Origin of the sequence: Fictibacillus halophilus (assembly GCF_042680145.1) — a bacterium.
GTDB classification, from domain to species: Bacteria; Bacillota; Bacilli; order Bacillales; family Fictibacillaceae; genus Fictibacillus; species Fictibacillus halophilus_A.
The window spans coordinates 743,680-857,034 of record NZ_JBHTNQ010000001.1 but is presented as its reverse complement, the minus strand read 5'-3'; the positions used below and the strand labels follow the sequence as shown (position 1 = coordinate 857,034).

Genomic DNA, 113,355 nt, shown 5'->3' with positions numbered 1-113,355 from the left:
AATCTCCTCTTCCCTTCACCGCATTCCGTCATGCAAGGCTGTTTAAAAGGCTGTTTCGTAAACATTGTTGCTTTTGTAAGAGGTTAATTTCCGCTACAGGACTCGCTTTCCGCAGGATGGGCGGTGAGCCCCCTCGTCGCCTCGCGACATTGAGTGGTCTCACCTGTCCCACTCATCCTGCAGGACAAGGAATGCTTCGACAGCTTTACATCGCACGAAGAAAATGTGATTTTTCATTTTCGAGGAGTCTCGTCCTTTCGCTCCAATTAACTAGTCAAAGAAGTGTACTTCACAAAAAATGTTCAAAACAACAATCTTTTAGAAATGAACCTTTAAAAATTTTTGCAAATCGTAATGATTCCGTTTATAATAAAAAAGGATTGTTTGAAAGGAGAGAGAAACTGATGAAAAGACTTGGCTTGGTAGGCATGATTTTTCTGTTGATCGCAACAGCAGCTTGCGGGAACAAAAGTGATGATAAAAAAGATGGAACATTAAATATATATACAACGATGTATCCTCTAGAATATTTTACAGAAAGAATTGGCGGAAAGCATGTTGAAGTTTCGTCCATTATACCACCAGGAGCAGATGCACATACGTATGAGCCATCGACTAAGAAAATGGTAGAGATAACAGAAGGCGATGCGTTTGTTTACAATAAGATGGAATCCGATGAGTTCTCTTCTTCAGTTGCGGGTACGTTAAAAGAAGAAAACGTTCCAATTGTAGATGCTGCAAAAGGAGTAGAACTCGCGCATATGGAAGAGCAAGAAGAAGAAGGTGCACATGATGAAGGTAAAGAAGCACATCACGAACATGGCTCACAGGACCCTCATATCTGGCTGGACCCGATTCTTGCTCAAAAAATGGCGGATAACATCTATAACGGTTTAGTGAAAATCAAACCTGACGCAAAAGATGATTTTAAAAAGAATCATGATGCATTAATTAAAGATTTAAAAGAGCTGGACGCTTCGTTTAAGAGTAAAGTTGAAGAAGCTCCAAAGAACACTTTTATTGTATCTCATGCAGCTTATGGTTATTGGGCAGAGCGTTACAATATAGAACAGATTGCGATCAGCGGACTCTCACCATCTCATGAACCGAGTCAGCATCAGATCGAAAACATCATTCAAAGCGCTAAGAAAGAAAAGATCAGTTATATCCTATTCGAAGAAAATGTTAATAACAAAGTGGCTGAGATGATCAATAAAGAAGTCGGAGCCAAGACAATGACGCTGCACAATCTTGAAACATTGACAAAAGACGATTTGAAGAATAACCGTGATTATCTTTCCATCATGAAAGAAAACATCGAAACCTTATCTAAAGCACTTCAATAAATAGCAAAACGCCTAGGGAATCATTTCCCAGGGCGTTTTTTTGATTGGCTCTTATCTAAAAGATTGTTGCTCTTGGTCATTTTTTCATTCTCTTCACGGATAAGTTGATTAGAGTGCAAGGTGCGAGACTCCTCGAAAATGAACTTCACATTTTCTTCGTGCGATTTAAAGCTGCCTAAGCCTTCCTTGTCCTGCGGGATCAGCGTGTCAGGTGAGACTCCTAATGGTGTTTAGCACCTGGAGGCTCACCGCACGCCCCGCGGAAAGCGAGCGTCCTGTAACGGAAATCAACTACTTTCAAAAACAACAAAGTTTTACGAAAACAGCTTTTTGTTTTTATATCGCATCAAGCATTTTAAACTGTGAAACCACGAGGTGATAATAAACTCCTTCAGCATCCATCAGTTCGTTATGATTTCCTTGCTCAATGATTTCTCCATGATCCAGGACAACAATATTATCAGCTTCCCTGATCGTGGAAAGTCTGTGAGCAATAATGATCGCTGTTCTTCCATTCAACAAAGTCTTTAGAGCGGTTTGGATTTTTTGTTCAGATTCTGTATCAATACTTGCAGTCGCTTCATCCAGAATTAGAATATCAGGATCAGCGAGTAAAGCCCGTGCAAAGGAAAGCAGCTGCCTCTCTCCTACCGATAAAACATTTCCTCGCTCTTCAACCTCTGTTTCATAACCATCAGACAGTCTTTCAATAAAGGCATGAGCTCCTACCGCTTTCGAAGCGTTCTTAACTTCTTCATCTGTTGCATCAGGTCTTCCGAACCGGATGTTCTCCATGATCGTTCCCGAGAAGATGAAGGTATCCTGAAGCACAACACTCACCTTTTCACGAAGGCTGCCTAAGCTGGCATCTTTCAAGTTTACACCGTCGATCAAAACATCACCTGAAGTTGGATCGTAGAATCTGCTCACCAGGTTTGCGATCGTTGTTTTTCCAGAGCCTGTATGACCCACAAGAGCTACAGTCTGACCTGCCCCAATCGTCAGGTCGATTCCTTTCAATGCTTTTCGTTTATCATCATAAGAGAATTCAACGTTTTTAAACTCAATTTCTCCTTTAATTCTGGAAAACTCAAAGGCACCTTTTTTCTCTTGAACATTAGGCTTTTCATCCAAAAATTCGAAGATTCGTTCAGATGAAGCCATTCCAACTAAAAGCTGATTATACACTTGACCTAATCGGGAGATCGGCTCCCAGAACATCCCCAGATAAAATGCAAAGGTAACAAAAACACCGATTTCCAACGCTTCACCTTGGATCAAGTAGGCACCAAACCATAATAATATTGCTGTACCTATGGCGTTAGACATTTCAACAAAAGGACGGAACAAGGCATTCTGCTGTGTTGCCGTTTTCCAGCTGTCATATGTCTCATTATTTACTCCATTAAAAAAGCTCATGTTTTCTTTTTCTTGTGTATAAGACTTTGTAACTCTTATCCCCTGAATACTTTCGTTCAGATGCGAGTTCAGTTTTGCCTGCTTAATGCGGACAACCTGCCAGGAACGTCTTATTTTCTTTCTTAAGCTTGTAGAAATGAAGAACATCAGCGGTAAAATCACCATAATTGCCAAAGTAAGCTCTGGACTGTATACAAACATGATTACGATGATACCAAACAGCATGATTACATCCATAAGTACGTTGATAACACCGTTTGTAAATAGATCCTGCAGGGAGTTAACATCGTTGATGATACGAACGAGTATCGATCCTGCCGAACGCTGATCAAAGAAACGATGTGACAGACGCTGGATATGTTTGAACAGATGCTGGCGAATATCATAAATCACGTATTGTCCCAGATAATTCATCCATCTTATCCGGAGCGTATTCGCTCCCCATGAGATAAGATAAAGAGCCGATATAGCAAAGATTAATTTAATTAAAAGTGATGTATCTTTGTTCTTTATAGCATGATCAAACGTCAGCACTCCAATGAATACAGGAACAGCTAGTCTGACAGCAGTTGTCACCATCATTGCTAAAAACGCTTTAGGAAGAAGGTTTTTACTGTATGGTCTCATATAGCCGAACAGCCTGATAATCTGACTCCAGTTAAACGGTTTGTCGATCACCTGCTCGGAAGAATAACGGAAACGGGCTGATTTTTTTCTCTTATCCATTTCTACACCCCCTGCCCGTTATTTTGAAACACTTTATTTCTGTCTTGATATTGGATGTCATAGATTCTGCGATAGTTTCCTGACTCTTTCTGGATGAGTTCATCATGAGTTCCACGCTCAACGACCGCCCCTTCATTAAGGACCAATATTTCATCCGCATGCTTTAAAGATGAAATACGATGAGCGATAATAAAAGTCGTCCGATCATCCATGACTTCTTTTAAAGCGCGCTGAATCTTAAACTCTGTTTCCATATCAACTGCACTTGTTGCATCATCTAATATGAGGATGGCTGGATCGATAAGGATGGCTCTCGCAATGGAAATCCTCTGTTTTTGTCCTCCAGAAAGACCAAGCCCTCTCTCTCCTAAAATCGTATCGTACCCGTCAGGGAGTTCCATGATAAAGTCATGAGCCTGTGCGCGTTTCGCAGCATCCATAATCTCATCCATATCAGCGTCAGGGTTGCCATAGGATATATTGTCCCTGATCGTCGATGAAAACAAGAATGACTCCTGAAGTACAGTTCCGATATTTTTTCTTAACGTATTAAGCGAGTATTTTTCTAACGGCTTGCCATCGATTAAAATTCTTCCAGACTCCGGCTTATAAAACCTGGATAAAAGCTGGGTGATGGATGTCTTCCCAGAACCAGTCGCACCGATCAGCCCTATCGTATGACCTTGTTTAACAGTAAAAGTAATATCTTTTAAAGCATCCTTTTTTTCATTTTTATAACGATGCGTCACATGTTCAAACGTTACTTCTCCATTCAGACGAACCATGGCTGTATCACGGTCTTCACCTTCAAATTCAAGAGGTTCATCTAATACTTCAAGAAGGCGTTCCCCAGAAGCTTTTGACTGTGAGAAAGTATTCATGATAAACCCTAGATTCATGATAGGACCCATGATGTACCATACAAGACTGAAGAAAGCGACAAGCTCTCCTGCAGTAAGGTCACTGTTAATAACCAGATAACCGCCATACGCGAGCAAAAGAACGACAGACAGGTTCCCGATCAGCTCCATGATTGGAAAATATCGCGCCCAAATATGTGATGTGTTCAGAAACTGAGATTTGTAGTCTTCATTCGACGTATCGAATTTACCAATCTCAAAATCTTCTCTCGACAATGACTTAACTGTGTTGATACCACTAATGTTTTCCTGAACTTTTGTGTTAAGGTTAGCCATTGATTTTCGTATTCCCCTGAATGCGGGATGTACTTCTTTATCAAACTTGTAAACAACGATTGCGAGGAATGGCATCATACAAAGTGTGATGATTGCCAGCGGGATCGAATAGAAGAACATTACGGAAAGACTGAATGCAATGATTAGAACGAAATTGATAAGCTGGGAAAATCCAAATGAGAGGAAGAACCGAAAACCCTCTACATCTGCTGTTAACCGGGACATGAGGTCTCCCGTTTTAGCATTATCATAATAACTGAAAGGCAAAAATTGAAGCTTCTCATACAGAGATTCACGGAGCTGGAAAACCGAGCTGATGCCAAACAAATCTCCAAAATATTGATGACAATATGTAGCTGCTCCTTTTATTCCCATTAGTACAATAAATCCGATTGCCACATAAGGAACGAATGAATATTCTCCTTTTATAATGATTTCATCGATGGTAAACTGCAGAACCATCGGATACACAACCGTAATGGCTGATACCAGAATCAAAGTCAGGATCGACCAGTAAAAATATTTTTTATAAGGCCAATAAAAGTCTTTTAATCTTCTAAACGTATCCAAATCTTCACCTTCCCCCTTCTAAAAAAATAAAAGACAATATACATCATATAACAGAATAGTTAGAAAAAACTATACATTTGCTCGAGTTTTTAAAAAAAGTCCATTTGTTAACAATAAACTTTGTTAATTAATTTCCTTTCCTATCCTACAAAAAAAAGCCCCGAATTATTCGAGGCTTTCTGCTTAACTTTTTTTAATTTCTAAAAGGTTGCTGTGTTGATACACTTTGTGAATACACTTCGATGAAATTTTACGGTACGTGTTCTATATTTATTACACGTTCGCTCAGACTCATTGAGGTTACGCTCAAAAACGCCGAGTTACGCTCAAGATTTTCTCGCTACGCTCTAACTACCTTAAGTTTCGCCCAAAATCTTCCTTTTCCGCTCAAAGTCCTTCTTCTCGCATTCTTGAGCGGAAATCATCCACTTTTTACTAACTATCTTTTTCTTCTGAATGCAAAGAAAGAAACTATGGCAATTACAATCACTAATCCAATCGTCAATGGACCAAAATAGCTTGGATTGCCAGGCTGTTCTTCCTTATCTTGCTCAGGCAGGATTTGTTCTGTATTATCTTGATTCTCTTCTGGTTCTTCTTTTGGCTGAGCCTGTTCCGGCCGATCCACCGAGAACGAGTAATTCCCCTCGATTACATGGCCGTCTGCTCCGATTATTTTGTATTCAACTGTATACTTTCCGTTTTCAAGGCGATTGTTCAATTTTCCCGTCATTTGATTATCTTCAATACTAATCTGGAGGGGGATTTCTTCATTTTCGTTTTTTAATTTCATGGTGCTTAACGATTCTATTTTAGTTGAAAACGTTAAAACCACTGCTTCAAGATCTGTGGTAACCTTCTCCCCTTTTGCTGGTGTCGCAGATTCAAGATCTGAGTGAGCAAAAACAGATGAAGGCAGATTCAAAACTATCACAAATAATAAAAGAAAGGATAAGACCGTTTTTTTCATAATTGGCTCCCTGTATCAATATTTTCTTTCTACCTACATTTAAACAAAGAAAGAATACCCTCACAAGTATTCAGTCTTTACAAATCGTTGACATTTTCAGTGATAAACATACATTTTAAGCCTATTTTGCTGTATTCTCCGCTCCTGCCCACTTCGAAAACAAAAACAGGCATAGAATGTATGGAATTAACAATTGCAAGAATTAAAGGAGGAAAAATCAATGGGTTATTCTCATGGCAATTCTTTTGCATTGGTAGTAGTGTTATTTATTCTATTGATTATTGTAGGGGCAGCTTGCTTCTGCTAATAAGAAATAGCAAACAGGAAAAAAGCCGGATTCGTCCGGCTTTTTTTGTATTTATAAAAGAAAACTCAGCATTATTGTGCTGAGCCTTCTGCTTCTTCTTTTTCTTTTTCCATATTTCCGTTAACGGTAGCCGCGTTTTCACCGTATTCTTTCTTAAGGTCCCAATAGGCTTCTAACGCACGCTGACCAATGAATTTATTGATTCGCTGATTACCGTTTCGCGGTGTACCCTCTGGAACCACGACTGCGAATGCAATCTCCGGGTTCTCAAATGGAGCGTATCCAACTAGCGTTAAGTTATGTTTTTCTGTCAGCTGCCCTGTTTGAGGGTGCTTGATGATACGCTGAGCTGTCCCGGTTTTTCCGGCAGGGTTATGATACTTTTCAACATCATCAAAATAACTTTTTGCCGTACCGCCCGGAGCATGCATTACTTGCCAGAATCCTTGCTGTACGCGTTTAATGTATTTTTCATCAACATCGAGTTTGTTTAGGATGACAGGTTCAAATCGTTTCAGTAATTTTCCTTCTTTATCTTCATCAGTAGCAGGTTCACGTATTTCTCTAACAAGCTGAGGTTTTACGCGATATCCGCCATTTGCAATCGTTGATACATATTGTACGAGTTGCATCGTTGTATATGTATCAAACTGTCCGATTCCTAAGTCAAAAAGGGTACCCATCTCCCCTTCTGGCGGTTTTCCTTCATAACCAGTTGCTTCATTCGGAAAATCAATTCCCGTCTTGACGCCTAATCCGAACTGATTATACATATATCGTGCTTCTGCATACGTATCAGTATAATGTTCAGGCCCGATCATACGGTCCATAATATTAAACATATATACGTTGGAAGACATTTTTAAAGCGTCTAAATCTGTGATAGACCCCATGTTCTTCCAGGAAGATTTATTCATTCCATATTTTGTGTAAGGCGTATCGTAAATTCGTTCTCCCATACTGATCAGACCTTTTTGCAGCCCTGATAATACAGTTGCTCCCTTTACAGTCGATCCCATTTCATAGGAATTAAACAACGCTCCGTATTCATCATTGGTGAATTTACCATCTTCATATTTTTTACCCGCTATACCTTTGACTTCTCCTGTTTTCGGATTGATCATAACGATATAAGCAGACTTAAGCAATTCATTGCCCGGGAGTGGTTTAGCTTTTAAGATTTCTTCCTCTAAAATACGCTCTAATCTAAATTGGAGTTCCATGTCCAAAGTCAGAACGATATCTTTTCCTCGTTGACCGGCAATTGATTTCGGTTCACCAATCGTTTGCCCCGTTTTTGGATTTGTCAGATATACAGACTTTTCCTTCATTCCTCTAAGCACTTGTTCATATTGAACTTCGAGTCCACTGACTCCTACTTGGTCACTTCTGTCATAGCCAAGGCTAGAGAAGTAATCCATTTTAGTTTTTGGAATTTGTTTTACAGCACCAAATATCGCTGATTCCCCATAAGGATAAATACGCTCAGAGTCAGCCATAATATCGATGCCCGGCAGGTCGCCAAGGTTTTCAGATATGATAGATACTTCTTCGTTTGATAAGTTTGTTTTAATTCTTTGCGCTGAGTAGGCATAGCCTGTGTCCATCGCACGCTTATAAGCCAGCACTTTAATATCTTCACTTGTAAGACTATTGATTTCTTCCTCTGTGATCTTATCAACAAGCGCTTTGTATTGTTCCTTGTCGCTTAATTTCTTTTCTTTCTTGCTTAAGCGTTCTTTCATTAATTCCGTGATATCATGTTGTGCGATAAAATAATCTTTTTTATCACGTTCTGTTATCTTTTTCTCCTGCTCTTCTGTTACACCAAGTCTTTTAGCGAGCCACTTTGCGATACGCATCGTGTCATCGGCTTTTGTATCTACCGTCTTTGTATACGTAAGGGAGAAAAATGGTTTGTTGCCTACTACTTCACGAAAGTTGCTGTCCAGCAGCTTGCCGCGCGGGGCTTCTTTTCTAGCTATAACTTCTTCTACAGCCTCAGACTCCAATCGTTTTTCTTCTCCGTTCACGATTTGGAGTACACCAAGCCTTAGAATAAGAATCGAAAATAGAAAAAATACGATTAAAAACAAGACATTTAAACGAAAGGGTACTTGCGTTTTTTTCTTCTTTCTTTCTGGATCCGCTTTCGTTACCATCATTCCGCTCCTTTTGGAAATTTTCCCGTTAATTTTACAATTATATTACAAAAGCATCTATGTATAGATTACTAGATGTTGACCGAAATTCCAACATATTCATGAAAAAAACCTTATCTTTTTTTGATAAGGTTTTGGCGTTCTTTATTCAGCTGAAATCATTAATTTTTCCGTTGGTACAGGTTTACCGAAATAGTAGCCTTGTGCAAGCTGTACTCCGTAATGAAGTGCAAAATCTGCCTCTTCTTTTCTTTCGATGCCTTCTGCTAAAACGATCGCCCCTATCTCTTTTGAAATCTGGACAATTTGTTTGATCATAATTTGTTTTTCTTCATCTTCGTCACAGAACGAAACAATTTTACGATCAATTTTTACATAATCCGGACGCAATTCCTTTAATACAGAAAGTGTGGAATGCCCTGCTCCTAAATCATCAAGAGCTACTTTCATACCCTGTTCCTGATAAGCAGTAAGAATATCCTTCAAATGATCGATGTCAGCAATCTCTTCAGTCTCTACTACTTCAAACACCAGATCGAGTGGATCGACACCTGCTTCTGCAGCTGCTTTAAAAGTCGTCGCCAGACAATGTTTCGGATCATAGATAGATGACGGCAAAAAATTGATAAACCGTTTAACACCAGCGGGTAATGCATCTGCACTATTTTGAATAGATGCTATGCGTGCTTTTCCATCTAAAAGAGCTTGCAGACCTGCTCGTTCTGCCATTTGAAAAAGTTCATAAGGTTTGAAGTCATGACTATCTGGTAATGGACGAAGCAGAAATTCGTATCCGTAAATCTCATTGGAAGCTAAATGAATGATGGGCTGAGAATACGTCGTAAATAATTGCTGCTGAATCACTTGGTGAAGCTCAGGGTGCGCTATTCTTTCATAAAGATGACCAAATGGAATCCAGGTTTTGAATGGATTTAGATCCCCTGCTCCTTGCTCTAAAGAACAAAAGAAAGAAAGTAATGCCTGTTTGTTAAACGCTCTCTTCAGGTCTTCAAAAAGAGTTTGCAAGATGTATAGACTTTCATAGTTTACAGACAAAATTTCTAGATTTGCGTTAACGGTAAATTCATGTGATTCCAAAAATTGCTGCAAACTTTGTAAAAGTACAGGATGATCCGTCCGGATGTGAAAAATACCTTCTCTAGGAAATTCACCTGATGGACGACACTGGGAACAAGACATAAAAAACCTCCAAAAAAAGAATTGCAAACTTTTGTAAAATTTGCTATTTTATAATTCTGTGCTCTGAAATAACAACTTTATAAAGGGGGACTTATGGTTTATTGGATTCTATTACAAAAAAGCTTTATGACTAATTTGCAATATAAGGTTGCCCACCTCATCAACAATGCGGCCAGTGCAATCTTTGGCTTTGTATTCATTGCGATCTGGGCTGGCGTTTTGCAAGGAAAAGAACAAAGCAGTCCCTATGATGTAATGGACATGACATATTACATAGCTGCTTCACAATGTATTCTCTGGCTTTCAGGATTTTTAACAGCTGGACTTAATATTCAAAACGGCGTCCGAAACGGAGCCATCTCATTTGAACTTGCCAGACCATCAAACTTTTTTCTGTACGTTACCTCACAAGAAGCCGGCCGGCTCGTTTATAATTTCTTCTTTCGTTCGGTTCCGATCGGACTCGTGTTTGCATTAACCGTTGGCTTTTATGTACCTCAAAATTTTTCAAGCTATCTTTTCATATGTATTTCAGTACTTCTCGCTATTATTATATCTGTTAATTTACACTATCTGGTAGGAATTAGTGCTTGTTGGACAACGGAAGTCGCCTGGGCACATTTCGTAAACTTCACCTTATTGGCTGGTCTCGGCGGACAGATGGTACCTATCGATTTTCTGCCGGCACCTTTATCAACTTTGACACAGTACTTACCTTTTGCAGGCGCCATTTATTATCCAGTCATGATTTTCCTTGAGAAGGCGTCAAATGATGTCATTTGGATTCAACTTTTCTGGGCTTTAGTATTAACTTTGCTGAATCTATGGATTACAGAAAGAGCACGCCAAAAATTAGAGATTCAAGGGGGTTAAGCTATGAATCTTTATTTGAAGCTGTTATCAGGAAGCTTGCGTTCCCGCATGCAATATAAAATGAATTTTCTCGTATCCTCTCTTTCATATGGATTGATCATGGCCGTTGATTTCGTTTTGCTCGCGGCAATCTTAGAGCGTTTTGATGATGTGAAAGGTTGGAATCTTTATGAAGTAGGTTTGCTTTACGGCATTTCTTCAGTTGCAATAACACTTTATAGAGTGTTTGGTGTAGAGATTCATAATTTTGAAAGATACATGGTAGAAGGAGAGTTTGATAGCCTCCTCATCCGACCTGTCTCTCCACTTTCACTGCTCTTAACCAAGAACCTTGACCTGTCACGGATCGGAGGAACCGCTCAAGGGGTTATCATTCTTGTTATTTCTATTATCGGACTCAGCCTGGATAGTTTTGATATGTTCTTGCTGCTGCTATACTTGCCTATTTCTATTGCATCAGGTGTAGTGATCTGCTTTTCTCTTGGACTCCTGACAGCAACTTTCGCATTCTGGACGCAGAGAATAAAAGATTTTCAGACATTCACACTTTATGCACCCTTTAACGCAGCAAGCTATCCGATGAACATCTATCCCGGATGGTTAAAGATTATTTTCTTCACTGTCATTCCAGTTGGGTTTATGAACTACACGCCTATCCTTTTCCTATTAGATAAAGGTGGAAGCATTTGGAACCTGGCATGGCCGCCGGCAGTTGCTCTTGGTTTTTTATTTTTATCATTGCGTTTCTGGTATTTCGGAATTCGGCACTACCACAGTACAGGCAGTTAAGGAGGAACATATGATAGTTGCAGATCAATTAAACAAGCACTTTAAAATTTATGAAACGAAAAAAGGATTTATCGGCTCATTTACTTCCCTTCTATCTACCAAACATCATGTTGTAAAAGCCGTAAACGATATATCTTTTAACATTCCAGAAGGTGAATTTGTCGGCTACATTGGTCCGAACGGTGCAGGAAAATCAACAACGATTAAAATGCTGTCTGGTATTCTGCATCCAACTGGCGGAAGCATCAAGGTGGCAGGTCTCAGTCCTCAAAAAAGTAGAAAAGAAGTGGCCAAAAAGATTGGCATCGTCTTCGGTCAGCGGACACAGCTTTGGTGGGATCTTCCGCTACGGGATTCTTTTGATATCTTAAAAGAGATGTACAAAGTACCTGATGCAAAATATCAAGAATTTTTAAAGCTGTATGATGATATGCTTCATATCGGACAGTTTATAAATACCCCTGTGCGAAAGCTTTCCCTCGGACAGCGCATGCGGGGAGATCTTGCTGCGGCAATGATTCATAATCCAGATGTACTGTTTTTGGATGAACCGACGATCGGTCTCGATGTAAATGCCAAAACAAGCATCCGGTCATTCTTGAAAGAACTCAACACAAAGGAAAAGAAAACCATTCTCTTAACGACACATGATATGGATGATATCGAACAGCTGTGCAGCCGGGTAATTGTGATTAATCATGGACAGATTGTGCTTGATGGTTCTCTTGCAGATCTAAGACATAATATCGGATTGCCGAGTGTGATAGAAGTGCAATACAGAGAGAAGCCCAAACATTTGCCGGCTGAATTAGACGGTATTGAAAAGATGCGCTGGGAAGATGACAAACTTATACTCATGTATGACCGGTCTGTTCTTTCTTCACCTTCATTGCTTCAAGAGGTTGCAAAGTGGGGCGAACCGGTTGATATTCAGATGAAAGAACCGGATATAGAAGAAGTGATTCAAAAAATATATTAAGAAAAACAAAAGCTGGCTGCAAGTTTCTGAGAAGACCCCCGTATGCCAGCTTTCTTATTGGCTGTTTTCGCAAACTTTGTTGCTCTTGAAAGTGGTTGATTTCCGCTCCAGGTTGCTCGCCAATTAACTTGCCAATGAAGCGAATGAAAGAAATGAAGCAAAGGCAACATAATTTTAGAAAAAAGCCTTCTTATTTATTCTAATTTTTTAGCCAGTTTCTTAAGTTGTCCAGCTGGTCGATTGCATCTTTTCTGCCATGTTCATAAAGAACTCCGAGCCTTTTCGGATCACGCTCTATCCGCTTTACTTTCATCTTTTCTAAAGGCCGTAGTACGAACAGGTTTCCTTTTCTCTCTTCTTCTTCAATGTAATCCAGCGTTTCATTGTACTTGAGGTAGCGTCCTCGCAGACTTTCATCCAACCCTGTGTATTCTGGATAAAAGCGCTTAGTGACCCACGTCATTTTCGGCTTTTTCTTTCGGTAGCCATGATTTTGAGTAAGAACGACTACACCTTTTCTAACTCCATCTTTCATCGCTTTATGAACAGGAATCGGATCGGCAATGCCGCCATCCATCACATGTTTACCTTCCAGCTCAACTATAGGGGCAATGAACGGAATGGAAGAGGATGCTCTTAGTACCATTGAAATGTCCATTTTATTGTAGTCTTCTCTGCTCAAGTAAACCGGTTCACCTGTTCTGCAGTCCGTAACAACGACCACAAATCTTTCTTGGGATTCTTTAAACGCGTCATAATCAAATGGGACAAGACGGTTCGGAAGTTCATTGAAAATAAAATCCATACCGAACAGACCTTTTTTCTTAAACAGCCAGTTCTTATAAGAAATATACTCTGGATGAGAGCTATATTCCAGGTTCACCGTACGATTTCTTCCATGCTGCCTGGATAAATAGGACACCGCATTACAAGCTCCTGCAGAAGCCCCGATCACATAAGGAAAATAAAGATCGTTTTCCATAAATACATCGAGAACACCAGCGGTATAAACGCCGCGCATTCCCCCACCTTCAAGAATTAATCCGGAGTTTTCCAAACCCTGCACCACCTATTGTTAACAAACTTTATTATTTGTGCTTTTAATTATAGAAAAAATCCACCTGTAAAATCCAGCGAAAAGTTTGAATGTAAAAAGCCGCCTCTAAAATTAGAGACAGCTGAATGTGTTACTGAAAATATTTTGCTAGTCCGTTCGTAATACCAGAAGCCGCTTTAGATTGAAAGGAATCAGTTCTAACTGTCATTTCGTCGAATGAATTTGAAAGAAATCCTAACTCAACTAATACTGCAGGCTGTTTATTCTCGCGTAATACATGGAAGTTTCCAAATCTGACATTCCCGCCGGGAAGACCAGTACCTGCTTGCAGGAGCCCAGAATGAACGGAATCTGCTAGTTTGATGTCTTTTTGACCGTAATAGAACGTTAAAAGGCCCGAAGCTCTTGTATCCAGTGCTGAATTATAATGAAGACTAATAAAAGCATCTGCAAAGTGATAATGGCTTATTTCCACACGCTTATTTAAAGAAAGATAATTGCTGTCGCTTCGTGTAAGAATAACCACAGCACCCGCTTTACTCAGCTCTGTTGCTAATAGTCTTGCACTCATGAGTGTAAGTTCTGATTCATGCGTTCCATGAGCTTTCCCAAGAGCACCTGGATCGTGCCCTCCATGACCAGGATCAATGACGATGCGCTTTCCTTTTAATCCGTTAGTTGAAGGTTTAGGTGCTGTTGTTCCTGAATTGCTGTTAGGTGAAGACGAGTTCTGCTGAATGGCTACGAGCCATCCTGCAATCCATGCAGAGTTTCCATTAGGCAGTTTCAGCTGCACCCAATCATTCTTTGATTGAATATAAGCATATTCATCACCTTGATTTGCCTTTCCAACAATGAGATAAGCCGTCGATGGACCTTGGCGGATGTTTACTCCGTCTGTCATTACTACTACTTTTTTCAGGACGGAAGCAGGCGGTGCGGAAGGCGGTTTTGTTTCTGGCTTAGGTGCTGGTGCAACCGGTGAACTTCCGCTCTGAATCGAAATATATTTTGAAGAAACCCAGCCTTTTTTTCTGTCAGAAGTTTGAACAGAAGACCATCCATTTGATTCAGATAAAATTTGAACCGCTGTCCCATACTTTAATGAACCGATGATAGGTGAATTTAAGTTTCCAGAAGATCGGAAATTTAAATAGGTAGCGGTTACGGTTCCCCATTTTGTGCTCTTATTATTGCTGTCGTTTCCTGAATTATTGTTGACCGGTTTTTGGGCAGCAGGAGGCTGTGAGGTTTGCTCCAGCAGATATGAACTGCTTACCCAGCCGGATATCTTTCCATATGTAATTGATGACCATTTGCCATCTTGTTTTTGAATCGTTACGACTGTTTCGTTCTTAAGTGATCCTACAATAGTATGCCGAAGACTTGGACCTTTTCTTACATTTAAAGAAGTAGCTGTAACCTTAGCTAGTTTTGCTGCAGGTTTCTCTGTTTTTGGCGGCTGTGTTGATGGTGCCGAACCATTTTTCAACTTCAAAAATTCTGCGCTCACCCATGCTTTTTTGCCGTTGAAGTTAATGTTTGCCCATCCCTTTTCCGTTTTCAGCACTGTTATGGTGTCTCCGTTTTTCAGTGAACCTATTTTTTTGGCTGAAAGAGCTGGTTCTGAGCGAACATTTAAGCTCGTAGCATTTACAGTTGCTTTACTCTCAGCAGATGCCGAAATCGCCGGAATCAATGACAGTATGAGGAAGGTACACAAAATCAAGTTAACCAGTTTAACATTTGCTTTCACCTGTTTCAGCTCCTATTTGGACGTCTTTTCTTGCTGTATAGCTTATATCGACACTGCCCTAGCTTTCATAAAGCCTTTTTTCGCCAAAATAGGAGAAATCCCTTCAACATATTTGCCAAAATTTATACTTTTTTCAATATATTTCAACATCGTTAGACAAAGGCTCTATGATTGGTATCCCATTTCCTTTTCAGATGCAATTTTACGGTACGTGTTCTTATATTTACTACACGTTCGCTCAGACTCATTGAGGTTTCGCTCAAAAACGTCGATTTACGCTCAAGATTTTCTTGCTCCGCTCAAACTTCTTTAGTTTCGCTCAAAATCTTCACTTTTCGCTCAAAGTCTCTCTTCTCGCATACTTTAGTAGCAACAAAGTCTACAGCCCAGACAAAAGAAAAAACCCTTGCATCTGCAAAGGTTTTACCTACTATTAAATGAGTCCAAAATGTTTAAGTCCATAATAGATTCCGTCTTCATCGACTGATTTTGTTACAAAGTCAGCGGCTTCTTTCGCTTCTTTCATTCCGTTCCCCATCGCAATACCTGTTCCTGCAGCATTCAGCATCTCAATGTCATTCAATGCATCACCGAATGCAAATACATTTTCAGGTTTCATGTTCATCTGTTTAATAAAGGCTTCGATCCCTTTTGCTTTTGATCCGCCAGTTGGCAGAATATCCAGTGCATCCTCATGCCAGCGAATAAAATCAAACGTTCCTTTATACCCTTCACGATAAGCTTTTTCATGCTGTTCTTGACAGAATAATAGCACTTGATAGACTTCATTGTCTTTATAAAAGCCAGGTTGATAGAGCGGATATTTTGGCATAAGGTTGAACGTACAGCTTTTAATAATTTCATGATCATCTGCGTTGCATGTTGCTTTTTGATGGTCAAGATATACAAGAGGATGACCTGCACTTTCTGCTTCTTTTTCAATTTTAGTAATGAATTCTGCAGGCAGCGGTGTCTTATGGATCACTTCATCTTTAAAAACAACATATGAACCGTTAAAGCTGACGAATGAATCAACACCTAGCTCCTCTCGAATAGGCTGGAACATGAATGGTCCCCGTCCGGTAGCAATAGCTACATGCACACCATTTTTCTGCAGCTGGCTGATGCTTTCTTTCGTGCTTTCCGGAATCTTTTTTTCATCGTTTACTAGTGTTCCGTCTATATCAAAAAATACAATTTTATCGTTCATTTCGCATCTACTCCTGTTGTAAGTTGTACCCTACCATAGTGGTACGATTCAGAACAAAAGTCAAATGATGCGATACAAAAAAGCTATTTATTGACCGTCTGATTAATTTTGAGAATTCCTTTTTCCGGCATAGATAATAGGAACACAGTTAATATGATCAGCATACCGCCTGCCGATTGGAAACTGTCGAAAGCGGTACCGAGCCAGACTACTGAAACAATTGTGGCTACTAAGGGTTCAGCACTGCCAAGCAGGCTTGTTTCGGTTGAAGTAATGTATTTCAAACTATCTAAATAAAGATAAAACGGCAACAGCGTTCCAAAAATAACGACGAACGCAAGCATCCAAAAAAGTGATGGTGTCCAATCAATGAATCCCGCTTGCCAAGGCTGTGTCCATAAGGAAACAGCTAAACCGCCTAAAAGCATTGCCCAGCCCGTAATTGCAGCAGATGCGTAAAGTTTTAATAACCTGACTGGAAATACCGTATAAACGGCAACCGAAACACCGGAAAGCACACCCCAGAAAATCGCTTCTTTAGAAACAGTTATGTAATCCAGCTTTCCATTTGTTAATAGCAGAAATGTCCCTGTCAGTGCCATCAATACCGCAATCCATTCTTTACGCTTCGGCCATTTTAAGAACTTTACAGCAAAATAAACCGTAATAAATACAGGCCCTAAAAACTGAAGAAGCGTCGCTGTCGGTGCGTTTCCAGCCTCAATGCTTAAGAAAAACGTCAGCTGTGCGCCAAGCATTCCCGTTAAAGAAAAAACAAGCAAATCGAGGCGGTCTCTTTTGTTCTTCCAAACTGAAAAAATATTATTGTTAAAGGAGACTAAGATTAAAAGCAGCAGCCCCGCCATCACCATTCTAACGGATACAAGCCATGTCGCTGTCACTGCGGTATGAGAGAAAATCCACTCTGCTGCATTTCCTGAAAATCCCCAAAGCGAAGCACCGGCTAAAGCTAATGCAATTCCTTTCCATTTCGTGATGTTTTCTTTGTCTTTAAGCCCCATCTCTCCACCCGCTCTCTCAAATGCATCGATATTCTATACATATCTGTCAAATTCCTTCTCTATTATAAATCCAAAATCTTAAAATAGCAGGTGTAAAATTCAAAAAGAAAAACACTGACTGGAAACCAGTACAGTGCTTTTCTTGAAAATAAAAATAGGGGGATGATTTATCATACGAAATCCTAGGGTTTTTGTGTCGGTTATTCAAAAAATATGCGAATACCTATCTCATTAAAGACTTATAAAAATATTTTCCAATAGATGCATAATTTTGCAAAAGATATACAAACTATTATTACAAGGAGGTGATACATATGGCACGTAACAACAACTCTAATGAATTAGTAGTAGCTGGAGCACAAGCAGCTTTGGATCAAATGAAGTATGAAATCGCTTCTGAGTTTGGTGTTCAACTTGGACCAGACACAACATCCCGTGCGAATGGATCTGTTGGTGGTGAAATCACTAAACGTCTTGTTCAAATGGCTGAGCAGCAACTAGGTGGCGGATACCGTCGCTAATCGCAGTTATTGATTAAAAGTGGACTGTACTCCAAGGAGACAGTCCTTTTTATATTTTAAGATGTTTGAATTTTACGGTACGTGTTCTTTTATTTATTACACGTACGCTCAGAATTTCGTACCTGCGCTCAAGTCACCCTTAGTTACGCTCAAATACCCTTTGGTTTCGCTCAAACTATTTAATGTACGCTCAAACCACCTTTATTCCCGCTCAAAATCATGAAAAAACTGACCTAAAGGCATGTTCCGTTGCCATTTCGGTCAGTTTTTGTAAGGGATTATTTAACTTTATCCAATTTTACCTGAATCAGTACTGGATCATGGTCACTTGCACGTCCATGTTCTTCCATGAACTGTGAATTGATATGAACAATATCAACCTTTGTTTTCTTCGCCATGTTGTTGGTTACTAAAATATGATCCAGAACTTGTGCGTTACCCTGGTATGAGTATGTGAAGCGCTCATTAAACGGCACTTTCTCAACCATATTAGTAAGCTCATTCCCTTTTAATATTTCAAGTGATTCTGTGAATTCAAAATCGTTGAAGTCTCCAACAAGAACTACTTTTGCATTCTTATCCTCTTCTTTTACATCCTTAACAAAACCGTTTACGATTGCTGAGATTTCTTTACGCTGAACCTCACTTCCTAAAACAGGAGGCTGGTTCTTACCGAATAAAGGCTGGTCTCCGCCTTTAGAGTTAAAGTGGTTAGCAACAACAATTACACTCTCACCGTTAAACTCAAACTGAGCTGCTACCGGCTTGCGGCTGTCTTCAAAAGCTTCATTGGTTGGATCAATGCGTCCGGGATTAAGTGTAAGTTTCCCATCCTTATATTCTACAGCTTCTGTTGCCGTTCCTTTTGTTCCCTCTGTAAGTGAAACACGTTCTGGATTGTAGATGAATCCTACACGAATGTTACCACCTGGCTGTCCGCCGTCTTGATTGTTTTCAGGAGCAATATCTGTGTAAACATATTCTGGTCCGCCTTGAGCCGCAATTTCAGCTATTAAACGGTCAGCGCTTTCTTTTGCATCAGTAGTCCCATCATTTGTAGAACCGTTCCCATCTTGCATTTCGACAAGACCTACTATATCAGGAGACTTTAGGTTGTGAACGATTGATTCAGCTATTCTCATAACTTTTTCATCTGAAGTTCCATTTTCATTGGCTGAAAAATTCTCAACGTTAAAGCTCGCAATTGTTAGTTCTTTATGTTTTTCGTGAATACGAGTGATTTCTCGTTCTGTGTTGCCTTCAACAAACGCTGGAAGGTCTTCCACATCCGTTAATACTTTATAGTTGCTAAAGCCATAGCTTACTACACCAGTAATAGCACCTTCAAAATAATCACCTGATTTGGCAACAAAATCTTCATTGCCCATATCTACGAAAATACGTTCAGGATTGTAATCAAATTCAGTAATGTTTAACCCGCCAGCAGAATTAAGTCTGCTGTATTCTCCGCGATCTGGAAGAACAACAAGTTCACCATATTTTTGCGGCGCAATAACAGCAGGATTATTAATTTCTACAAGCATACCTTCTAAACTTTCATAAAAATCGATACCGTCTTCATTTGGATCGAATTCTTCAAAGTTATCATTATCAATAATTTTTGTCGGCTGCTGCAGGCCGAACATGCCGATCACGATAGACTCAGGGAGTACGTGTCCTTCTTCGACTGTTGCTACCAGACCTTTATCAGCATTAATTTCAGTCATTGCAAGATCTGTTCTTAATTTGTCAGAGTAACCTTCTAGCACCCATTCTTTAACTTGACCATTTACAGAAACGACATTGCCTTCTGTTTGCTCATGATCCGGCTTATATACAAGAATTCCTTCGGATGTATTAGAATCGTTATCTGGCTCTAAATCTTGCATGTAGAAGTTCCTGTCATCTACCACTTTTGTAACGATGCCTTCTACACCTTCAACTACTTTATTTGCAACTGGAGAATTGTGACCGGCACCTTGGATATCATGAATGCGAAGTCCTGAAAGTGCTACTTGATATTTAAATTCAGCAATGCTGCTGTCTTTCAATCCGTCTTTTACAGCTATTGCTTTTATTGTTACATCTTCATTAATCGTAATTGGTGCAGTGTATAGCGTGCTGTCCGCAGTTGGATTTGACCCATCTACTGTGTAATAGATTGCTGCATCAGGTGTTGAAGTTGAAAGTGTTACTTGAGTTCCTTTAGAAACAACTTGTCCTTCAACTGAAGACTTAACATCTTCTACTTGTGGTTCAGGAGGAGTTCCGTCTACAAATTGATATTCACTTGCATTTTTTAATCCCGGAACAGAAAAGTAAGCTTCAACAGTACCTTTGATTTGAACTTTTTTTCCTGAATTTTCTGGATGGTCAACCAAGTTCAATGCTGTTCTAACTGCATTTTGTGGTAATTGAACAGGTAGTATCTTTTTTGGATCTCTTTCATCTGGTGAATCAGCAAGGGCTAAATTTGTAGCTGTTGTAAAAGGTCCTTCAAATTGATAACTATTTGTACCTTTGACAATCCCAACTATATAACCCTCCACTATTTGTGTTGACTTATCTTGCTTCACTATTGCTTCGCTAACCGTCAAAACTTCAGCGGCTGATGCTTGCTGCATAGGTAATATTAAACTGATTACCATAGCAAAGATGATACTTATATTTGTGAGTTTTTTCGTCTTTCTTTTTAACACAACCGTCCACCTGCCTATGTTTTATTATGTAAAACTTAGTAAATCCATGAAAAATATAACACAAGTTTGTCGGTTCAATTGTTAGTTTTATGTTAAAACAGTTAGAAAGACTTACAAAGAATTTACAATATAGTTCTGTTTTACCAAAAACACTATCCCGATTTCGGGACTTTTACATACAAAATCTATGTTCGCAATTTTTGTTACACTAGTAAGAGGTTAATTTCCACTACAGGACTCGCTTTCCGCAGGGTGTGCGGTGAGCCCCCTCGTCGCCTCGCGACATTGAGTGGTCTCACCTGTCCCACTCATCCTGCAGGAGTCTCGTCCTTTCGCTGCAATTAACTATTCAATGAAGAATTCCGATAAATCCTCTCAGTTGCAACAATCATTTAGAAAAGATCAAAAAAACCGGCATCCCTAAAGCTGGTTTTGCCTTAAAAAGCCGGTATTATCTCGTATTTAAATCTCTTGTAACAGGTTCTGCTGAAAGTTCAGGGTTATTTTCACTGAGCATTGCCAGGAGTATGTCTTTGTCTGTTCTGCGTTCTAGCCAGAGTTCTCCTTCTTCTCGTCTCAGCATAACTGGCATCCTGTGATGATAGGTCCCCATAAACGAATTTGATTCCTTTGTTAATATCGAACACGTTATTTTTTCAACACCCGCACCAGCTGGACCTTGATTCCACCTGGACAAGATTCCTGCAAAAGCAAAAGGCTGGTTATCTTCCAATGTAAACTGATAAGGCTGTTTTTTATTGTCTTCTTTTACCCATTCGTAAAAGCCGCTTGCAGGGATCAGGCATCTTTTTTGATAGAAAGATTCTTTAAAGCTTGGCTTTTCTTCGATTGTTTCACTTCTGGCATTGATCAGTTTGTTGCCGATCTTAGGGTCATTCGCCCACTTCGGGATAAGCCCCCATTTCATATACCCTGCCCGATTACCTGTGCTGCCTTTTACAATAGCAAGCACATCCTGACTGGGAGCAATGTTAAATCGGTCTTCATAATCGAATTCATTTATTATATTAAAAGCATCAATGATAAAATCCTTGTCATAATATAGAAAGTACCTGCCGCACATTTTCCCCACTCCCTTTTAATGATGGATAAGCGGAAGAATACTGTAAAAACTATTCTTCAGGAGGCGATAGAAATGAAAAACCCTGTATCCATCTATTTAATAACACTTACTGCAATGATTGCGGTATTAATTGGCATTGACTGGTTTATGGGCACACCGCCTTTATCCGTCCTAAAACGATCATTTTTTTCATTTTTTAAATATGTGGATAAAGTCGAATTTTTCCTGGTGATCGTATTGCTCATTCTTCCAATTCTTACATTCATGTGGTCTAGCTGGATGAAGAAGAAGCAAAATGCTTAAGCTGCTTTTTTCTAATTAAGAATACAATAATAAAGATTGCAGGTAAAACAACCTGAAAGGGAATGTGTATAAAATGAGGCACAACATTCAATCCTTCATTAATATGTTCTACATAATTAGATGCAATCGCAATTGAAGATAAAATGACTACAACTCCTATCGGTCCGATGATCGTGGTTTCTTCCTTAACTCCAAATACATCCTGCGCGGCTTTTACAGATACATATAAGAAGACAGCAACCTTGAAAAATCCACCGATAATTAATGTAAATACAACTAATGCATCAAGTCTCTGAATAAATTCTCCGAGATTGATCTTCGCTACTGCTGCTAAAAGAGGGAAGTAAACATGGGTTGCGACGTGTCCGCCTAGAACTGCAATATCCATTGCGATCGTTGTACTTAATACCACACCGCTCACTCCCATCCCTAATAAACCTACCTTCAAAGCCTTATTTTTGTTTTTCACTTTTATATATGGGAGCAGCATTGTAAAAACTACCATCTCTCCGAACGGAAAGGTCGGTGTTACAGGGAAAGCTGCTTTTAATACAGGCATAACTCCACCTCCAAAAATAGGAAGCAAGTAGTTGTATTCCATCAGATCTGCCGATAATACCAATACCGCCAATGTAATCCCTACCAATGCAACCAAGCCAAAAAATATTTCTCCTGTCCGTACCAGGACCTCAAATCCAAGCTTTAAAACATACACGACCGTTGCAATCATTAAGGTGTTCACTACGATAATTGGTGTTTGTACAAAAACAGCTGACAGAAGCAAACTTCCGAAGTCACGCAACACTCTGGACGCAAGGTACAAAAAGTACAGCATATAGCAAAATCCAAAAAACTTCCCTAAGTACTTCCCGAATAGCACTTGTAAATATTGGGTCAAGGACATTTCAGGAAATTGTTTATACAGGAAGAAGTATCCTACAAACAAAATCATGCCTACAAACATACCAAACAATATAGCAATCCATGCATCTCTGCCAGCATTCATGCCTAGACCGACAAGAATGGCGCTCCCAAGTTCAAACAATACGATAAGAATAAAATACTGCTGAAGATCGATCTTATACGTTTTCATGAGGATTCAACCTCCTCCTTATTCTCTTGATTTTTCTCAAATAAAAATGGAGAAGTTCGAATTCCTGACCTTCTGATCCGCGAGTCCACTTTAACTTTGACCTGGATCTCAGGAAAAATCCGATTATAGTTCTTTTTATAAACGCTATTCCACATTTTAGGGTTTTCCCGGTATAGCAGTTCACCAAATCCTATTACATCACTGTTGAAATCTTGTGCAGACTTTATTGTTTTTGTTATTTCTTTTTCAATCACATTGTTGAACATTTTTTCAATTTTAAATATTTCAGATGGCTTTTCAAGATTTACCGGGCAATTTGTTTCCGCGATATTCGCCTCAGGAAAAACCTCAACATTTATTGTCGGAACATCTCCTTTGGCGGAAGCTGAGAGTTCGGTATTGGAACGGACAACTTCAATCGCATACCCTTTTTTATTGCCATTGCAAGGCACTGTTACAACGGAGCTTGCGATTTTTCCTCTTAACCAGAGAATGCCTCTTGCTTCAGGTCCATCGAGCCATCCTTTTAATTTACCTTTTTTAAAAACACCCATCCCTGAGACTTTTACTCTCGCGGGATCTCCTACTTCATAGTTCTTAGCTGTAACGGCGAGCTCTTTATCACCCGTAATTTCAATCCCGTTAATTAAAGGCTCTCCGCCTTCATTGATAATAGATTGAAGAATTTCATTTATATCCTGCTGAACATTTTCTCCCCAGGTTTTTTCAGATATTCTTAAGATTGCAGCCACTTCATCTGAAGTCACTTTATCTATAGCCGTAAACGTTCTTAATATTTTAGAAGGTGTTGTATTTCTTGCAATCAGAACCTGTATCGTAGATCGTACTTCCGGATCGCGCGACATCATATCAAGTGCTTCATAAATATTTTCTTTCGCTAGTTTCTCGCTAAATACAAGCATGCGGGCATGTGCAAAAAATAGACGGCGTGAAGTTTGTTTAGTAGCTTTTCTTGTTGCTTCCATCAAATTCTTTCCTTTTGTTTCATAAACCGTAAATACAGGCTGTTTTCCGCCGCCTCCACCGGAAACCCCAGGTGCAACTTCGGTTGGGTTCACTACCTGATAAGTGACGATCAGATTCCCTTTTTTATCTATATTGATCCCGATTCCCATCACGATTGAAAGCTCGTCTAGCTCATTCTGATCCCAGCACCCTGTCAGCAAGAGAAGACATAGGGAAAGAGGAATGAAACATTTCAAGAAACTCATCTTGTTGTTTCCTCCTCTCTCTTTTTCTTAACTGGATAAGGCAGAGTACGGGTTGTATTTTTTTTTGCCAGTTTTTTTGGCCGCTTAAATAAGTGAGTGATTGGAAAACGGAATAAGCTGTCCTTTAAGTCCTGTATTTGTATCGGTGCAAACGGACTTAAGTATGGAATTCCGAATGATCGCAGACTCGTTAAATGAGCAACGATTACGATTAGCGCAAGAGTTAACCCATAGAATCCAAACACAGAAGAGATAATCATCAAAGGAAACCGGAGTAAACGGGCTGATGTTGCGACAGCAAATGAAGGAATCGCAAAACTTGCAACAGCTGTAATTCCAACAACGATAACCATAGCAGGTGATACCAGTCCCGCCTGAACAGCTGCCTGCCCTAATACAAGTGCACCTACGATCGATACGGCTACACCAACTGCTCGGGGCATCCTTATACCTGCCTCACGTAATATCTCAAAAGTAATCTCCATAACTAGTGCCTCCGCTATAGCTGGAAAAGGGACGCCTTCACGCTGAGCAGCGATCCCAAAAAGCAATGTAGTAGGAATCATTGCCTGATGAAAAGTTGTAAGTGCGATATAAATGGATGGAGCGATTAATGAAATAATAAAAACGGAAAACCGAAGCAGTCTCAAAAAAGTACTGATGTCATATCTCATGTAATAGTCTTCGGATGATTGAAAGAACTGAATAAATTGCGTAGGTGCGATAAGGGAAAATGGTGTTCCGTTTACAATAATGCCTACCCGTCCTTCTAAAATATTTCCGATAACCACATCAGGTCTTTCTGTACTCATCAATTGCGGGAAAACAGTAAAAGTCTCGTCTTGTATGAATTCTTCGAGCTGGCCAGTTTCAAGTAGGCCATCCGTTTTTACCTGTGCAATCCTTTCTTTTATCTCCTCTACTATCAGAGGATTTACGATGTTATCCATATATATAATCGCTAAATCTGTTCTAGTGATATCACCGACTATAAACTTTTCAATACGCAAATCTGGAGATCTTACTTTTCTTCGGATTAATGAAATGTTTGTTTTCATTGATTCCGTGAATGCTTCTTTCGGACCGCGAATGACAACTTCAGATGTCGGCTCTTCAATGTTCCTCATTTTTCCGCCGTTAGTCCCCATCTTAAGGCCTTTCGTATTACCTTCGACTAAGAGGACACTTAATCCAGCAAGCAAGGCTTCGAGCATTTCTTCTTCAGTTTCGATATCAAGAACTCTGCCTAAAGCAAGTGCATTCTGCTTAATGTAATGAAGTGCATGATTTACGGGAACGGGAGATGATTGTTTTTCAGATGTAAGACTCATCAATGGTTCCAATATAAATTCACTTAAGAGCTGTGTATCGTTCATTTCTTCCAGAAATATGAGAGTTGCTGTTACTTTTTGTTCGAGTTCGAATTCAAATTCCCGGATAATGAGATCCGTCGGATTGCCAAGACGGGTTTTAATTCTATCAACATTGATATGTAAGGCTGGGCTCAATTCTCCTTCTTTCACTGGTTGCTGCTGATCATTGGATTCACCATTTTGACCTTCTATAGAACCTGACATCGTTTGAAGAGAAGAACTTTCGCCGGCTTTTTTATCCGCAATCATATCAGATAGTTTTTTGTGGGTTTTGATAATTGGGCGTTTTCTTCTATTCCGCATAACCATCCGCCTTTTTTTCAATCTTTTCTTATCATTTGCGGAACGGTCATTGGTTATGTAAATTTACAGCACAAAAAAGCCCCTAATTCGTTTTTTTCAACAAATTAGGGGCTTAAAACAATTAACAAGATTAATGCCAGGGTTCTGTATCCCTGGCTGGAAAAAGGTTAACTTTATTATATCACCTTATTTTCATTTTGCGAATCTTAACATCTATAATTTTTAAAAATATATCTTTATGCTCAAATTGAATCCCATGGCTTTTTTACACCGAATTCTTTTGCTAACTTTTTGCTTTCTTCACGGCGTTTTTTTCTTGCAATCGCTCGTTCTGGTGCATGTTCATGCAGCCATTTCTCTTCTTCTGTTTCAGGTATGACTTTTGGCACAGGTGTAGGCTTTCCATCCTCTCCCATGGCTACAAACGTTAAAAAAGAAACGGCGCACACTTTACGATCTCCAGTTAATAGGTTCTCTGCGATGACTTTCACGAAAACCTCCATCGAAGTGGTTTTCGTCCAAGTCACGAACGATTCTAAGCAAACGGAATAACCTTCTTTAATTGGTTGTAGAAAGTCCACTGAATCAGTAGAGGCTGTAACAACATGTTTGCGTGCATGACGAATCGCAGAAATGGCAGCAACATCATCAATATAAGCCATAAGCTTGCCGCCAAAGAGCGTTCCATGATTGTTTAAATCAGGTGGCAGAACAACTGAAGATTTAACTGTTCGTGACTCGCGTACATATTTCTTTTCCATAATCTAAACTCCTATCCCATTCAGGTCATTGATAGTATATGATTATTAAGTCTGTTTACGCAAACTTTGTTGCTCTTGAAAGTGGTTGATTTCCGTTTCAGGATGCTTCGCTTTCCGCGGGGCGTGCGGTGAGCTCCCTAGGCTAATCAAGCCTTCAGGGGTCTCACCTGTCACGCTGATCCCGCAGGAGTCTCGCACCTTACACTCCAATCAACTTATCAATGAAGGCATTTCAAAAAATTATTCAAAAATACAATCTTTTAGAGAGAAAAGCCTTAATTAAAAATAGTAAAAGACCTCTGCTTTTTTTCCTGGGCACAGAGGTCCTTAAACAATGTTGTATTCGTAAACTTTGTTGCTTTGTAAGAGGTTAATTTCCGCTACAGAACTCGCTTTCCGCAGGGTGTGCGGTGAGCCCCCTCGTCGCCTCGCGACATTGAGTGGTCTCACCTGTCCCACTCATCCTGCAGGAGTCTCGTCCTTTCGCTCCAATTAACTATTCAATGAAGAAGTTTCCACGAAATCTCTCAGATGCAACAATCTTTTAGAATAGAGCGTTAAACAAAAGACTATTTTTTCACAACAGCATGTCCGCCGAACTCATTACGCAGTGCAGCAACTACTTTACCGTGGAACGTGTCATCTTCTAATGAACGGAAGCGCATGAATTGTGAAAGTGCGATAACAGGAGCTGATGCCTGATAATCAAGTGCAGCTTCAATTGTCCAGATCCCTTCACCCGATGAGTTCATAACACCGCGGATATCTTCCAGGTTAGGCTGTTTGCTGAACGCATTCTCCATCAATTCAATGAGCCAGCTTCGGATAACAGATCCGTTGTTCCATACTCTCGAAACAGCCTCATAATCATAATCAAAATCACTCTTGTCCAGGATTTCAAATCCTTCACCGATCGCTTGCATCATACCGTACTCAATACCGTTATGAACCATCTTTAAGAAATGGCCAGAACCAGCGCGGCCTGTTATTAAGAAACCTTTTTCAACGCAAATTTTTTCATAGAGTGGAGCAAGATAATTTACTGCATCATCATCTCCGCCCATCATCGCGCAAAGACCGTAGCGAGCTCCATCTGTTCCGCCGCTAGTACCAACATCAACAAAGTGAATACCATCAGCCTTTAACTCTTCGTAACGGCGCAGTGTATGCTTGTACATGGAGTTCCCAGCATCAACAATAATATCCCCTTCTGTAAGGTGCGGTTTAAGCTCGTTGATTACTTGGTCAACAATTTCACCTGCCGGTACAAGAAGAATGACAGCCTTTCTCCCTGAGAATGAGTTCGCGAGCTCTTCTACTGATTCTACTCCTTTAACCCCTTGTTCAGAAATCTCTTTAACTGTGTCTTTGTTAACATCAGTAGCGATAACGGTATAGCCTTTATCGTTCATGTTCAATGCCATATTAAAGCCCATTTTACCTAGGCCGATTAATCCGATTTCCATTGTTCTTATCACTCCATTTTATGTATTTCGTACTTTTTGGTATTATTCCACAAAATAAAGGCTCTTAACCTTTACTTGCAACACTGTCTACTACCTTATCGAAAAATGATCAAAAAAACAATTATTTAATCATGTTTTACGGGTGTTTTCTCTATTTTACAAGGAATCTGATTACTCTCAGGGTTTTGCCTAATAGAATCGCGTTTGTCCACATAATCATCGCAACAGTCAGTGAAAAATCTTAAAAAAGTAACAGGGGACAGACCCGGGTCTGTCCCCTGTTACTTTTTACACTTTTGCAGTTTTTGTTCTTCTGCCTTTTGTTGATTAATCTTAATCCTCAAACCATAGGATGCCAAGAGTGCCTGCTCCCACGTGTACTCCGATCGCGGGACTCAGCTGTCCCAGGTTAATCGTTATGTCTGGATATTTTTCTTTTAAAAGGTGCAGCCAATCTTCTGCTTTTTCAGATGAACCGCTATAAATGACACTTACTCCATTTACAGATGTTCGTGCTGCTGCCTCATCAAACAGAGCAAGTACACGCGACTCTGCTTTTTTTAGTGTTCTTATTTTTTCAAAAGGTACAAGTGATCCATCATCAAATGTCAGGATAGGTTTGATCTGCAGGAGGTTTCCAACCAAGAAACTTGCACCAGATAATCTGCCTCCACGTCTCAGCTGCTCTAAACTTCCGATGCACACATATCCTTTAACGTGATCTGCAGATTCTCTCATTCGTGAAGCGATTTCTTCTGGAGCAAGTCCTTCTTCTTCTAATCGTTTTCCTTTTAAAACAAGCTGTTTCATAGCTTCAGAAGTGATTTTCGAATCTACGATATGTACAGGGAAATCTGCCATATCTGCTCCAAGCCTGGATCCGTTAATCGTACCACTGAATTTCTCTGATACGTGTACAGCGATTCCACAGTCATAATCGTGCTTAAGCACTTCATAGAAATCAGAAAACTCACCAACAGTTGGCTGGCTTGTTTTCGGAAGTTCGGTAATTGTTTCCAATTTTGTATAAAATTCATCTGGTGTAATGTCAACACCATCCTTGTATACCTCTTCTTCCATAATAACCGATACTGGTATAATATGTATGCCAAGCTGCTTCGCTTCTTCCTGTGTAATACAGCTTGTACTGTCTGTAATCCAAGCAATACGTGCCATCTTTCTTCCCCCTTTTTTCTCTCTTTTTCTATTAGATATTCATGAAAGAATTCCTCTTTTATGACAGGAATATATTTTTATTGCTAAATTAAATCTATATTTCAATAGTTTAAATACTAGCGCAGAGATACACATTGGGAACTAGATACTTTATACTACATATTAATGGAACTTATCGGAAATTTATATTAAAATAGGAGTAATGTAAGCTAAGGAGGCAGTACTGTGAAAGTGGTAGCAGATAGTAGAAATGTTTTAATAGAAGTAGAGCGTATAGAGAAGGCTTTTGTAGAAATCATGGACGTGTTAAAACCCGAAATTTGGGAAGAAGAAGAGATTACCTCTACTCAGTTTCAAATTTTGAAAACACTTTCTACTCGTGAAAAGTGGACCGTTTCTGAAATTGCCGACGCTATGAAAGTTCGTGCAAGTGCTACTACCGTCATCATTGACAGACTTGTTAAAAGAGGATTAGTTGACCGGTATCGTTCGGAATTAGATCGAAGAATCGTCTATGTTCATCTGAATCAAGCTGGTTTAGATGCATTCGAGATGATTCAGGAAAAAAGAAATGGTGTTTTATCAAAATACATGTCACAGCTTACGGATAAACAGCTGGCTGACATGGTTGAATGTATCGAACATCTTTCTTCCATCGTAAAAAACTAATACTTCGAACACCCTGCCCCAACCAATAATCGCAGCTTAGTCTTACTACTTTTCATACTATACACTTAACACGTTATCTGAAATGGATAACGTGTTATTTTGTTTTCAAGCTATTATTTCGACTTTATTCGGTGAAACACTAACAATTCAGTAATTATGTACGATATAAAATACAACCGAGTAGTACAAAAGTTTGAATACAACAAATAGGGGTCAAACATGTCAAAGATAAAAAGATTAGAGAGACTATTACTTTCTATTAATACTAAAAAACAATTTACCTTAAAAGAATTAGCGGTAGAATTTCAAGTTTCTACCCGTACCATACAGCGTGATCTAATAAGACTTATGGAGATGGGATTGCCGATCATTTCTGAGTTTGGTCCACATGGCGGATACCGGATTGAAAACGATCGGATTCTTCCGCCTATCGGATTTACTGAGATGGAGGCTTCTGCAATATTATATGGTCTTCACTCATATGAGGCAGAAAGTTTCCCCTTTCAAATTCAAAGCAGATCTGTCTCTAATAAACTTCTTCAATACTTGCCAGCAGATGCTAAAGATAACTGGGAGCACGTTCAAAAACGCCTTTCTGTTCAACTTCCCATTCCCGAGCAAAGTTTGCATGCACCAGTAATGCTTGAAGCTGCAATAAAACAAAAAATCGTTACTGTTCTTTATCATATACAAGATTCCAAGACATATTGCAACATCCAGCCTATAGGTATCTACAATGAAAATGGAGAGTGGTTCTGTCCAGCCTATTGCTACTCACTGACAGATTTTCATGTATTTAACCTTTCAGATATCCACCAAGCTGTGATTAATTATGAACCAATGGATATAAAAGACTTTACTGATATTACAATCCATAACTGGGCAGCAAAGATTACTCCGCGTTCCTATTTAGAGCTTGTTGCTGAAATTGCACCTGAAAAAACGGATTACTGCATCTCACATCCATTCCTTAAGCAGTTTATCGTTAAACTTGAAGATGGCACCATCATGCTAAAGGGTCGTGTTTTATTGAATCACATAAATAAAATAGCAGACTATTTGTGGTTATTAAAATCAGATATAACCATTCATTCACCCGATGAAATAAAGGCGATTCACGCTCGCTGGGCGAAAGAAATCTCAGCAAAAAATGAACTTATTTTAAATATGTAATCAAATTGATACATATTTTTCCTCTTTTAGGCGTATACTATAAGTAGAACAGAAAAGGGGGATATCTATGGCTTTTTTTTCAAAACAACCTGCAGAGCCGATTCCAGACGTAGAAACGAAGGTTTGGGCATGTTCGAGTGACGGTTGCTCATGCTGGATGCGCGCTGACTTTTCTTTGCAAAAAGAACCTCAATGCCCCATTTGTAAATCAGCAATGAATGAGGAAATCCGAATGCTTCCTGAACTCAAAAGCTAATGAAATAAATAGAAAACCTGCCGGGTATAGCCCGGCTTTTTCTATTCCCTTATTTGGACAAATCCCTTCAATCTCTTATACATTTAAGCTTAAAGTGTTTAACTTATAAAACATCCGGGTACGATTTATATACAAGCAAAAAAGGAGGAATTGATTATGCATAACGAAAATACACACACAACACATACTACAACAGCGGAGCCGGTATTTACACATTCCGATTTCCAAACACGTGAAACTTATGATAACAAAAAAGGTTCTGGATCAGGTTTTACAACTGGACTTGTAGTCGGGAGTTTAGTAGGTGCTGCTGCAGCACTTTTATATGCACCAAAGAAAGGTAATGAGTTCAGAAACGATTTGCGTGACACTTCTATCAAACTTAAAGAGCGTACAATGCAAAAGAAAGACGAAACGATGCTAAAAGCTAAGCTAGGCCAGATGGACGCAAAAGATGCTGTTGAATCTATGAAAGACAAATCAAGCAGCATGTCAGTTTCTGCCCGACAAAAGCTGCAGGAAGCAAAAAATACGGTTAAAGAAGCTAAGAGCGAAACAAAAACAGCGATCGATGAAGCAAAAAAGGAAGCTGAAAGAGACGGATACAGTACTCAATCTTCAACAAAAACAACAGCTGTAGTAAAACCCCGTACAATGACAGGAACAGACTCCACTTCCTATGAGAAGAAACAAAGTGATATAAATAATAAATTTTGATGTAAATAAAAAGCCGGACGCGATGTCCGGCTTTTTTCTTATGTTTTAAGCTCTTTCCTAATGGTTCATACCTCAAGGCCCATTTTTGATAGGTTGTTGCTTTTAATAAATAGTTTTTTTGTACTATGCTTCTTCGACTAGTTGATAGGAGTGGAAGGTGTGAGACTCCTACGGGATCAGCGGGACAGGTGAGACCATTCAATGTCGCAAGGCGACGAGTGGGCTCACCGCACGCCCCGTGGAAAGCGAGCACCCTGAAACGGAAATCAATTACTTTCAAGGGCATAAAAGATTACCAAAACAGCATTCTAAAAGATCTATCCTTTCAATAACCTGAGCCCGTTTAAAATGACAAGTATTGTACTCCCTTCATGTCCAATCACCCCAAAAGGCAGTGTCAGAACCTGAAAGTAATTTGCAAACAGCAAGAATAGTATGACACCAATCGAAAATACAATGTTCTGTTTAACGATTTTTGATAACCGCTCTGATAAACTCATGGCATATAACAACTTGCTAAGATCATTCTTCACTAGAACAACATCTGCTGTTTCAATCGCGGCGTCACTTCCCATTCCCATCGCGACACCGACATCCGCAACTGCCAGAGCAGGAGCATCGTTCACACCATCACCGATCATAGCCACTACAGCCGAGCGCTCTTTCCATCTCATGACCGTATTCACTTTATCTTCAGGCATGCAGGAGTAGCCCACTTCATCTACTTTTGCGAGCCTTCCTATCATTTCGGCTCCGCGTTTGGAATCACCAGTTAACATCAGAGTTAATATTTGCTTTTGTTTCAGAGCCTCAATAGCATCAATTGTCTCATCGCGAACGGTATCCCCTATTAAAAAGTACGCCGCAAGTTCATCATCAGCGGTGACATATACCACCGTCTGACCAGTAACTTCATTATTTTCCGTTAGATCCGCGATTAACTTTGACTCTTTTTTATCATTTATACCTGTCAGTTCCCTGCTGCCGATCTTCCAATGAATACCTGCAGCTTCCGCCTTAACACCTAAGCCTGGGATATCTTCATATGAAATGATTTCTTTCTCGTTATCCTTATAGTCCGGTTCTAATTTGTTTAATATCGCTTTTGCTAATGGATGAGTACTGTTTTTTTCTATCGTATAAATGATCGGGATCAAGATTTCTTCTTTTATTGAAGGATGGACGTACTTTACCGCCGTCACGGATGGATTACCTTCTGTAAGAGTTCCTGTTTTATCAAATGCAATCACGTTAACCATACTTAGCTTCTCAAGGAACACACCGCTTTTAAAAAGAATCCCTTGCTTGGCTGCATTTGAAAGTGAAGCCAGCAATGCCGGCATAGTCGAGGCAACAAGTGCACATGGTGATGCTACAACCAATAACACACACGCTCGGTATAACGATTCTGAATAACTCCATATTCCCGTCGAACCAGGTACTAGCACCGTTAATGCTGCAGCTAGTAGTACAAATAAAACATATTTCGCTTCAAATTCTTCTATCTTCCTCTGAACCGGTGGTGCTTCGCTCTGAGCCCTGTTTACAAGGTCAATCATTCTTTGAAAAACTGAATCTTTCATATGCTTCGTTACGGAAATCTCGAGAAGTCCTGTTTGATTTAGTGTACCCGCCAATACTTCTGATGAGGGCTCAATCTCTTTTGCAAATGATTCACCTGTTAAAGCTGATTCGTTAACAAATGACTTTCCCTTCAGCACGACGCCATCTGCTGGAATTCTTTCTCCAGGTTTTACTTTAATCACATTACCAGGTTCTAGACTGGATGCATTTACCCGAGATTCTTTATCTCCTGAGATAAGCCATGCTTCTTCAGGCTGTAGGGAAATCAGTGACTTGATTTCTTTATCGCTTTTTTGAAGCGTGTAACTTTCGAGCGCACCAGAATATGCAAAAATCAGTATGAGGACAGCTCCTTCTCCCCAATAGCCAATGGCAGCCGATCCAATCGCTGCAAACATCATTAATAGTTCAACATTCAGCTGCTTTTCCTCGATACTTCCTTGTATGCCTTCAACTGCCTTTGCATAACCTCCAACAATAAAAGCCAGTATATAGAACAGTACAAAGAATGGTGACTGGGTATACGTTTCGACCAGCCAGGCGGATAGAATTAAAAATCCGGCCGTGGTAGCAAGTATAAGCTGAGTCCGTGCAGAGAGTTCCATTTAACTTCCCTCCTACGTATTGATAATAACAATCATCCTCATTACCCTTATAAAAGCAGAAATGCTGCCGTCTAAACGACAGCAGCCTGAAAACTATCCAATATTCGGTTCCTAGCCCTACTATTCTATGTGGGACCTTTAATAAATGTTACACATAAATTGTTATTTTTATTATACTTGTTTATTTCAAAGAATGAAATAAAAGTCGCTATCTGAAAGTGGTTGGTTTCCGCTTCAGGAGCTCGCTTTTCGCGGGGTGTGCGGTGAGCCTCCTTGACACTAAGTGTCATTAGGAGTCTCACCTGTCCCACTGATCCCGCTGGAGTCTCGCACCTTACGCTCCAACCAACTTTCAATGAAGCATTCAAAAAACAGCAAGCTTTTAGTAATGACCTACAAGCTAAATCTACAAAGGAAGATTTCTTTTCTTAAAGACAATTAAACTCCCACCGAATAAAAGGATCGCAGCCAGCCCAAGCATCGAACCGGTTAACATGGCATCCGTTTCATTATTAATCATTTTAATCGGGTCATACAATTTGAATATCGTAAAGTTCATTAGCCACTCCGTTTCTTCACTCAGCTTTCCGGCCATATTCAGCATATAAAAGAACAGGGTTAACCCGGCAGAAATACCAAGCGCCTTTTTCTCATCATTAAACGAAGATGAAATGAAGAAAGAATATCCGGCGATCACCAGAAAAATGAGGAACGTTAAAACATTAAGTGTAATAAATGATGCAATATCAAGCTCATAACCTGATATCAACCATTCACTTGCGGCAATACCGCTTAGTGTTGTAAAAGCAACAATCAATCCAAGCCCCGTAATGATTACTGCAGCTTGAGTAGCAGCAACTTTAAGCCTGGAATTAGGTGTCGCAAGCAAATATGCCATTGAACCTTGATCCACTAGGCGCGCCATTAAACGGGTAGAGGTTAGGATGACATAGATCATAAGAATGATTAAAAACAGCATACCGTAAAATTCGCCTGCAATATAATCAGCCAGTGAGTTGATCCCATTTTCCATGCCGATCAGCTTGCGCATTCCTTCTGGCAGTGCATTAATCATGTCGTTAAATCCCTTCATATCAGCAATTGAAGGATAAATCCATATGATCAATACGATATAAGCGACTGCACCGTATATGAAGCCTCCGAGCATTTTCGCATGGCTTTTCATCATCGAAAAGTAGAGTGGCCAGCTCATTTCGCCACTTCCCTTCTGTCATAATAGTGCATGAAGATATCTTCCAGATCCTGCGGTCTCGTATCAACGTGCTCCACTTCACACCTGCTTAGCAATTGAATAAATTCCTGGTCGTTCCCCTGAACAGTTACATGAATCGTCTTTTTCCCCATAATCTCAGTTTGGAGTTTGGATTGATGAATGGTTTCAATATCTAATTCATATTTTACTTTCACTTCGAATATCCGCCTTTGCACGGTTCTTAGTGAATGGATATCTTCTAATGCGACAAGCCTGCCATCTTTTATAATTCCCGCTGAATCACACGTGCGCTCAATCTCTTGAAAGCTGTGCGATGACATCAGGATCGTTTTGTTCTTCTGTTTTTCTTCTAAAATTAAGTCAATGAATACACGCTGCATGAGCGGATCAAGCCCTGAAGTAGGTTCGTCTAAGATCAGTACCTCTGGATCGTGCATGAAGGCTGCAATGATTCCCACCTTTTGCTTCATCCCTTTTGACATTTTGCGAATAGGTGTTTTTACATCCAGCTGAAACCGCTCGATCAGCTCATCTCTTTTTTGAGTCATTTTATGTCTTCTCATTTTTTGCATAAGGGTTAAAAAATCTAGCCCATTCATTCCTTCTAAAAAGACAATTTCTCCGGGCAGGTATCCGATCAGCTTTTGAACTTCAGCTGATTTTGTCCAGCAATCCTGATCATTGATACTGGAACTTCCGTCATCCGGTTTCATAAAGCCCATTAAATGGCGGATCGTTGTAGACTTGCCTGCTCCGTTCGGTCCGATATAGCCAAATACTTCACCTTTTTTTACTTCAAAATTCAAATCAAACAAGCCTTTTTCAGGTGTAAAACGTTTAGTAAGCTTTTTAACTTTTATCATAAAATACACCCTCTTTTTGAAATATTTATATGCTTATATTTCAAAATTATCATATAACTTGTAAAACATTTTAGCAAGAACTTTTTGAAATATGAAGTTTGTTATTTTTCAAAAAATGTTTTATCCTATTATTGAGGTGAAGTATTTTGAATGGATATGAACGCCGAAAAGAACAAAAGAAAACAGATATTAAAAAAGCAGCTTTTACCCTATTTCAGCAGCAAGGCGTTAAAGATATTAAAATCGAAGACATCGCTAAGGAAGCAGGTGTTTCGCAAGTTACTATCTACAATCATTTTGGCAGCAAGGAAGCCTTATTCAGGGAAGTTATTAAAGATTACACCATTGAACAATATGAATTTCATAAAGAATTGTTTGATAAAGACATCTCTTTTCTCGAAAAAATGAAGACAAGCATTCTTCATAAAACGAAGCAAATAGCCAATATTCATCCTGAGGTCATAAGAGAAATGATGTTAGTTGACGAGGAATTAAGATCATATTTAACGGATTTTCAAACGTCGCATGCCATCCCGATGATTATGCAATTAATCAAGGACGCGCAGAAAACGGGAGAAATCAATCCGGAACTGTCAGAACAATCGATCATGGTATATATCCAGCTTTTTAATAACGACATGCTCATATCGTTGATTACCGGAGAAAACGGAAATAAATTAGCCTCGGATATCTTTCAAATGTTCTTTTATGGATTGTCACAACCGAAGGAATAGACAAACGCAGAAATCATCAGGTTAATTTACAAGATTTGGGCTTGAATCCACGAGCTTCAGCCTCGAATCCACGAGTTTACCTACCGATTTCAGCAACATATGATTAAATAAGGAGGCTTTTTAATGTTTGTAGTTAATGTTGAAGCTGCAGTATTTAAAGATGATAGATGGCTCATCATCCAGAGGAGTTTAAAAGAGGAGCACGCTGCAGGAGAGCTCTCTCTTGTCGGCGGACAAGTTGAAGATGAAGGGAATTCTTCAGATATACTCGAACGCACTGCTATTCGCGAGGTGTTTGAAGAAACAGGTGTGTTCGTAAAAGATACACTACATTATGTACATAGCACTTCTTTTATTTCGAATTCAGGAAAAAGAGTAGTAGATGTTGTTATGTTAGCGGAGTATGAAAGTGGAGATGCACATTCTAAAAGTGAAGACGAAGTTGAAGGTGTTTTTTGGTATACAACAGACGAAGTGATGAATAATATAAACACTGGACCTATTTTAAAAGAAAGCATTAAAAGAGCTCAACGTATAAAAGAACAAGTTCATAACAAGATCTTATAAGAAGCTTTCAACAGGAAAGCTTTTTTTGCTGCTTACAATATTTTTATTAGGGAAATGTAAAAAGAAACAATGAGCCAGTAAAAGTTTTGTAAATTATTCATTACAATTCATTCTTTTTCGACAAAAACTCTCATTTTTTTGTATAATGTGTTGGGTGGTTAAAAAAGACAAAAAATAACTGCCTATATAAAGGTTAAAGAAAAAGGATAAAAGACATTTCTTTTGGAGGGTACTTATGTTTACAAAGAAAAAGGATAAGTTTGCTGTAATGCTAACTGATATTGCGAGCAATCTTAAAGAATCTGCTGGTTATTTTTACGACTTCAAGATCAATAACGAAAATGACTTGCGTGAGTTTGCTGACCATTTGAAAGAACTTGAGTCAAAAGGCGATTCTTATGTTCATACCGTTATCATGGAACTGAACAAAGTATTTATTACACCAATTGAAAGAGAAGACATTTTATCACTTGCTATGAGCATGGATGATATTTTAGATGGCATCGAACAGGCTTCTGCCCTATTTGACATTTACACCATCACAAACCCTGATGAATACATGGTTAAGTTTGTTGAAAACATTAAATTAAGTGCAGATGAGATTTTGCTGACAGTAAATCTTCTTGCTGATAAAAAACTTCTTGATATGCGTGAACATGCTATCAAGATTAAAGATTATGAATCAAAATGTGACGATCTTTATCGCGAAGCACAGCGTCAATTGTTTGCAACTGAAACGGATCCAATCAAAGTAATTAAGTACAAAGAAATGTATGATGTACTTGAAGGCATCGCCGACAGCTGCCAGAACGTTGCAAACACACTAGAATCCATTATCATGAAAAACGCGTAACGGGTATTTGTTATGGAATTTGATTCTATTTTAATCCTTACTATTCTCGTTGTTATCGGTGCACTAGCGTTTGATTTTATCAACGGTTTCCATGATACAGCAAACGCAATTGCAACATCGGTCTCAACAAAAGCCCTAACACCTAGAAAAGCCATTCTATTGGCTGCTGTCATGAACTTTGTCGGAGCTATGACGTTTACAGGTGTAGCAAAAACGATTACGAAAGATATCGTGGATCCATTTACTCTTCAAAACGGATCAGTAGTAATTTTAGCCGCTCTAATAGCGGCAATCGCATGGAACTTGATCACGTGGTACTACGGAATTCCAAGTTCTTCATCACATGCGATCATTGGTTCAATTGCTGGTGCTGCAATTGCGGCAGCGGGCTTTGAAGCTCTGCATTATTCCGGATTCCTTAAAATTATTTATGGATTATTGCTTTCTCCAATATTGGCATTTGCAGTTGGATTTGTATTTTATCATGCAATTAAACGTATCTTTAAAAATGCTAATTTAACAAAAACAAACAATAATTTCCGAAAAGTTCAAGTGATAACGGCCGCCTTCCAAGCCTATTCACATGGAACGAACGATGCTCAAAAGGCGATGGGTATCATTACTATGGCTTTGATCGCGAACGGCTACACAGATAGTACAGATATTCAGTTATGGGTACAGGTTTCCTGTGCTCTTGCAATGGGACTTGGAACTTCAGTCGGTGGATGGAAGATTATCAAAACAGTTGGCGGAAAGATTATGAAGATCCGTCCAGTTAACGGTGTTTCTGCTGATTTAACGGGTGCTTCAGTAATCCTTGGTGCATCAGTTCTTGGGATTCCTGTTAGTACAACTCATGTAATTACATCTTCTATTCTAGGTGTTGGTGCTTCTCATCGTTTAAGAGGCGTTAAATGGGGAACTGCTAAGACCATGTTAATCACGTGGTGTATTACATTACCAATTTCAGCAACACTTGCCGCATTATCATATTTTGTATTAAATTTATTTTTCTAGATAAGAAAAGAAGCCGGGAAACCGAGCTTCTTTTTTTTATGATTTGATGGAGCTATTCGATAGCAGGCTTGATCCAAATCTTTCTGAAATCGGCCCACCCGAATGTGTTCATGGAAACATTCTTCAGGCTAGCCGGGAAATTCTTTTTCCTGTATGTATGATAACTGTTTAGAACAAGTCTCCTCTCATGCAGATAATGTTCAATTTCGTCCATGTAACCTTTTTGTTTATCCTCATCTTCTTCGTCCATGAGAAGGTCGACAATTCGCTGAATGTGCTCTTCTTCTTGCCCTGCCAAAAAACGATTAACGAAACTTGCTTTATGTTTAAAAAAATTTATAAAAGCAAGTACAATATTGTTCTCAAACATCTCACCCATAATAATCATATCTGAGTTTGCTGTCACTTCCTCTTTATAATATTCTGTGAGTGGAAAAGGGTGAAGCATCAGATTCAGACCGATTGATTTTGCTCTCTTCTTAAGCCACATTGCATCTTCATTGCTGTATTTCATATCAAAAAAACTTACTTTAAGGATCTCACCGTTATAGCCTGATGCATGAAGGGATTCTGCAGCCTGTTTCAAAGTTTTTTCAGAAGGTGGATTCTCAAGACTCTTTTCTGGAAAAAGACTTGTTGCGGCTAATAGCTTGTCTTTCTTTAGCTCTTTTATCATCAAATGAATATCAAACAAATGGTAGATGGCATTTCTGAAGTGCCATTTATGAACGATAGAATCTTTGTTTAGGTTAAACGTGATATAGTTGCTGCCCATCTGCAAAAGGTCTACAGCTTCACCAATCTGTTCATTCTCCGATTCCGGCAGTTCATAATGAAGATCTACTTTTGTATTCTCCGGAATCTGCCAGATCTCAATCCGGTCAAGCCATGCTCTTTCTTTAAAATAATGAGTATTCGCCTCTAATATGAGGACATCATCTCGAAAGTCCGTGACGGAGAACGGGCCGGTTCCGACCAATTCCGCTTCATCTTCAGGCTGAACAGCCATAGAGATCGAACTCATAAAATGCAGAAACATCCTGGTTTTTCTTTTCAGGCAGAATTGGATCGTATAAAGACCAATGCACCTAACATCTAATACAAGTGCTGTCTGCCATTGACATGGCGAGTTCGCGTTCTGGTCTTTTAACCTTTGAAAGGTATAAAGTACATCTTTAGAAGTCATGTGTTTGCCATTGTGGAACATAACGCCTTTTCTTAAGTAAAAGGTAATCGTTCTTCCGTCTGCTGATACATCGTAATCATGTGCCAGATGAGCGGTAAATACTTTTTCCTTCTCATCATATTGCAGAAGCGTATCATAAATCTGCCGGGCAAAGTGTGATTCAGAGGATACAGAAACAAAGGCTGGATCCAGTGTGGATAGTTTTCGTGTCATCGGGATCTTCAGAACATCTTTCGTCGTTTCGGGTCCTTTCTCTTGATAGCCAAAATAAGTGTTGAGCGTGTGGTGAAGTTCTTCTTTAATATCCTCTGGAAGATTTTCTTTTAAAAGATTAATAGCCGCGTTCACGTCCTCTTTCTGCAGCATTTGATGAAAAATCTCAAGAAGTCCTGTACGCATATCTTTATGGAAAGTAAGAGTTGAAGCATTGCCTCTCCCCCTCCCCGGTTGCCAAGTAAGCCAGTTTTCTGCCGCCATCCGCTTTAAAAGAATCTTTATATTCCGCTCCGTACAGCACAAAACATCAGCAAGTTCCTGAACGGTTATCTTCATTGTATCTGTAAAGTCATTTTCTTTTTGATGCAGCCGAAGACTCACATAATAGTCCAGCAGTTTCATAGGGTTACCTCCTAATTATTAAAAGGGGAAATAATAATAAAAAGTTTACCCTTTTTCTTCTCCTTTTTCTAGATAAAATTGGAAATAAGGAGAGTGACTTTTATGGGGTTTAGCGAATTACACCGGAATATAAAGATCCGGATCATAACATCCTTTTTAACGCGAATTGTTGGCACGATGATATTTCCATTCATGGCGATCTACTTTTCTATGAAGGTCGGCCAAGTAATGGCTGGTATTCTTTTGATCGTCAATGTGCTAGTTTCACTATTTGTTAGTTTTTATGGAGGATATATTGCCGACCGAATAGGCAGAAAAAAAGTGATGGTAACTGCACAAGGCATACAGGTAGCTGCATTTGCTGTAATGGCACTGGCGAATTCGCCTTTTCTTGATTCAGTCTGGCTGACATTTTCTATGATGTTAGTTTCAAGTGTCAGCTCTGGACTGATGAATCCTGCAGCTGAAGCAATGCTGATCGATGTGAGCACACCGGAAAACCGGAAATTCATGTACAGTTTAAATTATTGGTCTATTAATTTATCAATTGCTTTAGGAGCTATCGTCGGCGGATTGCTGTTCAAATCTCACCGGTTCGAGCTGTTTTTAGTGCTTACCTTTGTTTCTGTTTTCACATGGATTCTTGTTACGTATTGGATGACCGAGTCGTTTGAATCAAAACGTGCTGCGGTTAGTTCAGAAAAGCGAAATGTCTTGCGTGACGTAATTGAAAACTACCGGTCTGTCATGCATGATAAAACATTCATGCTCTATGTAGCCGGCAGCATCTGTATTATGTCGTTAGAGTTCCAGATGCATAACTATATCGGTGTCCGGTTAGATCAGGAGTTTGAAGTGCGCACTCTAACCTTCTGGAACGGCTTTTCGTTTGAGATGACAGGTATTAGAATGCTGAGCTGGCTATCTACGGAAAACACGGTGCTTGTCGTTCTATTAACGATCTGGCTCACAAAACAGATGAAACGGTTCAATGATATGAAAGTCTTCTTTATTGGGTTGTCTCTATATACCGCCGGCTACGCTGTCGTTGGTGCATCCAACTCTATGAGTATTCTGATGAGTGCAGTTCTTCTCTACACGATTGGTGAGCTTCTTTACGTTCCAATCCGCCAGGCCTTCTTGGCAGATTTGGCTGATGAGACGAAGAGAAGTTCGTATATGGCGATGAACGGGCTTGTTTTTCAAGCGGCAAAAATCGCTGGTTCTCTGGGGCTAACAATCGGAGCATTTTTACCGTCATGGACAATGGGAAGTTTGTATTTATTGTCAGGTGTAATGGGCATGTTCCTGTTCCAGATGGCATTTACCCGGTTTTATACTAGTAAAACTGCCGTGAAGGCAACAGCTTAAGGAGGAATTGGAATGAATCCGCTTATTGCGAAAGAACCGGAAAATGTACCTGAATTAACGAAGAAGCAGATTGACTGGCTTACTGATATAGTTTTTTATTATGATCACAAGCCAGAACCGTGTGAAGCTGTGTTTGTCTTTGGCGGAACGCATCGCGGACATTGGGAAAAAGCGATTGAAGCTTATCATACTGGATTAAGCAGCACGTTTGTTGTTACGGGCGGAGTGAGTCCGACCGGAACAAAGCATGCAGGATGGAAAGACAGAACGATTCCAGAATCACTCGTAATAACGAGAAAAATGATTGAAGCAGGTGTACCAGAGGAATGTATTCTTTATGAAGAGACATCCAGAAACTCTGCTGAAAATGTTGCCCATGCGCTTGATGTATTTGATTTTACAATGGTGAAATCTCTGCTTGTTGTAAGTAAAGCACATGGTGCTGGAAGGCAGATTCGGACATTGCAGAAATACTTGCCAGAGGAAACCAGGTTTATTTCATATGGATTCCCTGCTGTTTACAACGGTGAAGGAATCAGGCGTGATAACTGGCACCTGACACATGAAGGAAGATCTCGTGTTTGGGGTGAGTATCTGCGTATTTGCAAGTATGGTGATGAAGGCCACTTAAGAGGCATTCCTGTGGAAGAAAGATTACTATAAAGAAAAGCCCTTCACTCATAACCTGAGTTGAAGGGCTTTGTTCTTATTTTCCAGAGAGGCTTTGTCCGCAAATATTGTTGGTCTTGGAAGTGGTTGATTTCCGTTTCAGGATGCTCGCTTTCCGAGGGGCGTGCGGTGAGCCCCCTAGGCTAATTAAGCCTGTAAGGGTCTCACCTGTCACGCTGGTCCCGCAGGAGTCTCGCACCTTACATTCCAATCAACATATTAATGAATGCAATTTAGAAAATTACTCAAAAGCAACAAACTCTTAGCAATGAGCCTTTGAAAAACCTGATTACGCGCCTTTTTGCTCTTTTAACGGAGAAACTTTCTTTGTAAGCCAGTTCTTCCCTTCAACGAGCCGCGCGGTCATCATGCTTGCAACATTATCGCCCGTTGCGTTCAGCAATGTTGCAGGCGGGTCAATAATAGCAGAAATCGCTGCAATGATAGGGAGAGCCTCAACCGGGAAACCAAACAACGAAAGAATCAGCATCTCAGCAATCAGCCCGCCTTGAGGAATCGCCCCCATTACCATTCCTACTAAGAGCGCTACCGCACCTACCAGGAAGTATGTGTCGATTCCTGAGAAATCCATCCCGAAGATACCGAATAGGAATGTGATTTTAAGTACGCCGCCAATGACAGAACCGTCTTTATGAAGCGTTGCACCAAGAGGGATTGTTGTTTCTGCAATATCATCAGGAACTCCCATCTTTTTCGTTGCTTCTAAGTTAACCGGAATACTGGCAGCTGAACTGCATGTAGCAAGACTTGTAACAGACGGAGAAAGCATGTTTTTCCAAAACGTTCGGATACCAAGCTTTCCATGTGCCATCCAAGCATAAAGCGTAAAGAATCCAAAGAAATAAATAATAGAGAATGGATAATAAAATAGTACTGCTTTAAAATAGGAACCGAGCAAAGTTGGTCCGAATTCTCCAACTAGTGCCGCAAAGTAAGCTCCTAGCCCGATTGGTGCATAATACATGACGTATTTCACCATCTGCAGGGTTACTTCACTTCCCGCTGTGAGGAAATTCGCAAGAGGCTTAGCCTTCTCTCCCACTTTTGATGTAGCAAGCCCTAATAATACAGAAAAAAGAATAAGTGCAAGCATGTTCGCACGGCTTAACAGATCAACAAAATCAGGGACGGTAACCGTGCTGACTAATTGATCACCGATCGAAACATCTTCATTTGCTGCCTCAGGTTTTACAAGATCAATATTTACACCTTCAGATGGTGGAAACAGTTTGATTCCTGCCATACTTGTAACAGCTGCAATTGTACCTGTTAAAGTGAAAACGATCAGCATTGAGCTTATAATCTTACCAAATCGTTTTGCTCCAGCCATGTTCGCGACGCTCGCTGAGATTGAAAAGAAAACAAGCGGAACAACGATCATGAACATAACATTTAAAAATAAGTCCCCAAACGGCTTAAGAACCGCCGCATCCTTGCCCATCACAGAACCGATCACACTTCCGATAATAATCGATATGAGTAAAATGATCGGAGAACGATAAGCTTTCCACGTATTTTTCATAAAACTACTCCCCTTACTAGATTCATTGTCACTCTATCTATTTTATACGGAAATATTTTTTTGCATAGAGGGGAGATAAAAAGATAGGGGGACAGACCCGGGTCTGTCCCCCTTCTTTTGTACTATAGATTAATATGCTTTTGCCCAGTAGACAAGATGCTTTCCTTCTTGTTCACAGCATACACATTTGTCTGACAGCTTTTCCTGTTCAAATGGCATACATCTGGATGTTGCACCTGTTTCATCCTTTATGAAGTTCTCACATGCTTCATCCCCGCACCACATTGCTTTTATGAAACCACCATTGTTTGTAAGACTTTCTTTGAATTCATCGAAAGTAACTGCAACAGACGTTTTTTCTTCGCGGTGCTTTTTGGCTTTTTCAAATAAGCTATGTTGAATGTCGGTTAAGATTTCTTGGATTTGCGATTCTACGTTTTCTATTGATACAATTTGTTTCTCTCCTGTATCACGGCGGACAAGTACGACTTGCTGCTGTTCTATGTCTCGCGGTCCAACTTCAAGACGGAGCGGAATTCCCTTCATCTCATACTCATTGAACTTCCAGCCTGGTTTTTTATCGCTCGCATCAATTCCTGTACGGATTGTGGCTGAAAGCTTTTCTTTTAGGTCGTATGCAAAATCAAGTACGCCTTCCTTATGCTGAGCGATTGGCACAATCATCAGCTGTGTTGGCGCGATCTTTGGTGGAACAACCAGTCCCCTGTCATCACCATGGACCATAATCATTGCTCCAATTATACGTGTTGTGAAGCCCCAAGAGGTTTGCTGCACAGTCTGCAGCTTGCCTTCTCTGTTTGTGAACTCGATGCCAAACGCTTTTGCGAATCCGTCTCCCAGATGGTGGGAAGTTCCGGATTGCAAAGCTTTCCCGTCATGCATCAGACTTTCAATCGTGTACGTATATTTAGCTCCGGCGAACTTTTCTTTTTCCGTTTTTTGTCCCTTAATGACCGGTACTGCTAGATACTCTTCACAAAGTTCAGCGTAAACATTAAGCATGCGAACTGTTTCCTCATGGGCATCCTCATCTGTTTCATGGCAAGTATGCCCTTCCTGCCAAAGAAATTCCAATGTGCGAAGGAAAGGACGCGTCGTTTTTTCCCATCTTACTACGTTCGACCACTGGTTATACAGCTTAGGCAGATCACGGTAAGAATGGATGATGCTTTTAAAATGCTCAGCAAAAAGAACTTCAGAGGTTGGCCGGACACAAAGTCGTTCTGTCAGCTTCTCTTCGCCCCCATGTGTCACCCATGCAACTTCAGGTGCAAAACCTTCAATGTGATCTTTTTCTTTTTGCAGCAGACTCTCAGGGATAAAGAGCGGCATGTAGACATTCTCATGTCCTGTTTCTTTTATGCGTTTATCCAGCTGTTTCTGAATGTTTTCCCAGATCGCATAGCCGTAAGGTCTAAGAATCATAGACCCGCGGACACTGGAATAATCAATCAGTTCAGCTTTTGTTACTACATCTGTATACCATTGTGCAAAATCATCATTCATACTTGTTACGTCTTTTACAAAATCCTTTGCCATTAGATGCACCCCGCTTTTTAGTAAATAAAAAAAGCTATGCTTATTATTAGGGACCATTTGCATGGCGGTACCACCCTAATTCAAAGCATAGCTTTACACTCTTTCATGATAACGGTCTTGAACCGCTGATATCTTCCACTAGAATCGGAATCAGAACTCAGAGGCAGGTTCGATTGGCTGTCAGCAGGAACCTTTCAGCAGATGGCTCCCTCTCTGGAAAAGACAGGATCAATGTACTAATCCTCATCGATGTTTCTGGTTGTTTTTGAAAATTATAGTTGATACTGCCATGAACTGTCAATTAAAGTTTTAAATCTATTTCTGAGATTACTCTTTAAAGCTTTAAAGTGAGATGGGGGACAGACCCGGGTCTGTCCCCCCTTCTGTCTTCTTCATAAAATGGGTCTTTTTTTAATACATTAGATACAGAGTAAAAGGAGGCGTTGTGTTTATGTACATTCATGTGGTTCAAAGGGGTGATTCTCTTTGGCAGATCTCTCAGCGCTACGGTGTTCCAATAGCTTCTATCGTTAAAGTTAACGGTATTGAGAATCAAAATGTTCTAGTAGTGGGTCAGGCTCTTGTTATAACGAACGATTTTCCTACTTATACGATTCAGTCGGGAGATACACTCTATGAGATTGCAAGCCGTTTCGGAACAACTGTTGAAAGTTTAATAGGCTGGAACAACATACCTCTTGCTTCCGTTATTTATGCGGGGCAAGTAATAGATATACCCGTACATGTCGTGAAACAGGGTGAGTCCCTTTATGCGATCGCGAATCGCTACGGCACTTCAGTGGCAGATATACAAAGGGAGAATAATATTGCAAATCCTGCTCTGATTTATACAGGAACTCGGCTTTCCATCCCTTATAAAAGACCTGTAAAAGAAGTGAATGCTTATATAACAAATATGGGGGCTGCCGCTCAAACCGAGGTTCGAAATGTCGGTTCTTATCTTACGTATATTACACCTTTTAGCTATTCTATAACCGAGACAGGAGGATTAACTTCGCTTCAGGATGAAGGAGTTCTTGCAGCCGCGAGAATCAACAGGGCTGCTCCGCTTATGGGGATTGCTAATATTGAAAATGGAGCATTTAATTCAGATTTGATTAAAACGATATTGGACAGTGATTCCTTACAGGAAACCGTTCTGAACAATATTCTTAGCACGATGCAAACAAAAGGATTCCGCGGTGTAAACTTTGATTTTGAATACGTATATCCAGAGAATAAAGAGGACTACAATAATTTCTTAAGAAAGGCTGTCGCCAAGTTTAAGCCCTTAGGTTATTCTGTTTCTTCTGCCGTTGCTCCAAAGTACAAGGAAGAACAGCCTGGTCTCTTGTATGAAGCCCACGATTACAAAGCACATGGAGAGATTGTTGATTTTGTTGTGGTCATGACCTATGAATGGGGCTGGGCAGGCGGGCGGGCGATGGCTATCGCTCCTTTGGATGAAGTTAAAAAAGTGCTTGATTATGCCGTTACGGTAATTCCACGGGATAAAATAATGATGGGCGTTCCCACATATGGACGGAATTGGACGCTGCCTTTCGTACAAGGCACTTTCGCACGTACATTAAGTCCAGTTGCAGCGGTAAATCTGGCAGCCCAAGAGAATGTATCCATTGAATTTGATGAGGGTGATCAATCACCTTGGTTCAAGTATTTCGATGCACAAGGGAAAGAACATGAAGTCTGGTTTGAGGATGCCAGGAGCGTTCAGGCAAAATACCGAACTGCCATTGATTACGGTCTCCGCGGAGTAAGCTTCTGGGTATTGGGTATTCCGTTCCCGCAGAATTGGCCAGTCATTCGCGACACGATGCGTGTAAGGAAGATTTAGAGGGGTTCATTATTGGTTTGTGAATGAAGAAAAGAAAGCATGAAATCCGCAACTTCGGATTTCATGCTTTCTTAATCAAAGGGGTGTGCACCCCACAAATACAAATCGGTGATTTGTATTTGTCTGGGGTCAGACCCCTACTTTTGTACTAGACCCACCACATCTCGGCTGGCTGCTCAGAGATGAGGATCGACTGCAGATTCTTCACCGCGCGAGAGAAGCCTTCCTCGATCGACATAATCGGATCTTCGTGTTCGATGCTCACAACATAGTCGTAGCCATAAGTACGAAGTGCACTCATCATATCAGACCAGTCCTGAACAGAGTGACCGCAACCTACTGAACGGAAGCTCCATGCACGGTTTTGAACAGCGCCGTATGGCTGCATGTCTGTTAAGCCGTGCATGTTGATGTTGTCTTGATCTAAGTACGTATCCTTCGCATGGAAATGATGGATCGCTCCAGCTTTTCCTAAGATTTTGATTGCAGCGACAGGATCGATTCCCTGCCACCATAAATGAGAAGGATCAAGGTTAGCACCGATCGCATCACATGTTTCTTCACGCAGTTTTAACAGCGTGTATGGCGTATGAACTAAGAAACCGCCGTGAAGCTCTAAACCGATTTTAACACCATGCTCTTTTGCGAACTGACCCCAAGTACGCCAATAAGGAATGAGCTTCTCTTCCCATTGCCACTTCAGTACGTCGCTGTACTCATTCGGCCAAGGTGATACCGGCCAGTTCGGATACTTCGCGCTCTCTGAATCCCCAGGAACACCTGAGAAACAGTTCACGACAGGTACATTCATCAACCCTGCAAGCTCTACTGTTTTTACAAAAGTATCATGTGATTCTTTCGCGAACGCCTCATCTGGAGACAGCGGATTCCCGTGGCAGCTGAATGCCGAAATCGTTAAACCGCGCTTTTCTACTTCATGCAGATATTCATTGCGCTTGTCTTCACTCGCTAATAAATCATCCAGCGGACAGTGCGCATTGCCAGGATAGTTCCCTGTTCCGATCTCAACAGCTTGAACGCCTGCCTCTTTTACATAATCAAGCATTTCCGTGAATGACTTTTGCGAAAAAAGAACTGTAAATACTCCTAGTTTCATACTTTCTCCACTCCTTTTCCGTTCTCAACAGGGACGCTTTTCCCCATTAAACTGCTTGCATAGATTGCTTCAATGACACGCGACGTGTTCATCGCTTCTTCCGCTTTTACTAATGGCTCAGCTTTCCCTAGACAGCTGTCTACAAAATTCTTAGCCTGCGGCAATCCCGGATCATCTTCTCCCAGAATCCAATCAGCCGTTGTTGTCGTCATCATACCGTTTTCTGCTTTATTGACCGAGAAAGGAAATACATCAAGTCCCCCGCGGTCACCTGAGATCCGAACCATTTCAGCATCATCTGGAATGTTTGCAGCCCATGACGTTTCAAACAGGATCGTTCCGCCGTTCGCTAAACGGATATAAGCCGTAACGTGATCATCAACTTCAAAAGTATCGGCATCAAAAGTACCCCATTGATTCACCTGCTCCGCTTCACGGCTAACCGTGTTATACGTTTGACCTGAAACTTCACTTATAGCCGGGTTATCAAGCAGCCACAAAGTTAAATCCAGCAGATGACAGCCGTAATCTATTAAACTTCCTCCGCCCTGAAGCTCTTTGTTCGTAAAAACTCCCCAGCCTGGCACCTTGCGTCTTCTGAGAGCCTGAACACGAACAACGAATGGATTTCCCACTTCACCGGCCGCAATTACACGTTTCGCTGCTTGAGATTCTTTCATATAACGATAGTGATACGCAATGGAAAGTACTTTACCAGAACGCTTTTCAGCCTCAACCATTTCGGCGCATTCCTCTACAGTCATCGCCATCGGTTTTTCACAGAGTACGTGCTTACCAGCATCTAGAGCAGCCACTGTTATTTCTCTATGAAACTTGTTTGGCGTGCAGATGACAACAGCGTCCACATGCGGCCACATCTCTTGATAGGTTGTGAAGTAGTTCGGTACGTGAAATTTTTCAGCAACTGATTTCGCAACTTCCACGTTCACATCACTTATGGCAGTAATTTCTGCTTGATCTCCAAGTTGTTGAAATGCGGGGATATGACGGCCCTGTGCGATGCCGCCAGCCCCTATTATGCCGACTCTTAATTTCATGCGTGTACTCCTGTTTTAACTTTTTCGATCGTCTTTTTCTCGTTTGATTCTAACGCTGCAAGGATTACTGCAAGTGAACGTTTGCCTTCTTCACCAGTGATGAGCGGTGCGTCACCTGATTCAACCGCTTCAATAAAATGGTCAACAACATGAGAGTTTGATTGATTTTCATTCGTCTGAATCGCACCCATCTCATAACGAACAATCGACCCATTTGTATATTGTGCTACAAGTGAATATTGCGGGTCGTCTTCTAGGCGAAGAATTCCCTTTTCCCCATAGATGATTGTAGAGTTGTCTTCTTTTGCCGTATATGACCAGCTTGCAGCGAGTGTTCCGATAATGCCGCTGTCTGTTTTTAATACACAAACCGCTGTGTCATCAACTGAAGCGAATTCCTTCGCACTTGTTTCTACAAACGCTCCGACTTCTGCGATCTCTTCCCCAAGGATATAACGAATCAAGTCAGTTTTATGAACGCCAAGGTCACCCATCGCACCGATAAAAGCTTCATCCTTCTTAAAGAACCAGCTGTTCTTCCCGTCAACACTCCACGCCTCAGGTCCTGGATGGCCGAACGCCGTACGGAAGCTGTATACTTTCCCAAGTTCACCGTTCGCAATAATCTCACGCGCTTTTTGATGTGCTGGAACGAAACGCTGATTATGTCCAATCATGAGAGTCTTCCCGCTTTTTTCAGCTGCTTCAATCATCTCTTCAGCTTCTTGTAAAGAAGTAGCCATAGGCTTTTCACATAAAACGTGCTTTCCTGCTTTTAAAGCAGCAACTGAAACCGGTGCATGCAGGTAGTTCGGTGTACAAACACTTACTGCTTCTACTTCATCAAGTGCAAGCAGCTCGTTATAGTCCGTAAAAATTTTCCCGCCGTAAATAGCTTGTGCAGCTTCAGCACGTTCTTTTACAACATCACATACAGCAACGATCTCAACATCCTGGTTTGCCGCATACTCCGGCAAGTGGCGGTGATTGGCGATGCTTCCACATCCGATAATTCCTACTTTTACTGTCATAATAACTTCCTCCTCATGATTGGTTTCTTTCTTAAAACAATTTACTCAGATTCTGCATTAACAAATTGATTGGAGCTTAATGTGCGAGACTCCTGCATGCCAGCCACATAAATATACTTCTTGCAAGGCACGCGACCAGAAACACGTTTCAATACTGTTTTGCTTGCAGACATTGGATCTTTTCTAAAAGTTTGTTGCTTATGTCATTTTTTTCTTTCACTTCATTGACAAGTTGATTGGAGCGCAAGGTGCGAGACTCCTGCGGGATCAGTGGGACAGGTGAGACTCCTAATGACACGTAGTGTCAAGGAGGCTCACCGCCCACCCCGCGGAAAGCGAGCATCCTGGAGCGGAAATCAACTCTTCCACTCTTTTAAAATTATTTTCCACCAATTGCTTCAAGCGGTTTTGCGTTTCCGTATACAGGAGCCTGGCTTCCAGTTGGAGCTAAGAAAGACACAGCATTCGTAATTACGGTTTGAACGTCTTTGTTGTAATAAGTCGGGTAAGTCTCGTGCCCTGGACGGAAGTAGAATATCTTCCCTTTTCCGCGGTTGTAAGCACATCCTGAGCGGAACACTTCCCCTCCTTCAAACCAGCTCACAAAAACAAGATCGTCAGGAGCCGGGATATCAAAGTGCTCACCATACATCTCTTCCTTTTCAAGTTCGATGTATTCACCAAGACCATTTGCTACCGGGTGGCTAGGATTCACAATCCAAATACGTTCTTTTTCGTCCGCTTCACGCCACTTTAAATCACAAGACGTGCCCATAAGCTTTTTAAAGATTTTAGAAAAATGGCCGGAATGCAGAACTAAGAGACCCATTCCATCTAAAACACGCTGCTGGACTTTGATTACAATCTCATCATCCACTTCGTCATGTGCAAGGTGCCCCCACCATACAAGAACATCTGTATTGTTTAACACTTCCTCTGTAAGACCGTGCTCTGGCTCATCAAGGGTTGCTGTCTTCACATCATGGCCTGCATCTTCTAAAAACTCAGCGATGGCACCGTGAATTCCTTTCGGGTAGATTTCCTGCACTGTCGGATTCTTCTGCTCGTGTCGGTTCTCGTTCCATACTGTAACTTTAATCATTTGTATATGCCTCCTATATATGTGTAAGCGTTTTACGTAAACGTTTACGTATTTCTCAAATAAAAATGAAGCGAATGTTGCCTCCGTTTTTTACTTGTCATGTAAATCACAGACTGACTGCCTCTCTACGATCGTAAATGGCATGTAACGGCTTTCTGCTTCTTTTTCTTCACCTTTAATCAATTTCATTAAAATCTCGCCTGCGGTTTGTCCCATATCTTTTAAAGGCTGTGAGACTGTTGTAAGCGCAGGATAACACATTTCTGCGATCTTCAGATTATCGTATCCGATGATCGACAGTTCTTCTGGTACTTTTATGCCCAGCTGATGTGCGGCAGACATAGCTCCAATGGCCATCTCGTCACTCGCAGCAAACAGAGCGGTCATATTCGGCAGCTGTTTCAGCAGCACAGGCAATGACTCTTTTCCATTTTGAAAACGGTAGCCTTCATTAGTCGTGATGTGATTTTCTGAAAAGGCTAGGGAATGCTTTTGAAGTGCTTCCTTAAAACCTCTCATTCGGGGAACTCCCGCAATCGGATCATTCTTGCTGCCACCTATCATCCCAATCTGTTTATGTCCTTTTTTCACAAGGTGCTCAGTTGCCTGAAAAGCTCCTTCAAAATCGTTTACACGCACGAAAGGCAGATCATAGTTTGATGATGCAGTTGAGACAAGTACGACTGGAACTTTCATCTCTTGAAAAATCGTATAGTACTCTTCTTTCACATCTTCAGAAGCAAAGATGATGCCGTCTACCCTTTTTTCCTGCAACAATCGCAAATACTTGACTGTCCGCTTTCCGCTGGATGTCGTATTGCAGACGATGACGCTGAATCCGCCGTCGTGAGCGGCATTCTCGACACCTTCAAGTACTTCTGATGAAAGCATCCCGGACACTTCGGGAAACAGGACACCGATCGTTTGGGTCCGCTTATTGATCAGTCCGCGGGCGATGGCGTTCGGCTGATAGCCTAAAACTTCAATAGCTTCTTGCACCTTTTTCTTCGTGTCCTCCGAATAGCCTGGCAGCCCATTAACGATCCGGGAAACCGTTGCAATTGAAACGTTTGCATACTTGGCTACATCTTTAATTGTCGGATTCAAAAAATCTACCTGCTTTCTTGTTACGTAAACGTTTACATTTACCCTTTCAATCTATCAGCGCTCTTTAAAAAAGTCAATTATATTTTCCTTAAAAAAGATTACAGTTTTTGAAAAAGGGAAAAGAATACTAATATGAAATGGAGGTCACTGCTTATGTGGTATCAGCACTCATTCTTTAAGTACGGGGCAGGTGCCGTACTCGTACTCACTATTTTATTCTTGCTAGGGAAAATCGACTATCTCATTGACTTCCTATATCTTGTTATTTCGAGCGTCTTCTTTCCAGTGTTTATCGCTGGATTGTTATATTACTTGCTCCGGCCACTCATCCGTTTTCTAATCAAAAAGAAGGTGCCCAAATTCCTTGCTATATTCCTTGTCATGCTGGGATTAATTTTAGCATTCACCGGAATTTCAGGTGTTGCTATTCCTGTAGTCGCGGATCAGTTAACAAACCTTACAGATGACTTTCCTAAAAAAATAGGTGAAGCCACTGAAAAAACAGGAAAAATGGTCACAGGTGAAAACAAATCATTTATTGACAGCACACAGGTTGCAAAACTGGCAACCGAGCGCCTCGAAAAGTTCACAAGCTCCATCTCCAAAGATGTAATAGCTCTCGTTACTACTTTAACGAATATTGCTCTCGTTCTATTGGTGGTACCGTTTATACTATTTTATTTACTGCTTGATGACAAAAAGTTTTTTAATTACTTCCTTAGACTTGTACCTCGTCACATGGAACATGACGTCGCTGCCATTCTGCGGGATATCGATTCTACGCTGTCTTCTTATATAAAAGGACAAATATTGGTTGCATTGTTTGTCGGAGTATTTATGTATGCCGGCTATATGATTATCGGCCTTAAGTTCGCACTCGTTCTTGCTCTTTTTGCTGTTTTGACGAATGTTATTCCTTTTCTTGGACCATTCATCGGGGTGTTCCCTGCTCTTTTAGTCGGGCTCATCCAAGATCCGGTGATGGCGATAAAAGTAGCTTTTGTAACACTGATTGTTCAGCAGGTGGAAGGTAACATTCTATCTCCGCAGATCATGGGAAGAAAACTTCGCATACATCCGCTTACAATCATCCTGGTCGTACTGATGTCTGGTGCCGCTTTTGGCTTTATCGGTTTGCTGCTGGCTATTCCGGCATATGCAGTTACAAAAACTATTATAAGTAATCTGTACCGGATTTATTTGTTATATAACCCACCAGAGACGAGAAGTGATTTGCTCTGAAAGGAGAGCCGATTTTGACTGTGAAACAGCCATTCGTAAAAAAAGAAACGTATAAGGATAAGATTAAGAATCATTTTGAGTCTTTCCAGCCGTGGATACATCGCTTTGCAAGAATAGGATACCTTTCAAAGGGTATCGTGTATGTTGTAATCGGAATTCTTGCATTGATTACTTCCACAGGTACACATTTGAATGAAGCAAGCTCGCAAGGTGCACTTTACACGATTGCTCAGCAGCCGTTTGGGCCTGTTTTATTGATTGTACTTGCCGTTGGTTTGAGCGCATATGCGTTCTGGCAGATAATGAAAGCGGTTTTTGATCCCGAATGCGTGAACCATAGCTGGAAGAGATGGTTCAGCAGACTGGGATATTTAATTATTGCTGGTGTTTATACGGCAATGTGCATTAGTGCTTTGCGTATTCTATTCCGTGCAAGAGGAGAATCGTCTGATAAAACGTATCAGACTTTATCTGCACAGATGCTGGCGCAGCCTTTCGGACAGTTATTGGTTGCAATCGGCGGACTTGTTTTTGGCATAATCGGAGTTGTTTTTCTGTTCAGAGCCATGTCACGAAAATTCAAAAAGAACCTTAAGAAAAACGAAATGAACAAGAAGGAATGGAAATGGAGCGGCTATATCGGTACCTTTGGAATGATAGCACGCGGAATTGTATTTATGATTATCGCCTTTTTCCTTATACGCACCGCTATTCTCGCAAATCCTGAAGAAACAAAAGGACTGGACGGTGCTCTTCTAGAGCTTTCTAACCAGCCATTTGGACCGGTTCTGCTCGCAATCGTAGCCCTAGGCTTTATCGCTTATGGCGTGTTTATGTTTGCAAGCGCCAGATATCGAAGATTGAATAACCAATAAAGAATAACCGCGGCAAGGATTTTTGTTTGATTGGATTTTGTATGGGGTCTGACCCGGGACAGACCCTCACTCCATCACTCTCGAGACCACTTCTCTAGTGTACGGTCAGTTGGCAGCATCACGGTCAACAGACCTAACAATGGCAAAAAGCTGATAAGCATCATTGTGTAAGAGATACTTGTAACATCCGCTACCTTTCCGAGCACAACTGAACCAAGTGCCCCCATTCCAAATGCAAGACCTACAATTAATCCTGAAACCATTCCAATCCTTCCAGGAACTAATTCTTGCGCATAAACCACTGTAACCGAGAAGCTTGTGTTTAAAATAAAACCGATCATGAAAAACAATGGCGCTACTGCCCATAATCCCATATGCGGCAAAAGAAGCGCTAATGGTGCTGTTCCGACCATCGACCAAAAAATCATGTTCCTCTTTCCTAAACGGTCTGCAATAGGTCCGCCGAAGAATGTACCAAGCACCCCGGACGCCATGAATACAAATAAATAAATTTGTGCCTGGCGGATGGTCAAATCGTAATCTTGAATTAGATAGAACTGATAATAGTTGCTGATTCCTGAGAAATACCAAGACCGTCCAAACACAAGAAAAACAAGAAGTGCCATCGCCATAATGACTTGATTTTTACGCTTTTTATCAATCGCTTTTTTCTCACCGGACTGTTTTTTTACGCGAGGAAAATGAGCAAGCTGTCTAGCGTACCATCCTGATACATAAAACAGGACAAAAATAGCGATCGCCGCAAACGAAGTAAACCATACTGCCCCAAACTGACCAAGCGGAACAAAAACGAGAGCAGTCATCACAGGTGCCAGTGAAGTCCCAGAGTTCCCTCCAACCTGGTAGATCGACTGGGCAAGCCCGCGCTGATTTCCTGCTGCCATATAAGCAACTCGTGAACCTTCTGGATGAAATACCGCAGATCCAAGCCCAATCCCAATAACAGAAATGATTATCATATAAAACGAATCAGCAAAAGCAATCCCTAGCATACCTATTAAACTAGCCATCATTCCAAAAGGCAGTAAATACGGTGAGGTCGTTCGATCCGTATACCAGCCTACGATTGGCTGCATTACAGATGAAGTAATGTTGAGTGTGAAAGCAATCCACCCGAGCTGTGTAAAAGAAAGCCCCATCGATTTCTCTAAGATAGGAAAAATCGCAGGGATTACAGCCTGCATCGAGTCATTTAGCAAGTGAACAAAACTAATAGCAAATAAAATTGAATAAATGGTCTTCTGCTGCGAAGACGCTAAGCTTGGCGTCTTCTCTGTTGATGTGGCCATGCTGCATTCCTTCTTTCTTTATCTACTCAAAAACTTCCAGACTATGTATCTTTTCAATAGATTACCACAACAAACAAGTCCATTACTAAAATAGCGATTTTCGACACGTGAAATCGAGCAAACCGCCTAGAGAGAAAATGAATATTGGATGCGGGAAATAAATTGTTAGGGGTCAGACCCCATTTCCCATTTCCCGAAAAGAAAAGCCAGCCCGAATCGGACTGGCTTCTCTTATATAATATTTGCTTACTACATGCTTAAAATATGCTTAGATCTTCTCGATCACTTTGTCGATGATTCCATATTTTACTGCTTCCTCTGCAGACATAAAGTAGTCGCGGTCTGTGTCTTTTTCTACTTTTTCAATCGGCTGTCCAGAGCGGTCTGAGATGATTTTATTCAAGAGCTCGCGTGTCTGCAGGATTCGTTTTGCGTGAATGGCCATGTCAGATGCCTGCCCTTGTGTTCCTCCGAGCGGCTGGTGGATCATGACTTCAGCGTTCGGAAGCGCATAACGCTTGCCTTTTGCGCCTGCCACTAATAGAACGGCACCCATCGATGCTGCCATGCCGATACAGATCGTGGATACATCTGGTTTGATAAATTGGATCGTGTCATAGATCGCAAGGCCTGCGGTTACTGAGCCCCCAGGTGAATTGATGTAGATTGAGATATCTTTATCAGGATCTTCAGCTGCGAGGAAAAGAAGCTGTGCGACGATTGAATTCGCCACATTATCATCAATAGCACTTCCAAGCATAATAATACGGTCTTTTAGCAGTCTTGAATAAATATCATACGAACGCTCACCGCGGTTCGTGGATTCAACAACCATTGGAATTAAGTTCATCTGTTTTTCCTCCTAATTATGCCGCGATTGCCATCGGGCTTGTGCTTGTTGTATTTGGAACATTTATTTTCCCGAATCCTGATGTAATAAAAATAATCTTCGCCGGCTGCTGCTGACGGTCAGCACCCTCAACCTGCACTTCTTTTTTCATCGGGATCACGTTTGTTTCTTCCGTAACATGATCTTTTTTTATTGGTGTAACCGTACTCTTCTGTTCCTCTTTCACGTTGTGCCGCCTCCTTCGGGTTTTGGGTACATCGCCATTGAAACATGAAATGTTTTGGATTTTCCTTGTTTTGGATCATGGTGTTTTTTAATCAGTTCTGAAAGCATGTTTGAGTAATCTTGTAAAAAAGCTTGCCGTTCTTCTACGCCTAAAAGTAAGAGCTCCATCTCCATGACTGCACTCGGAATTTCCTCATTCTCAGCCTCTTCCATAAGGGATACGGCGTCTCGTTTTATTTTCTCCGTTAAAGATAATACATGAGCTAGTGCAGTCTGATCCTTCAGTTTTCGGATGATTTCTTGTGACAGACCGAGTGAATCAGATAACAGAAAAGTCTTTCCTGCACTTCTATAAAGAACTTCTACAAGGTTTCTAACATTCCTTGTGCCTGCCCGCATAACAAGACCGACTTTTTCCAGTGTCTTTAGATGATAATTCACCTTTTGAGCGGAATCATTCATCACTTTTGATAGTTCTGTCGCAGATCTCGGCTCCTTCAATAAGCTTATGATCTCTGACCTGACAGGATGCAGAAGTGCTGCAGCCTGTTCTGGCTCTGTGACGATAAACGTTTCTGGTACGGTTTGATTCCTCTTCACTCACAGCACCTCACTTTTTGGAATTTGACCTTAAGTAAAAATAATACTTTACGTAAAAATAGTTTATTACGATAGGCTTCATTATGTCAAAGATTTACTCAAAATATACGCCTGCCTATAAACATAAAAAACAGACTGCCTATCAATAACAGTCTGCATTCTGATCATTTTATAAAAGAGGTATGACGCCAAGGATAAGGAAAATCCCGGCCATCCCGACGTTAAACCAAAATTCTGTTTTTTGTTTAAATATTCTTCGTTCTACTGCACGGAATATAAAGATAGCCATTAAGATCGAGAATAATACAGATGGGCTCTCCCAATACTTTCCGTTATAGATGGCGAGCAGCAGCCCCAAGAACATAAGCAGCATTTCGGCATAAACCCACTGTTTCGGTCGTTTTTTCATCTGATAAAAGACCCCCTTTTCACCGGGTGATAGTACTCAGTGTACGGCGTGGAGGCCTATTCGGTGCATAGCTTAAACAGATTTTTCGTGCGACTCTGCATTCAGATTTACGTATGAACTTTTTCTAATCAACCTGAGCACCATCCATCCAATGATTCCACCAGCGACAGAACTTGTGAGAAACGGAAGGACGAAGAAAAATGCGCCTGTCTTTGATCCTAAGAAAAGGGCTGCGACCGGAACGGCAATAATCGCTCCTATAAGACCTGTTCCAATCCACTCACCTGCCGCTGCTGCTCCATATGTTTTAGCTCTTCTATAAAAATACCCCGCTAACAAAGCTCCAATCATCCCCCCTGGAAAGGCAAGCAGCGAACCGACACCAAATAAATTACGCAAAAGCCCTATGGCGAATGCTACAACCACTGCTGGAAGCGGGCCTAATATTACACCAGCGATCACATTTATCGCATGCTGAACAGGAAAAGCTTTTGCAACACCAGCTGGAATCCACAATATGTGTGAAGCCAGAGTGCCAATAGCAACAAACATTGCCATAACCGTCAGCTTTTGAACTGAAATCTTCATTTACAAACCCCTCTTCGCGTTTAATATGTCGAGTAACAATTCACGAGATGTTTTTCTTGGATCTTCTGACTGACTGATCGCTGAGATGATTGCCGCTCCATCTGCACCCACTCTGATAACAGATGCAGCATTAACCAAAGAGATTCCGCCAATTCCAACAACAGGAACGCTTATCTCGTTTGTTCGGAACTCTTTGAAAACCCCTGTTCCTACAGGCTCCTTCGCATCAGGTTTGGTAACAGTTGCGTAGATGGGACCTGCTCCGATATAGTCAGCCCCGTGGTCAACAGCATCTTTTGCTTCAGCAATGGTATGCGCGGAAACGCCGAGGATCTTGCCTTCTGTCTCTTTGCGAAGAAAAGCTAAACTGCCATCTGTCTGTCCAACGTGTAGACCATCAGCATTCACTGCTTTCATCAATTCCAGATCATCGTTCACAATAAAAAGTACACCATGATCCCTACAGATTTTTTTAGCCATCATTGCTGTTTCAAACCGTTTTTCCCCTTTTAAAGAATTTGCACCTTTTTCACGGTATTGAAAGGCTGTGATGCCGCCTTTCACAGCCTGAAGAAGTATTTCACGGAAAGACTCTGGAGACTGACAGTTCATCGTGCCTGCTACAAAATAGAGTGATAGCTTATGAGCCAGGTTTACTTGTGAGAGTGCTGTCATGTGTGTGCACCTCTTTCAACTGCTGCTGTGCTCTCCAGCCAGTTGATCTCATCCTGCCAGATGGATTTCGTAGTTTCTAATAAAAAGAGTTCATCTAAAAGCTTTGTTTGAAAACTTCCAGGTCCTCTCGATGTTTTCACAGCTTCCTCTGCCGCTTTCGTGAGCATCAGAAGCGCAAGAGCTGTGCGCTCTAGAAAAGAAAGCTTGTGTACTGCTTCTTCTTTTTGATTAGCCTGATACAGAGCAATCATTGAAGTAGCAAAACAGCCGGTTCCTGTCACTAGCGAAAGCATCGGGTGACCATGTGAAAGTTCGATAACTCTCTCCCCATCTGAAATGACATCCTTCTCACCTGTCATCGCTATAATGCACCCTGTCTGTTTTGCAGCAGTTATTGCAAGCTGGTGTAAATCACCTTCAAAATTACCGAGGTCGCCGTCCGCTCCCCGGCCTTCCCAGCCAAGACCAGCGAGAAATTTCATCTCTGCCGCATTTCCGCAAATTGTCAGAACTGTTTGGGGACTGACCCCCTTTAATTGTGAATATTCTGACAACAATTCTTTAATGGTTTCCTGGCGGAATGAAGACAGCCCCACTCCTACGGGATCGAGGACGACAGGCACTCCGGTGTGCATAGCCTTACGAAGTGCAAGTTTCATAGACTTAGCTGAAGCTTCTTCCAAAGTTCCAATGTTAAGCACCAATGCATCTGACACCGCAACTGCGTCTTCTACTTCCCTCAAGTCGTGAACCATTATAGGACTCCCACCCGCAGCTAGAACACCGTTGGCGAGGAAGTTCATCGTTACATTATTCGTAATATGGTGGACTAGTGGCCGCTCTTTCCTGATCTGTTCTACATATGCTTTCCAAACTTGTACTCTAGCGCTGTTCATGAAGAATCCTCCTATAAGCAAAGTGATTTACCGGTCCATGGCCGGAACCGACATCAATACCGTGTTCGATTGCCGTCTGGATAAACTTTTTCGCATTTCGAACGGCATTTTCCAACGTTTTACCGTAAGCCAATTCAGCTGCAACTGCAGCTGAGAATGTACAGCCAGTACCATGTGTATTTTTTGTGTAAACACGTTTATCTACAAGTTCCCACAATTCAACACCGTTGTAGACGAGGTCTGAAACAAACTCTTCCTCCATATGTCCGCCTTTTATCACCACATAATCAGCACCCATATTAAACAGGATGCGTGCCGCTTCACTCCTTGATTCATCACTCGTGATCTCTATCCCTGTCAGTGCTTCAGCTTCAGGAATATTAGGTGTAACTACTTTTGCAAGGGGCAGCATATACATTTTCATCGCTTCCAGAGCATCCTCACCTAATAGGCTTGCCCCGCCTTTTGCAACCATAACAGGATCGACGACCAGGTTGCTCCAGCCAAACTTTTTAATAAAAAAGGCGACTGTTTCAATATATACACCCGAAAACAGCATGCCTGTTTTTACCGCGTCAGGCTTAAGGTCACTTCCGATTGAAGTTAATTGCTGCTCCAATCCATCCAGAGGAACTGGATACACACCTTGCACACCCGTAGTGTTTTGAGCCGTAACGGCAGTTAGTACAGACATTCCGTACACACCAAATTCCTGGAACGTCTTCAAGTCAGCCTGAATACCTGCACCGCCGCCACTGTCAGATCCAGCGACTGTCAGTGCTTTGCATACTTTGATTAATTGTCCCATCACGTTTCCCCTCCTTAGCTATAAACACAAAAAGCCACCCGCAAATAAAAAGCGGGTGGCTATTACGATTGTAGATAGTAATGGACCACGCCGCTTCCCTACGCCAGTATTAACCGGATCAGGTTCAAAGGGTCGAAGGCTATAACCTTCTCTCAGCTTAAAAACATAAGCACCCCTAGCGGAAATGACGATATTGATTTAACACAATCCTACTCACATACCATCTAAAAAGTCAACGTTTTTTTCAAATATGTGTTTCTCAGTGTTTAAGCCTACAAAAATACGGGGAAATAGTAAGTAACACAATATAAACACATAAATAACACTAAATTATAACACTTGCAACAAATGGGAAAGTCAACCGTAATAATGTCACAAACTATTAAAGAATTACCAAAAGGTGGTGAAAATGCAGTACATTGGAATGATTATCAAAAATTTTTTCAGAATTTTCAAATAAAATGGTTGTCATTGGGCACCTTGCTCAGTATACTAGTAGAAACCTAGAAACATAAAAGGTTAAATTGGATAGGGAGATAATTTCAAGGAGGGAAACAGGATGAAAGACAAAAACACTTCTTTTAACAAAAACCAAAATGAGATGGTGCAGTACAAACAACAAAAAAGAGACCCATTTGCCTTCAGCCTTATTGCCCAAATGGTTCTGGATGAAGCCCTGCATAGTTATTACAAAGAGTATTATGAAAAAGAAATCGACAATGCCTTGGATCAAAAAGATAAAGAGCGTTTTATGAAACTGACTGAAGAATACAAAGCTTTTCTCGGATAAGGCTTTTGCGCACGGTTCACCATAAAAAGGTGCCGTAAAAGCCAAAACACCCTTTCAGCTTCCGGACTGTAATCCGGGCTGCAGAGGGTGTTTCTGACGTACCTGTTATCTGACATGAACAAAACTTAATTACTTATTACATGGATGTCGGAGAACCCGGCTTTTTCTTTTGTCCTTTTTTCCTTTTCCATAACCAGAATACAACGGGTATCAGCACAATCCACACAGGTGCTAATCCAAATAGTGCAACAACGATAAATGAAATCGCAGAAACAAAGAAGTTTACTGTCTCCATGAATAGCATCTTCGTTTTTTTCCAAGTGTTTAAATCCCCTGTCTGCAGCTTCTCTGCTTTCAGATTCTTCACTTCAAACTGGATAGTAACTGTCGAGTAATCGCTTTGATTTTTTAAAAAATTAAGCCTTCCTTCAATCTGTTCAATTTCTTCTTGTACTCTAGCAAGGTCTTCAGAGATTTTTAATAAGTCTTCCGTTCTTTCAGCCTCTTTCATAAAGGATTCAAGCCGATCTCTCACCTGCTGCTTCGCTTTTAATCGAGAAGACAGATCCACATATTCTTCTGTAACATCTTCCCCTCGCACACTTTCATGCGGAGTCCCTTCACTTATATCCTTCACTTCCTGCAAAAACGGCCGGAAACCATTCATCGGAACACGTACTGTCATCATCCCATCTTGGTAGCCTTTCTCACCGATATTCGTGTTGGATTCAACGATGTAACCTCCTTTATCCTCAACCATCTTCCGCACCGTTTCCATCGCGTTCTGCAGCTTTTCTACGGTTATTCGCAGATCTGCGTTATAGATAACTTTCCGCTGATCTTGGATAGATTGTTTCTTTTCACTTTTCTCGGATGAAGCTGTCCCTTCATCAGCAGATGACTTTGAAACTTCCGTCTTAGCTTCAGAGCTGTCGCCACCTGCCATGTTATATTCAGCTTCCTTTTTACTTCCTCCATTGCTGCTGCAGGCTCCTATTAATAAGACACAGATCAATACCCACACTTTCCATAATTTCCACATATCGTAAATCCCCCTTTTCTGCTTAGACGCTTTTTACTAAATAAAGGTTTCAGGCCACGAAAAACCAACCTATTGAATGATTTTTTCTTAACCTTTTTTATGATAAAATGTTGTCTGGTGATTAGTAGTTTGAAAAAAATCCGATTTATGCTAGTATGTACAGGATAAGTAAGTGGTTTAACTGGAGGAATAGCATGTCAATGATAGGAAGAAACGATCCGTGCTATTGTGGCAGCGGAAAAAAATATAAAAAATGTTGCTTACATAAAGAAGAGCAAACACGCGAAGTGTCTTTTCATCAAGAAGGACTCATCAAATTTGCCCTTGAGAACTATCAGCAGGATTTAGCAGCACGTACGTCTGAGTATGTGAAAAAATATCCGGTTGGCAAGGACCAGGAGCAGACGTATGCGAACATCGCTGTTTGCTGGGAAGTTTTCTGTTCTGAAATAAAAGGCGGCAAAACACCTGTTGAGCTTTATGTCGAAAAGGTGAAGAACTCTGTTAAGCCTGAAGTTGCCGAGATCTTAGCCGGCTGGACAAATACAGTACCTTCACTTTATAAAGTCGTAGAGCAAAAAACTGGCTTTATTTTTACCGTGAAAGACATATGGACAGAGAAAGAGTACGATGTGACAATCAACGCTGCTGATAAACCGAAAACAGACAGCGCATTGCTAGGAACACTCGTATCGAACGGCATCAATTACGAATTTTATGTCGGCTATGTAGAGATGCCTATTTCTGAATTGCCGCCATTAAAAGAAGCGGTTGAGAAACTGCAGCCTTTAGCAGATGCAAAAGAGATTTTCAAAAAACAATTCCCGGCTGTACTGCAGCTTTCTTTAATTGATATAACGGCAGGGGTTCCGCAGCCTAAAGCAGAACAAAAGCAAGCTAGTACTGAAAAGCCTGTAGCAGCTGTAAATGCAGAAACTTCAAGTGACTCGGAAGAGAAAGATGAAAAGTACACAGCTGTAACTGAACTTGTTAAAGCTAATGCGGAAACAGAAGTGGTTAAAGAGGCTGAAAAACTTTGGAGTGAATACATCAACGAATCAAAGCCAGCCATTCGTAAAGAAGAAATCTATGCTGCAGCTTTGGATTACCTCGTATCAAAAGATATCAGAGGCATTAACTCCACACAAGCTGAAACAGCCAAGAAATACGGCGTGTCACCAGCAAGCCTTTCATCTCGCTACCGTGAAATGAAAGAACTATTAAGCGTATAAGCTATTATTATTCATATTCTCCCGTCAGGAATCTCCTGACGGGTTTTATTATTGATCGCTACAGAAAAATAAATATTGCATTTGTAAACCTTTGTACTAATATCAATATTAAGAAGTATTTTCCATTTTGAGGACGGAGGTTTTAAATGTGACTCCATTATTCACAGAAAAAGAAATTGAAATAGCAGGGAATAAAAAATTGTATGGTACTCTCACAATCCCCGAAACCATCAACAACACTGAAAAATATCCAGCCGTTCTGCTCATTTCTGGATCTGGTCCTCTAGATCGAAATGGAAATGGTCCGAAGGGTAAGTATCAGCTAAATATTTATAAAGAACTTGCTGAATACATAACGAATTTAGGTTTTATCACTTTTCGATACGATAAAAGAGGTACGGGTAAAAGTGAGGGAGACTGGTTATCAACCGGCCTTTGGGAGCTTGTTGAGGATTCGGAACAGGTATTTCAAATCCTTAAAAACCATCCTCTTGTTGATCCAGATAAAATTATCGTTGCAGGTCACAGTGAAGGTACAATAATAGGTACAGCATTATCGGAAAGGCAAACACTAAATGGATTGATGCTTCTATCTGGCGGAGTTGGTAATTTAGATGAATTTACAACATATCAAAGGTTATTTACATACCAAGAATTAAAGAGCTCTAAAGGTCTAAAAGGATTCCTTATGAGATTACTTATAAATGAAAAGAAAGCAGAAGTTAAAACCCAAAAACAAATACAGAAAATGACAGAATCTAATAAAGATGTTTACAAAGTTTTATACCTATTTAAACAGCCTGCAAAGTGGTTCAGAGAGCATTTTGCCTATAACCCCAGAGAAGACTTGAAAAAGATAAACTATCCTGTTATAGCAATTTGCGGTGACAAAGATGCACTTGTTAATCCAGCCCTCTTAGAGGAGCTTCACACACTAGTAAAGGGACCTTCTGAGACTCATATTATTAAAAATATGGAGCATGGCTTCCGTTTTCAGGAGGAAGACAAAACCATGGTAAAAGTAAAGAAGCTGATGAAGGTCCTTCCTTCGAGACCATTGAACCAGGACGGATTAGATGTTATATCCTATTGGCTTGAGTCACATTATAAAGCGAAACGTTCAAATAATATCGCACAATAAAAAAAAGACCCCAGTGAGGGTCTTTTTTTTTACATTTTATTAGTAAGTTTGATCTTTCCGCTGCAGCCAATAATAGACTGGCAGTCCTGCCACGGTTATGAATATGGCTGTAAAACTATCAAACGGATTATTCATAATTGTAGCACCGACAATATACATTGAACCGATAATCGCAAAAATCGGAACGACCGGGAATAATGGCACACTGTAAACGCGTGCTGCCCCTTTATTACTCTTGCGAAGCTTAAACACCGCATAAAATGCAAAAATGTAGAAGATATAAACAGCAAAGATCGCCATTTCTGATAGATAATCAGGATCAGTCAGAATCATCATAATGATTGCAATAACAACCTGCAAATACGTTGCGGCGATTGGGGTACCGTACTTCTCGCTAACTTTGCTGAACGTTTTTGCCATCGGAAGCTGATTTCGTTCCGCCATTGCAAACGGCACACGAGGAATCGTTAAGATTTTACCGTTTAAGCAGCCAAAGATCGATACTGCAATACCGACCGCAATCAGTTTACCCCCTAATGGCCCAAAAAGTATCGTTGCCGCAGATGCGGCAGAGTTTTCACCAAGTCTCACGATCTCAGAAGCTGGCAGAATATGCAGCAATGCGATATTTATTAGAAGATACGCAGCCATTACGATCAATATGCCGCCAATAATTGCTTTAGGCAATGTCTTCCCTGGGTTCTTCATCTCCCCCGCTACAAATCCAACCATAAGCCAGCCATCATATGCAAATAGAGTTGCTAAAATTGCTGCTCCCATGCTGATTTCAACTACAGATCCGCTTGAAGAATTTAAGATCTGTTCGTTCCCCTGCGCAATCCCAAACACGATAATCAGAGCAATAGGAACAAGCTTTCCAATCGTGAACAGGTTTTGTACGAAACCGCCATATTTTGTTCCGAAATTATTTACAATTGTAAGAAAAAGTACAGTTCCGATCCCAATCCAAGGACCAAACGATTTTTCCCAAGAAAAAAGATTTGCTATCAATGATCCAAAGTACAAGCCAAGCGCTCCAATTACGGCTGGTCCATAGATGACTGTCTGCACCCATCCGCTCAAATAACCCCAGACCTTGCCATATACTTCTTCCATATACACATAAAGACCGCCCGTTTTCGGGATCTGTGTCGCTACTTCAGCGATCGTTAACCCGCCAGCAAGTGTAATAAGACCGCCAAGAGCCCACGCCAACAGAGCCAGGTTTGAATTCCCAGTGTATTCCAAAACACTTCCAGGCTTCATAAAGATACCGGATCCAATTACCGTTCCAATAACGATGGACATGGCTACAGAAAGCCCAATGTCTTTTTTCAATGCTGCTTCTTGATTCATGCTGTGTCCACTCCTTAGAAAACGTTTGTCCATCTGAAAAATACTAGTGTCACTTTAACATAAACAAGTCAAAATTGTCACTGCTTTCCATAATAGACAGGCAATTCAGTTTTTTGCAAAGGTTTTCTATAAAATTGGAGCGGACAACGGACTTTCTAAAGTTCGTTTCGCCTTAAAAGCTGCTTTTTTATAAACGCTTTTTCCATCATGTCATTTAGTTGTTTTTCTAGCTCCTTCTTTTCATCTGGAACAGTTACAGACCTTATTTTCCTTTTCAGCTCACGTATTCTCAATTTTTCTTCGGATGAAAAATGTGAAGAATGAAGCAATACTCTCACCTCATTTCCTGTCAGTACTGCTTTTTTAGTAAGCACAAAGCAAACCTGCTTATAGAACATTTGATGTGTCAGAAAATCTTCCACTCTATTTTTATCAATATATTTCCAAATTCGGGCTTGCTATTTGAAAAACTGATAGTAATATATTACATATATAGTACCTTGCAATAAACAGTACTGAGTAAAGTGGTGATGTGGAAAGATGAATGTCCAATTTAAAAAAGGTGTTCTTGAACTATGTGTACTTGTTCTTACCTCAAAGAAAGACCGTTATGGTTATGAGCTAGTGGAGGAGATCTCAAAAAAGTTCGAGATCTCTGAAGGTACCATCTACCCTCTTGTAAGAAGGCTTACAAAAGAAGGTCTCTTTTCAACCTATCTTATGGAATCAAACGAAGGGCCTCCTAGAAAGTATTACAAAATAACGGAAAAAGGCATTGAGCTGAAGAATGAACTTTTACAAGATTGGCAGCAGTTCACAAAAGGTGTAAATGAAATGCTGGAGGAGGAATAACAAGTGAATAAAAAAACGTATTTAAATGAATTAGCAGAAGAACTAAAATCGCTTCCTCTCAATGAACAAAGAGAAGTTCTTGAAGATTATGAGGAACATTTTAACATGGCACAAGAAAGCGGCAGATCGGATGAGGATATTATCTCAGGCCTTGGCAGTCCAAGAAAAATAGCAAAGGAACTCCTAGCTCAATCTGAAATCTCAAGAGCAGAAGAAGATCCATCTTTACACTCTGTTACCCGTGCAGTGTTTGCGACTCTCGGATTAGGTTTGTTCAATTTAATTTTTGTACTCGCACCATTTATCGTTTTAATCCTGATACCAGTAGTACTCATTATCGTATCGGGAGCACTTCTCATCTCACCTTTCCTGCTGTTGATTCAAGACGGACTAACAGTAACATTCTTAAAAGAAATATTCTTGATTCTCGGTTTAATTGGAATAGGTCTTCTCTTTTTTACAGGAGCATTAAAAGCCTCACGAGTGGTATACAAAATGACATTAAGCTATCTAACGTTCAACCTCAGGATTATTAGGAGGAAATACACATGAATATTAAACTGATCGTACGTGTTGCGTGTATCCTGATTGGGCTCTCAATCGCAGGAAATGTTGTGTTGTTTGTAATGGGGGAATCCCCGTTTAATCTTGCAAAAATTGAAGAGAAGCACTTACTCTCTGCTAAAAATATTAAGGATATAGAAGTTTCAACCAGTATAGGAGATGTTACTGTTCAGCCGCATAACAGTGACAAAATAGAAGTTCGAATGGAAGGGAAAATCGAAAAAAAGAATGCGGATAATTTACATCTTTCTGTAACAAATGAGAATAACAATCTTAATATTGATGTTACAGAAAAAAGAACAGTACATTTCTTTTCAGTTTTTTCAGGTGATTATCATTTAATCGTAAAATTGCCAAGAGAAGAATTTCAACTGCTGCAAGTAAATTCAGATGCTGCTTCCATCACCTTAAATGATGTAAAAGCAGACCATGTTGAGATAAGTACTGACATGGGAGATATCTTTATTAAGGATGTAGTGGGAGCTGTTTCGGCTAGGTCAGATGTTGGAGACATTGAAGTACATGTGCAAAATATCGAGAAAGACATTACGGCAAAGTCTGACGTAGGAGATATTACTGTCAAAACAAAAGAACAGCCGAAGCACTTGCGAACCCAAATGAGTAATTCAATCGGCGAAGAAATTATAAAGCTGCCAAATATAGAAAACGGTTCTATCGGGAACGGTGGACCGTTAGTATTCCTTAAATCAGAAGTTGGCGACCTGGCCTTAATGATGCATAGTGAATAAAAAAGACCTCCATTCGGGGGTCTTTTTGTTTGATATGGAATTATTCTGCGTTTTCGGTTCGTGTTTTTTCTGTGCTTGCGATGATGATTTTAACACCTTGCTGTTCGATTGCTTGCAGATGATCTCGTACTGATTCATCATCAGTGATAACGGCTTGCAGATTCGAAACCGGTCCAACATTCGCAAAAGCATTAACTCCGACTTTATAGTGTGGAAAAAGGCCAATACTCTTTCTGGATACTGAGCCAACAGCCTTCATGAAAGCAGCTGCTTCAGGGGTAGCAGTACTTATTCCGCGTTCTGAAATTCCGCCGCCTGTTGCGAATGTGAGGTCAAATGAATATTGATTTACAAGCTGTGTTGCAAGAGCATCTGTCATATTGCCGGAATTTTTCACTTTTCCTCCGATTAAATATAAATCGATGTTCTCCCGCTCACGAAGTGCATCAGCTATTTTTAAGGAATTTGTAACGATCGTGAGTGGAACTTCAGGTAAATGTCTGAGAAGGACATAATGGATAGAAGCTCCACCGATAAAAAGTGTATCTCCTGCTTGAATCCATTTTGCTGCTTCTTTCGCAATGGCATTCTCGTGTTCTGATCCTTCTGAGTAGCGTTTTGCCGGAGCAGGAGGGCCTTTCTTCACTTCTGTCACAGGTATTGCACCGCCATGTGTACGTTTGACGAGCCCTTTATCTTCTAATGTTGAAAGGTCACGGCGTATCGAATCAATTGAAACTTGGAGGACATCTGATAACTCTTTTGCAAGAACACGACCTTCATTTTTTAACACTTCTAAGATCTTTTCTCTTCTTTCTTCAGAAAACATAATAATTTTCCTCCATTACCTCTTATTTCCACGTGGTACTCTAATCATATGCGGCATTATGCTTGTTTGTCAAATATTTTTTGCATGTTTTTTCCTGTTTTATCTGTTTTGAAATTGAAACAAGCAAAAACAAGCATGAGAAGAGCACCTGTTTTTGCTTGTTTATAAGATTCATAGTTCCATATAGATTAATCACATAATTTTTAAGCCTCATCACATAAAAAGTGAAGATAATCACATAAAAAATCGAGGTAATCACATAAAAATGCATCACCATCACATAATTTATCAAAATAATACATTATGTCTTTCTGATAAATACAAATCAGTGATTTGTATTTGTCTGGGGTCAGACCCCACTTTAGTCTTCCACCTTGATCAGGAAGAGGCGCTCATGGAATCGGCCATGCTTTTTCGCTTTCTCCTGCCTGATCTCATCCAGTTCCCTTAATGTGAGATGGTGCACTTTTGTAAGCGAAATCAAAATCTCAAACAAACCTGCCAGTTCTTCGGCTGCATCTCTCTCACTTACCGCTTCTCGGTACTCTTTCACACCCTCAGCGAGCTTTTTCTTTAATTCACTCTCAAACTCTTTATCTCCAAGAATGCGGAATGTCCCTTTTTTTCCCGCGAGTTCAAGCAATTCTGGTATTTTATCACGGACTAATTTATTGTAATACGCCATTTACTTTTTTCCCTTCCAGCAATTTCGGTTCATCATATATTTCAATGTATTCATCAATTAAGCTTTTTAGCAGAAACAACCGTTAAAAATATTAAAGCAATCATCCCGAAGACCGGATATAAATAATGAAGCAGTTCTGCATAGCCTACTTGGCTCAGCAAATAGCTTCCCAGCATCAAGGAAATTAATGTCGCATTGCTTGATAGCCTTACATTCTTTCTAAGTGAGCCGGCAAGACCAAATAAATTACCGATCAGTGTAGAGAAGATCTCACCATAGATTACGAGGACAAAAAAGTAATGTACCATGATTCCGAGCCCGCCAACTATTTCCGCAATCGGAATTTCGTAGCTCAGCACACGCGGAACTGAATAAAGGACATAATGGCTGTTTAACAGGATAAACGTAAGTCCTATTCCGCCTAAGAATCCTCCCCATTTGATAACTGATTCATCAGCTGCTTCCCGCGACAAAGGAACAAGCACTGCCTGTGCCAAGGTTAAGTTAAAAGCTGCGTAAGTAAAAGGACTGACTAGCCATTTCCATCCTCCAGTAAAATCCTCGGCTACAAAAAGCTGCCGTCCTCCTATATCAAACATTGAAAAAGACAATACTAATGAAAACAAAATCATAATCGGTACGATCAGTGAGTTGGTCCACAAAATTCCATCTATTCCTTTTTTCATTACAAAATACGTTACGATAAGCGTTAAAATTACTCCCGCCTGAAATGGCAGATGAAGTTGTTCCCGAAACAATGCTCCTGTTCCGGATAGCATGACACCAGTTACCCCAAATAGCATAATAAGCATCAATATGTTTACAACTCGAGATGCTGCTTTTCCGAATAAGTGATGATTCATATCATCAAATGAAGATGCTCCTATTCTTCTAGCCATAATCATCAGCTTTGTACCAATTACTATAAATAGGAACCCGCTTATTAGAATGCCAGCAAATCCAGCTGAACCGTATTTCGTAAAGAACTCAACGATTTCTCTTCCCGTAGCAAACCCGGCACCTACAACAGTGCCGATGTAAGTGGCGGCAATCTGTAATATTTGTTTTATCCGTCCACTCATGCCCTCACCTCCATGGCCATATCTTTACAAACATATGCATGGACAAGAGTTTTAGAAGAAAAAGAAAAACAGCAAGGATTTTCTCCTTACTGTTTGAATTATTGCTTATCAAATTTGTATTGCCCCGCTGCACTCCTGAATGATTACACGATTCTTCCCCTGGCGTTTAGCGACATACAGACTGTTATCTGCACCCTCAAAAAACGCTTGTTTGTGCATGCCTGACCGGTATGTTTGCAGACCTGCACTGATTGTTACACTTTCTTCTATGATCTCAGGGTGCTCCAGACCTTGTACAACAGATCTAATATTCTCAAGAATTTTAAAAGCTTTATCTTCATCAACATCATTTAGTATAACGACAAACTCTTCCCCGCCATATCGGGCGACAAAATCATCTGTCGATACATTTTCCTTTATTGCAGCTGCAATTCTTTTTAAGACAATGTCACCTATTCCATGACCATAAGTATCGTTTACTTTTTTAAAATTATCAATATCGATAACGGTTAAGTGGAGCGGATAATGATAAGTATCTGCTTGCAGCAGCAATACATCCATATATTCATAGAATGCCATATGATTGTACAAACCCGTGAGAGCATCCGTCTTCACTTGTTTTTCCATAATCGTAGACTTAACCATCAGCTCTTGGTGTTCAGCTTGGGCTTTTATTAAATGCTGCCCAATTTCATACCCCCTGCTCATGATACCGATACAGATCGTTGTGGATGTCAGCAAGATGCACGCCATCGACAGCTGTGCCATAACATCATTTAGTTCTCTTACAATAGGATGAAAAGCTGATAATCCTAAATAAATCAGTAAACTCAGTCCAAAAGAGACCCAGATCTTCTTCTTATCAAAATATATAGTAGAGATCAGCATCGGAAAGAATAAACAAGCATACATCACATACATCTCGGAGTGTACACCTACTAAGATTCCTGAGATTAAATTAGCTGCCCCTATAATGATATAGTCAGTGTATTTACCCTGCTTTCTATATCCCCATTCTGCGATGAAAACCGCCATTGAAAGAAGAAGCGTAGGTAATAATACGAATTCTAAATAAAATTCCTTTAATGGTCTTTCTGTAAAAAAGCTGTTGATTACCTCAACGCACACTGACACAAAGACAATCACCCAAAAAACGTTAATAATTTTCCGGTTCCAAGCGATGTGATTTAAGTGTGCAGGCAGGCGTGTCATTCCCAATTCATTCACCCCATCTACACGGTTACCTCATCATTATAACATTATTTTCCTTCAAGTCTGTTGTTGTTGATATAAAAATATTTTACTGTCCATGTCTCTTTTTTAAATAACAAAACGATTTATAAAATGAAAACGCACAGCCAGATCGTCCCAGCTGTGCGGCAATTTTTATTTTATTTTTACACGTTTCTTTTTAGGTAACTTATCAAGAAGCCAGCCTCTTCCCACTTCACAAAATCGAATCGGCATTTCAAGGGTTGCCAGTATCTTATCCTTTCCATGAATGGTGAGTAGTCCTGTTTCATCGTTTACTTCTTCAACAACTGCGTTTTCTGTTCCAGAGAGCGGAAACGCCCATTTGTTGTTTCCTGAGTCTTTAATTTTGATCATTCTTCCGTCACAAGATACTTTGTGGCAATGTGGAGGCAAGCCTAACGTAATTTTGTTCATTGCATTTCTTTCCTCCCTTTCCGGATTTGTTTCATTGTAACAGATATAGTGCGTGTCTGACTCGTTATTTTTTAAATTTTTTGACTATTTAACACATTTGAAATAAACCTTCTAAAAAATAGGAGGACAAGCATTAGGCATTCGCCATTTCAGATGCTGATGAACAAGCATATACTAAATTATTGGGAGATAAGGGAGGAATTTAGAGTGGAAAGATGGTCAATGTTTTACCACATGGCCGTTGTTTCTATAGGAGCGATTTCGAGTTTCCTGTTTGGAACACCAAGCCTTTTATTCAAAACATTAGTTCTATTCGTTGTACTGGATTATATCACTGGTATGGCAGCATCAGCTTATGAAGGAAAATTGAACAGCAAGGTTGGCTTTAAGGGAATATTAAAGAAGGTAATGGTTTTTGCCATAGTTGCAGTAGCCCATTCTCTCGATCAATTATTAGGCGGCTTATATATCCAATCCGCCACAATCTTTTTCTATTTATCAAATGAATTATTATCCATGATTGAAAATGCAGGCAGGTTGAATGTTCCCATACCGCCTTTCATAAAAAATGCCGTTTCTCTGTTGAGACAGAGAAGCGGCACGAACAACAAAAAATAATTAAATTGAGTAAAACTGTGAAATCTTCTTTGCAATTTCATCCGCATTGATCTGGTACTCTCCAGCATCGATGCGTTTTTTTATATCCAAAAGTTTCTTTTCTCTTATGTTTAGCTGAGCATTATCATTCAATGCTTTTGCCTCGTTTGATATGTATAGTTCGTCTTTGGCAAATGACGGAGGCTTAACAGAAGGCTGTTGATACATTTTATTTACATCGTATTTTCTTTGTACCGGTTGTTGTCCATCAATTCTCATGATTTCACCTCTCCTGTGTTATTAAAAGTCCCAAGCCATTTCCATTTACTATCCTGATCCAGGTTGTCCAGCAATCTAAAGAACAACTCTTGACCAGATGTATCCCACTTCACTTCGAATTCATTTCCATTTTCTTTATCCTTGCAAAAGGAATGAATCCATTGGGAAGTAAACAAGTAAGGCGTAAACTGTTCAAAGTCCAATAGATGTTTCTCTAACCATTGAATAACATCATCGTGTGTAAGTTTCTGCATCTTAGATCGTCCTTTGTTTATGGTTCGTCATTACCTGTGTCTATATGTTTCGGGTATGTCATATGTTTTATGAGGATAGACCGAAAAAATATTTACAGAAAATTCAAACCTCTTGTTGTGATTGTATCTTACAGAAAATTACCCTTACTTTGCTCCCTTCTAAACCTCTTTCCTTCTGCTAATATAGTTTAAGGTCTATAATAAAAATTAAGAAATACATAACAGTAGGTGTTCTCATGAAATTAACCTTTTCCTCACTTCAATGGATGGTCTTTATATTGGCAGGCAGTCTTGTAGCACCGATCGCGATTGGCGATGCTTTCGGAATGACACAAGCAGAAACAGCAGACCTTCTTCAGCGCTCCTTTTTTATCATTGGACTCTCTGCTATTCTACAAGTCTTATTCGGCCATAAACTTCCAATTAACGAAGGTCCAGCTGGATTATGGTGGGGAGTTTTTACCGTATATGCAGGCATTGTTGCATCTGGGGCATTGACAGTTGCCAATGGGTTACAGCAGCTGACAGCCGGTATGCTGATCAGCGGAATTCTATTTTTTCTGCTTGGTGCTTTTCGTATTATCACTTCGGTCAGAGCACTCTTTACTCCTCTTGTAACAGGAACATATCTTATTTTACTAGTTTCACAATTGAGCGGTTCTTTTATAAAAGGAATACTTGGGATCGGATATCTGCAAGAAAGTGCAGATGCGAAAGTTGCAGCTGCATCACTTTTCATCCTTGTATTATCTATCGTCCTAGGAAAATCGAAAGTACGATGGCTGCGGAGCTATTCCATTCTTATCTCACTGATATTGGGATGGGGGTTGTTTAAACTATTAAACTTAACGAAGGAAACGATGCAATCTACGAAAGTAATCGCGTTTCCTGAATGGCTGGCGTGGGGTATGCCTGAGTTATCAGGAGGAGCAATTCTTACCTCTCTTTTTGTGGGGCTATTATTACTGACAAATATGGTAGCCAGCATCAACGTGGTGGAAAAAGCGTATGGGTCAGAAAATGAAAAATACGAACCTATCAACTACAACCGCTCGTCTATTATTATGGGACTGAATACGTGGATCGCAGGTCTATTCTCGGCCGTAGCCAGTGTACCGATATCTGGTGCTTCAGGATTCATTTTAACTACAAAGATGTTTAGCCGATTAGCTTTCATTTTGGGAAATGCGTTCATAATCATCATCAGCTTTTTTCCGCCGCTCACTTTTTTCTTTGCAGGTATTCCCGCACCTGTAGGGTATGCGACCATATTCCTGCCTTTCTCCAGCATGATCGGCCTTGCGTTCAGAGAATATAAATCAGAGTTGAAATCCGATACAAATCTATTTATTATCAGCACATCTCTAATGGTCGGCATCGGCAGTTTGTTCATTCCAGCTTCGGCTTTAAAAGAATGGCCAAGTATCATCGTAACTCTTCTGAGCAACGGACTGATCATGGGAATGCTGACATGCATGGCATTAGAACAGTTTTACAAACGAAAGAACGCAAAGAAAGAGCAGCATTCATAAAATTAGGGCTCCCTTTTTTGAGGAGCTCCTTTCTTATTTGACTGAGACAGGAATATCAGCATAAAATTCTTTAATCGTTTGGACAAGTTCCTTTTCATGATCGTACATCATTAAATGAGTCGTTCCTGGAATGATGACCTTTCTGCAAAAAGGAAGAACGTTTGAAGCTCTTTCAATGAACCTCTCTTTTTTAGCCAGATCTCCTTCTGTTTCTGCTGGCAAGAACAAGACAGGACACTTTACCTTCTCATACCAGGTTAAAAAGTTGGTGTAATAAATTTCTGCGATAATCTTTTCCATCGTCGCACCCGTTGTGCGCGGTCCGACTTTTCCGTTTTCTTTCATGCGAGGTACATAGTGTTCCACATAATAAGCCCTTGCCTCATTCCAAGGTTTCCAGTTTTCTTTATAATATTCCTTGTACGCTTCTACAGAATCATACTCTGTATCTAATTGATCTCTAAACTTTGCGATATGCTCTTCCAACGATTCATCATACAACCCATCATCACCTGTATTATTGACGAGAGCCCCTTCTGAATTTACAAGTGACAGTACACGGTCAATACGGGTTGAAGCAAAATATGCCCCGACCATACAACCATAGGAACTTCCAACAAGATGAGCACTTTTAATAGAAAAGAATTCCATCACTGCCTCTAGATCTTTAGCTGTATCTTCAAAGGTATAGCCGTCATCTGGCTGGCCAGATAGACCGTGTCCTCTCATGTCATAGGTCACAACCCGGTATTTATCCAAAAAGTGCGGAATAACCGGATGCCATAACGGTGCACTTCCACCTAAATAATGAAGGAAAATCAAAAACTCTCCTGATCCTCCATGATCGTATGCAGCAATCTTTGTTCCGTCATGTGACGTTAACTCATATTTATCCGCTTTAATGTTCATTATTTCACCTCTTCCTTTATTCTTTTTTGGAGATTTGGTTTCTTACGGTTATTTATTTCGTGAAGTTTATTTCGAACATCTTCTTCTATGTCCCTGTCAAAAAATGTCGCAAACTTGCACAGATATGCGATACTGTCCGCTATTTCCTTTCCCATATCATCAGCTACTTCTTTTTTAGCCAATAAAAACGAATGTTCTTTGTCGATACCTCCTTCTTTCATTTCGAAATAGAGATTCATCAGCTTTCGGAGTTCTTCTGCTATTTCAGCAATTTCAGTCGTCAGCAGCATATGATTGAGCAAAAGTGATTCAATGCTTCTTTCTGAATTTTGCTGGCTGATTTCCCACCCTTTTTCTAATTGGAAGGCTTCTAATTCTTTATGCAATTTTTTCATTATGTCTTACCTCCGTTCTTTGCATATACTAATTTCTTCTTTATTCATACGTTTCCTTCCTTTCACAAACAAAATTTGCTATAATTTTACAAAACTTGGAGGTGCGTATGGAACATAAAAGAGCAGACAGACCCGATTGGAAAAGAGTTACAGACCGAACCTTTGAAGTCGTTCATAAAGAAGAAGGCTGCTTTAAAGGTAAAGTAACGGTGATTCATCTAAAAAATGTGTCAGATCCACTCGTCGTTCAATACAAAAATCATGAAGTATGTATAGCAGACTCTGGTTATACCTGGCTGCAGCACTTTCCAGAAGGTGAAAAATATACAATAACTACTGTATTGGATCAAAACGGAGACGTTGTTCAGTTCTATATTGATATGTGCAAAGAGCATGGTGTAGATGAGGAAGGAATCCCTTGGTTTTTAGATCTCGATTTGGATATCGTAATCCTGCCTGATAAGGAAATTTTCATTCTCGATGATAATGAATTAATGGCAGCCTTTAATAATGGAGAAATATCAAAAGAAGAGCTGAAGCTTGCTCATCAAACGGCAGAAGAAATACTTTCTCAATATAAAAATGGTGAATTTGAAGACCTTCTGATATGTGAAAAACACTCGGCGGAATGGCTTCGAGAAAAGAAATTTAAATAATAAAAAACCAGAGGACTGATCCTCTGGTTTATTTAAGTAGCTGGTTGATTCTTTTTTAAAAATCGTTCTGCGTCTTCTACTTCATCAAGAACTTGTGAACCGATGATGCCTTCTTCTTCGTCTAAATAGGTAACTTGAAAATATCCTCCCTCACCTTGGGGGACATAACGGATTCTAACAAGTTCTTTTTGCTGATCCTCTTCTCTCCAAAACTCTAATTCTTGTTCCGGTTCTCTCATCAGCTTTTCTATCTGATTTTTCCACATGTTTTTATGACACCTCTAAATTATCTTATTATGTTGTTTTTTCATTTTTCCCTTAAAATAAAACCTCTAAACCATTAACAGTATCCGACATTTCCTGGGGAATATTGTCTATGTTTTATTGGATATAGTGCGATGATCTTACCCATTTCGCCAAAACTTCCTCTGTACTTAAGATTTCAGCAAATTCCCCGTGTAAATGCGACAAAGCTGACTCATGTACATCTTGAGCTGAAAATTTTCTTCCATTATAGGAAGTTACAGCAAAAGCTGCCGTTGCATCTTGTACTAAAGAAACGCCATACCCGTAGTTAGCAGCCATCCTTACCGTTGTTGATACACAATGATTAGTCGTTAATCCCACAATAATGAGCTGATGAATTCCTTGTTTGTCCAGCTCTTCCTTTAGTGTTGTTCCAATAAATGCACTATTTACACTCTTAATAAAAAGAGGTTCATTCTCTTTTGGCTCAAATCCTATTTTCAGCTGATAACCTAATTTCGTCGGATGCAGAGGTGCATTCTCATTTTCCGACTGGTGCTGAACATGAAAAACGGGTAAATTCGTGTTTCTAAATGCATCTATCAATGTAAGCATTTTTACTTCGGCATTCGGATTGTTTCGTTCTCCCCAAAAATCTACATCATCAAAACCTTTTTGCACATCAATGATAAGCAAACACGCTTTTTTCACGGACTTGGCTCCTTTTAGCAGATGATAGTTACAACCTTTAATGTACTGTTCGTTAAACTTTTTACATTTCCTGCCGTAATAATCTATTTCATGTACTCATATTCTTGAAGAAAGATAGACAAGCACAATCCTCAGGAGGAGTACGTTTGAGCGAGTTTTGGGTTTTAAGTTTTCATTTTATGATGCTCGGAATCAGTTTAGCCGTTCCCTTAGGTCCGATAAAACTTGAAATGATCAAACGCGGATTATCAGGCGGTTTCTGGCCATCTTTGCTCGTCGGATTAGGAGCAGTAAGCGCAGATTTTATTTTCATGCTTATGATTTTTTTAGGTCTATCGCCTTTCCTGCAGTATACTATCGTACAAATCACTATGCTTTTTGCTGGTATTATCATGCTTACGTACTTAGGAATTTCAACGATAAGAATGGCTTGGTCACAAAAAAGGCTTATTTCGGTTAAAGAAGAGAAACCTGAACAAAAACCTTTTTGGACAGGTTTTATACTCGCATTGATGAACCCTTTTAATTTTTTGTTCTGGTTTGGTATTTATGGAGGAACGCTGCAAAGTATTCCTAGTGATTTTGAATGGTGGATAAATGCTTATCTAAGTTTGCTTATTATTGCTGGCATTATTTTATGGAATATTAATGTTGCTTTTACCGTTCATTTTTTCCGTACACTCATTAACGATACAACCATCAGAGCAATGACAGGATTAGCAGGGGCAGGTTTACTTGGTTTCGCTTGTCATTTATTTTTTCAGCTGTTAAAAGGCATATAAAAACAGCCCATGCATCGAACACATGGACTGTTTTTTGTGTTTATTTCTCGTACTTGTCCCGGTCTAACTGTCTTTCTTCTTCTCGATCTAGTTCTTCCTCGTACTCTTCATGTTTGCGGTTTTGTACAACATTTCTCTCTTTCCCTGTTATATCTGTTGTTACAAAACCTTCATAGTTTTCTACATAACCATCATCATCATCTGAGTCTTCGTACATCTCGTTATAGTCATGTTTTTCAGGATTTGTGAAGTCTGACGGAGTTTCACTTGTTCCGTACTTCGCTACGGATTGCCAAGCATCTTCCGAGTCAAAGAAAGTGGCATCTTTCCCATCGTTACTTCTTCTCGAATAGTCCGGACCAGATACAGCTTCCTCTACTGGCCTGTCATCTGATGAATGCTGACCAGGGCTGTGTTCCTTGCAGTAGAGTGTAGATGGAATAGCTTCCAATCTTTCTTGTAAGATATCTTCTCCGCAAGTTTTACAAACACCATACTTCCCTCTTTCAATACTATTAAGTGCAGCATCGATATCCTCCAGCTCTTTTTCATGGAGGTCGTTTAATGCGATGTCTTTTTCTTTTTCGAAAAGCTCTGTCCCAAGATCTCCTGGATGATTATCATAGTTTGATAATTCCCCCGTGGATTCTTTAGGAAATTCCGAATCACTTCCAAAAGAGTCGTTTCTCTCTCTCATTTCTTTTATTTCATTTTTACGAGCAATTAAGATTTGTTTAAAATGGTCCATTTCTTGTGTTGTTAATGACATTATTCTAGCTCCCTTCTTACATGCGTATACCATTTCATACCCGTTTTCCTTAGAATTTATCCATCCCGTGTATTTTGTACATTTCACACTCATGCTATACTTTAAAGAATTATCCCCATGTAGTCCGCATCATCCCTTCATTGGCACCTTTTATTAAAGGAAATGAAAAAAAATACGATATTCATAATACGTAAGTAAGAAAATCTACAAAAAATGTAAGAAAGTGTAGAAAAATAGCTTTTTTTCCAAGTTTTTGTAAGGTATGCTATTAGTATCTTTTTAAAAGTAATAGTAAGAAAGGCGGGTGGAGTATTGACTGTTCAGGAACAATTTGAAAGACGTTTATTAAAGAATTATGTAATTGGTTCAACTGCTGCGGTTTTAGGAGTTGGCGGCGTCTTTCTATTCACAACACTCCGTTTTTCGGCCAAGGAAATCATTGTATTATGCGGTATACTTGTATCTTCCTGCATAATCATGTTTTTATTAGAATATCTGTTTTTCCGTATGCATACTTCTGTCTTTCGTACATATTTCAATAAAAAACAACCAGCATTGCAGTTAGCGGAAAAAGCATATTTTCATGCACACCATTTCCCGATTCGGACAGTGAAGCGGATCCTTGGTCCTCACCTTTTCGGCCTGTCTATTCCTGCGGTGTGTTTAACGGCTGCTGCCATTTACTTTGAATACTTATCTTTACCTTACTACTACATATATCTTGCCTCACTCGGGGCGATTTTAGTTGCAGGCATGCATGCGATCATAGAGTTCTTTTTAACGACAAAAGCTGTTCAGCCTGTTTTAAGAAATATTCAGGAGAAAACGCTGAAAGATCATGGCGTGATTTTGTCTCTAGCAACTTCCAGACATATTTCTATCCAGCGCAAAATTCAGTGGAGCACACTTTTTATCGGGACATTTCCACTTTTATTGTTCGCTTTAGCAAATCAGGTAAGGCTTTATCAACTATCATCACCAGTTAACGGTTCTTATTGGAGCTGGGCATTCTTCGTACTTCTTATAGGTATTTCCTTTGCTATTTTTGGTGCATATCTTCTTTTTAAGGATATACAGCAGCCCATGAATGAACTTCAAGCTGGTATGTATGAAGTCCGTACAGGCAACTCAAACGCAAGAGTAGATGATCTATATTCGGATGAGTTTTCAAAGCTTATTAAAGGATTCAACCATATGGCTCGGGCCATCCAGTCTCGTGAACATGAAAACAAACAATTGCTTGAGAGCTTTTTTGCGACGATGGCGGCTACATTGGATGCAAGAGATCCATATACAGCTGGTCATAGCCTCCGTGTTGCAGATTATGCTATGAAAATCGGCCAAATGGCTGGTCTTCCTTTTCAGCAGCTTCTTCAGCTCAGGAAGGCTGCACTGCTTCATGATATCGGCAAAATTGGAATACCTGATATCGTTCTTTTAAAGGAAGAGAAACTGACCCCCGAGGAATTCGAACAAATAAAAAAGCACCCGGTTATCGGAGCAGATATACTAGCACAGGTTCAGCCATTTGATGCGATGAAGCCGCTGCTTCCTGGTGTGCGTTATCATCATGAGCGGTATGATGGGAACGGCTATCCCGAACAGCTTGCAGGAGAGGATATACCTATTTTCGGAAGGATTATTGCAGTTGCAGATGCTTATGATGCCATGACTTCCGATCGACCATACCGAAAAGGAATGACGCATGAAAAAGCTTTGGCGATCTTGGAAGATGGAAAAGGTACACAGTGGGATCCTTATTTAACACAGCTTTTTATAGATGAAATGAAACTTAAATCTATTTCATAAAAGGAGGTGCTTTTTTTGAGCACGTATGATAATTTCCCCGTGATTGAAACAGAGAGGCTGAAGCTTCGGCCAGTACTGCAATCTGATATCGTTGAGATTTTCTCCACTTTTTCAGATGCAGGAGCAATGCAATTTTACGGGATGGAACCTTTGAAATCAGAAGAAGAGGCCTTTTCACTCATTGAAGCCTTTGAAGAGGGGTTTAAGTCTGGAAGTGCTATTCGCTGGGGAATCGTTCTCCAAGGTGAGGATAAACTGATTGGCACGTGCGGGTTTCATAATTGGAGCAAGTCGGATCAGCGCACAGAGGTTGGATATGAACTTAACCGAGAATATTGGCATAAAGGCTTTATGAATGAAGCATTACGAGCGATTATTCATTATGGTTTTAATGGAATGGAATTTAACCGGATTGCAGCTACCATCAGACCAGAGAATTCCTCATCAAGAGCACTTGTAGAAAAGCTCGGGTTTAATCAAGAGGCACTTTTAAAAGAGTACCAAAAAGCAGAAGGCGAATTTTACGATATGTATGTGTATTCTTTGTTAAAACGAAATGCAGATCTGTATTAAAAGAAGCTATGCTCCTAATAGCTTCTTTTTTGTTTCATATTTACTAATACCTCCTTCCTCATGTTTTAAAAACTCTTTCAGAAGGAATGGAAAGAAAAAGGAGGTTTTTGATATGGAACAAAAAGAAACTTATTTTGTTACCGCTAAAGGTGATATTCAGCCGCTTCCAACAGATGATCATATTCATTATTTTGAAATACAGGCTTCTTATGATGAGAAACAGCAGCTTGAGCATTTATTCCATGAGATGCATGCTAACAGCAAACAAGAAGGACTGGACATCTTTTCGCCTAAAAGGCATTTCGAAGAATCTAACGCTGAGTATCACCGAGGTAAAGACAGCAAGCTCATTTATGAAGTCTTCCGCTATCTCTATTTGCTAGGTACCGAAAAAACGAAACGTGATATAGAAGAAATGAACGTACTGCCTGAATTATATGAACAAAGCCATGATACAATCGAAAAAGTAAAATAGCACCGGAGTGTTATCTCCGGTGCTTTTCTTTTGTTTCTTTTTATTCCCACTCAATACTTCCATCCGCTTTGACCCAAAATCGGACAACGCCGAGATCATCAAGCGCTTGCCTTATATATTCTGCCGTCTTTCGTAATCGAGGGGTATCTGGATTTGCCATTACCAGTGTCTTTGCTGGATTCTTCTCATAGTTTTTCAGCAGTTTTACGAGCTGACAGCTAAGATGGGTATCCAGCTGGCTCCCCGTAAAAACTGTTTCTTTTTCGTGGTGTTCAGCATGGTTTCCTTCCGCTTCAATCAACAACGTATGGTATTCGTTTGCTGCCGCCAGATCAATACCGCATAGATCTCCAAGATTTCTTGTTTCATAGCCTTCACGGTTCAGGTACATCTTTACAGCGTGAAGAACTTCGGATTTGCTTAACACAAAAGGGTCTGCTTGAATTAATTGATCGTTCTGTACAGGCAAACCGATCCCTCCTTCTCATCTTTACACATACACATCTTTCGAAACAACTAGTTCTCAATAAAGGGGTACTCTTTTTCGTATACCCGCAAATATGGTATAAAAAACGACAGATAAAGGAAATTTTCATAAAAAAAGAAACTTCTTTTCACTTCAAACGTATTTCATTTAAGATAGAGTAAAGAAATCATTTGGGGGATTCATTCATGGCTCAAAAAGCAGAAAAGCAAAACCAATCCCGTTTATGGACGATTCTTGCGGGTATTGGTTTATTCTTAATGAGTAAATTAAAATGGGTGTTTGGTTTATTAAAATTAGGTAAATTTGCTACACTCATATCCATGTTCATTTCTATGGGAGCTTACGCAGTCTTTTATGGCTGGAAATTTGCAGTAGCGATCGTCTATTTAATATTTGTTCATGAGATGGGACACCTGGTCGCAGCAAAACAAAAAGGGATAAAGACTTCACCCGCTATATTTATACCTTTCATGGGTGCAGCGATCGGTATGAAGGAGATGCCAAAAAACGCGAAAGATGAGGCTTATATTGCCTATGCAGGTCCTTTATTCGGGCTTCTGTCGTTCTTGCCCGCAGTTTTTTTATATGAATCTACCGGGCAGCCGTTCTGGGGTCTTGTTATCTTTTTAGGAGCTATGATCAACCTGTTTAACTTGTTCCCTGTTTCTCCACTGGATGGCGGCCGAATCGTCGGTGTCTTATCCACAAAGATTTGGTTTATCGGGCTACTAATCGTTATTCCGTACTTGTTCATATCACCAGATCCGATTATTTTCTTAGTTTTCCTTTTCGGAATTATTACTTGGTGGAAACGGGTTCGTGAAGATTTTGAACATAAAAAAACAGAGCTCACATTGGAAGCTTTTGAAAGTGAACAGCAAAAACTTTCACACATTCAGCAAGAGTTAAACGAATACCGGGAAATGCCGAATTTTGGTCATATCATAGGAACTTTTATAGAAGATGTACGTGTTGCTAAAAACCGGGTTAAGGACAGTGTTCCGACTGGATTTACTTTTCCGATCGTGCAGGATAAAAAGAAGATTGAGAAACATAAGGTCATTGTAGAGCTTGAGATGCTTAATAACCGTGAACGCTTTTTGAAAACGCTGCGGGAAGAATATGAAAAATACCGCAGTAAGAGAGAAACGGTGGCAGAGACCTATCGCGAGTCGGACCCTGAAGGAATCGCTTCTCTTCCTGTATTCCCAGACTTCAGCACTGCAGCTTATTTTGAAGCTTATGAAAAGAGTTTGTTAGCTGAAAAAGCAGAAACAAAAAAAGTGTATGATCAGCAAAAAAATTATTATGTAGCAAACCTAAAAACGAAGATCGTAGTCCTGGCTTTGTATCTTCTGCTTGCGGGAGTATTATCAGCATTTGTTGTTTACGGAAACCATTTGATGGAAATCAATCGTTTCCTTATTAGTTAAGTAAGACAGGCTTACTCAAGAGGAATAGATCCTTTTGGGTTAAGCCTTTTTGTTTTGCTATTTACGGTACGTGTTCTTAAAATAATTACACGTTCGCCCCATACTCCCTCTGTTTCACCCCTAGTTCCGTTCGTTTCACCCAGTAACCCTTCTCTTTCACCCCTTACATTTATTTACCCTTCTTTTGACCTGTAATTTTCCTCATTTAGTACCTTAGTTTGAAATTATTAAACATAAAAAAAGGATATTTGGCTTATCTTTGGCTCTCCCTAAAGGAAAAGGTTAGAGAAAACTCGAATTGTGAGGAAAAAGAGAAAAAGGAGCGACAAAAAAATGTTAAAACTAATGAAGGTTCTTTTTTCGCTTGCGATGTTACTTGGCATGTTCACAAACACCGCTTCTGCTGAAAAAGGAACAACTGAAACATATGTTGTCGGTAAAGATCTGTATGTTGATGTTGCTGCTGCCACACTATGGTCAAATCCAGATGCAGCACGTAATGATGTGGATGGACCTTCCCTCTCGAATCCTGTTGATCTTAGGGAATGGACAACAAGTATGTCGTATGAACAAAAGCTATGGCTTGTTGGAGAACTTGAGACGCAAGCTCTTTACGGACAAAAGGTTCGTGTTTTAGAACAGCAAGGTGACTGGGTTAAAGTTGCGGTTTATGGACAGCCCACTCCAAGGAACGACCTTGGTTATCCAGGTTGGATGCCATTAGGGCAGCTTACGACTTCAGACCGTTTTGAAAGTACTGAAGGTAAGCCTTTCGCACTCATAACCAGTCCTACAGCATGGCTATCCAAAGCACCATTCGGCCATAAAAAAGACTTAGAATTAAGCTACAACACTAGACTTCCTGTTTTAAAAGCATTTCACCACACCATTGCAGTTTTAACTCCAGAAGGTAAAGTACGTTGGCTTGACGCGAAGGATGCTAAAGTTTATAAAAGTGAAACCGATATTCCTGTTCCTACAGGTGAACAGCTTGTAGAAGAGGCGAAAAAGTTCTTAGGACTTCCTTATTTATGGGCAGGAGCTGCAGGCTTCGGATTTGACTGCTCTGGTTTCACACACACCGTTCATAAAGCAAATGGAATCACAATCCCAAGAGACTCTGGACCGCAATCAAAAGAAGGACTGATCGTGGATAAGGATCAGCTTCAGCCTGGAGATCTCATGTTCTTTGCTTATGATGAAGGAAAAGGGCGAGTGCATCACGTTGCGATGTATGCTGGAAACGGAATGATGATTCACTCTCCAAACACAGCTTCAACCGTTCGCTTAGATCCAATCTCAACTCCTGCATACGCAGTTGAGTTTTCTGGAGCAAGACGTTATGTACCAGAGCAATAAATAAAAAGAAGAAGCAGTGACATTTCAAACTCGAAATGCACTGCTTTTTCTTTGCTCCTTAAAAGGATTTAATCTCTTCATCTGCATCCAAATGGCTCGTATTATTCAAAAAGCGAACAACTTTCCCACTTTCATTGAATTCTAAAAAGCTGATCCCTGTATCTCCATTTAAGAAATAAAAATCTTTTGAGATCGGCATATCAAAAAATGATCGCAGTAAACAGTTGATAACCCCGCCATGGGCTACAATCGCAATTCTTTTATGTTTGGAGTCTGCTAAAATTTTAGAAAAGATGGTCTCAATCCTCATACGAAATTCGATATGTGATTCACCTTCATCAAACCGATCATGCAAGTATACAGGAGCTTTAAGACTTTTCGCTTCCTCAAAACTCAAACCTGCCTGGACTCCGTTGTTATGTTCCATCAGTTCATCTTCATACTGAAGCGGGCATCCAATCGTATCAGCCAAAACCATAGCTGTTTCACTCGCTCGTTTCAGTGTGCTGGCATAAATGAAGTCTGGCGGAAAATCACGTTTCACTCTTTCAGCCATCGCCCTCACTTGCTTTCGTCCCCGATCAGTCAGTTCAAAGTTCGCTCTTCCCTCATGAACTTGTAAAATATCAGCTTCTGATTCTCCATGTCGTATTAATAAGATTTCCATGTCGCATCCTCCATTAATATTAATCTGCAAGCCTCACCTATTTTACCGTATAATGGAAACAAAAGGTACTTCTGACTGGACGTGTTATTTTGAAACATAGCTTAATAGGTTTTCTATTATTATTTTTTATATTTTTACCAAATGTCATCCCAAAGCTAGTTCGTTCATATTTACCAGAAACCTTTCATTTACCTATATTGTTTAGTTTGAATATCATCGTTATCTATATAGTCGTTTATTTTTTCAGACACGCCTATAAAAAGAAAAACGCAGTAGTAACTACAGTATGCTTGTTCCTGTTTCTCCAACTTATTGTCATTACACTTTTACTTTTTAAGAGGTGATTATCTTGAAATTCACATCGAAAAGAGATGTTTGGCTAGGCTTAATTCTATTTGGCAGCATTGGCTATGGAACCTTCCTCAGCTATTCTGCGTTTATTTCAGAGAAATCAGGTATAGGAGAATCTATTTTTGCTATTCTCTTGAACCTTGTTCTCATACTTTTCATCTGCTGGCTTTGGTTTTCCACTTACTATGTATTAGATGATAAAGAATTGGTTATCCGCTGCGGACCAATCAACAAAAGAATTCCTTACCGTGAGATCACTTCTGCACACAAAACCTGGAATCCACTTTCAAGTCCGGCATTATCACTAAAATGAATAAATATAAAATACCAATTCGGAATAGCGCTTATTTCTCCTAAAGATCGAGATAAGTTCCTGCGTATGTTAAAAGAGCGATGCCCTCATGCCAACATTAAATTCGATTAGGAGCTAATTCAATATGAATGATGACCTGCAAGCTGTTTTCTTAGACCGTGACGGAACAATCGGCGGATCAGATGTAGTTGAATACCCAGGAGAATTTAAGTTGTTTCCTTATACAGCTGAAGTAATTAAACAATTAAAAGTAAAAGGCATTCAAGTGATTTCTTTTACGAATCAACCTGGAATAAGCAGAGCAGTAGCAAAGGAACATGAATTTGTTAGAGAACTTAAAGCTTTTGGTTTTGACGAAATCTATCTTTGTCCTCATCACCATAAGGAAGGCTGCCAATGCAGAAAACCGTCCACCGGAATGCTCGAAAAAGCTGCAAAGGAACATTCTTTAGATTTATCAAAATGTGCCGTATTCGGGGACCGCTGGACAGATATAATGGCTGCAAAATCCGCAGGCTGCATAGCCGTTTTAGTTCTTACGGGTTCAGGAACTGCTGCTTATGAACAAAACCATCAAACATCGAAAGTGCAGCCTGATTATGTAGCAGAAAACCTTCAGACAGGAGCAGACTGGCTATTAAAAGCATCTATGGAGCATAAAAACTGAGCAGACTAGCAGTGAAGACCTATAAATTTTTTTGAGGACTTATAAATAAATTTGAAGACTTATAAAAATTTTTGAAGACCTTTAAAATATTTTGAAGACTTATAAATGAATAATGAATAAAAAAGAGGGAGTCCCGATACCTACCGAGACACCCTCTCGTTTTAATTTAGTGGATTCCTCTCTTTTTAAACCTTCCGCCTTTTACTTCAGCAATATCCGCAATAGCGAGGAATGCGCTGGAATCAAATTCATCCACGATGTCTTTTAGTTTTGCTTCTTCTAAACGAGTGATTACACAGAACACTACACCTTTTTCATCGCCCGTATAAGCACCTTCACCTTTTAAGTAAGTAACCCCGCGTCCGAGTCTGTGAAGGATGGCGTCGCCAATTTCTTTATGATTCTCACTAATAATCCAGGCAGATTTTGATTCTTCGAGACCTGTAATCGTTAGATCGATGGTTTTAAATGCGATAAAATAAGCGATTAAAGAGTACATGGCTCTGTCCCAAGTAAAAACAAAACCTGCTGCTCCAAGGATAAAGATGTTAAAGAACATAATAATTTCGCCAACAGAGAAAGGCAGTTTGCTGTTTGACAAGATTGCTAATATCTCTGTACCATCCAAAGAACCTCCGCTGCGGATAACCATACCGATCCCTACGCCGATAAAAATTCCGCCAAAAACGGTCGCAAGCAGCAAGTCATCTGTAAAAGGCGGTACTGGATGTAAAAGAGTTGTTGCGATTGAAAGTATAATAATTCCATACAAAGTTGAAATAGCAAAAGTCTTTCCGATTTGCTTATAACCAATAAAAATAAATGGCAAGTTCAGTCCGAATAGGAAGATCCCGAGACTTAAACCAGTTAGGTGGGAAGCCATGATTGAAATACCGGCAATCCCGCCATCAATAACGTTGTTTGGTACTAAGAAAATTTCCAGTCCGACCGCCATTAAAATCGCACCTATTGTAATTAAAAATCCTCTAAGAGCGAGCTTCCTCTTAGTTAACTTACGGTGTTGCTTATTCATTTGCTCTGTTATCTGATTATTAATGATTGTTTCATTTGTCATACTTCGAACCTCCAATTAACATGCATCCGAACAGATACTTCTCTATTTCTACACATAAAGAATACCTCCCTTGGATTTTAGTAAACAAAAATTTAGAGCCTTACATCAATTTGGGTCTTGATATCTTCGCTTTTTGATATCCCCAAATATTTTAGTGTTTCAGACGGATTTGAATGATTGAAGTGTTTTTGCAGAAGAGATATTGCAACTCCCCGTTTATAGGCATGGAATCCAAACGTTTTCCGCAAAGAATTGGTGCCGATCTTGCCTTTGATTCCTACTTGAGCGGCAGCTTGGCTGATAATGCGGTATGCCTGCTGTCTTGTTATTGGCATCTTTGTTTTTTTAGATAAAAACAGATAATCCTCGCTCTTTAAGTTGGCAGACTGGATATACAGGAACAAAATTTTCTGAACAGTTTCATTCAGGAATACTTCTTTTGTGGATTCGCCTTCCTTAGGAACCCATGAATAATAACTTTTTATACATGATTGTTCAGTCATGATATCTTCGACTTTAATGGAGAGCATTTCTGTAATTTTTAAACCTGTATTGATTCCAAATACAAAAAGAACATAATCGCGATCTGATTGTTTCTTTAAAAATCGCTTTATGGCATTAATTTGTTTAATATCCCTTAATGCTTCTACATATTCCATACAAATCATCACCTAATTTTATGTTACTTAATACTAGTCTAACACACTGTTATGTAACATTAAAATAATATGCTTTTAAATAAAAAACAACTCTATTAATATGTACTGTTTTCATCAAATTAGAAGAACTGAATTCATGTAATGCAAAAAAACCTCCAAACAAATGGAGGCCTACTGATTAAGTACAAGATAAACCATGGTCTTCAACGGATTCGATGTGATCTTCTTTTATTCGATTAAGATCAATATCTTGGTATTTTTCTTTAACTTTCTTTCCGAAACTCTCTACACCAAAAATCTCAGTATACGTATGGCTTCCAACATATAAATTGACACCTGCAAACTTAGCGTACTGCACGGAATACAAGGTCCGTTCTCCTGTAATAAATGCATCACAGTCATTTTCTTTTGCAAATTTAATTAATGCAGAGTTATTCCCCGCCCCTGTTAGGATAGCCACCTTTTTAATTGGCCGGTCATGGTTTTGCCAAGCGCGGACAGGTTCAGCCAGTTTAGATTCCAGGCGGCTTTTTAGCTCTGAGAACGAAAGAGCTGTATGAAAGGTTCCGATTCCTGGATACTCTTTATCATTTTCAAAACTAGAATATTTTGTCATCTCATCAATTTCTATCTGCTTAAATAATGATGAGCATGTACCAAATTCAACAAAATCAAGCGGCAAATGAATAAAAAAATGTGAGATTTCGTGTTTCTTTAACTTCTTAACACACTCTTCTCTCATACCATAAAGGAAATCCCATGCATCATGATGAGTGATAAGCATATCAACATTGGCTTGTATTGCTTTCTCTACCGTTTCAGGAGTTAAGTTTGTGGCATACGCTACTCTTTTATTATCCTTTTCGATTCGGTATGTAAAACCATACTCTCCTTCATCTTCAAAAGTCGTTAGCCATTTCCCGAATAAAGAAGGCAAAAGCTGTTCAAATTCACTCGTTTTCATTGTTGAACTCCCCCATCTCGTTTTTATCATTATGACAGTGTTTTCCAAATGAGACCATTAAAAAAAGCCAAGTGAATTTCACCTGGCCTGACCAATTATTCGTATTTGATTTCTTCCTGCAGAGAACTTTCGAGATGTTTCATTAAATCATAATAATCATCTGGTTGTTGAAATTGCTCCACAGACCAGTGCTGCTTAATCCATTCTGCAACTTCACTCGCACTGTTGAACACTTCACCCGTTGTATCGCTGTCCCGTACTGTAAAGACCATGTTTTCATAGTCGACTGTAACATCACATGGAAACTTGCCGTCTTTTTTATACAGCGAATATTCCACCTCTCCCGCCTCCTTTTAAAAACTTTCTTATTGAAGTAATACCCACTCTCATGCCTTTTTATGACACTCTGAACGATATCTTTTGAAAATAGGTATAAAACACTGCCTCAACGTTCATTCTTATAGGGATTGTGGAATTGGAGGCAAGAAGATGAAAGCTGTTACGTATCAAGGAAAACGAGATATACAAGTGAAGTCGGTTGAGGATCCGAAGCTATTAAAAAAGGATGATATTATCGTCCGGATCACATCTACAACGATTTGCGGCTCTGATCTGCATCTTTATCAAGGTAATTTCCCTCTCCCAAAGGGATATATTATTGGACATGAACCGATGGGTATTGTTGAAGAAACCGGTACAGACGTAACTTCTGTGAAAAAAGGAGACCGGGTTGTCATACCTTTTAACGTAGCTTGCGGAAGCTGTCACTACTGTACTCATCAGATGGAAAGCCAGTGCGACAACGCAAATCCGCATTACGATTCTGGTGCATATTTAGGTTACTCAGAAAAGTTCGGCAACTATCCTGGAGGTCAGGCAGAGTATTTAAGAGTTCCATTCGCAAACTTCACTCCCTTTAAGATACCAGAAACAGTCGAGATGGAAGACGAATATTTTCTATTCCTATCTGATGTACTTCCGACAGCGTATTGGAGTGTACTGAACAGTGGTATGAAAAAAGGAGATTCCGTGATCGTACTTGGATGTGGACCAGTTGGGCTTTTTGCTCAAAAATTCGCATGGATGCTTGGTGCAAACCGCGTAATCGCTGTTGATCATCTGGATTACCGTCTTCTTAAAGCGAAAAAGATGAATAATGTGGAAACTGTTAATTTTTCAAAGTTTGCCGATACTGGTGAGCATCTTAAAGAAATGACGCTTGGCGGTGCCGACGTGGTGATCGATTGTGTAGGAATGGATGGCAAAAAATCACCGATGGAAAAAGTGGGACAAACGCTGAAACTTCAAGGCGGTACACTTGGACCCATTCAGATGGCAACAAAAGCCGTTCGTAAATTTGGAACGGTACAGATAACAGGTGTATATGGCGGTCTTTATAATGGCTTCCCGCTTGGGGCATTCTTTTCAAGAAACGTCACTTTAAAAATGGGACAAGCTCCTGTTATCCATCTCATGAGCACGTTAATGGATAAAATTATGGCTGAAGAATTCGACCCTCGTGAGATTATTACACATACACTACCGCTGGAAGAGGCGGCTAAGGGCTATGATCTATTTAATGACCACAAGGAAGATTGCATCAAAGTCGTACTTAAAACGTAAGGAGCGAAAAACGATGAAAAGCGATAAAAGCAGAGAAAAAAGAGAAATAAAGACATCTAAAAATAAAAACTTTCGCGGTGAATCTTTGGATCAGCATCAAAAACTAGAAGATGCCAACCTGTACTTGAACGAAGGCGAGATCAGCCAGCAAAACAACAACCTATAAGGAGTGATTCATCATGCAAAGCTTGATGATTAAATTTCTAGGAATTCCGCTAGCTCTTATTCTAGCCAACTTCCTTTTTAAAAGTGTAGACTTTAAACTTGTCCAGCCCATTATCTGGATTACGGCAGTACTTGCTCCAATCGGCGTACTTATGGAATATATCATGATTTCAAGAATTTCATATGGCAAACAGCTGATGATTGATTTTGCAGCGACATTTATACTTGTCTATCTGTTGGCCCTCATTCTGCCGGCTGTGACAATCTCAATATGGGGCTCAATCTTGGTAGCCTTAATCATTACAGGAATGGAAGCTATGGTTCATAAGCATCTTATATCTGATCATTTAGACCATTCTTATCGTTAATATCTCATACCGGTATCCTATGAATGGGATGCCGGTTTTTATTTTTCACAAATATACACAAATGCTGGAGGAAAGTTTTTCGGAACGAAAGAGATATCCACACCTTTAAAAGAAGCCTGAAATGTCTTTTTCATCTGTGTACTATATTGAAACGCAACGAGTATTCCCCCAGGTCTTAAAGATCGATATATCTCTTCAACGATTTTTGTCCGGATACTTTTATTAAAATTCGAAAAAGGAAGACCTGAAAAAACGGCATCAAGTGTCCCTTCGCTATCCTCTATACTTTTGATGATTTCACACGCATCTTCATAAAAAGAGGCTTCAGGGAATTTCATTTGAAGTCCTTTCCTCATTTCGCTGTCTTTTTCAAAAACATGCAGTTTGGTGCCAGGAAGCATATTTTTCACTATCGAACTAGTGATAACCCCAGTACCTGCACCCAATTCCGCTACTTTGGTTATATTTTCCCAATTTAAATTTGATGTCATTTTCTCCGCTAAGGCAGCAGAACTTGGAAACAGACTGCCTATTTGTAAAGGAGATTGTATAAATTTTTGAATGAATAAGGATGTTCCGCCTTCCATTCTCTCTACCTCGTTTCTAATTCCGATTAAATCAATCGACTTTATACATATTATTCAATCGTAATCTTAAGGTGAAAGAAAAAAGGTTCATTTAGTCCTATTTCCGTGTATTTAAATGGATTTGCTAGGAGATGTTAACACGTATTTATGGTGCAAGGACGAAAACAGAAAAAAGAAGGCAAGAATCCAGCATCGGTCTTAAAAATACCGAAGTATGGGGAGAAAACACATCTGAAAATAAGTAACATAAAGAAGAATTCCAATTCACGTTGGAAGTCTTTTTTCTTGGTTATAAGCCCAAACAAAAAAACTGGCATTTATCAGCCAGTTTCGTACTACTATTTATCATATATTATTAAGTGGTTTTTCTTGGGCAGGCGGTGATAATAAATCTTGAAATTGTTGTTCAAGATCCTGCAAAGAAAGCTCGTATAGATGACGTCCATCTTTTGTTTTATATATGTTATGTAGCAATAGATCAGCAATTAAATTCTCTCTTTTTTGATGGTCCGCTGACACGTTCAATCCCTCCTGAAAATCTCTTCAACTAACCTTACCCGCAAATGAAGGAGAAAAAACTTTACATCAATAGTTTATGTTCTAAAACTTGTAAGGTGATGCTTTATCCTCTTTTGTTTATTGGTCAACATTACCCTCTTTTGCATAAATTGTCAATTGTTTCTAGACATATTTTGGCTACAAAAAAAAGCCAGGGAGATAATCCTCCTGGCTTAATTTTTTTATGCGCCTTTATCAACATTAACTTGATGAGGATATGGTATTTCAATATTGTTTGCCTCAAGTGCTTCTTTAAATGCTTGACGCAATTCTCGTTCTACAGCCCATTGCTCACCATTTCTTGTTTTAGAAATAATCCGGATAACCACATCTGATGCACCAAGTGCATGAACACCAAGCACATTTGGTCCTTCTACGATGTTTTCATTGTTCTCTTTTACACGGTCACATGCATCTTGCAGTACTTTTACTGCTGTATCGATGTTTTCTTCATAAGCAATGCCGATATCGACCAATGCACGCATGTTGCCGCGAGAATGGTTTTGTATCGTACTGATTTCACGGTTTGGCATATATGAAAGTGTTCCGTCAAACGCTCTGATATGTGTCGTTCTCAGTCCAACTTCTTCAACGATACCATCAACTCCGCCAATTGTTACGTAGTCGCCAACTTCCATCTGTTTCTCGAGCAAAATAAAGAATCCTGTTACAACGTCGCTTACAAGTCCTTGAGCACCGAATCCGATAGCGAGGCCAACGACACCAGCTCCTGCAATCAGGGTACCGATCTCAAGTCCGAACTGTTTAAACACGATACCCGCAAAAACAAATATTAAAATATACGAGAATAAATTCACAACTAGCTTTTGCAGCGTGATGATCCGCCCGCTAGACATCTTGCGGTGAGATGCCGCTCTATCAAACATCCGGTTAATGACTCGTCTTCCGATTGACCGGATGATAATAAACATGACGATGATCAATAAAAACTTAGCCGCCCATAAGCCTGCTTCGAGCATTAATTCAACCCAATTTATTTTTCCCATCCATTTTTCCCACTTCTCCAAAAAAACCACTCCCGCTTGTCTTCAATAGAATAGTTTCTATTGTAACAAGGCTTGGAGCGGCTTTTCAATCAAATTACTATTTTATTGCGCTATTACAGGCGTTCTGTCGATTTCAAATCCCATATCTTCCAGCATTTTGTGGTCTGCCGTAGATTCTTGTCCTGCTGTCGTGAGGTAATCGCCAACGAAGATTGAATTGGCAGCATATAGTCCGAGCGGCTGAAGACTTCTTAAGTTTACTTCACGCCCGCCTGAAATCCGGATCTCTTTAGTTGGATTGATGTAACGGAATAATGCCAATACCTTTAAGCAATAACGCGGATCCAGCTCGTCCGTTCCTTCGAGCGGCGTTCCATCAATCGCATGCAAAAAGTTAACCGGAATCGAATCCGCATCAAGCACTTTAAGGCTTCGTGCCATATCGATCACATCTTGTTTCGTTTCCTTCATTCCGACGATAACACCTGAGCACGGAGAGATTCCGCTGTCTTTCACGACGTTCACGGTGTTCACTCGATCGTCGTATGTATGGGATGTTGTGATATTTTCATGATTTCGTGCTGAAGTGTTTAAGTTATGGTTGTACCGGTCCACTCCTGCTTCTTTTAACCGTGCCGCCTGCTCTGGCTTTAAGATTCCAAGGCATGCACAAACTTTTAATCCGTATGTATCTTTAATTTCTTTTACAGCTTCTACGACTTTATCTACATCCCTGTTTGTTGGACCACGGCCGCTTGCAACAATGCAATAGGTACCGACGTTCAAGTTATAAGCCGTTTCTGCACCTTTCACCATCTCGTCTTTATCCATCATCTTATACGTTTCAATCGGAGCCGTTGAAACGATAGATTGAGAGCAATACCCGCAATTCTCTGGACAAGCGCCTGATTTGGTATTGATGATCATGTTCAATTTTACGAGATTGCCATAATAGTGTTTTCGAATCTGATAAGCACCGTGAAGCAGCAAAAGCAGGTCTTCGTCTGGACATTCTAAAATAGAAAGTGCTTCTTCGTTCGTAATCTCTTGACCTTCTAGAACCTTTTCCGCTAGTAGATTCCAAATCATGTTGTGTCCTCCCTTTTATGATGCGTGTTTTGTTTGATGTCCCATTGTCTTTTTTCGTGCCATGTTAATGCGTGGAGCGATCAACCCTGCACAGACTGCTAGAATAATATCTTTCGGAAGCGGAACCATCATCCATCCCCAAGCCATAGAATAAGTGAACCCTTCTGGTGCCGCAGCCCACATCTGATACGCCATGAACATAAGGTTTGTTCCAACGACGTAATTGATCGCCGTTCCGATAAGTGTCGCAAATACATATGACGCATTGCTGCCATTCTTTTCAATGATCAAGCCTGTTACATAGGCTACTAGAATAAAAGATAATAGGAAACCGAAAATCGGACTTACAACGGTTGCGAATCCGCCTTTAAATTGCGCGAAGACCGGTGCCCCGACCAAGCCAACTAATACGTAAACGCTCATCGCGATCGCACCTAACCGGCTTCCTAATAATGCTCCTGCAAGAATACAGAAGAAAGTCTGCAGTGTAATCGGCACTCCGCCAACGACCATGAACGGAAAAATTGTTGTGATATTAGCTCCGATTGCCATTAATGCTACAAACATACCAATCAGAGTAATATCGATCGTTTTTAACCCATTTCTTCTTGCTGTCATTTGAATGAACCTCCATATGTATGAACTGTTTATGCTATAAGAATAGCGGAGGTTTTAATTTGCGTCAACTTGTAAAATATTTTAGTTAACATATAAAAGGTAGGAAAACCACTCTGATTGTTAGAGTGGTTCAGATAGACGTTGTTTAATTTTTACTAGCTGCTCCTTATGCAAATTTGCAAATGCATTCCCATTTACAATGTTGGTTTTTAAATTATTTAGTGTGTAATTCTGCCAATCTTGAAGATTATCATGATTCCATACTTGTAGAAAAAGAACATATAAAAATAGTTCTCTAAGCTTTAGAAATGCAGGCAGCTGCTCAATCATATTGTCAGTCAGCTTATTTTCAGATCTATAACCATTTAGGAAATGTGTTAGGAACTCAAAAGCAAAATCATCTTCTGAGCTGTTGAATGAATTGTGCTGCCAGTAAGCGTGATAGAACGCAGTCGCTATGTCGTATGCAAACCAAAAATACGAGCAATCATCAAAATCAAACACTGTGATCTTGCCTTCTTCAACAAAAAAGTTCCCCTGATGAAAATCGTTGTGAATCAGTCCAAAGTGGTCATCGTCCTTTGAAAAGGTCATTAACTTATCAACGATTTCTTTGTATTTTTCATCAAGCCAATTTTGAGGGATATCGAGAAAAAGTTCATGGTTATAAGGATGGGACAATTCCCACTTCAGTCTTTTCGTCTTCTGGTCCGAGACCCTAAACGATTTCCCTACACAATGAATTTCTCCGAGAAGTCTTCCCCACTCTTTAAAAAGGTGTGGATTCCAAACTCGTTCATCATTCACATCAACTGGCCTTCCAACTGCTTTTTCAAATGAAGTGATACAGTATATTTGATTATTTACGTGGACTTCCTCTACAAGCACATTTCTTTGAGAAGGTATCGCTCCACTCACTGAAACTCCATTGTTCTTTAAGAATTTGACCCAGTGCAGTTCTGCTTCTATCTGGTTCCTGTTTTTCTTATAAGCAGGTGTGATTCGTAGTATGTATTCTTTATTTTGACAGTTATAGCTGTAAACTAAATTTTGAAAGCCTTCTGAGAGCTCTTTTAATTCATTGCTTATTCCGAAACGGACTGACGCTTCCTGAAGGACTTTTTTATCTGTTAATTGCATCAACGTTCACCTATTCTGTTTTATTTAATAAATTAAATCCACACGTTGGAACAATCCATGCTCTTTACAAAAATCACAATATTTCTTATACACGGTAAATATATCATCTTGACCAATAATTTGATTGTCCTCATCGAAATACTGGAGCGCACCGCCTAAGGTGAATAGCGTGATCACTTCTTCCTCACCTTCTGTAATCAAAGTATGAATGTCTCCTGGCGGTTCAAAGATAAAAGTTCCTGGTTTTGCAACCCAATCCCTCTCTGCGTATCTCCAATTGCCTTGAAGGTTATAACCGACCACACTGCCACCTGTATGCCGATGGCGAGTAAGTGTTTTATTTCCTTTTATCTTGAACAAATACGTCCATGTGCCCGAAGTAAAATCAAAACGGAGTGGTTTAAAATAACAATTCCCATCATCATAAGGAATCCAGGGTATCGTATCTGTATCTACTACCTTCTCAGGAAGCTGAAGATTTTCTGCAAAGGTAATTAACGATTCATCTAAAAGTTTGTTCATCCTAATTCTCCTTAAAATTTATAAAAGATTAAAATTGTAAATTTTTGAAATTATTTCTTATTATAATCTATAAATCTAAAAAAGAGCCAGGTGGCTCTCTTTTTATGGTGAGTTAGTCATTCTCGTCAGTTTCTATCCGAATCTGTTGGTTTTGAAGTAAGTTCAGCCTTAGATCTAAAACCATTTTGGATGATAGTCTGAACCTTTGTTCTACTACTGTTACTGTAAACGAACAGGTAGCTGTATTTCCTGCAGCGTCCGTCGCTGTACAGGTTACGGTTGTTGTTCCAAATGGGAATAAGGAGCCTGGAGGCGGAGAACAAACTGCTGCAGCCCCAGGACAATTATCGGAAACAAGAGGATTGGGGTAATTCACAATGGCTCCACCAATATCTCGATCACCAATTACTGTGATGTCAGGCGAACAGACAATAATCGGCGGTTCGGTATCATTTACTGTTACAGTAAACGTGCAGTTGGCTGTATTTCCAGAAGCATCCGTAGCTGTACAAGTAACCGTAGTTGTTCCAACCGGGAAGAAAGATCCGGATAGTGGCGAACATGATGTTGTAACAGAACAGTTATCCGAAACATCAGGCTCTGAATAGTTTACAACTGCTCCACATTGGCCAGGATCATTATCTTGGATGATGTTAGTTGGACAGATAATGGTCGGCGGATCTAAATCAATGACCGTCACGTTAAACGTACACTCAGCTGTATTGCCAGAGGCATCGGTCGCTGTACAGGTTACCGGGGTTGTGCCCACTGGGAAGAATGATCCAGATGGAGGTGTACAAGAACTCGTGAAACCAGGGCAATTATCGAAAACGTTTGGATCTCCGTAATTTACAATTGCACCGCATTCTCCGGGAGTATTAGGCACCGTTATATTAGGAGGACAGATAATGGTTGGTGGTTCGTCATCATTTACTGTTATTGTAAACGAGCAAGAAGCTGAATTCCCAGATGCATCGGTCGCAGTACAAGTAACTGTTGTTGTTCCAACAGGGAAGAATCCCGGTCCAGGTGTACAAAAAAACGTAGGATCGGGGCAATTATCGGAAACGGTTGGATCTGGGTAGTTAACTAATGCACCACATTGGCCAGGATCGTTTGACACCACGATGTTATCAGAACAGATGATAGTCGGCGGCTCGGTATCATTCACTGTTACAGTAAACGTGCAGGTGGCTGTATTTCCAGAAGCATCTGTAGCTGTACAAGTAACCGAAGTTGTTCCAACTGGGAAAAATGATCCGGATGCTGGTGAACAAGAACTTGTGACACCAGGGCAATTATCGGAAGCAGTTGGATCTGGATAATTCACGAAGGAACCACATTCCCCAATAGTATTGGGTACCGTGAAATCTGCAGGGCAGATGATTGTCGGCGGCTCGGTATCATTGACTGTTATATTAAATGTGCACTCAGCGATATTTCCAGAGGCATCGGTCGCTGTACAGGTTACAAGGGTTGTGCCCACCGAGAAGAATGATCCAGATGGAGGTGTACAAGAACTCATAACACCTGGACAGTTATCAAAAACTGCTGGCCCAATATAGCTAACAACAGCACCGCAATCACCTGGATCATTCGTTACAGTTATGTCATCAGGACACGTAATTGTTGGTGGGGATGTATCTATCACTGTTACTGTAAAATTACATTGTTCAACAGGGATACCAGTGGCATCGGTCGCTGTACAAGTTACGGTTGTCGTTCCTACAGAAAAGAATGTTCCAGATGGAGGGCTGCAGGTTGCCGTTAAATCTGGACAGCTGACTGTAGGATCTGGATAGTCTACAACGGCACCACATTGACCAGGATCATTCTCTTGAATGACGTCGTCCGGACAGGTAATAATTGGAGTGTCTGTATCTAAACTGATTGCATCAAGGCCCAAAAAAGAGTCAAATGCAGGTGTAGCTGATCCATCATTGACAACACGTGCTTGTAATGTATAAATTCCTGAAGTTGTAAATGTATAAGACCAATTGGTCCAGCCAATGTCCCCTTCTTGTGCATCTCTTGAGAAAGGTGTGTCTACGACAGTTGCACCTGATAAGATTACTACCTCCCCCAAATCGTTAAACTGAGGCCGAGTCTCATTTGTTTGAAAAAAAGCATATCCTGAAATTGTATCGCCCGCACATGCAAAAAACGATTGCGAAACACTAGTGAAATTGCCTGGTGAGCCTGTTTCCAGCAAGGCAAAAAAATTACCCTCAACAGGAGTAAAAGTATTAAAGGAAGTAACAACAGTCGCTGAACCGCCACCAGGTACAATCACCGTCCACCCGGTAAAGTCACCTGTTTCAAAACTCGGATTAATAATTGGCATTTTTTACACCTCTTTCGTTTTAGAGATTAAGAGAGTTATTAGACCCTGTTTCATAATATGAAATGTTTGGACTAGCTGCCTGTGCATTTGGAGCAGGTTATTCGCTTATCTTTTCGTCAATAAAAAAACGCTTCCTATTTAGAAGCGCTTCTTCACTCTTATTTACCTGTCTTCTGCTCGTTCATGAGGAATTTCTTGTGCGGGTTCCACTTTTTCTTCTGCTACAATCTCTCTTTTTTGATCAGCTTTCCAAGTTTCTTTTTCATTATGGATCTGATGAAGCTTTTTCACTTGTCTCTGCAGCTGTATGACCTTTATTAAACCGAAAAGTCCAACAGAGAGACCACCAATTACTGCTGAACCAAGAATGACAAGCACTAAAGGCCAGTTAGCCGTTCCAAAAAGGTAATTAATTTCAACATCACCCACATTAATAACAGCAAAAGTTGCAATAATCAGCGCAAAAACAAAACCGAATAACAAGTACAATTGCATTTTCATATTTATCACCTCATAAGTTATCTATTCCCGTATTGCTGGAAATTCTACCTGGAACACTAAAAATATTTTTTATTGAATTTGAGACGGATCATTTCAGGGTATTCTTTATGAATAAGGTGGTGTTTATATGACAATTAAAGCTTATGTTTATGACGCTTACGGCACTCTTTTTGATGTCCACTCCGTTTCAGTAAAAGCCGAGTCTGAATTTAATGGATACGGCAAAACAATCAGTGAACTGTGGCGCAAAAAACAAGTTGAATATTTTATGCTTCATCAGCTGACAGGCAATTACAAACCTTTTTCTGAAGTTACGAGAAAAGCTCTTTTGTATACTTTAAAAAATCTTTCTCTTCAAAACAATGAAGATGCACTCAATTCTTTGATGCAATCTTACTTAGAACTTGAAGTGTATGAAGAGGTTCATGCCACATTGGAGAACTTGCAAAATCAAAATAAAAAACAGATCATCTTTTCAAACGGCACCTATGAAATGCTGAATCCTCTTGTTGAAAAAAGAGAACTTAATCACCTCCTGAAAGTTTTATCAGTTGATGATGTAAAACAGTATAAGCCCGCGCCAGCTGCTTATAAGTATGCTCTTGAAACACTTGGTGTTGAACCCCATGAAGTTTTATTTATGAGCTCGAACTTCTGGGATATTACAGGTGCTTCATCTTTTGGGTTTAAAACAGCATGGATCAATCGGACGGAGCTTAAAGTCGATGAACTAGGTATTAAACCAGATTATATATATAAAAATCTTAGAGGATTGCTGGAATAAACTTTTCAGGAAATTTATGTTAACATCTAGATGTAAAGAGAGAAGTTAACTTTTAGGGGATGAACATATGGAATTAGAATTCAAAAAAGCAACTGAGGTTGAAATTGAAGAGATTTATGAATTAGCTGGTGTGAATCGGAGAGAAGCGACAAACTGCAATGCTGAGGACAATAAGGACAGAATGATTGAAGCCTATGAGCATTCAGCCAAATACGATGCTTATTTTGTTTGTTTAATGGATGGGGAAACATTGATGGGCTGGGTTCAAATTGATAAGGCTTTTGACTATTTAACAGGTGATGAAGTCGGCTGGATCAACGATTTGTATGTAAAATCACCTTACAGAGGAAAGGGGTACTCGAAGCTATTAATCGAAGAAGCCTTTAAAGAATTCAAAAAGAACGGCTATAGCGATGTAAGACTAAATGTTTACTCATTTAATGACAAAGCGATAAAACTATATGAAAAAATGGGATTCAAAGACGTAAGTAAATTTATGAAAGTTTCTATATAGGAAAAGCTTGAGGACATGCCTCAAGCTTTTTTTATTCACTTTACTTTTTCCAATAGGCTCATTTTCTAAAAGATTGTTGCTTTTGAACATTTTTTGTTGAGTAGGCTTCTTTGCCTAGTTGATTGGAGAGCAAGGTGTGAGACTCCTAAAGGCGCAAAGCGCGAGGAGGCTCACCGCACGCCCCGCGGAAAGCGAGCATCCTGGAGCGGAAATCAACATCTACTAATAGCAACAATGTTTACGAAAAAAGCCTTCCATTAAATTAATTTACAAGTTAAGTATTTTTTCAAATATAGATTTCTTCTTTTCCATTTCCTCTTCTTGTTCTAGGGATGTTGGTATCTGCTCCGCTTTAAGGTTTCTTATGAGTGAGTCTGCCTGAACTTCAGAAAAATGGCTCTCTGGCACGACCCATTCACCATCTTCAGCTTTTACTCTGACCCAAACATTTTTTTGGCACTCAGGGCAGGATTTCAATCCAAAATAATGAAATTTAAAAATATATTCTCCCTTGTTCTTTTTCCATCGAAACAGATCTAACTCTTCGAATTCGCTCTCCACAATCTCTTTGTTTTTTTCATCAGGAACTTCATCCACATATTTTATTCTTGCGCTTTCGGATAAAAGGAGATATTTCATGGATACATTGGATTGAAGTTCAGCTTGTGCCCATTGTGAAGCAACCACCTCTGCATTCAACTCTCCCTGATCATCTAGTCCAACAAAAGACAGGATGATTGAACTAAGAATTAACCCAACAAATATAAAAATCAAAACAAAACTGAAACCCTTATTTTCTTCTTCCAGTTCCAGTTTGAATTTTACTTTATCTGCGCTCATATGTTTCTCCTAATTGTTATTCTAACTCCACACTAACGATTGTTCTCCAAGTATATGGATCATGGCATTTCATTGCAGGTGTCAGATAAATTTCTCGATGACTCTTTTTTATTTGATACCCTTGATCCTCTGCAAACTGAATCACTTCTAATAGAGTTGTTTTTGTTTCGCGATAATGACCGATGTGTAACTTTTGTGCACACAACACCGACTCAGCAGTAATAAGCTTTGTTTCTGGTGTCTGCTCCTTTAAGTTCTTAGCGACATTCCTTTGTGCTTCTTCAAACATCTCATCTGTTATGCAATCAGGAACCTGCATCACTTGGGTAGTCGTGGCAAAATTTTCGTTCATTTCATGCCAGATAATTTCATGAGGCATCAGCTTAAATTTATAATCTATCTTTGTTTTTGTAATGTGTTTTAGCTGATTAACGATCTTCCAGACAATCCACTGCTGATCCACTGGTTCCGGCCGTCCTGCCCAATCCATATGGTAAGCAGTGTTCATCTCTTGCACTACATATTTTAGTTTGGGTATCCTTTGTATGCGAACCTGACCTGGCTTCTCCCCGTAAATTTCTTTATGTACTTTACGATGATCATGTGTTATCACTTTTGTTTGCAAAAGAAATCACCTCATCTAATAATTGGAAAATTATGATAATATTAGAGTAACATAAAATTAAAGAATATGAGTAAGAATTGGGGGTTTTTATGTTGAAAAAGTTATTTTATTCAGCAAGCTTTTTCATTCTGACTTTTCTCGTTGTCTTACTCATTATGAAACTCATCATTCAACAGTCTATACCAGACAGCCATCAAGCTTTTATTGAAGAAAAAGGCTGGGATCTGGCTTTTTATTTCCCTAAAAAAGAACCGTTTACAATACCTGAATATCCAGAACCGTTGGAAACCTTCTATTTAGCTGGAGTTGATTTTACCGGACATGAAAAAACTAAAATAACGAGACACCGATACAGAATAGAACAAAAGTGTGATATCAGATATTTAGAGGCAGTGATCTTATCTGGAGATGACAAAATTATAGGAAGTTATATTGATGCCTCTGATACAGTTCCCGGGATAGCGGAAATGGTTGAAAAGGATGACTTTATGAAAAGAGGATATTGTTTAAATTAAAAAGACGCTCGAGTAATTTACCGAAGCGTCATTGCTATTATTGCTCTATTTGTTTTAATCCTCCTGCTAATCTTTCCGTATCCAGATTCTCACCGATAAACACTAGCCTTAACGGCATCTTCATCAGCTCTTTTTCGTAATTTGGCAGTCCGTATGAATACTGAAAAAGATAAATTTGTCCGTCTTCAAGCTTAATGTAGCCTTTGATCCGGTATATGGATGATGGTGCTTCACGCAGCCAGTTTTCAAAGGCTTCTTTTTTTACAGCACCTTTGAATGAATACATCCACGTTTTCACCTTTAGTTTGTCTGCAGTTACTTTTTGATGCTCTTTTCTGTCTTTTACTGAAAGTGAGAACAGCTGATCCAGATCTACGTTTGCATAATCTGTCAGTACGTATGGAGTTCCTTCATTTAAACGTTCAGCATCTTCTTTTAACTGTTGTTTTTGTTCCTCTGACAAAGTCCCTGTCTTGTTCCAAATGATGTAGTCGGCATGCTTTATTTGTTCCAGCATCAGCATTTTTGCCTGTACACTCATAGAACCCCTGTCAAGCCACCTTGGTGCATCCATGACCGATATGATTCCAGATACATGCAGTTCATCAAGCAAGTATGGTGACAAACAAGCATCCAGTACATCAATCGGATGAGCAGCACCTGTTGCTTCAATGATTAAAGTGTCGAGTTCATTTTCTTTACAAAGTCCCCAAAGCTGTTTTTCAAGCTGATCTGATAATGAGCAGCAGATACAGCCATTAAGCAGTTCTTTTAACGGGACATCTCCCGGAACTGCATCTGAATCAATTGAAACTTTACCAAGTTCATTCATGAGGACAGCTGTTTTATGATTTCGTTCTTTTTCCCGCTGCAGCAGCTGCTTGAGCAAGGTTGTTTTTCCGCTTCCTAAAAAGCCTGCCAATATGATTACGTTCGCTTTTTTCATGTTACACCTCATACAGATAGAATCGCTTGTTGCATTCTACTATACTAGAACGCAAAAAAACAGCCTAATTACAGGCTGTTAACATTTACTTTAGCTAATAATTTTTTAATGATATCAAGACTGACTTCTTCCCAAAGGGCGTGGTCTGTCGTGAAAAGAGTTGAAATCTTGTCTGCAAAAAGCTTGAATGCTTTTTCATAACGCGGGTCGTCTTTAGCAGGAAGCTTCTTTTTCCGTTCCTCTACCAGCTGCTGCAATTTCGGAGCGCGCGGACCCCACTTTACGATCTCTTTTCCTTTTTCATCAATAAAGATAATGATCGGAATAGACTTTGCCTTATTTGTAAGGTATCGATCCATCAGTTCTGGGTTTTTGTCACGCTGAATAAAACGGACGTCAATGAGTGCTTCGTCCGCCATCCGCATAAAAACAGGGAGATTCAGCATCGCATCACCGCACCAATCTTCGGTGATCACAATTGCTCTTAACCGGCTTTTTTGCATGCCTTGCAGCGCATCTTTCATCGGATCTGGAAGTACGAATGCATTATAGATAGATAGCAGGTTCTCTTTGTGTGTATTCATAGCATTTATATATGCATAGCGAGTCATGCCTTTTTCAAACCATGTATTGAGGTCAGCCATTCTGTGTTCCTCCCTGTTCTTTATCTACTCTTATTGTAACCAAACAAGGGGGAGTTGTGGCAATGAAAACGCCTTAAATTTATTTATTTGGTCCTTTTAACCTGCTCGAAGCTTTTTCTGGAGTTGGGAAACAGCGAACAAAAGCAGGTATCTCTCACGCGGCGTTAACCGGAGCCAGTCCTTAACTTTGTATTTCATACTGATTTCCACCTTTCAATAACATTTAAACCTTGTACTTCTTTTAATACCACTTCTTGCAAAAAAAGAAACTATTTTAAACACATTACTTTTCGTCAAATAATGAGCTCTTTCGCAAGAATGCTCTCATTTTCAACTTTATAAAAAATATTTTCAGAAAAGGTTTTAGTTTCTTTTTATAGAATAAAGGGAAAAGAATCGAAAAACGGGTGAGGTGTTAAGTGGATATGAAAATGTTAAGCGAAAATGTTAAAACGCTATTCTTTACGGATGATGGTAAAATTCCAAATCATCCTTCTTGGCCAGTTCTATTGTACGTTGGTGAACTAAAAGAACCTCAGGATGCACTGGATGTTTTTGAGGAAAACGGATGGACGAACGGCTGGAAGAATGGCATATTCGATTACCACCATTACCACAGCAACACACATGAAGTATTAGGGGTTATAAGCGGTGAAGCCGTACTTTTATTAGGGGGTGAAGACGGTGTTTCCGTTACCGTTTCTAAAGGGGATGTTATCGTCCTGCCCGCAGGAACCGGACATAAAATGATCGGCTGCAGCACCGATTTTAAAGTAGCAGGAGCGTATCCTGGCGGAATGGAACATAATCTGAAAAAAGGTGAGCCTGACGAACGCCCTGAAGTGCTCGATGATATTATGTTAGTTCCATTGCCAGAAACAGATCCACTGTTCGGAAAAGAAGGACCATTATTGGAGTTATGGAAAAGCAATTAAAAGAAAGGCGGCTCAAAATTTATTTTGGGACCGCCTTTTTTATGGTATCAGTTAAAATTGCCACCACTTGGAACGAGGATGTTCACCATCTAACAATACTGACTCTCCAATCTGAGGGGTGCAAATCATAACATTTTGTTCATTTGCTGCTTTAGTTGCTCGCTCTACTGGATCTGTCCAGTCGTGCAATGATAATGTAAAGGCTCCCCAGTGAATGGGAATCATCACCTTCCCTCTTACATCTAGATGTGCCTGCACGGTTTCTTCTGGCATCATATGAATCGCAGCCCACTTTTCATGGTATTGACCGCACTCCATCAAGGTTAAATCAAAAGGTCCATATTTTTCACCAATCTCTTTAAAATGCGGACCATATCCGCTGTCACCGCTAAAATAGATTTTCGCCTCTTGTCCTCTTTGTCCTTTAATAACCCAAGAACACCATAGCGTGGAATTTCGATTCGTTAAACTCCTGCCGGAAAAATGCCTAGCAGGTGTACACACAAGTGTGAGACCTGCTGCGACAACTTCATCCCACCAGTTACATTCTTGTATTCTATCTGGTTCTACACCCCATCTCTTCAGATGGTTGCTGACCCCGAGCGGAACAACGAATTGCTTCACTTTACTCTTTAGCTTTTTTATCGTGCCATAATCGAGATGATCGTAATGATCATGAGAATATACAACAAGATCGATTTGAGACAGATCTTCAACAGAAATCGGCAGTTCTTTGCTGTAACGTTTGTTGCCGAACCAGGGAATAGGCGACGGTGCTTTCCCGAACATTGGATCAAGAAGGATTCGTTTATTATCAATTTCCAGCAATAGCGAAGAATGACCGAACCAAGTCACTTTTGTTGTTTGGTTCGTATTCTGAGTTGAAAACCGAAGCGGTTTTATTGGAATCGGCTGATCGGGCTGTCTGTTCGGATTTCCTTTTAGAAATTCTTTTAATACAGGCACCATTGATCGGAAATCCGTTGCCATTTCGGTAGGAATTTGATTAACGAACGTACCGTTAGAATAATGTTCGAGTGAACTGTATTTAGTTTTAGTTTCTTTAGAGGGATTGCTTCCAAACACCGGATGAAAAGTGATGAATAAGAACACAACCATTAATACAGCGATTAGTATGAGCAAAGCAAGCATATTTACGACCTCTCTTAAAACAATGTAGTGTAAATATACTACTCTTTTTCTTTCCAGCGAAGCAACTTTTAAGCTAGCTTGTCCCTAGACAGCTATTGGCTTTACGAAAGTTGGCGACAAGAGTCGACTCGTGGATAAATGCCCGAAATTTTTGGATTGAAGGTCAAAACTTTTGGATTGAGTGCTCAATCTCGTGGATTCAGCCATAAAACTTTTGGATTCGACCCTGTTCGTAGCTCTCAGCACGCCCAACACGCCAGTCCAGCACCTTGTCCGCAAACTCTAAAACCTATTCTGACCAGTTTTTTTCAAAAACTGTACCTAATTTTGGCTCTTATCTAAAAGATTGCTCCTATGGAGATTTTATTAAGATGCCCTTCATTGAAAAGTTAATTGGAGTGGAAGGGCGAGACTCCTCGAAAATGAAAATCACATTTTCTTCGTGCGATATATCGCTGCCGGAGCCTTCCTTGTCCTGCAGGATGAGTGGGACAGGTGAGACCGTTCAATGTCGCAAGGCGACGAATGGGCTCACCGCACACCCTGCGGAAAGCGAGCCCTGCAGCGGAAATTAACCTCGGTCAAAATCAAAAACATCTCGTAAAAACTCTAAAATTCGCTCCACACAGCAAAAAAGCTGATCTACTCCGGACGTTATCTTGTCCAGTAGATCAGCTTTTGTTCCAATTATTCATTTAAGCACTTTCCTTCTCTTTTTTCTTGGCGTTTTTCTTGCGCTTTCTTTTCTTCTTCTTTTCCAGCTCTTCTTTCTTTGCCAGCATTCTTGCACGTCTTCTCATCTCTTCATAAATTTTTACAATTAGCATTGCGAAACTGATGAGAAGTGCCAGGATTTTATAAGCCATCCTCCAACACGCCCTTTCTTCCTAGAAACGGGCTTGCTTCACGAATCTGGATCTTTGGCTGCTGCCGTTTCCATCGGAATTCTCATTGCTCGATACGTATCCTTATCACACACCGCTTTTTCCTGCGCGTTTAAGACAAGCAATCCATTTCCTTCTGCCTTCTTCGTCAATCCGATACTTAATGTGTTTTTAACGAGCTGAGCGTAAACTTCTGCTTCAGAGAGCTCGCGGCCAAACAGTTTTTCCTCTCGTTCGATCAGTAAAGCTGCTGCACCTGAAACATGCGGTGTTGCCATCGAAGTTCCAGACAGCTTGGCATATTTATTACCAGGATAGGTCGAGATTACATCAACCCCTGGTGCTACGAGATCAATCTCATCATTTGTATTTGAAAAAGGAGCCAGCTTCATTTTGGCATCTACTGCACCAACTTGTACTACTTCTTTATAAGCTCCAGGAAAAGCATGTTCGTTTGTATCTTCTTTGTTGTCCCCCTCATTTCCAGCCGCACAGACTACAAGAACATCTTCCAAAACTGCTCTTTGAATCGCTTCGTGAAGTTCAGGAACATCGTTTGGTCCACCGAGTGACATCGAGATCACACGTACCCTCTCCCCGTTCTCACCGCGCCATTTTACCGAATAATCAATGGCATCAATAATCCCCTGATACGTTCCGCTTCCATCTTTACCAAGTACCCGGCAGATCAGCAGCTTCACGTCCGGTGCAACGCCTGCAACACCTGCATTATTTAGCGTTGCTGCAATCGTACCTGCAACGTGTGTTCCATGGTAATGCGCATCCGTATAATCGCCTTCTTCTCCTTCTACGAAATTCCGCCCGCCTGCGATTCGATTAGCGAGTTCGGGATGACTCGTGTCACAGCCTGTATCGAGAACAGATACCACAACACTTTGTCCTTTTTCACCTTCACGCCAAAAAGCAGGAGCGTTGATCATTTCAACACCGTATGGAATTTCCTCTTTCGATATTTCCATTACATCTTCCAGCACAAAGGGAATTAAACGAATTTCACTCATGATCCTTGCCTCCTTTTTAATAAAAAAGATTACTGAATCATTTGGTTATACTAGGGTTGCAAAAATTCATGTCTGACTCGATGGTTGAATGAGATGATGAAACTACCGAAGATGATGGGAACCTCCTTTCTTTTTAGTGTAAGAAAAAAGAATAAAGATTCTCGCTGAGGGTACTATTATCACTATTCTAGCAAACTGTTAAAAGTTTCCACAAGTCCCATTTTTAAAATAAGGAATTATGTCTACATCGACAATTTATGCAAAAGAAACATAAGCATTCATCCTTACCCTCCTCTTATGCTTCGACATTTTTTACTAGTCTTTTAAAACTATTAGGATAAAAGAAACTCTCAAGTCTGGACGGCAGTCCATTCTTGAGAGCCTTTTTACTTTTATAGATTAGTAGCGAACAGCATCAGCTGCGTTTACACGCCCTTTTGAGTAGTAAGAACCTGTCCCAGGCACATAATCAGCAGTGTTTTCAATGGCTGCACGGATGTTTGCTGCGCTTCGTCCTTGGGAAGCTAGTAAACCAGCAATTCCTGCAACAAGCGGACAAGCCATTGAAGTACCAGACATATAAGCATAGCCGCCGTTACGAACCGTAGAAGCGATATCTACTCCAGGAGCAGCTACATCCACCCAAGATCCATAGTTAGAGAAAGAAGCTCGGTTGTCATTACGGTCAGTAGCTGCTACAGCGATCGCACCAGAATAATAGGCCGGATAGCTAGGTGCGGATGTGTTCTCGTTACCTGCCGCTGCAACCACAACTGCTCCTTTAGATGTTGCATAGTTTACTGCGTTTTGCAAAGAAGTTGATCCACTTGGTCCACCAAGGCTCATAGAAACAACTTTAGCTCCGTTATCAACAGCATGATAGATTCCATTCGCAATGTCATCAAGAGATCCGCTTCCGTTTGCATCAAGTACACGAACGGCATAGATCATGACGTTTGGAGCCATACCTGCAATTCCGCGAGCGTTGTTTGTAGTGGCTGCCGCAATACCAGCAGCATGAGTTCCATGGTCATGAAGGTCCATTGGATCCCAATCGTTGTCTACATAATCATAGCCTTTGATAACTCCACCTGCTAAATCAGGATGGTTGTAATCAACACCTGTATCGAGGATCGCCACTTTTACAGATGAAGATCCTCGCGTGATGTCCCAAGCAGATTGTGCGCTAACTTTTTGAGGTGCCCATTGAACGCCATTTGAGAAGTACGTATCATTCGGAGTCCAAGAAATGTGGTATGTATAGTTCGGTTCCGCGTACTCTACATCTCCGCTCTTTTCATATTCTGCAATAGCTTCTTCCACTGTTCCTTCTTTAACTTTAATCACGTGGAATTTCGAACCTTTTTCTTTTACTTCGTCTTTCGCTTTAACTGCTAGTGACTTTGCTTTGGAGTCTGAAACACCATCTTTAAATTTTACGATAATTTCTTGAGGAGTTA

Annotated in this window: 118 protein-coding genes, 1 pseudogene, 1 riboswitch and 1 other annotated feature (1 of these 121 only partly in view); of the genes and pseudogenes, 44 read left to right on the top strand and 75 right to left on the bottom strand. The window is 40.1% G+C overall.

What is annotated here, in order from left to right:
- Positions 1 to 404: 404 nt before the first annotated feature.
- Positions 405 to 1,346, top strand: a complete 942-nt coding sequence (locus ACFQ4X_RS04515; RefSeq protein ID WP_379833359.1) for a metal ABC transporter solute-binding protein, Zn/Mn family — start codon at positions 405 to 407, stop codon at positions 1,344 to 1,346.
- Between the two features lie 336 nt (positions 1,347 to 1,682).
- Here ACFQ4X_RS04515 and ACFQ4X_RS04510 read toward each other — a convergent pair whose 3' ends face one another.
- The 3 genes from ACFQ4X_RS04510 to ACFQ4X_RS04500 form a co-directional block, all read right to left on the bottom strand.
- Positions 1,683 to 3,491 (bottom strand): ABC transporter ATP-binding protein, encoded by a 1,809-nt coding sequence (locus tag ACFQ4X_RS04510; RefSeq protein ID WP_379833358.1) that lies wholly within the window; start codon positions 3,489 to 3,491, stop codon positions 1,683 to 1,685.
- A 2-nt stretch (positions 3,492 to 3,493) separates the two neighbouring features.
- The gene (locus tag ACFQ4X_RS04505) at positions 3,494 to 5,257 is read right to left on the bottom strand and encodes an ABC transporter ATP-binding protein (protein ID WP_379833357.1); all 1,764 of its coding nucleotides are present in this window, start codon (positions 5,255 to 5,257) and stop codon (positions 3,494 to 3,496) included.
- A 439-nt stretch (positions 5,258 to 5,696) separates the two neighbouring features.
- Positions 5,697 to 6,227: a copper resistance CopC family protein gene (locus ACFQ4X_RS04500; protein WP_379833356.1), complete on the bottom strand. Its 531-nt coding sequence runs from the start codon at positions 6,225 to 6,227 to the stop codon at positions 5,697 to 5,699.
- A gap of 220 nt (positions 6,228 to 6,447) precedes the next feature.
- Between ACFQ4X_RS04500 and ACFQ4X_RS04495 the strand changes: the two genes are divergently transcribed.
- Positions 6,448 to 6,534, top strand: a complete 87-nt coding sequence (locus ACFQ4X_RS04495; RefSeq protein WP_226537213.1) for a YjcZ family sporulation protein — start codon at positions 6,448 to 6,450, stop codon at positions 6,532 to 6,534.
- 71 nt (positions 6,535 to 6,605) lie between these two features.
- On the opposite strand, the gene ACFQ4X_RS04490 is transcribed toward ACFQ4X_RS04495, so the two are convergent.
- Entirely contained in the window at positions 6,606 to 8,696 is a 2,091-nt protein-coding gene (locus ACFQ4X_RS04490; RefSeq protein ID WP_379833355.1) for a peptidoglycan D,D-transpeptidase FtsI family protein, read from the bottom strand.
- Between the two features lie 144 nt (positions 8,697 to 8,840).
- Complete coding sequence (locus ACFQ4X_RS04485; protein ID WP_379833354.1) at positions 8,841 to 9,896, bottom strand: EAL domain-containing protein; 1,056 nt, start codon at positions 9,894 to 9,896, stop codon at positions 8,841 to 8,843.
- A gap of 93 nt (positions 9,897 to 9,989) precedes the next feature.
- Between ACFQ4X_RS04485 and ACFQ4X_RS04480 the strand changes: the two genes are divergently transcribed.
- From ACFQ4X_RS04480 to ACFQ4X_RS04470, 3 genes are read left to right on the top strand one after another with little or no spacing between them, the layout of a single operon-like run.
- Entirely contained in the window at positions 9,990 to 10,769 is a 780-nt protein-coding gene (locus ACFQ4X_RS04480; RefSeq protein WP_379833353.1) for an ABC transporter permease, read from the top strand.
- 3 nt (positions 10,770 to 10,772) lie between these two features.
- Entirely contained in the window at positions 10,773 to 11,558 is a 786-nt protein-coding gene (locus ACFQ4X_RS04475) for an ABC transporter permease (protein ID WP_379833352.1), read from the top strand.
- A gap of 10 nt (positions 11,559 to 11,568) precedes the next feature.
- Positions 11,569 to 12,537 carry an ABC transporter ATP-binding protein gene (locus ACFQ4X_RS04470; RefSeq protein ID WP_379833351.1) on the top strand — a complete coding sequence of 323 codons (969 nt, stop codon included), beginning with the start codon at positions 11,569 to 11,571 and terminating at the stop codon, positions 12,535 to 12,537.
- Between the two features lie 199 nt (positions 12,538 to 12,736).
- Here the strand turns inward: ACFQ4X_RS04470 and ACFQ4X_RS04465 are convergent, their stop codons facing one another.
- The 4 genes from ACFQ4X_RS04465 to ACFQ4X_RS04450 form a co-directional block, all read right to left on the bottom strand.
- On the bottom strand, positions 12,737 to 13,594 hold the full coding sequence (locus tag ACFQ4X_RS04465) for a patatin-like phospholipase family protein (RefSeq protein WP_379833350.1): 858 nt from the start codon (positions 13,592 to 13,594) through the stop codon (positions 12,737 to 12,739).
- A 130-nt stretch (positions 13,595 to 13,724) separates the two neighbouring features.
- Positions 13,725 to 15,350: an SH3 domain-containing protein gene (locus tag ACFQ4X_RS04460; RefSeq protein WP_379833349.1), complete on the bottom strand. Its 1,626-nt coding sequence runs from the start codon at positions 15,348 to 15,350 to the stop codon at positions 13,725 to 13,727.
- Between the two features lie 433 nt (positions 15,351 to 15,783).
- Positions 15,784 to 16,560, bottom strand: a complete 777-nt coding sequence (locus ACFQ4X_RS04455) for a Cof-type HAD-IIB family hydrolase (protein ID WP_379833348.1) — start codon at positions 16,558 to 16,560, stop codon at positions 15,784 to 15,786.
- An 83-nt stretch (positions 16,561 to 16,643) separates the two neighbouring features.
- Positions 16,644 to 17,582 (bottom strand): EamA family transporter, encoded by a 939-nt coding sequence (locus ACFQ4X_RS04450; protein ID WP_379833347.1) that lies wholly within the window; start codon positions 17,580 to 17,582, stop codon positions 16,644 to 16,646.
- A 314-nt stretch (positions 17,583 to 17,896) separates the two neighbouring features.
- On the opposite strand from ACFQ4X_RS04450, the gene ACFQ4X_RS04445 reads away from it, so the two are divergent.
- Positions 17,897 to 18,103, top strand: coding sequence for an alpha/beta-type small acid-soluble spore protein (locus tag ACFQ4X_RS04445; RefSeq protein WP_066288466.1), 207 nt, complete (start codon positions 17,897 to 17,899; stop codon positions 18,101 to 18,103).
- 278 nt (positions 18,104 to 18,381) lie between these two features.
- Here the strand turns inward: ACFQ4X_RS04445 and ACFQ4X_RS04440 are convergent, their stop codons facing one another.
- Both ACFQ4X_RS04440 and ACFQ4X_RS04435 read right to left on the bottom strand, forming a co-directional pair.
- Complete coding sequence (locus tag ACFQ4X_RS04440) at positions 18,382 to 20,802, bottom strand: DUF6359 domain-containing protein (RefSeq protein WP_379833346.1); 2,421 nt, start codon at positions 20,800 to 20,802, stop codon at positions 18,382 to 18,384.
- A 451-nt stretch (positions 20,803 to 21,253) separates the two neighbouring features.
- Complete coding sequence (locus tag ACFQ4X_RS04435) at positions 21,254 to 21,886, bottom strand: SOS response-associated peptidase (protein WP_379833345.1); 633 nt, start codon at positions 21,884 to 21,886, stop codon at positions 21,254 to 21,256.
- A gap of 72 nt (positions 21,887 to 21,958) precedes the next feature.
- On the opposite strand from ACFQ4X_RS04435, the gene ACFQ4X_RS04430 reads away from it, so the two are divergent.
- Complete coding sequence (locus tag ACFQ4X_RS04430; RefSeq protein ID WP_379833344.1) at positions 21,959 to 22,189, top strand: hypothetical protein; 231 nt, start codon at positions 21,959 to 21,961, stop codon at positions 22,187 to 22,189.
- Here ACFQ4X_RS04430 and ACFQ4X_RS04425 read toward each other — a convergent pair.
- The 6 genes from ACFQ4X_RS04425 to ACFQ4X_RS04400 all read right to left on the bottom strand — a co-directional run bounded on the left by ACFQ4X_RS04425 (position 22,158) and on the right by ACFQ4X_RS04400 (position 29,593).
- Positions 22,158 to 23,282, bottom strand: a complete 1,125-nt coding sequence (locus ACFQ4X_RS04425) for a GerAB/ArcD/ProY family transporter (protein WP_379833343.1) — start codon at positions 23,280 to 23,282, stop codon at positions 22,158 to 22,160. The two genes, ACFQ4X_RS04430 and ACFQ4X_RS04425, sit on opposite strands and share 32 nt — an antisense overlap.
- A complete protein-coding gene (locus ACFQ4X_RS04420) occupies positions 23,279 to 24,514 on the bottom strand; it encodes a Ger(x)C family spore germination protein (RefSeq protein WP_379833342.1) in 1,236 nt (411 codons plus the stop codon). Before ACFQ4X_RS04420 ends, ACFQ4X_RS04425 begins: the two co-directional genes overlap by 4 nt.
- Positions 24,511 to 26,190: a spore germination protein gene (locus tag ACFQ4X_RS04415; RefSeq protein ID WP_379833341.1), complete on the bottom strand. Its 1,680-nt coding sequence runs from the start codon at positions 26,188 to 26,190 to the stop codon at positions 24,511 to 24,513. Before ACFQ4X_RS04415 ends, ACFQ4X_RS04420 begins: the two co-directional genes overlap by 4 nt.
- A 242-nt stretch (positions 26,191 to 26,432) precedes the next feature.
- Positions 26,433 to 26,951, bottom strand: coding sequence for an acyl-CoA thioesterase (locus tag ACFQ4X_RS04410; protein ID WP_379833340.1), 519 nt, complete (start codon positions 26,949 to 26,951; stop codon positions 26,433 to 26,435).
- A 569-nt stretch (positions 26,952 to 27,520) separates the two neighbouring features.
- Positions 27,521 to 28,417 (bottom strand): phosphogluconate dehydrogenase (NAD(+)-dependent, decarboxylating), encoded by an 897-nt coding sequence (gene gnd, locus ACFQ4X_RS04405; RefSeq protein WP_130296030.1) that lies wholly within the window; start codon positions 28,415 to 28,417, stop codon positions 27,521 to 27,523.
- 333 nt (positions 28,418 to 28,750) lie between these two features.
- On the bottom strand, positions 28,751 to 29,593 hold the full coding sequence (locus ACFQ4X_RS04400) for a DegV family protein (protein ID WP_379833339.1): 843 nt from the start codon (positions 29,591 to 29,593) through the stop codon (positions 28,751 to 28,753).
- A 225-nt stretch (positions 29,594 to 29,818) separates the two neighbouring features.
- Here ACFQ4X_RS04400 and ACFQ4X_RS04395 point away from each other — a divergent pair, with 225 nt between their 5' ends.
- From ACFQ4X_RS04395 to ACFQ4X_RS04380, 4 genes are all read left to right on the top strand, one after another.
- Positions 29,819 to 30,262, top strand: coding sequence for a MarR family winged helix-turn-helix transcriptional regulator (locus ACFQ4X_RS04395; protein WP_379833338.1), 444 nt, complete (start codon positions 29,819 to 29,821; stop codon positions 30,260 to 30,262).
- Between the two features lie 219 nt (positions 30,263 to 30,481).
- Positions 30,482 to 31,435 (top strand): helix-turn-helix transcriptional regulator, encoded by a 954-nt coding sequence (locus ACFQ4X_RS04390; protein WP_379833337.1) that lies wholly within the window; start codon positions 30,482 to 30,484, stop codon positions 31,433 to 31,435.
- A 67-nt stretch (positions 31,436 to 31,502) separates the two neighbouring features.
- On the top strand, positions 31,503 to 31,691 hold the full coding sequence (locus tag ACFQ4X_RS04385) for a cold-shock protein (RefSeq protein WP_066288434.1): 189 nt from the start codon (positions 31,503 to 31,505) through the stop codon (positions 31,689 to 31,691).
- Between the two features lie 156 nt (positions 31,692 to 31,847).
- Entirely contained in the window at positions 31,848 to 32,408 is a 561-nt protein-coding gene (locus ACFQ4X_RS04380; RefSeq protein ID WP_379833336.1) for a YtxH domain-containing protein, read from the top strand.
- 317 nt (positions 32,409 to 32,725) lie between these two features.
- On the opposite strand, the gene ACFQ4X_RS04375 is transcribed toward ACFQ4X_RS04380, so the two are convergent.
- The 3 genes from ACFQ4X_RS04375 to ACFQ4X_RS04365 all read right to left on the bottom strand — a co-directional run bounded on the left by ACFQ4X_RS04375 (position 32,726) and on the right by ACFQ4X_RS04365 (position 36,694).
- The gene (locus ACFQ4X_RS04375) at positions 32,726 to 34,597 is read right to left on the bottom strand and encodes a heavy metal translocating P-type ATPase (RefSeq protein WP_379833335.1); all 1,872 of its coding nucleotides are present in this window, start codon (positions 34,595 to 34,597) and stop codon (positions 32,726 to 32,728) included.
- Positions 34,598 to 35,003: 406 nt separating this feature from the next.
- Positions 35,004 to 35,810: an ABC transporter permease gene (locus ACFQ4X_RS04370; protein WP_379833334.1), complete on the bottom strand. Its 807-nt coding sequence runs from the start codon at positions 35,808 to 35,810 to the stop codon at positions 35,004 to 35,006.
- Entirely contained in the window at positions 35,807 to 36,694 is an 888-nt protein-coding gene (locus ACFQ4X_RS04365) for an ABC transporter ATP-binding protein (protein ID WP_379833333.1), read from the bottom strand. The genes ACFQ4X_RS04370 and ACFQ4X_RS04365 overlap by 4 nt, the downstream gene beginning before the upstream one ends.
- Positions 36,695 to 36,840: 146 nt before the next feature.
- Here ACFQ4X_RS04365 and ACFQ4X_RS04360 point away from each other — a divergent pair, with 146 nt between their 5' ends.
- The 4 genes from ACFQ4X_RS04360 to ACFQ4X_RS04345 all read left to right on the top strand — a co-directional run bounded on the left by ACFQ4X_RS04360 (position 36,841) and on the right by ACFQ4X_RS04345 (position 39,865).
- Entirely contained in the window at positions 36,841 to 37,428 is a 588-nt protein-coding gene (locus ACFQ4X_RS04360; RefSeq protein ID WP_379833332.1) for a TetR/AcrR family transcriptional regulator, read from the top strand.
- 123 nt (positions 37,429 to 37,551) lie between these two features.
- Complete coding sequence (locus ACFQ4X_RS04355) at positions 37,552 to 37,995, top strand: NUDIX hydrolase (protein WP_379833331.1); 444 nt, start codon at positions 37,552 to 37,554, stop codon at positions 37,993 to 37,995.
- A 235-nt stretch (positions 37,996 to 38,230) separates the two neighbouring features.
- Positions 38,231 to 38,848, top strand: a complete 618-nt coding sequence (locus tag ACFQ4X_RS04350) for a DUF47 domain-containing protein (protein WP_379833330.1) — start codon at positions 38,231 to 38,233, stop codon at positions 38,846 to 38,848.
- A 12-nt stretch (positions 38,849 to 38,860) separates the two neighbouring features.
- Entirely contained in the window at positions 38,861 to 39,865 is a 1,005-nt protein-coding gene (locus ACFQ4X_RS04345) for an inorganic phosphate transporter (protein ID WP_379833329.1), read from the top strand.
- Positions 39,866 to 39,917: 52 nt separating this feature from the next.
- Here the strand turns inward: ACFQ4X_RS04345 and ACFQ4X_RS04340 are convergent, their stop codons facing one another.
- Complete coding sequence (locus ACFQ4X_RS04340) at positions 39,918 to 41,669, bottom strand: ABC transporter substrate-binding protein (RefSeq protein ID WP_379833328.1); 1,752 nt, start codon at positions 41,667 to 41,669, stop codon at positions 39,918 to 39,920.
- A gap of 102 nt (positions 41,670 to 41,771) precedes the next feature.
- Between ACFQ4X_RS04340 and ACFQ4X_RS04335 the strand changes: the two genes are divergently transcribed.
- Positions 41,772 to 43,040: an MDR family MFS transporter gene (locus tag ACFQ4X_RS04335; RefSeq protein WP_379833327.1), complete on the top strand. Its 1,269-nt coding sequence runs from the start codon at positions 41,772 to 41,774 to the stop codon at positions 43,038 to 43,040.
- 12 nt (positions 43,041 to 43,052) lie between these two features.
- Complete coding sequence (locus tag ACFQ4X_RS04330) at positions 43,053 to 43,703, top strand: YdcF family protein (RefSeq protein WP_379833326.1); 651 nt, start codon at positions 43,053 to 43,055, stop codon at positions 43,701 to 43,703.
- Positions 43,704 to 43,998: 295 nt separating this feature from the next.
- Here ACFQ4X_RS04330 and ACFQ4X_RS04325 read toward each other — a convergent pair whose 3' ends face one another.
- Positions 43,999 to 45,252, bottom strand: coding sequence for a dicarboxylate/amino acid:cation symporter (locus ACFQ4X_RS04325; RefSeq protein WP_379833325.1), 1,254 nt, complete (start codon positions 45,250 to 45,252; stop codon positions 43,999 to 44,001).
- A gap of 129 nt (positions 45,253 to 45,381) precedes the next feature.
- Entirely contained in the window at positions 45,382 to 46,812 is a 1,431-nt protein-coding gene (gene proS / locus ACFQ4X_RS04320) for a proline--tRNA ligase (protein ID WP_379833324.1), read from the bottom strand.
- A gap of 45 nt (positions 46,813 to 46,857) precedes the next feature.
- Positions 46,858 to 47,071: a binding site (T-box leader), on the bottom strand.
- 192 nt (positions 47,072 to 47,263) lie between these two features.
- Between proS and ACFQ4X_RS04315 the strand changes: the two genes are divergently transcribed.
- Entirely contained in the window at positions 47,264 to 48,667 is a 1,404-nt protein-coding gene (locus ACFQ4X_RS04315) for a LysM peptidoglycan-binding domain-containing protein (protein WP_379833323.1), read from the top strand.
- Between the two features lie 148 nt (positions 48,668 to 48,815).
- On the opposite strand, the gene ACFQ4X_RS04310 is transcribed toward ACFQ4X_RS04315, so the two are convergent.
- The 5 genes from ACFQ4X_RS04310 to ACFQ4X_RS04290 all read right to left on the bottom strand — a co-directional run bounded on the left by ACFQ4X_RS04310 (position 48,816) and on the right by ACFQ4X_RS04290 (position 54,082).
- On the bottom strand, positions 48,816 to 49,784 hold the full coding sequence (locus tag ACFQ4X_RS04310; RefSeq protein WP_379833322.1) for a sugar phosphate isomerase/epimerase family protein: 969 nt from the start codon (positions 49,782 to 49,784) through the stop codon (positions 48,816 to 48,818).
- Positions 49,781 to 50,842: a Gfo/Idh/MocA family protein gene (locus tag ACFQ4X_RS04305; protein ID WP_379833321.1), complete on the bottom strand. Its 1,062-nt coding sequence runs from the start codon at positions 50,840 to 50,842 to the stop codon at positions 49,781 to 49,783. The genes ACFQ4X_RS04310 and ACFQ4X_RS04305 overlap by 4 nt, the downstream gene beginning before the upstream one ends.
- The gene (locus tag ACFQ4X_RS04300) at positions 50,839 to 51,876 is read right to left on the bottom strand and encodes a Gfo/Idh/MocA family protein (protein ID WP_379837036.1); all 1,038 of its coding nucleotides are present in this window, start codon (positions 51,874 to 51,876) and stop codon (positions 50,839 to 50,841) included. The genes ACFQ4X_RS04305 and ACFQ4X_RS04300 overlap by 4 nt, the downstream gene beginning before the upstream one ends.
- A 376-nt stretch (positions 51,877 to 52,252) precedes the next feature.
- On the bottom strand, positions 52,253 to 52,975 hold the full coding sequence (locus tag ACFQ4X_RS04295; RefSeq protein WP_379833320.1) for a ThuA domain-containing protein: 723 nt from the start codon (positions 52,973 to 52,975) through the stop codon (positions 52,253 to 52,255).
- 90 nt (positions 52,976 to 53,065) lie between these two features.
- Positions 53,066 to 54,082, bottom strand: coding sequence for a LacI family DNA-binding transcriptional regulator (locus ACFQ4X_RS04290; RefSeq protein WP_379833319.1), 1,017 nt, complete (start codon positions 54,080 to 54,082; stop codon positions 53,066 to 53,068).
- A gap of 153 nt (positions 54,083 to 54,235) precedes the next feature.
- On the opposite strand from ACFQ4X_RS04290, the gene ACFQ4X_RS04285 reads away from it, so the two are divergent.
- Both ACFQ4X_RS04285 and ACFQ4X_RS04280 read left to right on the top strand, forming a co-directional pair.
- A complete protein-coding gene (locus ACFQ4X_RS04285) occupies positions 54,236 to 55,324 on the top strand; it encodes an AI-2E family transporter (protein WP_379833318.1) in 1,089 nt (362 codons plus the stop codon).
- Between the two features lie 20 nt (positions 55,325 to 55,344).
- Positions 55,345 to 56,199, top strand: coding sequence for a DUF1206 domain-containing protein (locus ACFQ4X_RS04280; RefSeq protein ID WP_379837034.1), 855 nt, complete (start codon positions 55,345 to 55,347; stop codon positions 56,197 to 56,199).
- A 74-nt stretch (positions 56,200 to 56,273) separates the two neighbouring features.
- Here ACFQ4X_RS04280 and ACFQ4X_RS04275 read toward each other — a convergent pair whose 3' ends face one another.
- The 9 genes from ACFQ4X_RS04275 to thiD all read right to left on the bottom strand — a co-directional run bounded on the left by ACFQ4X_RS04275 (position 56,274) and on the right by thiD (position 62,548).
- Positions 56,274 to 57,509 (bottom strand): MFS transporter, encoded by a 1,236-nt coding sequence (locus tag ACFQ4X_RS04275; protein WP_379833317.1) that lies wholly within the window; start codon positions 57,507 to 57,509, stop codon positions 56,274 to 56,276.
- Positions 57,510 to 57,777: 268 nt separating this feature from the next.
- Positions 57,778 to 58,359: an ATP-dependent Clp endopeptidase proteolytic subunit ClpP gene (gene clpP / locus ACFQ4X_RS04270; protein WP_066288379.1), complete on the bottom strand. Its 582-nt coding sequence runs from the start codon at positions 58,357 to 58,359 to the stop codon at positions 57,778 to 57,780.
- 16 nt (positions 58,360 to 58,375) lie between these two features.
- Positions 58,376 to 58,585 carry a hypothetical protein gene (locus ACFQ4X_RS04265; protein WP_379833316.1) on the bottom strand — a complete coding sequence of 70 codons (210 nt, stop codon included), beginning with the start codon at positions 58,583 to 58,585 and terminating at the stop codon, positions 58,376 to 58,378.
- Positions 58,582 to 59,184, bottom strand: coding sequence for a helix-turn-helix domain-containing protein (locus ACFQ4X_RS04260; protein WP_379833315.1), 603 nt, complete (start codon positions 59,182 to 59,184; stop codon positions 58,582 to 58,584). Before ACFQ4X_RS04260 ends, ACFQ4X_RS04265 begins: the two co-directional genes overlap by 4 nt.
- Before the next feature lie 169 nt (positions 59,185 to 59,353).
- The gene (locus ACFQ4X_RS04255; protein WP_066288374.1) at positions 59,354 to 59,593 is read right to left on the bottom strand and encodes a hypothetical protein; all 240 of its coding nucleotides are present in this window, start codon (positions 59,591 to 59,593) and stop codon (positions 59,354 to 59,356) included.
- A gap of 72 nt (positions 59,594 to 59,665) precedes the next feature.
- The gene (thiW, locus tag ACFQ4X_RS04250; RefSeq protein ID WP_379833314.1) at positions 59,666 to 60,181 is read right to left on the bottom strand and encodes an energy coupling factor transporter S component ThiW; all 516 of its coding nucleotides are present in this window, start codon (positions 60,179 to 60,181) and stop codon (positions 59,666 to 59,668) included.
- Complete coding sequence (thiE, locus tag ACFQ4X_RS04245; protein WP_379833313.1) at positions 60,182 to 60,856, bottom strand: thiamine phosphate synthase; 675 nt, start codon at positions 60,854 to 60,856, stop codon at positions 60,182 to 60,184.
- Entirely contained in the window at positions 60,853 to 61,752 is a 900-nt protein-coding gene (gene thiM / locus ACFQ4X_RS04240) for a hydroxyethylthiazole kinase (protein WP_379833312.1), read from the bottom strand. The genes thiE and thiM overlap by 4 nt, the downstream gene beginning before the upstream one ends.
- On the bottom strand, positions 61,739 to 62,548 hold the full coding sequence (gene thiD, locus ACFQ4X_RS04235; RefSeq protein WP_379837032.1) for a bifunctional hydroxymethylpyrimidine kinase/phosphomethylpyrimidine kinase: 810 nt from the start codon (positions 62,546 to 62,548) through the stop codon (positions 61,739 to 61,741). The genes thiM and thiD overlap by 14 nt, the downstream gene beginning before the upstream one ends.
- A 90-nt stretch (positions 62,549 to 62,638) precedes the next feature.
- A riboswitch (TPP riboswitch) is annotated at positions 62,639 to 62,747 on the bottom strand.
- Positions 62,748 to 63,119: 372 nt separating this feature from the next.
- Between thiD and ACFQ4X_RS04230 the strand changes: the two genes are divergently transcribed.
- A complete protein-coding gene (locus tag ACFQ4X_RS04230; RefSeq protein ID WP_226537230.1) occupies positions 63,120 to 63,350 on the top strand; it encodes an IDEAL domain-containing protein in 231 nt (76 codons plus the stop codon).
- A 136-nt stretch (positions 63,351 to 63,486) separates the two neighbouring features.
- Here ACFQ4X_RS04230 and ACFQ4X_RS04225 read toward each other — a convergent pair whose 3' ends face one another.
- Positions 63,487 to 64,392 (bottom strand): DUF4349 domain-containing protein, encoded by a 906-nt coding sequence (locus ACFQ4X_RS04225; RefSeq protein ID WP_379833311.1) that lies wholly within the window; start codon positions 64,390 to 64,392, stop codon positions 63,487 to 63,489.
- A gap of 194 nt (positions 64,393 to 64,586) precedes the next feature.
- On the opposite strand from ACFQ4X_RS04225, the gene ACFQ4X_RS04220 reads away from it, so the two are divergent.
- Entirely contained in the window at positions 64,587 to 65,624 is a 1,038-nt protein-coding gene (locus ACFQ4X_RS04220) for a YecA family protein (RefSeq protein ID WP_379833310.1), read from the top strand.
- A 148-nt stretch (positions 65,625 to 65,772) separates the two neighbouring features.
- Positions 65,773 to 66,765 carry an alpha/beta hydrolase family protein gene (locus tag ACFQ4X_RS04215; RefSeq protein WP_379833309.1) on the top strand — a complete coding sequence of 331 codons (993 nt, stop codon included), beginning with the start codon at positions 65,773 to 65,775 and terminating at the stop codon, positions 66,763 to 66,765.
- A gap of 39 nt (positions 66,766 to 66,804) precedes the next feature.
- On the opposite strand, the gene ACFQ4X_RS04210 is transcribed toward ACFQ4X_RS04215, so the two are convergent.
- Together ACFQ4X_RS04210 and ACFQ4X_RS04205 are read right to left on the bottom strand one after the other, a co-directional pair.
- Positions 66,805 to 68,121 carry an APC family permease gene (locus ACFQ4X_RS04210; RefSeq protein ID WP_379833308.1) on the bottom strand — a complete coding sequence of 439 codons (1,317 nt, stop codon included), beginning with the start codon at positions 68,119 to 68,121 and terminating at the stop codon, positions 66,805 to 66,807.
- Between the two features lie 155 nt (positions 68,122 to 68,276).
- Positions 68,277 to 68,495 carry a hypothetical protein gene (locus tag ACFQ4X_RS04205; RefSeq protein ID WP_379833307.1) on the bottom strand — a complete coding sequence of 73 codons (219 nt, stop codon included), beginning with the start codon at positions 68,493 to 68,495 and terminating at the stop codon, positions 68,277 to 68,279.
- 166 nt (positions 68,496 to 68,661) lie between these two features.
- On the opposite strand from ACFQ4X_RS04205, the gene ACFQ4X_RS04200 reads away from it, so the two are divergent.
- Genes ACFQ4X_RS04200 through ACFQ4X_RS04190 form a run of 3 tightly spaced genes read left to right on the top strand, consistent with a single transcriptional unit; the run spans position 68,662 to position 70,286 of the window.
- Entirely contained in the window at positions 68,662 to 68,973 is a 312-nt protein-coding gene (locus ACFQ4X_RS04200) for a PadR family transcriptional regulator (RefSeq protein ID WP_379833306.1), read from the top strand.
- 3 nt (positions 68,974 to 68,976) lie between these two features.
- Complete coding sequence (locus tag ACFQ4X_RS04195) at positions 68,977 to 69,525, top strand: HAAS signaling domain-containing protein (RefSeq protein ID WP_379833305.1); 549 nt, start codon at positions 68,977 to 68,979, stop codon at positions 69,523 to 69,525.
- Positions 69,522 to 70,286 carry a DUF4097 family beta strand repeat-containing protein gene (locus tag ACFQ4X_RS04190; RefSeq protein WP_379833304.1) on the top strand — a complete coding sequence of 255 codons (765 nt, stop codon included), beginning with the start codon at positions 69,522 to 69,524 and terminating at the stop codon, positions 70,284 to 70,286. Before ACFQ4X_RS04195 ends, ACFQ4X_RS04190 begins: the two co-directional genes overlap by 4 nt.
- 40 nt (positions 70,287 to 70,326) lie before the next feature.
- Here the strand turns inward: ACFQ4X_RS04190 and ACFQ4X_RS04185 are convergent, their stop codons facing one another.
- From ACFQ4X_RS04185 to ACFQ4X_RS04165, 5 genes are all read right to left on the bottom strand, one after another.
- Positions 70,327 to 71,115, bottom strand: coding sequence for a DeoR/GlpR family DNA-binding transcription regulator (locus ACFQ4X_RS04185; RefSeq protein ID WP_379833303.1), 789 nt, complete (start codon positions 71,113 to 71,115; stop codon positions 70,327 to 70,329).
- Positions 71,116 to 71,476: 361 nt separating this feature from the next.
- Entirely contained in the window at positions 71,477 to 71,800 is a 324-nt protein-coding gene (locus ACFQ4X_RS04180) for a phosphoribosyl-ATP pyrophosphohydrolase (RefSeq protein ID WP_379833302.1), read from the bottom strand.
- Between the two features lie 53 nt (positions 71,801 to 71,853).
- A complete protein-coding gene (locus ACFQ4X_RS04175; protein WP_379833301.1) occupies positions 71,854 to 72,882 on the bottom strand; it encodes a YkvI family membrane protein in 1,029 nt (342 codons plus the stop codon).
- Between the two features lie 108 nt (positions 72,883 to 72,990).
- A complete protein-coding gene (locus tag ACFQ4X_RS04170) occupies positions 72,991 to 74,094 on the bottom strand; it encodes a GGDEF domain-containing protein (RefSeq protein WP_379837030.1) in 1,104 nt (367 codons plus the stop codon).
- Positions 74,095 to 74,268: 174 nt separating this feature from the next.
- Positions 74,269 to 74,550: a hypothetical protein gene (locus ACFQ4X_RS04165; RefSeq protein WP_379833300.1), complete on the bottom strand. Its 282-nt coding sequence runs from the start codon at positions 74,548 to 74,550 to the stop codon at positions 74,269 to 74,271.
- A gap of 207 nt (positions 74,551 to 74,757) precedes the next feature.
- On the opposite strand from ACFQ4X_RS04165, the gene ACFQ4X_RS04160 reads away from it, so the two are divergent.
- The gene (locus ACFQ4X_RS04160) at positions 74,758 to 75,168 is read left to right on the top strand and encodes a phage holin family protein (RefSeq protein ID WP_379833299.1); all 411 of its coding nucleotides are present in this window, start codon (positions 74,758 to 74,760) and stop codon (positions 75,166 to 75,168) included.
- Here ACFQ4X_RS04160 and ACFQ4X_RS04155 read toward each other — a convergent pair whose 3' ends face one another.
- A complete protein-coding gene (locus tag ACFQ4X_RS04155; protein ID WP_379833298.1) occupies positions 75,169 to 75,426 on the bottom strand; it encodes a flagellar biosynthesis anti-sigma factor FlgM in 258 nt (85 codons plus the stop codon). It abuts the gene before it with no gap.
- Entirely contained in the window at positions 75,423 to 75,680 is a 258-nt protein-coding gene (locus ACFQ4X_RS04150; protein WP_379833297.1) for a hypothetical protein, read from the bottom strand. Before ACFQ4X_RS04150 ends, ACFQ4X_RS04155 begins: the two co-directional genes overlap by 4 nt.
- A gap of 236 nt (positions 75,681 to 75,916) precedes the next feature.
- Between ACFQ4X_RS04150 and ACFQ4X_RS04145 the strand changes: the two genes are divergently transcribed.
- A complete protein-coding gene (locus ACFQ4X_RS04145; RefSeq protein WP_379833296.1) occupies positions 75,917 to 77,212 on the top strand; it encodes a purine/pyrimidine permease in 1,296 nt (431 codons plus the stop codon).
- Positions 77,213 to 77,245: 33 nt separating this feature from the next.
- Here ACFQ4X_RS04145 and ACFQ4X_RS04140 read toward each other — a convergent pair whose 3' ends face one another.
- Both ACFQ4X_RS04140 and ACFQ4X_RS04135 read right to left on the bottom strand, forming a co-directional pair.
- The gene (locus tag ACFQ4X_RS04140) at positions 77,246 to 78,121 is read right to left on the bottom strand and encodes an alpha/beta fold hydrolase (RefSeq protein WP_379833295.1); all 876 of its coding nucleotides are present in this window, start codon (positions 78,119 to 78,121) and stop codon (positions 77,246 to 77,248) included.
- Positions 78,121 to 78,516, bottom strand: a complete 396-nt coding sequence (locus ACFQ4X_RS04135) for a hypothetical protein (RefSeq protein WP_379833294.1) — start codon at positions 78,514 to 78,516, stop codon at positions 78,121 to 78,123. Before ACFQ4X_RS04135 ends, ACFQ4X_RS04140 begins: the two co-directional genes overlap by 1 nt.
- A 107-nt stretch (positions 78,517 to 78,623) precedes the next feature.
- Between ACFQ4X_RS04135 and ACFQ4X_RS04130 the strand changes: the two genes are divergently transcribed.
- Entirely contained in the window at positions 78,624 to 79,172 is a 549-nt protein-coding gene (locus ACFQ4X_RS04130; RefSeq protein ID WP_379833293.1) for a DUF402 domain-containing protein, read from the top strand.
- A 32-nt stretch (positions 79,173 to 79,204) separates the two neighbouring features.
- Here the strand turns inward: ACFQ4X_RS04130 and ACFQ4X_RS04125 are convergent, their stop codons facing one another.
- Complete coding sequence (locus tag ACFQ4X_RS04125) at positions 79,205 to 79,438, bottom strand: hypothetical protein (protein ID WP_379833292.1); 234 nt, start codon at positions 79,436 to 79,438, stop codon at positions 79,205 to 79,207.
- A 115-nt stretch (positions 79,439 to 79,553) separates the two neighbouring features.
- Positions 79,554 to 80,129, bottom strand: coding sequence for a cysteine hydrolase family protein (locus tag ACFQ4X_RS04120; RefSeq protein ID WP_379833291.1), 576 nt, complete (start codon positions 80,127 to 80,129; stop codon positions 79,554 to 79,556).
- 146 nt (positions 80,130 to 80,275) lie between these two features.
- Between ACFQ4X_RS04120 and ACFQ4X_RS04115 the strand changes: the two genes are divergently transcribed.
- Positions 80,276 to 80,911: a LysE family transporter gene (locus ACFQ4X_RS04115; RefSeq protein WP_379833290.1), complete on the top strand. Its 636-nt coding sequence runs from the start codon at positions 80,276 to 80,278 to the stop codon at positions 80,909 to 80,911.
- A 40-nt stretch (positions 80,912 to 80,951) separates the two neighbouring features.
- Here ACFQ4X_RS04115 and ACFQ4X_RS04110 read toward each other — a convergent pair whose 3' ends face one another.
- Complete coding sequence (locus ACFQ4X_RS04110; RefSeq protein WP_379833289.1) at positions 80,952 to 81,680, bottom strand: TraR/DksA C4-type zinc finger protein; 729 nt, start codon at positions 81,678 to 81,680, stop codon at positions 80,952 to 80,954.
- A 312-nt stretch (positions 81,681 to 81,992) separates the two neighbouring features.
- Between ACFQ4X_RS04110 and ACFQ4X_RS04105 the strand changes: the two genes are divergently transcribed.
- The 3 genes from ACFQ4X_RS04105 (at position 81,993) to ACFQ4X_RS04095 (ending at position 84,537) form a co-directional block, all read left to right on the top strand.
- On the top strand, positions 81,993 to 83,489 hold the full coding sequence (locus tag ACFQ4X_RS04105; protein WP_379833288.1) for an HD domain-containing phosphohydrolase: 1,497 nt from the start codon (positions 81,993 to 81,995) through the stop codon (positions 83,487 to 83,489).
- Between the two features lie 15 nt (positions 83,490 to 83,504).
- Positions 83,505 to 84,062 carry a GNAT family N-acetyltransferase gene (locus ACFQ4X_RS04100; RefSeq protein WP_379833287.1) on the top strand — a complete coding sequence of 186 codons (558 nt, stop codon included), beginning with the start codon at positions 83,505 to 83,507 and terminating at the stop codon, positions 84,060 to 84,062.
- A 112-nt stretch (positions 84,063 to 84,174) separates the two neighbouring features.
- A complete protein-coding gene (locus ACFQ4X_RS04095; protein ID WP_379833286.1) occupies positions 84,175 to 84,537 on the top strand; it encodes a hypothetical protein in 363 nt (120 codons plus the stop codon).
- Positions 84,538 to 84,577: 40 nt separating this feature from the next.
- Here ACFQ4X_RS04095 and ACFQ4X_RS04090 read toward each other — a convergent pair whose 3' ends face one another.
- Positions 84,578 to 85,006 carry a hypothetical protein gene (locus ACFQ4X_RS04090; protein ID WP_379833285.1) on the bottom strand — a complete coding sequence of 143 codons (429 nt, stop codon included), beginning with the start codon at positions 85,004 to 85,006 and terminating at the stop codon, positions 84,578 to 84,580.
- 203 nt (positions 85,007 to 85,209) lie between these two features.
- On the opposite strand from ACFQ4X_RS04090, the pseudogene ACFQ4X_RS19380 reads away from it, so the two are divergent.
- A pseudogene (locus ACFQ4X_RS19380) lies at positions 85,210 to 85,770 on the top strand (site-2 protease family protein); the annotation flags it as partial.
- Positions 85,771 to 86,790: 1,020 nt separating this feature from the next.
- A complete protein-coding gene (locus ACFQ4X_RS04080) occupies positions 86,791 to 87,816 on the top strand; it encodes an NlpC/P60 family protein (RefSeq protein ID WP_379833283.1) in 1,026 nt (341 codons plus the stop codon).
- 58 nt (positions 87,817 to 87,874) lie between these two features.
- Here ACFQ4X_RS04080 and ACFQ4X_RS04075 read toward each other — a convergent pair whose 3' ends face one another.
- A complete protein-coding gene (locus ACFQ4X_RS04075) occupies positions 87,875 to 88,483 on the bottom strand; it encodes a histidine phosphatase family protein (protein ID WP_379833282.1) in 609 nt (202 codons plus the stop codon).
- 349 nt (positions 88,484 to 88,832) lie between these two features.
- Between ACFQ4X_RS04075 and ACFQ4X_RS04070 the strand changes: the two genes are divergently transcribed.
- Together ACFQ4X_RS04070 and ACFQ4X_RS04065 are read left to right on the top strand one after the other, a co-directional pair.
- Positions 88,833 to 89,147, top strand: a complete 315-nt coding sequence (locus tag ACFQ4X_RS04070; RefSeq protein WP_379833281.1) for a PH domain-containing protein — start codon at positions 88,833 to 88,835, stop codon at positions 89,145 to 89,147.
- 124 nt (positions 89,148 to 89,271) lie between these two features.
- Positions 89,272 to 89,814: an HAD-IIIA family hydrolase gene (locus tag ACFQ4X_RS04065; RefSeq protein WP_379833280.1), complete on the top strand. Its 543-nt coding sequence runs from the start codon at positions 89,272 to 89,274 to the stop codon at positions 89,812 to 89,814.
- Between the two features lie 166 nt (positions 89,815 to 89,980).
- On the opposite strand, the gene ACFQ4X_RS04060 is transcribed toward ACFQ4X_RS04065, so the two are convergent.
- From ACFQ4X_RS04060 to ACFQ4X_RS04045, 4 genes are all read right to left on the bottom strand, one after another.
- Entirely contained in the window at positions 89,981 to 90,889 is a 909-nt protein-coding gene (locus ACFQ4X_RS04060; RefSeq protein ID WP_379833279.1) for a YitT family protein, read from the bottom strand.
- Between the two features lie 92 nt (positions 90,890 to 90,981).
- Positions 90,982 to 91,548, bottom strand: coding sequence for a tyrosine-type recombinase/integrase (locus tag ACFQ4X_RS04055; protein ID WP_379833278.1), 567 nt, complete (start codon positions 91,546 to 91,548; stop codon positions 90,982 to 90,984).
- A gap of 178 nt (positions 91,549 to 91,726) precedes the next feature.
- Positions 91,727 to 92,512: a Nif3-like dinuclear metal center hexameric protein gene (locus ACFQ4X_RS04050; RefSeq protein ID WP_379833277.1), complete on the bottom strand. Its 786-nt coding sequence runs from the start codon at positions 92,510 to 92,512 to the stop codon at positions 91,727 to 91,729.
- 95 nt (positions 92,513 to 92,607) lie between these two features.
- A complete protein-coding gene (locus ACFQ4X_RS04045) occupies positions 92,608 to 92,850 on the bottom strand; it encodes a hypothetical protein (protein WP_379833276.1) in 243 nt (80 codons plus the stop codon).
- 151 nt (positions 92,851 to 93,001) lie between these two features.
- Here ACFQ4X_RS04045 and ACFQ4X_RS04040 point away from each other — a divergent pair, with 151 nt between their 5' ends.
- From ACFQ4X_RS04040 to ACFQ4X_RS04030, 3 genes are read left to right on the top strand one after another with little or no spacing between them, the layout of a single operon-like run.
- Positions 93,002 to 94,135: a zinc-dependent alcohol dehydrogenase gene (locus ACFQ4X_RS04040; protein WP_379833275.1), complete on the top strand. Its 1,134-nt coding sequence runs from the start codon at positions 93,002 to 93,004 to the stop codon at positions 94,133 to 94,135.
- A 13-nt stretch (positions 94,136 to 94,148) separates the two neighbouring features.
- Entirely contained in the window at positions 94,149 to 94,301 is a 153-nt protein-coding gene (locus ACFQ4X_RS04035; RefSeq protein WP_379833274.1) for a hypothetical protein, read from the top strand.
- A 13-nt stretch (positions 94,302 to 94,314) separates the two neighbouring features.
- Complete coding sequence (locus tag ACFQ4X_RS04030; RefSeq protein ID WP_379833273.1) at positions 94,315 to 94,668, top strand: DUF2512 family protein; 354 nt, start codon at positions 94,315 to 94,317, stop codon at positions 94,666 to 94,668.
- Between the two features lie 38 nt (positions 94,669 to 94,706).
- Here the strand turns inward: ACFQ4X_RS04030 and ACFQ4X_RS04025 are convergent, their stop codons facing one another.
- From ACFQ4X_RS04025 to ACFQ4X_RS03985, 9 genes are all read right to left on the bottom strand, one after another.
- Positions 94,707 to 95,255 carry a class I SAM-dependent methyltransferase gene (locus tag ACFQ4X_RS04025; protein WP_379833272.1) on the bottom strand — a complete coding sequence of 183 codons (549 nt, stop codon included), beginning with the start codon at positions 95,253 to 95,255 and terminating at the stop codon, positions 94,707 to 94,709.
- 345 nt (positions 95,256 to 95,600) lie between these two features.
- Entirely contained in the window at positions 95,601 to 95,774 is a 174-nt protein-coding gene (locus ACFQ4X_RS04020; protein WP_379833271.1) for a Fur-regulated basic protein FbpA, read from the bottom strand.
- A 221-nt stretch (positions 95,775 to 95,995) separates the two neighbouring features.
- Positions 95,996 to 96,820 carry a mechanosensitive ion channel family protein gene (locus tag ACFQ4X_RS04015; RefSeq protein WP_379837028.1) on the bottom strand — a complete coding sequence of 275 codons (825 nt, stop codon included), beginning with the start codon at positions 96,818 to 96,820 and terminating at the stop codon, positions 95,996 to 95,998.
- A gap of 102 nt (positions 96,821 to 96,922) precedes the next feature.
- The gene (bioB, locus tag ACFQ4X_RS04010; protein ID WP_379833270.1) at positions 96,923 to 97,909 is read right to left on the bottom strand and encodes a biotin synthase BioB; all 987 of its coding nucleotides are present in this window, start codon (positions 97,907 to 97,909) and stop codon (positions 96,923 to 96,925) included.
- Positions 97,910 to 97,924: 15 nt separating this feature from the next.
- A complete protein-coding gene (locus ACFQ4X_RS04005; protein WP_379833269.1) occupies positions 97,925 to 98,527 on the bottom strand; it encodes a biotin transporter BioY in 603 nt (200 codons plus the stop codon).
- 120 nt (positions 98,528 to 98,647) lie between these two features.
- Complete coding sequence (locus ACFQ4X_RS04000; RefSeq protein WP_379833268.1) at positions 98,648 to 99,667, bottom strand: phosphotransferase enzyme family protein; 1,020 nt, start codon at positions 99,665 to 99,667, stop codon at positions 98,648 to 98,650.
- A 24-nt stretch (positions 99,668 to 99,691) separates the two neighbouring features.
- Complete coding sequence (locus tag ACFQ4X_RS03995) at positions 99,692 to 100,189, bottom strand: 2,4'-dihydroxyacetophenone dioxygenase family protein (RefSeq protein WP_379833267.1); 498 nt, start codon at positions 100,187 to 100,189, stop codon at positions 99,692 to 99,694.
- A gap of 112 nt (positions 100,190 to 100,301) precedes the next feature.
- Complete coding sequence (locus ACFQ4X_RS03990) at positions 100,302 to 102,533, bottom strand: HYR domain-containing protein (RefSeq protein ID WP_379833266.1); 2,232 nt, start codon at positions 102,531 to 102,533, stop codon at positions 100,302 to 100,304.
- Between the two features lie 162 nt (positions 102,534 to 102,695).
- The gene (locus ACFQ4X_RS03985) at positions 102,696 to 103,034 is read right to left on the bottom strand and encodes a LapA family protein (protein ID WP_379833265.1); all 339 of its coding nucleotides are present in this window, start codon (positions 103,032 to 103,034) and stop codon (positions 102,696 to 102,698) included.
- Positions 103,035 to 103,161: 127 nt separating this feature from the next.
- On the opposite strand from ACFQ4X_RS03985, the gene ACFQ4X_RS03980 reads away from it, so the two are divergent.
- Positions 103,162 to 103,818: a haloacid dehalogenase type II gene (locus ACFQ4X_RS03980; protein WP_379833264.1), complete on the top strand. Its 657-nt coding sequence runs from the start codon at positions 103,162 to 103,164 to the stop codon at positions 103,816 to 103,818.
- Between the two features lie 67 nt (positions 103,819 to 103,885).
- Complete coding sequence (locus ACFQ4X_RS03975; protein WP_379833263.1) at positions 103,886 to 104,332, top strand: GNAT family N-acetyltransferase; 447 nt, start codon at positions 103,886 to 103,888, stop codon at positions 104,330 to 104,332.
- Between the two features lie 267 nt (positions 104,333 to 104,599).
- Here ACFQ4X_RS03975 and ACFQ4X_RS03970 read toward each other — a convergent pair whose 3' ends face one another.
- The gene (locus tag ACFQ4X_RS03970) at positions 104,600 to 105,172 is read right to left on the bottom strand and encodes a hypothetical protein (RefSeq protein ID WP_379833262.1); all 573 of its coding nucleotides are present in this window, start codon (positions 105,170 to 105,172) and stop codon (positions 104,600 to 104,602) included.
- 16 nt (positions 105,173 to 105,188) lie between these two features.
- On the bottom strand, positions 105,189 to 105,797 hold the full coding sequence (locus ACFQ4X_RS03965) for a hypothetical protein (protein WP_379833261.1): 609 nt from the start codon (positions 105,795 to 105,797) through the stop codon (positions 105,189 to 105,191).
- An 89-nt stretch (positions 105,798 to 105,886) separates the two neighbouring features.
- Here ACFQ4X_RS03965 and ACFQ4X_RS03960 point away from each other — a divergent pair, with 89 nt between their 5' ends.
- Complete coding sequence (locus tag ACFQ4X_RS03960) at positions 105,887 to 106,312, top strand: hypothetical protein (protein ID WP_379833260.1); 426 nt, start codon at positions 105,887 to 105,889, stop codon at positions 106,310 to 106,312.
- Positions 106,313 to 106,349: 37 nt separating this feature from the next.
- Here the strand turns inward: ACFQ4X_RS03960 and ACFQ4X_RS03955 are convergent, their stop codons facing one another.
- Positions 106,350 to 107,258, bottom strand: a complete 909-nt coding sequence (locus tag ACFQ4X_RS03955) for a CobW family GTP-binding protein (RefSeq protein WP_379833259.1) — start codon at positions 107,256 to 107,258, stop codon at positions 106,350 to 106,352.
- Positions 107,259 to 107,326: 68 nt separating this feature from the next.
- A complete protein-coding gene (locus tag ACFQ4X_RS03950; protein WP_379833258.1) occupies positions 107,327 to 107,902 on the bottom strand; it encodes a thioredoxin family protein in 576 nt (191 codons plus the stop codon).
- Positions 107,903 to 108,327: 425 nt separating this feature from the next.
- Between ACFQ4X_RS03950 and ACFQ4X_RS03945 the strand changes: the two genes are divergently transcribed.
- Positions 108,328 to 108,837 (top strand): cupin domain-containing protein, encoded by a 510-nt coding sequence (locus ACFQ4X_RS03945; RefSeq protein ID WP_379833257.1) that lies wholly within the window; start codon positions 108,328 to 108,330, stop codon positions 108,835 to 108,837.
- A gap of 51 nt (positions 108,838 to 108,888) precedes the next feature.
- Here the strand turns inward: ACFQ4X_RS03945 and ACFQ4X_RS03940 are convergent, their stop codons facing one another.
- The 4 genes from ACFQ4X_RS03940 to ACFQ4X_RS03925 all read right to left on the bottom strand — a co-directional run.
- Positions 108,889 to 109,989 (bottom strand): MBL fold metallo-hydrolase, encoded by a 1,101-nt coding sequence (locus tag ACFQ4X_RS03940; protein ID WP_379833256.1) that lies wholly within the window; start codon positions 109,987 to 109,989, stop codon positions 108,889 to 108,891.
- Between the two features lie 695 nt (positions 109,990 to 110,684).
- Positions 110,685 to 110,855 carry a hypothetical protein gene (locus ACFQ4X_RS03935; RefSeq protein ID WP_379833255.1) on the bottom strand — a complete coding sequence of 57 codons (171 nt, stop codon included), beginning with the start codon at positions 110,853 to 110,855 and terminating at the stop codon, positions 110,685 to 110,687.
- 38 nt (positions 110,856 to 110,893) lie between these two features.
- Positions 110,894 to 111,895 (bottom strand): S8 family peptidase, encoded by a 1,002-nt coding sequence (locus ACFQ4X_RS03930; protein WP_379833254.1) that lies wholly within the window; start codon positions 111,893 to 111,895, stop codon positions 110,894 to 110,896.
- Positions 111,896 to 112,294: 399 nt separating this feature from the next.
- On the bottom strand, positions 112,295 to 113,355 hold the 3' portion of the coding sequence (locus ACFQ4X_RS03925; protein ID WP_379833253.1) for a S8 family peptidase. 100 nt of this gene lie beyond the right edge of the window; 1,061 of the gene's 1,161 nt are visible here — the last part of the coding sequence; its start codon lies off the right edge, out of view — the gene reads right to left on this strand; its stop codon occupies positions 112,295 to 112,297.

What these genes read in the sequence shown, in the direction of transcription:
- ACFQ4X_RS04015 (WP_379837028.1), bottom strand. Translation starts at nt 96,820, where the DNA reads ATGGGAAAAATAAATTGGGTTGAATTAATGCTCGAAGCAGGCTTATGG.
- ACFQ4X_RS04420 (WP_379833342.1), bottom strand. Translation starts at nt 24,514, where the DNA reads ATGAGTTTCTTGAAATGTTTCATTCCTCTTTCCCTATGTCTTCTCTTG.
- ACFQ4X_RS04450 (WP_379833347.1), bottom strand. Translation starts at nt 17,582, where the DNA reads ATGGGGCTTAAAGACAAAGAAAACATCACGAAATGGAAAGGAATTGCA.
- ACFQ4X_RS04370 (WP_379833334.1), bottom strand. Translation starts at nt 35,810, where the DNA reads ATGAGCTGGCCACTCTACTTTTCGATGATGAAAAGCCATGCGAAAATG.
- ACFQ4X_RS04380 (WP_379833336.1), top strand. Translation starts at nt 31,848, where the DNA reads ATGCATAACGAAAATACACACACAACACATACTACAACAGCGGAGCCG.
- ACFQ4X_RS04345 (WP_379833329.1), top strand. Translation starts at nt 38,861, where the DNA reads ATGGAATTTGATTCTATTTTAATCCTTACTATTCTCGTTGTTATCGGT.
- thiW (WP_379833314.1), bottom strand. Translation starts at nt 60,181, where the DNA reads ATGAAGATTTCAGTTCAAAAGCTGACGGTTATGGCAATGTTTGTTGCT.
- ACFQ4X_RS04480 (WP_379833353.1), top strand. Translation starts at nt 9,990, where the DNA reads ATGGTTTATTGGATTCTATTACAAAAAAGCTTTATGACTAATTTGCAA.
- ACFQ4X_RS04200 (WP_379833306.1), top strand. Translation starts at nt 68,662, where the DNA reads ATGAATGTCCAATTTAAAAAAGGTGTTCTTGAACTATGTGTACTTGTT.
- ACFQ4X_RS04455 (WP_379833348.1), bottom strand. Translation starts at nt 16,560, where the DNA reads ATGAACGATAAAATTGTATTTTTTGATATAGACGGAACACTAGTAAAC.
- ACFQ4X_RS03945 (WP_379833257.1), top strand. Translation starts at nt 108,328, where the DNA reads ATGAAAATGTTAAGCGAAAATGTTAAAACGCTATTCTTTACGGATGAT.
- ACFQ4X_RS04490 (WP_379833355.1), bottom strand. Translation starts at nt 8,696, where the DNA reads ATGGTAACGAAAGCGGATCCAGAAAGAAAGAAGAAAAAAACGCAAGTA.
- ACFQ4X_RS03985 (WP_379833265.1), bottom strand. Translation starts at nt 103,034, where the DNA reads ATGAAAATGCAATTGTACTTGTTATTCGGTTTTGTTTTTGCGCTGATT.
- thiE (WP_379833313.1), bottom strand. Translation starts at nt 60,856, where the DNA reads ATGACAGCACTCTCACAAGTAAACCTGGCTCATAAGCTATCACTCTAT.
- ACFQ4X_RS04410 (WP_379833340.1), bottom strand. Translation starts at nt 26,951, where the DNA reads ATGGAAAAGAAATATGTACGCGAGTCACGAACAGTTAAATCTTCAGTT.
- ACFQ4X_RS04025 (WP_379833272.1), bottom strand. Translation starts at nt 95,255, where the DNA reads ATGGAAGGCGGAACATCCTTATTCATTCAAAAATTTATACAATCTCCT.
- clpP (WP_066288379.1), bottom strand. Translation starts at nt 58,359, where the DNA reads ATGAACTTAATTCCAATGGTTGTTGAATCCACGAACCGCGGTGAGCGT.
- ACFQ4X_RS04325 (WP_379833325.1), bottom strand. Translation starts at nt 45,252, where the DNA reads ATGAAAAATACGTGGAAAGCTTATCGTTCTCCGATCATTTTACTCATA.
- ACFQ4X_RS04075 (WP_379833282.1), bottom strand. Translation starts at nt 88,483, where the DNA reads ATGGAAATCTTATTAATACGACATGGAGAATCAGAAGCTGATATTTTA.
- ACFQ4X_RS04330 (WP_379833326.1), top strand. Translation starts at nt 43,053, where the DNA reads ATGAATCCGCTTATTGCGAAAGAACCGGAAAATGTACCTGAATTAACG.
- ACFQ4X_RS04230 (WP_226537230.1), top strand. Translation starts at nt 63,120, where the DNA reads ATGAAAGACAAAAACACTTCTTTTAACAAAAACCAAAATGAGATGGTG.
- ACFQ4X_RS04000 (WP_379833268.1), bottom strand. Translation starts at nt 99,667, where the DNA reads ATGCAATTAACAGATAAAAAAGTCCTTCAGGAAGCGTCAGTCCGTTTC.
- ACFQ4X_RS04340 (WP_379833328.1), bottom strand. Translation starts at nt 41,669, where the DNA reads ATGAAACTGCTGGACTATTATGTGAGTCTTCGGCTGCATCAAAAAGAA.
- ACFQ4X_RS04355 (WP_379833331.1), top strand. Translation starts at nt 37,552, where the DNA reads ATGTTTGTAGTTAATGTTGAAGCTGCAGTATTTAAAGATGATAGATGG.
- ACFQ4X_RS04175 (WP_379833301.1), bottom strand. Translation starts at nt 72,882, where the DNA reads ATGAGTGGACGGATAAAACAAATATTACAGATTGCCGCCACTTACATC.
- ACFQ4X_RS04190 (WP_379833304.1), top strand. Translation starts at nt 69,522, where the DNA reads ATGAATATTAAACTGATCGTACGTGTTGCGTGTATCCTGATTGGGCTC.
- ACFQ4X_RS04030 (WP_379833273.1), top strand. Translation starts at nt 94,315, where the DNA reads ATGCAAAGCTTGATGATTAAATTTCTAGGAATTCCGCTAGCTCTTATT.
- ACFQ4X_RS04110 (WP_379833289.1), bottom strand. Translation starts at nt 81,680, where the DNA reads ATGTCATTAACAACACAAGAAATGGACCATTTTAAACAAATCTTAATT.
- ACFQ4X_RS04180 (WP_379833302.1), bottom strand. Translation starts at nt 71,800, where the DNA reads ATGGCGTATTACAATAAATTAGTCCGTGATAAAATACCAGAATTGCTT.
- ACFQ4X_RS04255 (WP_066288374.1), bottom strand. Translation starts at nt 59,593, where the DNA reads ATGAAAAAACGACCGAAACAGTGGGTTTATGCCGAAATGCTGCTTATG.
- ACFQ4X_RS03940 (WP_379833256.1), bottom strand. Translation starts at nt 109,989, where the DNA reads ATGCTTGCTTTGCTCATACTAATCGCTGTATTAATGGTTGTGTTCTTA.
- ACFQ4X_RS03975 (WP_379833263.1), top strand. Translation starts at nt 103,886, where the DNA reads ATGGAATTAGAATTCAAAAAAGCAACTGAGGTTGAAATTGAAGAGATT.
- ACFQ4X_RS04210 (WP_379833308.1), bottom strand. Translation starts at nt 68,121, where the DNA reads ATGAATCAAGAAGCAGCATTGAAAAAAGACATTGGGCTTTCTGTAGCC.
- ACFQ4X_RS04185 (WP_379833303.1), bottom strand. Translation starts at nt 71,115, where the DNA reads ATGTTTTCTGAAGAAAGAAGAGAAAAGATCTTAGAAGTGTTAAAAAAT.
- ACFQ4X_RS04350 (WP_379833330.1), top strand. Translation starts at nt 38,231, where the DNA reads ATGTTTACAAAGAAAAAGGATAAGTTTGCTGTAATGCTAACTGATATT.
- ACFQ4X_RS04275 (WP_379833317.1), bottom strand. Translation starts at nt 57,509, where the DNA reads ATGGCCACATCAACAGAGAAGACGCCAAGCTTAGCGTCTTCGCAGCAG.
- ACFQ4X_RS04005 (WP_379833269.1), bottom strand. Translation starts at nt 98,527, where the DNA reads ATGACAGCAAGAAGAAATGGGTTAAAAACGATCGATATTACTCTGATT.
- ACFQ4X_RS04500 (WP_379833356.1), bottom strand. Translation starts at nt 6,227, where the DNA reads ATGAAAAAAACGGTCTTATCCTTTCTTTTATTATTTGTGATAGTTTTG.
- ACFQ4X_RS04445 (WP_066288466.1), top strand. Translation starts at nt 17,897, where the DNA reads ATGGCACGTAACAACAACTCTAATGAATTAGTAGTAGCTGGAGCACAA.
- ACFQ4X_RS04295 (WP_379833320.1), bottom strand. Translation starts at nt 52,975, where the DNA reads ATGATTAAAGTTACAGTATGGAACGAGAACCGACACGAGCAGAAGAAT.
- ACFQ4X_RS04515 (WP_379833359.1), top strand. Translation starts at nt 405, where the DNA reads ATGAAAAGACTTGGCTTGGTAGGCATGATTTTTCTGTTGATCGCAACA.
- bioB (WP_379833270.1), bottom strand. Translation starts at nt 97,909, where the DNA reads ATGATTTGGAATCTACTAGCGGAAAAGGTTCTAGAAGGTCAAGAGATT.
- ACFQ4X_RS04040 (WP_379833275.1), top strand. Translation starts at nt 93,002, where the DNA reads ATGAAAGCTGTTACGTATCAAGGAAAACGAGATATACAAGTGAAGTCG.
- ACFQ4X_RS04375 (WP_379833335.1), bottom strand. Translation starts at nt 34,597, where the DNA reads ATGGAACTCTCTGCACGGACTCAGCTTATACTTGCTACCACGGCCGGA.
- ACFQ4X_RS03960 (WP_379833260.1), top strand. Translation starts at nt 105,887, where the DNA reads ATGTTGAAAAAGTTATTTTATTCAGCAAGCTTTTTCATTCTGACTTTT.
- ACFQ4X_RS03950 (WP_379833258.1), bottom strand. Translation starts at nt 107,902, where the DNA reads ATGGCTGACCTCAATACATGGTTTGAAAAAGGCATGACTCGCTATGCA.
- ACFQ4X_RS04485 (WP_379833354.1), bottom strand. Translation starts at nt 9,896, where the DNA reads ATGTCTTGTTCCCAGTGTCGTCCATCAGGTGAATTTCCTAGAGAAGGT.
- ACFQ4X_RS04035 (WP_379833274.1), top strand. Translation starts at nt 94,149, where the DNA reads ATGAAAAGCGATAAAAGCAGAGAAAAAAGAGAAATAAAGACATCTAAA.
- ACFQ4X_RS04305 (WP_379833321.1), bottom strand. Translation starts at nt 50,842, where the DNA reads ATGAAATTAAGAGTCGGCATAATAGGGGCTGGCGGCATCGCACAGGGC.
- proS (WP_379833324.1), bottom strand. Translation starts at nt 46,812, where the DNA reads ATGGCAAAGGATTTTGTAAAAGACGTAACAAGTATGAATGATGATTTT.
- ACFQ4X_RS03980 (WP_379833264.1), top strand. Translation starts at nt 103,162, where the DNA reads ATGACAATTAAAGCTTATGTTTATGACGCTTACGGCACTCTTTTTGAT.
- ACFQ4X_RS04365 (WP_379833333.1), bottom strand. Translation starts at nt 36,694, where the DNA reads ATGATAAAAGTTAAAAAGCTTACTAAACGTTTTACACCTGAAAAAGGC.
- ACFQ4X_RS04400 (WP_379833339.1), bottom strand. Translation starts at nt 29,593, where the DNA reads ATGGCACGTATTGCTTGGATTACAGACAGTACAAGCTGTATTACACAG.
- ACFQ4X_RS03970 (WP_379833262.1), bottom strand. Translation starts at nt 105,172, where the DNA reads ATGAGCGCAGATAAAGTAAAATTCAAACTGGAACTGGAAGAAGAAAAT.
- ACFQ4X_RS04495 (WP_226537213.1), top strand. Translation starts at nt 6,448, where the DNA reads ATGGGTTATTCTCATGGCAATTCTTTTGCATTGGTAGTAGTGTTATTT.
- ACFQ4X_RS04155 (WP_379833298.1), bottom strand. Translation starts at nt 75,426, where the DNA reads ATGAGAATTGATGGACAACAACCGGTACAAAGAAAATACGATGTAAAT.
- ACFQ4X_RS04435 (WP_379833345.1), bottom strand. Translation starts at nt 21,886, where the DNA reads ATGTGCGGCAGGTACTTTCTATATTATGACAAGGATTTTATCATTGAT.
- ACFQ4X_RS04425 (WP_379833343.1), bottom strand. Translation starts at nt 23,282, where the DNA reads ATGAAAACGTATAAGATCGATCTTCAGCAGTATTTTATTCTTATCGTA.
- ACFQ4X_RS04145 (WP_379833296.1), top strand. Translation starts at nt 75,917, where the DNA reads ATGAAATTAACCTTTTCCTCACTTCAATGGATGGTCTTTATATTGGCA.
- ACFQ4X_RS03990 (WP_379833266.1), bottom strand. Translation starts at nt 102,533, where the DNA reads ATGCCAATTATTAATCCGAGTTTTGAAACAGGTGACTTTACCGGGTGG.
- ACFQ4X_RS04390 (WP_379833337.1), top strand. Translation starts at nt 30,482, where the DNA reads ATGTCAAAGATAAAAAGATTAGAGAGACTATTACTTTCTATTAATACT.
- ACFQ4X_RS04310 (WP_379833322.1), bottom strand. Translation starts at nt 49,784, where the DNA reads ATGAAACTAGGAGTATTTACAGTTCTTTTTTCGCAAAAGTCATTCACG.
- ACFQ4X_RS04470 (WP_379833351.1), top strand. Translation starts at nt 11,569, where the DNA reads ATGATAGTTGCAGATCAATTAAACAAGCACTTTAAAATTTATGAAACG.
- ACFQ4X_RS03930 (WP_379833254.1), bottom strand. Translation starts at nt 111,895, where the DNA reads ATGAGTGAAATTCGTTTAATTCCCTTTGTGCTGGAAGATGTAATGGAA.
- ACFQ4X_RS04050 (WP_379833277.1), bottom strand. Translation starts at nt 92,512, where the DNA reads ATGAAAACGAGTGAATTTGAACAGCTTTTGCCTTCTTTATTCGGGAAA.
- ACFQ4X_RS03995 (WP_379833267.1), bottom strand. Translation starts at nt 100,189, where the DNA reads ATGAACAAACTTTTAGATGAATCGTTAATTACCTTTGCAGAAAATCTT.
- ACFQ4X_RS04060 (WP_379833279.1), bottom strand. Translation starts at nt 90,889, where the DNA reads ATGACAAATGAAACAATCATTAATAATCAGATAACAGAGCAAATGAAT.
- ACFQ4X_RS04065 (WP_379833280.1), top strand. Translation starts at nt 89,272, where the DNA reads ATGAATGATGACCTGCAAGCTGTTTTCTTAGACCGTGACGGAACAATC.
- ACFQ4X_RS04095 (WP_379833286.1), top strand. Translation starts at nt 84,175, where the DNA reads ATGGAACAAAAAGAAACTTATTTTGTTACCGCTAAAGGTGATATTCAG.
- ACFQ4X_RS04285 (WP_379833318.1), top strand. Translation starts at nt 54,236, where the DNA reads ATGTGGTATCAGCACTCATTCTTTAAGTACGGGGCAGGTGCCGTACTC.
- ACFQ4X_RS04140 (WP_379833295.1), bottom strand. Translation starts at nt 78,121, where the DNA reads ATGAACATTAAAGCGGATAAATATGAGTTAACGTCACATGACGGAACA.
- ACFQ4X_RS04220 (WP_379833310.1), top strand. Translation starts at nt 64,587, where the DNA reads ATGTCAATGATAGGAAGAAACGATCCGTGCTATTGTGGCAGCGGAAAA.
- ACFQ4X_RS04135 (WP_379833294.1), bottom strand. Translation starts at nt 78,516, where the DNA reads ATGAAAAAATTGCATAAAGAATTAGAAGCCTTCCAATTAGAAAAAGGG.
- ACFQ4X_RS04130 (WP_379833293.1), top strand. Translation starts at nt 78,624, where the DNA reads ATGGAACATAAAAGAGCAGACAGACCCGATTGGAAAAGAGTTACAGAC.
- ACFQ4X_RS03935 (WP_379833255.1), bottom strand. Translation starts at nt 110,855, where the DNA reads ATGGCTTATAAAATCCTGGCACTTCTCATCAGTTTCGCAATGCTAATT.
- ACFQ4X_RS04415 (WP_379833341.1), bottom strand. Translation starts at nt 26,190, where the DNA reads ATGCGGAATAGAAGAAAACGCCCAATTATCAAAACCCACAAAAAACTA.
- ACFQ4X_RS04475 (WP_379833352.1), top strand. Translation starts at nt 10,773, where the DNA reads ATGAATCTTTATTTGAAGCTGTTATCAGGAAGCTTGCGTTCCCGCATG.
- thiM (WP_379833312.1), bottom strand. Translation starts at nt 61,752, where the DNA reads ATGAACAGCGCTAGAGTACAAGTTTGGAAAGCATATGTAGAACAGATC.
- ACFQ4X_RS04170 (WP_379837030.1), bottom strand. Translation starts at nt 74,094, where the DNA reads ATGACACGCCTGCCTGCACACTTAAATCACATCGCTTGGAACCGGAAA.
- ACFQ4X_RS04385 (WP_066288434.1), top strand. Translation starts at nt 31,503, where the DNA reads ATGGCTTTTTTTTCAAAACAACCTGCAGAGCCGATTCCAGACGTAGAA.
- ACFQ4X_RS03955 (WP_379833259.1), bottom strand. Translation starts at nt 107,258, where the DNA reads ATGAAAAAAGCGAACGTAATCATATTGGCAGGCTTTTTAGGAAGCGGA.
- ACFQ4X_RS04150 (WP_379833297.1), bottom strand. Translation starts at nt 75,680, where the DNA reads ATGCAGAAACTTACACACGATGATGTTATTCAATGGTTAGAGAAACAT.
- ACFQ4X_RS04315 (WP_379833323.1), top strand. Translation starts at nt 47,264, where the DNA reads ATGTACATTCATGTGGTTCAAAGGGGTGATTCTCTTTGGCAGATCTCT.
- ACFQ4X_RS04125 (WP_379833292.1), bottom strand. Translation starts at nt 79,438, where the DNA reads ATGTGGAAAAATCAGATAGAAAAGCTGATGAGAGAACCGGAACAAGAA.
- ACFQ4X_RS04430 (WP_379833344.1), top strand. Translation starts at nt 21,959, where the DNA reads ATGAAAAACCCTGTATCCATCTATTTAATAACACTTACTGCAATGATT.
- ACFQ4X_RS04055 (WP_379833278.1), bottom strand. Translation starts at nt 91,548, where the DNA reads ATGGAATATGTAGAAGCATTAAGGGATATTAAACAAATTAATGCCATA.
- ACFQ4X_RS04510 (WP_379833358.1), bottom strand. Translation starts at nt 3,491, where the DNA reads ATGGATAAGAGAAAAAAATCAGCCCGTTTCCGTTATTCTTCCGAGCAG.
- gnd (WP_130296030.1), bottom strand. Translation starts at nt 28,417, where the DNA reads ATGGAAATCGGATTAATCGGCCTAGGTAAAATGGGCTTTAATATGGCA.
- ACFQ4X_RS04335 (WP_379833327.1), top strand. Translation starts at nt 41,772, where the DNA reads ATGGGGTTTAGCGAATTACACCGGAATATAAAGATCCGGATCATAACA.
- ACFQ4X_RS04225 (WP_379833311.1), bottom strand. Translation starts at nt 64,392, where the DNA reads ATGTGGAAATTATGGAAAGTGTGGGTATTGATCTGTGTCTTATTAATA.
- ACFQ4X_RS04080 (WP_379833283.1), top strand. Translation starts at nt 86,791, where the DNA reads ATGTTAAAACTAATGAAGGTTCTTTTTTCGCTTGCGATGTTACTTGGC.
- ACFQ4X_RS04165 (WP_379833300.1), bottom strand. Translation starts at nt 74,550, where the DNA reads ATGAACAAAATTACGTTAGGCTTGCCTCCACATTGCCACAAAGTATCT.